The sequence below is a fragment of the Paraburkholderia sp. 22098 genome, from assembly GCF_052045935.1.
GTDB classification, from domain to species: Bacteria; Pseudomonadota; Gammaproteobacteria; order Burkholderiales; family Burkholderiaceae; genus Paraburkholderia; species Paraburkholderia caledonica.
In genome coordinates this window covers 115343-227813 of sequence record NZ_JBQEPV010000006.1, presented here as the reverse complement: position 1 = coordinate 227813, position 112471 = coordinate 115343, and the positions used below count along the sequence as shown (strand labels likewise).

At 61.6% G+C, this 112471-nt stretch carries 108 protein-coding genes (2 of these 108 cut by a window edge); 49 read left to right on the top strand and 59 right to left on the bottom strand.

The window, feature by feature from the left end:
* The 7 genes from ACTJLB_RS14985 to ACTJLB_RS14955 form a co-directional block, all read left to right on the top strand.
* Nucleotides 1-389, top strand: partial view of an enoyl-CoA hydratase family protein gene (locus tag ACTJLB_RS14985; protein ID WP_440783714.1) — the final stretch only. It extends 463 nt beyond the left edge of the window; the window shows 389 of its 852 coding nt (coding positions 464-852); its start codon lies off the left edge, out of view; its stop codon occupies nt 387-389.
* Nucleotide 390: 1 nt separating this feature from the next.
* Nucleotides 391-1599: an acyl-CoA dehydrogenase family protein gene (locus ACTJLB_RS14980; protein ID WP_440783713.1), complete on the top strand. Its 1209-nt coding sequence runs from the start codon at nt 391-393 to the stop codon at nt 1597-1599.
* Nucleotides 1596-2039 (top strand): acyl-CoA thioesterase, encoded by a 444-nt coding sequence (locus tag ACTJLB_RS14975; RefSeq protein WP_440783712.1) that lies wholly within the window; start codon nt 1596-1598, stop codon nt 2037-2039. Before ACTJLB_RS14980 ends, ACTJLB_RS14975 begins: the two co-directional genes overlap by 4 nt.
* On the top strand, nt 2036-2431 hold the full coding sequence (locus tag ACTJLB_RS14970) for a RidA family protein (RefSeq protein WP_440783711.1): 396 nt from the start codon (nt 2036-2038) through the stop codon (nt 2429-2431). The genes ACTJLB_RS14975 and ACTJLB_RS14970 overlap by 4 nt, the downstream gene beginning before the upstream one ends.
* Before the next feature lie 60 nt (nt 2432-2491).
* Nucleotides 2492-4132 (top strand): AMP-binding protein, encoded by a 1641-nt coding sequence (locus ACTJLB_RS14965; protein ID WP_440783710.1) that lies wholly within the window; start codon nt 2492-2494, stop codon nt 4130-4132.
* A gap of 50 nt (nt 4133-4182) precedes the next feature.
* On the top strand, nt 4183-5406 hold the full coding sequence (locus tag ACTJLB_RS14960) for a dienelactone hydrolase family protein (protein ID WP_310070231.1): 1224 nt from the start codon (nt 4183-4185) through the stop codon (nt 5404-5406).
* Nucleotides 5407-5488: 82 nt separating this feature from the next.
* Complete coding sequence (locus ACTJLB_RS14955) at nt 5489-6160, top strand: glutathione S-transferase family protein (RefSeq protein WP_440783821.1); 672 nt, start codon at nt 5489-5491, stop codon at nt 6158-6160.
* Between the two features lie 103 nt (nt 6161-6263).
* Here ACTJLB_RS14955 and ACTJLB_RS14950 read toward each other — a convergent pair whose 3' ends face one another.
* The gene (locus tag ACTJLB_RS14950) at nt 6264-6524 is read right to left on the bottom strand and encodes a hypothetical protein (RefSeq protein ID WP_027778228.1); all 261 of its coding nucleotides are present in this window, start codon (nt 6522-6524) and stop codon (nt 6264-6266) included.
* A 704-nt stretch (nt 6525-7228) separates the two neighbouring features.
* Between ACTJLB_RS14950 and ACTJLB_RS14945 the strand changes: the two genes are divergently transcribed.
* From ACTJLB_RS14945 to ACTJLB_RS14925, 5 genes are all read left to right on the top strand, one after another.
* A complete protein-coding gene (locus ACTJLB_RS14945) occupies nt 7229-8740 on the top strand; it encodes a DHA2 family efflux MFS transporter permease subunit (protein ID WP_440783709.1) in 1512 nt (503 codons plus the stop codon).
* 179 nt (nt 8741-8919) lie between these two features.
* Nucleotides 8920-9753, top strand: a complete 834-nt coding sequence (locus ACTJLB_RS14940) for an AraC family transcriptional regulator (protein ID WP_440783708.1) — start codon at nt 8920-8922, stop codon at nt 9751-9753.
* 569 nt (nt 9754-10322) lie between these two features.
* The gene (locus ACTJLB_RS14935; protein WP_440783820.1) at nt 10323-12521 is read left to right on the top strand and encodes a DUF6531 domain-containing protein; all 2199 of its coding nucleotides are present in this window, start codon (nt 10323-10325) and stop codon (nt 12519-12521) included.
* A gap of 199 nt (nt 12522-12720) precedes the next feature.
* Nucleotides 12721-13092, top strand: a complete 372-nt coding sequence (locus ACTJLB_RS14930; RefSeq protein WP_408492043.1) for a DUF6984 family protein — start codon at nt 12721-12723, stop codon at nt 13090-13092.
* Nucleotides 13093-13288: 196 nt separating this feature from the next.
* Complete coding sequence (locus ACTJLB_RS14925; RefSeq protein ID WP_440783707.1) at nt 13289-13816, top strand: N-acetyltransferase family protein; 528 nt, start codon at nt 13289-13291, stop codon at nt 13814-13816.
* Here the strand turns inward: ACTJLB_RS14925 and ACTJLB_RS14920 are convergent.
* The 3 genes from ACTJLB_RS14920 to pdxR all read right to left on the bottom strand — a co-directional run bounded on the left by ACTJLB_RS14920 (nt 13723) and on the right by pdxR (nt 16499).
* Nucleotides 13723-14322: a flavin reductase family protein gene (locus ACTJLB_RS14920; RefSeq protein ID WP_088175512.1), complete on the bottom strand. Its 600-nt coding sequence runs from the start codon at nt 14320-14322 to the stop codon at nt 13723-13725. The genes ACTJLB_RS14925 and ACTJLB_RS14920 overlap by 94 nt on opposite strands.
* A gap of 66 nt (nt 14323-14388) precedes the next feature.
* On the bottom strand, nt 14389-14787 hold the full coding sequence (locus ACTJLB_RS14915) for a hypothetical protein (protein ID WP_165572601.1): 399 nt from the start codon (nt 14785-14787) through the stop codon (nt 14389-14391).
* A gap of 200 nt (nt 14788-14987) precedes the next feature.
* Nucleotides 14988-16499 (bottom strand): MocR-like pyridoxine biosynthesis transcription factor PdxR, encoded by a 1512-nt coding sequence (gene pdxR, locus ACTJLB_RS14910; protein ID WP_440783706.1) that lies wholly within the window; start codon nt 16497-16499, stop codon nt 14988-14990.
* Between the two features lie 118 nt (nt 16500-16617).
* On the opposite strand from pdxR, the gene ACTJLB_RS14905 reads away from it, so the two are divergent.
* A complete protein-coding gene (locus tag ACTJLB_RS14905; protein ID WP_440783705.1) occupies nt 16618-17328 on the top strand; it encodes a GNAT family N-acetyltransferase in 711 nt (236 codons plus the stop codon).
* A gap of 66 nt (nt 17329-17394) precedes the next feature.
* Here ACTJLB_RS14905 and ACTJLB_RS14900 read toward each other — a convergent pair whose 3' ends face one another.
* Together ACTJLB_RS14900 and ACTJLB_RS14895 are read right to left on the bottom strand one after the other, a co-directional pair.
* Nucleotides 17395-17934 (bottom strand): GNAT family N-acetyltransferase, encoded by a 540-nt coding sequence (locus ACTJLB_RS14900; protein ID WP_288830787.1) that lies wholly within the window; start codon nt 17932-17934, stop codon nt 17395-17397.
* A 119-nt stretch (nt 17935-18053) separates the two neighbouring features.
* Nucleotides 18054-18920, bottom strand: a complete 867-nt coding sequence (locus ACTJLB_RS14895) for a LysR family transcriptional regulator (protein WP_020068737.1) — start codon at nt 18918-18920, stop codon at nt 18054-18056.
* A 136-nt stretch (nt 18921-19056) separates the two neighbouring features.
* On the opposite strand from ACTJLB_RS14895, the gene ACTJLB_RS14890 reads away from it, so the two are divergent.
* From ACTJLB_RS14890 to ACTJLB_RS14880, 3 genes are all read left to right on the top strand, one after another.
* Nucleotides 19057-20001: an AEC family transporter gene (locus tag ACTJLB_RS14890; RefSeq protein WP_087751845.1), complete on the top strand. Its 945-nt coding sequence runs from the start codon at nt 19057-19059 to the stop codon at nt 19999-20001.
* A 125-nt stretch (nt 20002-20126) separates the two neighbouring features.
* Nucleotides 20127-20705, top strand: a complete 579-nt coding sequence (locus ACTJLB_RS14885) for a DUF4337 domain-containing protein (RefSeq protein ID WP_088175505.1) — start codon at nt 20127-20129, stop codon at nt 20703-20705.
* Nucleotides 20706-20717: 12 nt separating this feature from the next.
* The gene (locus tag ACTJLB_RS14880) at nt 20718-21335 is read left to right on the top strand and encodes a LysE family translocator (RefSeq protein WP_440783704.1); all 618 of its coding nucleotides are present in this window, start codon (nt 20718-20720) and stop codon (nt 21333-21335) included.
* Between the two features lie 122 nt (nt 21336-21457).
* Here ACTJLB_RS14880 and ACTJLB_RS14875 read toward each other — a convergent pair whose 3' ends face one another.
* The 4 genes from ACTJLB_RS14875 to ACTJLB_RS14860 form a co-directional block, all read right to left on the bottom strand.
* On the bottom strand, nt 21458-22732 hold the full coding sequence (locus ACTJLB_RS14875) for an RNA polymerase sigma factor (RefSeq protein WP_440783703.1): 1275 nt from the start codon (nt 22730-22732) through the stop codon (nt 21458-21460).
* A gap of 4 nt (nt 22733-22736) precedes the next feature.
* Nucleotides 22737-23144, bottom strand: coding sequence for a VOC family protein (locus ACTJLB_RS14870; RefSeq protein WP_088175502.1), 408 nt, complete (start codon nt 23142-23144; stop codon nt 22737-22739).
* A gap of 29 nt (nt 23145-23173) precedes the next feature.
* A complete protein-coding gene (locus tag ACTJLB_RS14865) occupies nt 23174-23587 on the bottom strand; it encodes a YciI family protein (protein WP_020068731.1) in 414 nt (137 codons plus the stop codon).
* A gap of 151 nt (nt 23588-23738) precedes the next feature.
* Nucleotides 23739-24092, bottom strand: a complete 354-nt coding sequence (locus ACTJLB_RS14860) for a YciI family protein (RefSeq protein ID WP_020068730.1) — start codon at nt 24090-24092, stop codon at nt 23739-23741.
* 383 nt (nt 24093-24475) lie between these two features.
* Here ACTJLB_RS14860 and ACTJLB_RS14855 point away from each other — a divergent pair, with 383 nt between their 5' ends.
* Entirely contained in the window at nt 24476-26437 is a 1962-nt protein-coding gene (locus ACTJLB_RS14855; RefSeq protein ID WP_440783702.1) for a hypothetical protein, read from the top strand.
* A 65-nt stretch (nt 26438-26502) separates the two neighbouring features.
* Here the strand turns inward: ACTJLB_RS14855 and ACTJLB_RS14850 are convergent, their stop codons facing one another.
* Together ACTJLB_RS14850 and ACTJLB_RS14845 are read right to left on the bottom strand one after the other, a co-directional pair.
* A complete protein-coding gene (locus tag ACTJLB_RS14850; RefSeq protein ID WP_440783701.1) occupies nt 26503-26976 on the bottom strand; it encodes a hypothetical protein in 474 nt (157 codons plus the stop codon).
* Between the two features lie 848 nt (nt 26977-27824).
* Nucleotides 27825-28094 (bottom strand): DUF1488 domain-containing protein, encoded by a 270-nt coding sequence (locus ACTJLB_RS14845; protein WP_027778246.1) that lies wholly within the window; start codon nt 28092-28094, stop codon nt 27825-27827.
* Nucleotides 28095-29007: 913 nt separating this feature from the next.
* Between ACTJLB_RS14845 and ACTJLB_RS14840 the strand changes: the two genes are divergently transcribed.
* Both ACTJLB_RS14840 and ACTJLB_RS14835 read left to right on the top strand, forming a co-directional pair.
* Nucleotides 29008-29481, top strand: coding sequence for an N-acetyltransferase family protein (locus ACTJLB_RS14840; RefSeq protein ID WP_440783700.1), 474 nt, complete (start codon nt 29008-29010; stop codon nt 29479-29481).
* Nucleotides 29482-29516: 35 nt separating this feature from the next.
* A complete protein-coding gene (locus ACTJLB_RS14835; protein ID WP_204523289.1) occupies nt 29517-29867 on the top strand; it encodes a DOPA 4,5-dioxygenase family protein in 351 nt (116 codons plus the stop codon).
* Nucleotides 29868-29889: 22 nt separating this feature from the next.
* On the opposite strand, the gene ACTJLB_RS14830 is transcribed toward ACTJLB_RS14835, so the two are convergent.
* Together ACTJLB_RS14830 and ACTJLB_RS14825 are read right to left on the bottom strand one after the other, a co-directional pair.
* The gene (locus tag ACTJLB_RS14830) at nt 29890-30201 is read right to left on the bottom strand and encodes a high-potential iron-sulfur protein (protein ID WP_131316523.1); all 312 of its coding nucleotides are present in this window, start codon (nt 30199-30201) and stop codon (nt 29890-29892) included.
* Nucleotides 30202-30263: 62 nt separating this feature from the next.
* Nucleotides 30264-31001 (bottom strand): nitroreductase, encoded by a 738-nt coding sequence (locus ACTJLB_RS14825; RefSeq protein ID WP_440783699.1) that lies wholly within the window; start codon nt 30999-31001, stop codon nt 30264-30266.
* Between the two features lie 207 nt (nt 31002-31208).
* Here ACTJLB_RS14825 and ACTJLB_RS14820 point away from each other — a divergent pair, with 207 nt between their 5' ends.
* A complete protein-coding gene (locus ACTJLB_RS14820) occupies nt 31209-32204 on the top strand; it encodes an aldo/keto reductase (protein ID WP_440783698.1) in 996 nt (331 codons plus the stop codon).
* A 37-nt stretch (nt 32205-32241) separates the two neighbouring features.
* Here ACTJLB_RS14820 and ACTJLB_RS14815 read toward each other — a convergent pair whose 3' ends face one another.
* The 5 genes from ACTJLB_RS14815 to ACTJLB_RS14795 form a co-directional block, all read right to left on the bottom strand.
* Nucleotides 32242-32811, bottom strand: a complete 570-nt coding sequence (locus ACTJLB_RS14815; protein WP_131316517.1) for a YbhB/YbcL family Raf kinase inhibitor-like protein — start codon at nt 32809-32811, stop codon at nt 32242-32244.
* Between the two features lie 42 nt (nt 32812-32853).
* Complete coding sequence (locus ACTJLB_RS14810; protein ID WP_440783697.1) at nt 32854-33765, bottom strand: ROK family protein; 912 nt, start codon at nt 33763-33765, stop codon at nt 32854-32856.
* Nucleotides 33766-33769: 4 nt separating this feature from the next.
* On the bottom strand, nt 33770-35389 hold the full coding sequence (gene zwf / locus ACTJLB_RS14805) for a glucose-6-phosphate dehydrogenase (RefSeq protein ID WP_440783696.1): 1620 nt from the start codon (nt 35387-35389) through the stop codon (nt 33770-33772).
* A gap of 87 nt (nt 35390-35476) precedes the next feature.
* On the bottom strand, nt 35477-38272 hold the full coding sequence (locus ACTJLB_RS14800; protein WP_440783695.1) for an MGH1-like glycoside hydrolase domain-containing protein: 2796 nt from the start codon (nt 38270-38272) through the stop codon (nt 35477-35479).
* A gap of 51 nt (nt 38273-38323) precedes the next feature.
* Nucleotides 38324-40291 carry an amylo-alpha-1,6-glucosidase gene (locus tag ACTJLB_RS14795; protein ID WP_440783694.1) on the bottom strand — a complete coding sequence of 656 codons (1968 nt, stop codon included), beginning with the start codon at nt 40289-40291 and terminating at the stop codon, nt 38324-38326.
* A gap of 212 nt (nt 40292-40503) precedes the next feature.
* Between ACTJLB_RS14795 and ACTJLB_RS14790 the strand changes: the two genes are divergently transcribed.
* Complete coding sequence (locus ACTJLB_RS14790) at nt 40504-40815, top strand: hypothetical protein (RefSeq protein ID WP_204523294.1); 312 nt, start codon at nt 40504-40506, stop codon at nt 40813-40815.
* 58 nt (nt 40816-40873) lie between these two features.
* Nucleotides 40874-43036 (top strand): phosphocholine-specific phospholipase C, encoded by a 2163-nt coding sequence (locus tag ACTJLB_RS14785; protein ID WP_440783693.1) that lies wholly within the window; start codon nt 40874-40876, stop codon nt 43034-43036.
* A gap of 78 nt (nt 43037-43114) precedes the next feature.
* On the opposite strand, the gene ACTJLB_RS14780 is transcribed toward ACTJLB_RS14785, so the two are convergent.
* Complete coding sequence (locus tag ACTJLB_RS14780; protein WP_440783692.1) at nt 43115-44230, bottom strand: succinylglutamate desuccinylase/aspartoacylase family protein; 1116 nt, start codon at nt 44228-44230, stop codon at nt 43115-43117.
* 40 nt (nt 44231-44270) lie between these two features.
* A complete protein-coding gene (locus tag ACTJLB_RS14775; protein WP_288830803.1) occupies nt 44271-45038 on the bottom strand; it encodes a transporter substrate-binding domain-containing protein in 768 nt (255 codons plus the stop codon).
* 167 nt (nt 45039-45205) lie between these two features.
* On the opposite strand from ACTJLB_RS14775, the gene ACTJLB_RS14770 reads away from it, so the two are divergent.
* Both ACTJLB_RS14770 and ACTJLB_RS14765 read left to right on the top strand, forming a co-directional pair.
* Nucleotides 45206-46126 carry a LysR family transcriptional regulator gene (locus ACTJLB_RS14770; RefSeq protein WP_440783691.1) on the top strand — a complete coding sequence of 307 codons (921 nt, stop codon included), beginning with the start codon at nt 45206-45208 and terminating at the stop codon, nt 46124-46126.
* Nucleotides 46127-46286: 160 nt separating this feature from the next.
* A complete protein-coding gene (locus ACTJLB_RS14765; protein WP_020068709.1) occupies nt 46287-47135 on the top strand; it encodes an oxidoreductase in 849 nt (282 codons plus the stop codon).
* Here ACTJLB_RS14765 and ACTJLB_RS14760 read toward each other — a convergent pair.
* From ACTJLB_RS14760 to ACTJLB_RS14745, 4 genes are all read right to left on the bottom strand, one after another.
* Nucleotides 47132-47548 (bottom strand): rubredoxin, encoded by a 417-nt coding sequence (locus ACTJLB_RS14760; RefSeq protein ID WP_440783690.1) that lies wholly within the window; start codon nt 47546-47548, stop codon nt 47132-47134. The genes ACTJLB_RS14765 and ACTJLB_RS14760 overlap by 4 nt on opposite strands.
* A gap of 328 nt (nt 47549-47876) precedes the next feature.
* The gene (locus tag ACTJLB_RS14755; protein WP_020068706.1) at nt 47877-49085 is read right to left on the bottom strand and encodes an aromatic ring-hydroxylating oxygenase subunit alpha; all 1209 of its coding nucleotides are present in this window, start codon (nt 49083-49085) and stop codon (nt 47877-47879) included.
* Between the two features lie 120 nt (nt 49086-49205).
* Nucleotides 49206-50657, bottom strand: a complete 1452-nt coding sequence (locus tag ACTJLB_RS14750) for a glycosyltransferase family 2 protein (protein ID WP_204523402.1) — start codon at nt 50655-50657, stop codon at nt 49206-49208.
* Nucleotides 50658-50711: 54 nt separating this feature from the next.
* Entirely contained in the window at nt 50712-51311 is a 600-nt protein-coding gene (locus ACTJLB_RS14745; RefSeq protein WP_440783689.1) for a cytochrome b, read from the bottom strand.
* Between the two features lie 327 nt (nt 51312-51638).
* Between ACTJLB_RS14745 and ACTJLB_RS14740 the strand changes: the two genes are divergently transcribed.
* The 3 genes from ACTJLB_RS14740 (at nt 51639) to ACTJLB_RS14730 (ending at nt 53819) form a co-directional block, all read left to right on the top strand.
* A complete protein-coding gene (locus tag ACTJLB_RS14740) occupies nt 51639-51842 on the top strand; it encodes a DUF3562 domain-containing protein (protein WP_020068703.1) in 204 nt (67 codons plus the stop codon).
* Nucleotides 51843-51954: 112 nt separating this feature from the next.
* Nucleotides 51955-53058, top strand: coding sequence for an NAD(P)/FAD-dependent oxidoreductase (locus ACTJLB_RS14735; RefSeq protein ID WP_392394873.1), 1104 nt, complete (start codon nt 51955-51957; stop codon nt 53056-53058).
* Nucleotides 53059-53357: 299 nt separating this feature from the next.
* Nucleotides 53358-53819: an N-acetyltransferase family protein gene (locus ACTJLB_RS14730; protein ID WP_440783688.1), complete on the top strand. Its 462-nt coding sequence runs from the start codon at nt 53358-53360 to the stop codon at nt 53817-53819.
* Between the two features lie 120 nt (nt 53820-53939).
* Here ACTJLB_RS14730 and ACTJLB_RS14725 read toward each other — a convergent pair whose 3' ends face one another.
* The 14 genes from ACTJLB_RS14725 to ACTJLB_RS14660 are packed head-to-tail and all read right to left on the bottom strand — an operon-like array spanning nt 53940 to nt 67332.
* Nucleotides 53940-55343, bottom strand: a complete 1404-nt coding sequence (locus tag ACTJLB_RS14725) for an MFS transporter (RefSeq protein WP_440783687.1) — start codon at nt 55341-55343, stop codon at nt 53940-53942.
* A 25-nt stretch (nt 55344-55368) separates the two neighbouring features.
* Complete coding sequence (locus ACTJLB_RS14720) at nt 55369-56634, bottom strand: NAD(P)/FAD-dependent oxidoreductase (protein WP_440783686.1); 1266 nt, start codon at nt 56632-56634, stop codon at nt 55369-55371.
* On the bottom strand, nt 56627-57592 hold the full coding sequence (locus ACTJLB_RS14715) for a VOC family protein (protein WP_440783685.1): 966 nt from the start codon (nt 57590-57592) through the stop codon (nt 56627-56629). The genes ACTJLB_RS14720 and ACTJLB_RS14715 overlap by 8 nt, the downstream gene beginning before the upstream one ends.
* Before the next feature lie 14 nt (nt 57593-57606).
* The gene (locus tag ACTJLB_RS14710) at nt 57607-59097 is read right to left on the bottom strand and encodes an aldehyde dehydrogenase (RefSeq protein ID WP_440783819.1); all 1491 of its coding nucleotides are present in this window, start codon (nt 59095-59097) and stop codon (nt 57607-57609) included.
* A gap of 49 nt (nt 59098-59146) precedes the next feature.
* A complete protein-coding gene (locus tag ACTJLB_RS14705) occupies nt 59147-59977 on the bottom strand; it encodes an aspartate dehydrogenase (protein WP_440783684.1) in 831 nt (276 codons plus the stop codon).
* Nucleotides 59970-61628: a thiamine pyrophosphate-binding protein gene (locus tag ACTJLB_RS14700; protein ID WP_440783683.1), complete on the bottom strand. Its 1659-nt coding sequence runs from the start codon at nt 61626-61628 to the stop codon at nt 59970-59972. Before ACTJLB_RS14700 ends, ACTJLB_RS14705 begins: the two co-directional genes overlap by 8 nt.
* A complete protein-coding gene (locus ACTJLB_RS14695) occupies nt 61621-62430 on the bottom strand; it encodes an SDR family oxidoreductase (protein ID WP_440783682.1) in 810 nt (269 codons plus the stop codon). The genes ACTJLB_RS14700 and ACTJLB_RS14695 overlap by 8 nt, the downstream gene beginning before the upstream one ends.
* Nucleotides 62427-63311 (bottom strand): IclR family transcriptional regulator, encoded by an 885-nt coding sequence (locus ACTJLB_RS14690; RefSeq protein WP_020068689.1) that lies wholly within the window; start codon nt 63309-63311, stop codon nt 62427-62429. Before ACTJLB_RS14690 ends, ACTJLB_RS14695 begins: the two co-directional genes overlap by 4 nt.
* A complete protein-coding gene (locus ACTJLB_RS14685; protein WP_440783681.1) occupies nt 63312-64205 on the bottom strand; it encodes an alpha/beta fold hydrolase in 894 nt (297 codons plus the stop codon).
* 32 nt (nt 64206-64237) lie between these two features.
* Nucleotides 64238-64765 carry a cupin domain-containing protein gene (locus ACTJLB_RS14680; protein ID WP_020068687.1) on the bottom strand — a complete coding sequence of 176 codons (528 nt, stop codon included), beginning with the start codon at nt 64763-64765 and terminating at the stop codon, nt 64238-64240.
* A gap of 26 nt (nt 64766-64791) precedes the next feature.
* Nucleotides 64792-65559, bottom strand: coding sequence for an SDR family oxidoreductase (locus tag ACTJLB_RS14675; RefSeq protein ID WP_310070127.1), 768 nt, complete (start codon nt 65557-65559; stop codon nt 64792-64794).
* A complete protein-coding gene (locus ACTJLB_RS14670; protein ID WP_288829418.1) occupies nt 65552-66655 on the bottom strand; it encodes an aromatic ring-hydroxylating dioxygenase subunit alpha in 1104 nt (367 codons plus the stop codon). Before ACTJLB_RS14670 ends, ACTJLB_RS14675 begins: the two co-directional genes overlap by 8 nt.
* Before the next feature lie 49 nt (nt 66656-66704).
* Entirely contained in the window at nt 66705-67016 is a 312-nt protein-coding gene (locus tag ACTJLB_RS14665) for a recombinase-like helix-turn-helix domain-containing protein (protein ID WP_020068684.1), read from the bottom strand.
* 1 nt (nt 67017) lies between these two features.
* Entirely contained in the window at nt 67018-67332 is a 315-nt protein-coding gene (locus ACTJLB_RS14660; protein WP_020068683.1) for a non-heme iron oxygenase ferredoxin subunit, read from the bottom strand.
* Nucleotides 67333-67770: 438 nt separating this feature from the next.
* Between ACTJLB_RS14660 and ACTJLB_RS14655 the strand changes: the two genes are divergently transcribed.
* Nucleotides 67771-68844, top strand: coding sequence for a porin (locus ACTJLB_RS14655; RefSeq protein ID WP_440783680.1), 1074 nt, complete (start codon nt 67771-67773; stop codon nt 68842-68844).
* Nucleotides 68845-68858: 14 nt separating this feature from the next.
* Here ACTJLB_RS14655 and ACTJLB_RS14650 read toward each other — a convergent pair whose 3' ends face one another.
* Nucleotides 68859-69869: an IclR family transcriptional regulator gene (locus tag ACTJLB_RS14650; protein ID WP_440783679.1), complete on the bottom strand. Its 1011-nt coding sequence runs from the start codon at nt 69867-69869 to the stop codon at nt 68859-68861.
* 139 nt (nt 69870-70008) lie between these two features.
* On the opposite strand from ACTJLB_RS14650, the gene ACTJLB_RS14645 reads away from it, so the two are divergent.
* On the top strand, nt 70009-70305 hold the full coding sequence (locus tag ACTJLB_RS14645) for a hypothetical protein (protein WP_020068680.1): 297 nt from the start codon (nt 70009-70011) through the stop codon (nt 70303-70305).
* 144 nt (nt 70306-70449) lie between these two features.
* Complete coding sequence (locus ACTJLB_RS14640; RefSeq protein ID WP_440783678.1) at nt 70450-72159, top strand: acid phosphatase; 1710 nt, start codon at nt 70450-70452, stop codon at nt 72157-72159.
* Nucleotides 72160-72162: 3 nt separating this feature from the next.
* Here ACTJLB_RS14640 and ACTJLB_RS14635 read toward each other — a convergent pair whose 3' ends face one another.
* Nucleotides 72163-72837 carry a DUF4410 domain-containing protein gene (locus tag ACTJLB_RS14635; protein WP_440783677.1) on the bottom strand — a complete coding sequence of 225 codons (675 nt, stop codon included), beginning with the start codon at nt 72835-72837 and terminating at the stop codon, nt 72163-72165.
* Nucleotides 72838-73042: 205 nt separating this feature from the next.
* Here ACTJLB_RS14635 and ACTJLB_RS14630 point away from each other — a divergent pair, with 205 nt between their 5' ends.
* The 4 genes from ACTJLB_RS14630 to ACTJLB_RS14615 all read left to right on the top strand — a co-directional run bounded on the left by ACTJLB_RS14630 (nt 73043) and on the right by ACTJLB_RS14615 (nt 75323).
* Nucleotides 73043-73402: a DUF3564 domain-containing protein gene (locus ACTJLB_RS14630; RefSeq protein ID WP_020068677.1), complete on the top strand. Its 360-nt coding sequence runs from the start codon at nt 73043-73045 to the stop codon at nt 73400-73402.
* A 357-nt stretch (nt 73403-73759) separates the two neighbouring features.
* Nucleotides 73760-74509, top strand: coding sequence for a DNA/RNA non-specific endonuclease (locus ACTJLB_RS14625; RefSeq protein ID WP_440783676.1), 750 nt, complete (start codon nt 73760-73762; stop codon nt 74507-74509).
* A complete protein-coding gene (locus ACTJLB_RS14620; protein ID WP_027779006.1) occupies nt 74502-74762 on the top strand; it encodes a hypothetical protein in 261 nt (86 codons plus the stop codon). Before ACTJLB_RS14625 ends, ACTJLB_RS14620 begins: the two co-directional genes overlap by 8 nt.
* Nucleotides 74763-74960: 198 nt before the next feature.
* Nucleotides 74961-75323: a hypothetical protein gene (locus ACTJLB_RS14615; RefSeq protein WP_020068674.1), complete on the top strand. Its 363-nt coding sequence runs from the start codon at nt 74961-74963 to the stop codon at nt 75321-75323.
* Nucleotides 75324-75495: 172 nt separating this feature from the next.
* On the opposite strand, the gene ACTJLB_RS14610 is transcribed toward ACTJLB_RS14615, so the two are convergent.
* The gene (locus tag ACTJLB_RS14610; RefSeq protein WP_440783675.1) at nt 75496-76209 is read right to left on the bottom strand and encodes a Crp/Fnr family transcriptional regulator; all 714 of its coding nucleotides are present in this window, start codon (nt 76207-76209) and stop codon (nt 75496-75498) included.
* 90 nt (nt 76210-76299) lie between these two features.
* Here ACTJLB_RS14610 and ACTJLB_RS14605 point away from each other — a divergent pair, with 90 nt between their 5' ends.
* Entirely contained in the window at nt 76300-76839 is a 540-nt protein-coding gene (locus ACTJLB_RS14605; protein ID WP_440783674.1) for an Mpo1 family 2-hydroxy fatty acid dioxygenase, read from the top strand.
* Between the two features lie 48 nt (nt 76840-76887).
* Here the strand turns inward: ACTJLB_RS14605 and rarD are convergent, their stop codons facing one another.
* Nucleotides 76888-77778 (bottom strand): EamA family transporter RarD, encoded by an 891-nt coding sequence (gene rarD, locus ACTJLB_RS14600; protein WP_087751879.1) that lies wholly within the window; start codon nt 77776-77778, stop codon nt 76888-76890.
* Between the two features lie 512 nt (nt 77779-78290).
* On the opposite strand from rarD, the gene egtD reads away from it, so the two are divergent.
* Nucleotides 78291-79271: an L-histidine N(alpha)-methyltransferase gene (gene egtD, locus ACTJLB_RS14595; protein WP_440783673.1), complete on the top strand. Its 981-nt coding sequence runs from the start codon at nt 78291-78293 to the stop codon at nt 79269-79271.
* A 57-nt stretch (nt 79272-79328) separates the two neighbouring features.
* On the opposite strand, the gene ACTJLB_RS14590 is transcribed toward egtD, so the two are convergent.
* Complete coding sequence (locus tag ACTJLB_RS14590; RefSeq protein WP_020068669.1) at nt 79329-79622, bottom strand: acylphosphatase; 294 nt, start codon at nt 79620-79622, stop codon at nt 79329-79331.
* A gap of 185 nt (nt 79623-79807) precedes the next feature.
* On the opposite strand from ACTJLB_RS14590, the gene hpnA reads away from it, so the two are divergent.
* Nucleotides 79808-80818, top strand: coding sequence for a hopanoid-associated sugar epimerase (gene hpnA, locus ACTJLB_RS14585; protein WP_027779011.1), 1011 nt, complete (start codon nt 79808-79810; stop codon nt 80816-80818).
* A 92-nt stretch (nt 80819-80910) separates the two neighbouring features.
* The gene (locus ACTJLB_RS14580; protein ID WP_310356276.1) at nt 80911-81471 is read left to right on the top strand and encodes a hypothetical protein; all 561 of its coding nucleotides are present in this window, start codon (nt 80911-80913) and stop codon (nt 81469-81471) included.
* Nucleotides 81472-81521: 50 nt separating this feature from the next.
* On the opposite strand, the gene ACTJLB_RS14575 is transcribed toward ACTJLB_RS14580, so the two are convergent.
* Nucleotides 81522-82688, bottom strand: coding sequence for a glycosyltransferase (locus tag ACTJLB_RS14575; RefSeq protein ID WP_440783818.1), 1167 nt, complete (start codon nt 82686-82688; stop codon nt 81522-81524).
* Between the two features lie 348 nt (nt 82689-83036).
* Between ACTJLB_RS14575 and ispH the strand changes: the two genes are divergently transcribed.
* Both ispH and hpnH read left to right on the top strand, forming a co-directional pair.
* Nucleotides 83037-83981: a 4-hydroxy-3-methylbut-2-enyl diphosphate reductase gene (ispH, locus tag ACTJLB_RS14570; protein WP_027779014.1), complete on the top strand. Its 945-nt coding sequence runs from the start codon at nt 83037-83039 to the stop codon at nt 83979-83981.
* Between the two features lie 10 nt (nt 83982-83991).
* Complete coding sequence (gene hpnH / locus ACTJLB_RS14565; RefSeq protein ID WP_020068663.1) at nt 83992-85146, top strand: adenosyl-hopene transferase HpnH; 1155 nt, start codon at nt 83992-83994, stop codon at nt 85144-85146.
* Between the two features lie 143 nt (nt 85147-85289).
* Here the strand turns inward: hpnH and ACTJLB_RS14560 are convergent, their stop codons facing one another.
* Complete coding sequence (locus tag ACTJLB_RS14560) at nt 85290-85895, bottom strand: MlaC/ttg2D family ABC transporter substrate-binding protein (protein WP_020068662.1); 606 nt, start codon at nt 85893-85895, stop codon at nt 85290-85292.
* Between the two features lie 223 nt (nt 85896-86118).
* On the opposite strand from ACTJLB_RS14560, the gene ACTJLB_RS14555 reads away from it, so the two are divergent.
* Nucleotides 86119-88734 carry an MMPL family transporter gene (locus ACTJLB_RS14555; protein ID WP_088175465.1) on the top strand — a complete coding sequence of 872 codons (2616 nt, stop codon included), beginning with the start codon at nt 86119-86121 and terminating at the stop codon, nt 88732-88734.
* Between the two features lie 2 nt (nt 88735-88736).
* Complete coding sequence (locus ACTJLB_RS14550) at nt 88737-89807, top strand: MlaA family lipoprotein (RefSeq protein ID WP_440783672.1); 1071 nt, start codon at nt 88737-88739, stop codon at nt 89805-89807.
* A gap of 46 nt (nt 89808-89853) precedes the next feature.
* Here ACTJLB_RS14550 and ACTJLB_RS14545 read toward each other — a convergent pair whose 3' ends face one another.
* From ACTJLB_RS14545 to ACTJLB_RS14515, 7 genes are all read right to left on the bottom strand, one after another.
* A complete protein-coding gene (locus tag ACTJLB_RS14545; protein WP_440783671.1) occupies nt 89854-90582 on the bottom strand; it encodes a phosphorylase in 729 nt (242 codons plus the stop codon).
* Nucleotides 90583-90585: 3 nt separating this feature from the next.
* Nucleotides 90586-92646 (bottom strand): squalene--hopene cyclase, encoded by a 2061-nt coding sequence (gene shc, locus ACTJLB_RS14540; RefSeq protein WP_440783670.1) that lies wholly within the window; start codon nt 92644-92646, stop codon nt 90586-90588.
* Complete coding sequence (gene hpnE / locus ACTJLB_RS14535) at nt 92643-93911, bottom strand: hydroxysqualene dehydroxylase HpnE (RefSeq protein WP_440783669.1); 1269 nt, start codon at nt 93909-93911, stop codon at nt 92643-92645. The genes shc and hpnE overlap by 4 nt, the downstream gene beginning before the upstream one ends.
* A 4-nt stretch (nt 93912-93915) precedes the next feature.
* A complete protein-coding gene (hpnD, locus tag ACTJLB_RS14530; protein WP_088175460.1) occupies nt 93916-94764 on the bottom strand; it encodes a presqualene diphosphate synthase HpnD in 849 nt (282 codons plus the stop codon).
* Nucleotides 94765-95052: 288 nt separating this feature from the next.
* Nucleotides 95053-95991, bottom strand: coding sequence for a GGDEF domain-containing protein (locus ACTJLB_RS14525; protein ID WP_027779023.1), 939 nt, complete (start codon nt 95989-95991; stop codon nt 95053-95055).
* Nucleotides 95988-96611 carry a chemotaxis protein CheC gene (locus ACTJLB_RS14520; protein WP_020068654.1) on the bottom strand — a complete coding sequence of 208 codons (624 nt, stop codon included), beginning with the start codon at nt 96609-96611 and terminating at the stop codon, nt 95988-95990. Before ACTJLB_RS14520 ends, ACTJLB_RS14525 begins: the two co-directional genes overlap by 4 nt.
* Nucleotides 96604-96972, bottom strand: coding sequence for a response regulator (locus tag ACTJLB_RS14515; protein WP_027779025.1), 369 nt, complete (start codon nt 96970-96972; stop codon nt 96604-96606). Before ACTJLB_RS14515 ends, ACTJLB_RS14520 begins: the two co-directional genes overlap by 8 nt.
* 661 nt (nt 96973-97633) lie before the next feature.
* On the opposite strand from ACTJLB_RS14515, the gene ACTJLB_RS14510 reads away from it, so the two are divergent.
* Together ACTJLB_RS14510 and ACTJLB_RS14505 are read left to right on the top strand one after the other, a co-directional pair.
* A complete protein-coding gene (locus ACTJLB_RS14510) occupies nt 97634-99916 on the top strand; it encodes an ATP-binding protein (protein ID WP_440783668.1) in 2283 nt (760 codons plus the stop codon).
* Between the two features lie 242 nt (nt 99917-100158).
* Nucleotides 100159-101244: a hypothetical protein gene (locus tag ACTJLB_RS14505; protein ID WP_440783667.1), complete on the top strand. Its 1086-nt coding sequence runs from the start codon at nt 100159-100161 to the stop codon at nt 101242-101244.
* A gap of 86 nt (nt 101245-101330) precedes the next feature.
* Here the strand turns inward: ACTJLB_RS14505 and ACTJLB_RS14500 are convergent, their stop codons facing one another.
* Nucleotides 101331-101885 (bottom strand): NADPH-dependent FMN reductase, encoded by a 555-nt coding sequence (locus ACTJLB_RS14500; RefSeq protein ID WP_440783666.1) that lies wholly within the window; start codon nt 101883-101885, stop codon nt 101331-101333.
* 568 nt (nt 101886-102453) lie between these two features.
* Nucleotides 102454-102585 carry a hypothetical protein gene (locus tag ACTJLB_RS14495; RefSeq protein WP_020068649.1) on the bottom strand — a complete coding sequence of 44 codons (132 nt, stop codon included), beginning with the start codon at nt 102583-102585 and terminating at the stop codon, nt 102454-102456.
* Nucleotides 102586-102889: 304 nt separating this feature from the next.
* Here ACTJLB_RS14495 and ACTJLB_RS14490 point away from each other — a divergent pair, with 304 nt between their 5' ends.
* Together ACTJLB_RS14490 and ACTJLB_RS14485 are read left to right on the top strand one after the other, a co-directional pair.
* Entirely contained in the window at nt 102890-103645 is a 756-nt protein-coding gene (locus tag ACTJLB_RS14490; RefSeq protein WP_440783665.1) for an RNA polymerase factor sigma-70, read from the top strand.
* Complete coding sequence (locus tag ACTJLB_RS14485) at nt 103626-103835, top strand: zf-HC2 domain-containing protein (RefSeq protein ID WP_440783664.1); 210 nt, start codon at nt 103626-103628, stop codon at nt 103833-103835. Before ACTJLB_RS14490 ends, ACTJLB_RS14485 begins: the two co-directional genes overlap by 20 nt.
* A 69-nt stretch (nt 103836-103904) precedes the next feature.
* Here ACTJLB_RS14485 and ACTJLB_RS14480 read toward each other — a convergent pair whose 3' ends face one another.
* Both ACTJLB_RS14480 and arsC read right to left on the bottom strand, forming a co-directional pair.
* A complete protein-coding gene (locus ACTJLB_RS14480; RefSeq protein WP_027804738.1) occupies nt 103905-104195 on the bottom strand; it encodes a DUF1272 domain-containing protein in 291 nt (96 codons plus the stop codon).
* 456 nt (nt 104196-104651) lie between these two features.
* Nucleotides 104652-105035 (bottom strand): arsenate reductase (glutaredoxin), encoded by a 384-nt coding sequence (gene arsC / locus ACTJLB_RS14475; protein ID WP_440783663.1) that lies wholly within the window; start codon nt 105033-105035, stop codon nt 104652-104654.
* A 1063-nt stretch (nt 105036-106098) separates the two neighbouring features.
* Here arsC and parA point away from each other — a divergent pair.
* On the top strand, nt 106099-106761 hold the full coding sequence (gene parA, locus ACTJLB_RS14470; protein WP_027779030.1) for a ParA family partition ATPase: 663 nt from the start codon (nt 106099-106101) through the stop codon (nt 106759-106761).
* A gap of 24 nt (nt 106762-106785) precedes the next feature.
* Nucleotides 106786-107844 (top strand): ParB/RepB/Spo0J family partition protein, encoded by a 1059-nt coding sequence (locus tag ACTJLB_RS14465; RefSeq protein WP_440783662.1) that lies wholly within the window; start codon nt 106786-106788, stop codon nt 107842-107844.
* Between the two features lie 81 nt (nt 107845-107925).
* Here the strand turns inward: ACTJLB_RS14465 and ACTJLB_RS14460 are convergent, their stop codons facing one another.
* Nucleotides 107926-109272 (bottom strand): replication initiation protein, encoded by a 1347-nt coding sequence (locus ACTJLB_RS14460; RefSeq protein ID WP_087751895.1) that lies wholly within the window; start codon nt 109270-109272, stop codon nt 107926-107928.
* 1810 nt (nt 109273-111082) lie between these two features.
* On the opposite strand from ACTJLB_RS14460, the gene ACTJLB_RS14455 reads away from it, so the two are divergent.
* Nucleotides 111083-112288 (top strand): DNA-binding protein, encoded by a 1206-nt coding sequence (locus ACTJLB_RS14455; RefSeq protein ID WP_310356310.1) that lies wholly within the window; start codon nt 111083-111085, stop codon nt 112286-112288.
* Nucleotides 112289-112347: 59 nt separating this feature from the next.
* Here the strand turns inward: ACTJLB_RS14455 and ACTJLB_RS14450 are convergent, their stop codons facing one another.
* Nucleotides 112348-112471 carry the 3' end of a tyrosine-type recombinase/integrase gene (locus tag ACTJLB_RS14450; protein ID WP_440783661.1) on the bottom strand. 959 nt of this gene lie beyond the right edge of the window, so only the last 124 of its 1083 coding nucleotides appear in the window; its start codon lies beyond the right edge, outside the window; its stop codon occupies nt 112348-112350.

Genomic DNA, 112471 nt, shown 5'->3' with positions numbered 1-112471 from the left:
TGTTTTCGCGCGTCGGCCTGGCGGGTTGCGATATGGGCGCGTGCTCGATCCTGCCGCGCATCATCGGTCAAGGGCGAGCGGCCGAACTGCTCTTCACGGGGCGCTCTGCCAGCGGCGACGAAGGCTACGCGTGGGGCTTCTATAACCGACTTTGCGAGCCTTCTGCACTTCTTGAGGACGCGCAACAGCTCGCCGCCGATCTCGTCGCCGGTCCGACATTCGCGCACGGCATCACGAAGAAGATGCTGCACCAGGAATGGAGCATGAGCATCGACGAAGCGATTGAATCCGAAGCACAGGCTCAAGCCATTTGCATGAGCACTCGCGATTTCGGGCGCGCTTATCAGGCGTTCGCCGCGAAGGCGCGCCCCGTCTTCGAGGGAGACTGAGGTGAGCGCAGAAAGAGACGTTGATCTGCACAGTGCGCTCGCGTGGCCTTTTTTCGAGCCACGGCATCGCGAACTGGCTGCCGGTATAGAAGCATGGTGCCGCTCGAATCTGTCGCACATCGAACACGGCGATGTCGATTCGACCTGTCGTCAACTGGTGCGCGAACTCGGCGCCGCCGGCTGGTTGAAATATGGCGTGGGCGGCGTGGCCTATGGCGGCCACGGTGACACGATCGACACGCGCGCCGTCTGTCTGCTGCGCGAAACGCTAGCCAGGCATTCGGGTCTCGCCGACTTCGCTCTCGCGATGCAAGGGCTTGGCTCCGGTGCGATCTCGCTCGGCGGCACGCACGAACAGAAAACGCGCTACTTGCCGCGCGTGGCGAACGGCACCGCCATTGCGGCGTTCGCGTTGTCAGAACCGGAAGCCGGATCGGACGTCGCAGCAATGTCGCTCGCTGCACGCGAAGACGGTGACGCCTACGTGCTTGACGGCGACAAAACGTGGATCTCTAACGGTGGCATCGCCGATTTCTATGTGGTCTTTGCGCGCACCGGAGAAGCGCCCGGCGCGCGCGGCATCAGCGCGTTCATTGTCGATGCGGATACGCCGGGACTGGAAATCGCCGAACGCATCGACGTGATCGCGCCGCATCCGCTGGCGCGCCTGCATTTCGCAGGCGCGCGCGTGCCGCGCAGCCAGATGCTCGGCGCACCCGGCGAAGGTTTCAAGCTCGCAATGCGCACGCTCGACATTTTCCGCACGTCCGTGGCGGCTGCCTCGCTCGGCTTCGCACGACATGCGATGGCAGAAGGACTGACGCGAGCCGCATCGCGCAAGATGTTCGGTCAGACCTTGGGCGATTTTCAACTCACGCAAGCGAAGCTCGCACAAATGGCGTTGACCATAGATAGCAGTGCGCTGCTCGTGTATCGCGCGGCATGGTTGCGCGACCAGGGTGAAAACGTGACTCGCGAAGCAGCCATGGCCAAGTGGCACGCGAGCGAAGGCGCACAGCAGGTGATCGACGCCGCCGTTCAGCTTTACGGCGGCATGGGTGTGCAAAGCGGCGTCGCGGTCGAGCTGCTGTACCGCGAGATTCGCGCACTGCGCATTTACGAAGGTGCGACGGAAGTGCAGCAATTGATTGTGGGCCGCGATCTGTTGAAAGAGCATGCGGCGACAAGCGCTGGAGAACGCGCGAAATGACCACGCACTTCGAAAGGCCGGTACGTATCCGCTTCTCGCACTGCGATCCTGCGGGCATCGTATTCTTTCCGCAATATCTGGTGATGACCAATGCCCTTGTGGAAGACTGGTTCAACGAGGGTTTGCACGTCGACTACGCGCAAATGATCGGCCAGCGCCGCCTCGGCCTGCCGATCGTCAAACTGGACTGCGAGTTTTCGCGCCCGAGTCAGATGGGCGAAACAATCATGCTGACGCTAACCGTTGCCGCAATCGGCCGGCGCTCGATCACCATCGATATTCTCGGTAACTGCAACGGCGAGGCGCGGTTTAGAGCAAAGCAGGTGCTCGTCACAACCTCGCTCGAAAGCGGCCGCTCGATCGACATTCCCACCGACATCGCCGGCTCACTGGCGAAGTTCGCCCCACAGCCTGAACTCAGCGAGGCGCAACGCACATGAAACAAGCTCTTCTCCCCGCCGGCTGGGTCAAGCCGCGCGGTTATGCGAATGGCGTCGCGGCAGTCGGCACGCAAGTTTTCATTGCAGGCCAGATCGGCTGGAATGAAGAAGCGCGCTTTCAAACCTCGGACTTCGCCGGCCAGGCTATCCAGGCACTCAAGAATGTACTGGCCGTGCTGCACGAAGCGGGCGGCAGGCCAGAGCATCTTGTGCGCCTGACGTGGTACGTCACGGATAAGCGCGAGTACCTCGCTTCGTTAAAAGAAATAGGCCGTGCGTTTCGCGAGTTGATCGGCGACTACGACATCGCAATGAGTGCGGTGCAAGTGGTCGCGCTGATCGAAGACGAAGCCAAGGTCGAAATCGAAGCAACGGCAGTCATTCCGCAGTAAGGACACGCAGCCCTCGTCAACCGAAGCGCATAGAGCCGGCTTGAAACCGGGGAGACCACGATGGAACCGTCAGCACACGTCGATACTTTCGCGCGCGACAATCTTCCGCCGCAGGATCAATGGCCTGGATTTCTGCTGGACAATCCGGATGTCGCTTATCCGGCGCGTTTCAACTGCGCGACGGAACTTCTGGATAGGACGATCGAAGCGGGTCATGGCGAGCGTGCGGCTATCTGGTCGCTGGTTGACAACGAGCCGCGTGCTACGAGCTACAAAGAATTGCTTGCGATGGTCAATCGCAGCGCGCACGTACTCGTCGATGAAATGGGTTTGCAACCGGGCAATCGCATTCTGTTGCGAGGGCCAAATACATTGCAAATGGCGGTTGCTGCACTCGCCGCGCTGAAAGTGGGCCTGGTTGCCGTGCCGACCATGCCGCTGCTGCGCGCGAAGGAGTTGAAGCAGATCATTGCAAAGGCGCAAGTGAGTGCGGCGCTCTGCGATGCGCGCCTGACCGAAGAACTCGCGCGTTGCAGCGATCCGCAAGACGAATTTTATTGTGCTGAGCTAAAGCAAACGCTGCTGTTTCATGACGATGCAGTGGATTCACTCGACACGCTTGCGATCAACAAACCCGTTGACTTCGACGCATGCGATACGGCAGCCGACGACGTGTGTCTGATCGCCTTCACGAGCGGCACGACGGGCGCGCCGAAAGGCTGCATGCATTTTCATCGCGACGTGCTCGCCATGTGCGATCTGTTTCCGCGTCATGTGCTGAAGCCTTCGGCGAGCGACATATTTTGCGGCACGCCGCCGCTCGCTTTCACCTTCGGGCTCGGCGGCTTGCTGTGTTTTCCGTTGCGCGTGGGCGCGTCGACGGTATTGATCGAGAAGCTCACGCCCGAGACGTTATTGCAGACCGTCGAGCGCTTTCACGCGACCATCATGTTCACGGCGCCCACTTTCTATCGGCAGATGGCACCGCTCGTCGCGCGTCACGATGTGTCGAGCTTGCAGAAAACCGTGTCGGCCGGCGAGGCGTTGCCCGATTCGACACGGCGGCTGTGGCGCGACGCTACTGGCATCGACATGATCGACGGTATCGGCGGCACTGAGTTGATTCACATTTTTGTTTCGGCGCAGGGCGACGAGATTCGCCCCCATGCAATTGGACGCGCGGTGCCGGGCTACATCGTGCAAGCCGTGGACGACGCAATGCAACCCGTTGCGCCCGGCACGATAGGCAAGCTAGCCGTGCGCGGGCCGACAGGTTGCCGTTATCTCGCAGACGAACGGCAAATGAAATTCGTGCGCGACGGCTGGAATTTGCCGGGCGATTCGGTATATCTCGACGCGGACGGCTATGTTTTCTATCAGGCACGCGCCGACGACATGATCGTCTCAGCCGGCTACAACATTTCGGGTCCTGAGGTAGAAAGCGTTTTGCTGCAACATGAAGCGGTGGCCGAATGCGGCGTAATCGGCGTGCCGGATGAAACGCGCGGGCAAATCGTGAAGGCCTTCGTGGTGCTGAACCCCGGCTACAGCCGCGACGACAATCTCGTCGCGCAACTGCAGGACTTCGTGAAAAATACGGTGGCGCCTTACAAGTATCCACGCGTGGTCGCTTTTGTCGATTCACTGCCTCGCACGGAAACAGGCAAACTCAAGCGCTTCGAATTGCGTACGATGGCGTAGGCTCTTCCCCGCTTCCTCGCTATTACTCGCAAACTTCAGGAGACAAACGCATGGCCGGCTCTTTCATTGAAGTTGTCGCCCAGGACGGCGGCCGTTTCAACGCGTACGTTGCTCGTCCCGCGCAAGGCTCGGGCCCTGGGCTCGTTCTGTTGCAGGAAATCTTCGGCGTCAACGACACCATGAAGGCGACGGCCGACCGCTTCGCCGAGGAAGGCTACGTGGTGCTGGTGCCCGATCTCTTCTGGCGGATAAAGCCAGGCATCGAACTGGGTTATGACGAAGCCGACATGAAGCAGGCGCTCGCCTACCTGAATCAGTTCGACACTAATCTGGCGGTGGACGATATCGCGGCCACCATTGCCGCACTGCGCGCGATGCCCGAGCAGGCCGGCAAGGTCGGCGCAGTCGGGTACTGCCTGGGCGGCAAGCTCGCGTTCCTGAGCGCGGCGCGCACCGACGTTGATTGCGCAGTGAGCTACTACGGCGTGGGTCTCGATGCCTATCTGGACGAAGTGCCGGCCGTGCGCTGCCCTATGGTGTTTCATTTCCCCGAAAACGACGCGCTCTGTCCGCCGGAAACTCGCGAACGAATCAGCGCCGCATTGCGCGCACGTCCGCAAATCGAGCAGTATGTGTACCCCGGTTGCGACCATGCGTTTGCGGCACCGGCGCGTCCACAATACGACAAGCCCGCAGCAATGATGGCGTATTCGCGAACGCTTGCGCTACTGCGCAAAGTGCTGGGACCGGTCTACGATCTGAACGCGCTGTGGGAGGCGCATTGCTATCACGAGTTCGCCACGCGCGACGTGGAAGCGGTCATGCCCACAATGGTCGCGCAGCCTTACGTCAATCACGTGCCGACCATGACAGGCGGTGTCGGCCACGACAACCTCAAGCGGTTCTATACGCATCACTTCGTCAACTCGAATCCGGCTGATACAAAGCTGATTCCGATTTCGCGGACCATCGGCGCAGATCGCATCGTCGACGAATTCATTTTCAGCTGCACGCATGACTGTGAAATCGACTGGCTGTTGCCAGGCGTTGCGCCAACGGGAAAATATTTCGAGGTGCCGATGCTCGCGGTCGTGTGCTTCCGCGGCGACAAGCTTTATAACGAGCACATCTATTGGGATCAGGCTAGCGTGCTCGTGCAGGTGGGCCTGCTCGATCCGAAAGGACTGCCCGTGGCCGGCATTGAAAGCGCGCGCAAATTGCTGGACGAAACGTTACCTTCGAACGAATTAATGGGAAGCAAGTCGCGAGTATGACCAGGTCGGCAAGCTGCTAGAGGCCTGCCTCTGCGCAATATCCTTATGATGTGACGTTCCATTGGCCACCATCTATCGACCCATGCCGACCGTCCATCATTTGAATAACTCCCGCTCGCAACGCGTCTTGTGGCTGCTCGAAGAACTCGGCGTGCCGTACGAGGTGAAGCGTTACGAGCGCGATCCAAAAACCATGCTCGCGCCGCCCGAGTTACGCGCGGTGCATCCGCTCGGCAAATCGCCCGTCATTACCGATGACGGGCAGACCATTGCAGAGTCAGGCGCGATTGTCGAGTATCTGGTGGAGAAGTATGGGCAGGGGCGTTTCGCGCCCGCGCAAGGCACGCCTGAGCGTTTGCGTTACACGTACTGGCTGCATTACGCGGAAGGCTCGGCAATGCCGCCGTTGCTGCTCAAGCTGATTGCAGGGCGCATCGCGAGTGCGCCGATGCCTTTCTTTGCGAAGCCGATTGCGCGCAAGATCGCGGCTACGCTGCAAACAGGTTTTGTCGACCCGCAATTGAAGCTGCATTTTGGGTATATCGAGAAGGAATTGACAAAGAGCCCGTGGTTCGCCGGCAGTGAGTTCACGGCCGCCGACGTACAGATGAGTTTCCCGCTCGAAGCGGCTACTGCGCGCGGCGGAATGGCATGGCCGGCGGTCACCGCGTTCTTGCAGCGGATCCATGCGCGGCCCGCATATCAGCGGGCGCTGGAGCGCGGTGGGGAGTATGGGATTGTGGGTGGGGGATGAGCGGGTGACGCCTCGGCGGGATCGATAGAAGGAGGGGCCAAGTTGTTCTTGGCCCCTCCCAGTCCGCGTGGTTTCAAGTCATCCTATTCGCGGCTACTTGCGGCTATTCGATTGGATCTTTAGTAATGTTCATGTATTGCTCGATAGCGGGTTGACCAAGTGCGATCAGAGCCAGCATTGCCGCACCGAGCCGTCGCGCGAATGCATCGTCAAGGTTAAATTTGTGCTCGTCGAGCAGAACAGGAATTTCGAGCGAGCCTGCCACGACAGACGTTAGTTTGGCTCGATCAATGGCCTGTAAGGAGAACTCTTGACGGTCTTCGAGGTAGGTCAGCACTACAGAATATGGTGGATGGTTAGCCATTAATAACCTCTACATTCTTGATAGATTTGACATGCCTTTTGCTTGCACAGAGCGATGGCTCGCGCTCCTCCCATGTACGGCGCTATCGCATTGCACATTGACATGTGAGCATCATACTGCGCGAAGCACTCGCTTTCATGAGCTTCTCTCCCACTACATTTAACCATCCCCCGCCGTCGCCTCCGGCCGCGAACAGCGCACTATAAGGCGGCGACCGCTTAGCAGAAGCCGACAAGTCCGGCACTAGGCTTGGATTGTTATGGCCGGTGTCGACGTAGCAACTGTTAAGGAGATTTGAATATGTTTACATCCGACAACTCTTAAGACTACGGTCAGCTTGCACTCGATTGGAACCAGCCCGCCATTCACCCCTTCTCTGCGTGAGAAGTTGCGTGCGTACCTGTCGTGATTCCCGGCAACGTTAGGAAAATTGCAGAATCGGCGACTTGTGTCTGAGTCCATCTCAAGGCAGCGTGGACATCAAAAGAAAGTCCACCCGCCCAGGAATTCGTAGTTGTGACGCAAAACTCGCGAGTGCTAAACTAAAAAACCCCTCGCCCTCGACAACTTGCCAATTGCTTGATCAACATCGGGTTGATCAACATCGCGCCGGGCCGTGGGCCCGTCCGGCATCGCATTGAAACGGCCCACCTATGCTCGAAGCCGCCGGCAATTTCAAACGACCGCGGCTCAGGAGTTCTCGCATGACCCATTCCATTCACGGCAACAAACGCTGGCTCGCGCTGATCGTGCTGTGCCTCGGTGTGCTGATGATCGTGCTGGATACGACAATCGTAAACGTCGCGTTGCCGTCCATCGCTGCGGATCTCGGCTTCACGGAAACGTCGCTCGTGTGGGTCGTCAACGCGTACATGCTGACCTTCGGCGGCTGTCTGCTGTTGGGCGGACGGCTCGGCGATCTGTACGGTCATCGCAGACTGTTTCTCGGCGGCATCACGCTGTTCACCGTGGCATCCCTCGCGTGCGGCCTCGCAAACTCGCAGATTTTGCTCGTGTGCGCGCGCGCCGTACAAGGGTTGGGCGGCGCTATCGTGTCCGCGGTGTCGCTGTCGCTCATCATGAATCTGTTCACCGAGCCCGGCGAACGCGCGAAGGCGATGGGCGTCTATGGCTTCGTCTGCGCGGGCGGCGGCAGCATCGGCGTGTTGCTCGGCGGTCTGCTGACCAATCTGCTCAGCTGGCATTGGATCTTTCTCGTCAATCTGCCGATCGGCGTTGCCGTGTACGCGTTGTGCGTCGCGCTGCTGCCTTCCGAGCGGGGTCACGCGCACGGCGAGCGGCTCGACGTGGCCGGCGCGGTCACGGTCACCGTTTCGCTGATGCTAGCCGTGTACGCAGTGGTCAACGGCAATGAAGCCGGCTGGACTTCGGGTCAAACGCTTGGCTTGCTGCTCGTTGCGCTCGCGTTGCTTGCGGCGTTTCTCATCATCGAATCACGCGTTCAACATCCGCTGATGCCGCTCGGCCTGTTCCGTCTGCGTAACGTAGCCACCGCGAATGTCGTCGGCGTACTGTGGGCGGCCGCGATGTTCGCGTGGTTCTTCATTTCCGCGCTTTACTTGCAGCGCGTGCTTGGCTATCGACCGCTGCAAGTCGGGCTCGCATTTTTGCCCGCCAATCTCATCATGGCGTTCTTCTCGCTGGGCCTGTCGGCGCGTGTGGTGATGCGCTTCGGTTTGCGTATTCCTCTCGCGGTGGGCCTGCTTGTTGCCGCGTGCGGTCTCGCGCTGTTCGCGCGCGCACCTGTGGGCGGCAGCTTCGTGCTCGATGTGCTGCCGGGCATGATGCTGCTTGGCTTCGGCGCGGGCATCGCCTTCAACCCGATGCTGCTCGCCGCAATGAGCGACGTCGATCCCGCCGACTCGGGACTCGCGTCGGGCATCGTCAATACGTCGTTCATGATGGGCGGCGCACTCGGCCTCGCGGTACTCGCGAGTCTCGCGGCCGCACGCAGCGGTGACTTGCTGGCGACGCAAAACGCGCTCGCCGCGCTCAACAGCGGCTATCACGTGGCGTTTGCCTTCGGCGCCATTTTCGCGGCGGCGGCAGGCGCGATCGGCGGTGCGATGTTGCGCGCGGGACGGCCAGGCGGTGCGGACGCCACTACACATACGGACGCGGAGGAAGCGCACGGCGCGTCCTCCGTCGGGCGGCCTCGTCCTACGGGCAATACGGCGGCGACGGAGAACGTCTGATCGACATGCGCGCGCGGCGCTGGCTGTTAGTGTGGACTGGTCGCTTTGCACGCGCTCGTGGCATCGGTCACGCAGCCTGCGTCGAGTAGTCGTTTGCATCGATTGCGAAACCGCAAGCACGATCAAATGCCCGCGTTTGCGGCTGGCTATGCTGGTTTCATGCTGACATGAGAGCTGCTATGAATCCGGTTGGAAAAGCGCTGTGGTTTATCGAAAGCCACTTTGCCGACGAACTCACGCTCGACGACATCGCGCACTGTGCATGCGTGTCGCGCTTTCACCTTGCGCGTGCTTTCGAAGCAGCGACCGGCGCGCCGGTCATGCGCTACGTGCGCGGGCGTCGCCTGAGCGAGGCCGCCCGGCGACTCGCGAATGGTGCGCCGGACATACTGACGGTTGCTGTCGACGCTGGCTACGGTTCTCACGAAGCATTCACGCGCGCGTTTCGCGAGCAATTCGGGCTCACGCCCGAGGCGCTGCGCGCGCGTGGTCATCTCGACAATCTTGTCATCGTGGAGCCGATCAAAATGGACGAAACCCTTCTTACGCGTCTGGAGCCGCCGCGCTTTGAGGACGGCAGGGCGTTTCTCGTCGCGGGTCTGAGCGCGCGCTATACGTGCGAGAGCGCGGCCGCGATTCCATCGCAATGGCAACGCTTTAACGCGTATTTCGGCAAAGTGCCGGGCCAGGTGGGCAACGTCGCGTATGGCGTCTGCTACAACGCGGACGACGCCGGCAACATCGACTACCTGTGCGGCGTGGAAGTCAGCGACTTCGCTTCATTGCCCGGCGAGTTCAGTCGTTTGCGCATTGCGGCGAACAGGTATGCGGTGTTCAGTCATCGCGAGCATGTGTCGACGGTGCGGCGCACCTGGAACACAATCTGGAACAAGTGGCTGCCGGCGTCGGGACACCTTCCCGCCGATGCGCCCAACTTCGAGCGCTACGACGAGAAGTTTGATCCGGTTAGTGGAATGGGCGGGTTTGAGATATGGTTGCCTTTGAAGGGGTGATCGAAGTCGCTCCGTAAATGGAGCGCGTCATGCGGGCTTTGTGTTCCTGCCCGCCTTTGCCTTTTGCGGCGCGGCCGCTGGCGGACTCGCAAGCTCTACTATCAACGTTGCGGCGTTTTTCACGCATGATGGCTTGCGGCATTCTCCGTCTGCCGCGGCCTCGGACGCGCCGCCTTTCTGCGATGCGTCCGCCAGCAGGTTCGCCGCATGGCGCGCAGTCGTGCGCCTCTGCGGGACGCCCTGCGCATCCAATGCGATAACCTCGAACAGCTCGCGGTCGCACTCAAGTTCACGCTGATATCGCTCTGCTGTGCCCCCCAACAATCCGGGTAGCTCCTGGCGACGCTGACGCTCGTCCCGCGCTATTGCAGGATTTCCACATATTGCGGGACGCAAGTGTGATCGGTGTGTCCGATTGAGTCAGACGTCTGCCTTTTTCCCGCACTTTTCGTAGACCGAACGACTTCCCGCGAGACCCAAAGCCATTTTTGGACTTGTCGGATTTTCATGCCTTCAAATCCCTTATAGCCTGCTTGCGCTTCCCACCACTGACCAAAAAAAGGAAAACGATGAAAAACTGCTGGGATACGCTTGGGCTCGCCGGCATAAGAGCTCGCCTGGTGGCTGCATTCATAATGCTCATGGTCGCAACGGGAGCAAGCGCAGATGGCGGCGATGGAGTCTGTGCTCCTCTCTATGTCAGATCTGGCGCCATACAAGGGTCTTCGACATGTTTTGCCAACGCGTGGGGCAACACCCCCATCAATCTCTCAAATCACTATTGCGTTAACGAGCCGTCCCGGATCACCAGGTGGTGCGGCACGCCGCCCGACGACGCAAGTGGAGACAATAGCTGCCCGGTAGCCGATCCGGTCTATCCGAGTTCGGGTTCGACAACCATCAAAGAAGTCGACTTCCACAGCGGGGACGACAGACCCTTTGTCCTCAGCAGGACCTACCGAGCTCGTCCTGTTATGCGAACGGATTCCGGCTTCGGCTCACTTTGGGTTCATAACTGGCAGCGTCAGTTGAATGTCGCAGATGCTAACGGTACTACCCCCAAGGTCACTGCCTACCGCGGCGATGCGAACCCTCTGGCTTTCAACAAAGTCTCCGGCGGATGGCGTTCCGTAGACGGAATGCCGCTATCACTGATCCAGGGTTCCTCATCGTGGACGCTCCAGGACTTGACCAACGGTTCCCGCGAGGTTTATTCGTCGCAAGGTGTCTTGTTGTCTGTAACGGAACACGACGGCAGGACGACAACACTTACGTATAGCGATGCCAATACCTCGGCATCTATTGCGCCGGCCAATGGCCTATTGGTCGCGATTTCAGATCATGCACCAGGGTCGAATCCGTACTATGACCTTGTCATTCGTTTGACCTACGATCCGAAGTGGCGCATTGCTCAAATCACGGATCCAAACGGCAACGTTACACAATATAGCTACGATGGCTACAACAACCTTGTATCTGTGAGTTGGCCGGATGGAACCGTCCGCCGCTATGCTTATGAAGACCCTCGCTTCACGAGCGCTCTAAATGGTGTGTTAGACGAAACAGGCACGCGTGTAGCAACTTGGACGTACGACCCGACGGGGCGTGCGACCTCTGTAACGCACACGAATGCGCAGCGGAACGTGGCTTTCTCGTATGGCCAGAATGCGTCGACGATCACTACCAGTCAGCGCGCGACGATGTTGAACTTTGCCACATTCGGCGGAATGCTACGCGCGACAGGGAGCGACGCCGGATACAGCATGGGCTGGGATGCCGGGGGAAAGCTGGCCAACGAGGCCGCGCCTTACGGCAAGAATGTTCTGTACAAGTACGATGACAACTATCGTCCTATCCAGTCCGTGTCAACCAGCAGCGCTGGCGGAATATCCATTACTTCAGTGACCTACGCCGACCCGGTCAGTCTGCGCCCCTATATGGTCGCAACCCCGGGATGGCTACGTACGTTTGTATACGACGCGAACGGGAATCTTACCGGGCTCAGCGAAAGGCCGACCACTGATGCGACAGGGGAGGCCGGATTCTCGGCAAGCTTGGCCGAAGGGTCCACACTGACGTACGGCATGGCGTACGACACGTCAAATCGGTTGATCTTCGCTCAACGCTATGACAACGGTGAGCGGACAGGAGAATGGGGAATAACGCAAGATGCCACCGGAAACCTTCGCTCGATAAACGATAGGATTACCGGAAACATACTAGCGATCACTCTTAGAGATTCAGCACACCGGGTCATTCAGTTCAGTAGCCCAAGCTTTGTTGCGAATCCTTATTACGATGCTCGCGGACGATTGGTCGGGTTCAATTACTATGAGGACGCTAGTCCAAGCAACGATAACGTCAAACGTGCGCTGAGGGTAGGCTATAGCTATGCGGCGGACGGCGCGCTAACCGCACGCACGGGCACTGTGTCGACCAACCTCGGCCCCGACCTGGCGATCAGTGATGATGAAATTGATTCGTGGTTGGAACGCCTGGAATCGGGCATTTTGCCTGCTTCGCCGACGCCAACCGTTCTCAGCATTGTCAAACGTTTGGGCTACGAGCAGGAGATTGGACTGCAGCCGGTATGCCCTGAATGCATCATGTTTTCTGGGGCGCGTTTCGCTTGGGATCTCTTTCAACTTGCCCGCGACCCAATGTGGGTCAACAAGCAAGGTATCCCGCGGGCGACTGAGGCGAAACAATGTAAACCAACCGGCGCCACCGAAGCTGGCGCCATAGTATCAAAAGGCAGCACTATATAAAACGCGCAGTCAGGGACGGTATGAACCTTGACCATGCGGAGGCACAGGTCGCCGACGAAATCAGTGCGATGAGATCAGATTTAGTCCCTGATACAAACACAATCAAGCAGATTACCGTCGATGGTCTACCTGTAGAATTTAGAGCTTACATGCGAGCCGACGGTCAGATCAGTGTTGGAACAATCTTTGTGGTGCATTGATGCTTCGAGAACTAACCGAGAACGAAAAAACCTTCATCAGGCTTATTGCCGCTCGGCTCCCGCCCGCGGAAAGAATGGAGCTTCTTTCCGACATGGCGAACGTTCACGCGGAGCCGCAGCTTGAGGACGAGTCTCTGATCCTGTTCCACATCGACGGCTACGAACGGCCTCCTCATATCGGTCAGCACACTTTCCCATTTGAGGGAAGGCTGGCTGATGCGGATGGCGAACCTGTCTGCGTCTTGCTGTTTGCGGACCCGGCGAACCGGCTCTTGGAGCTTGAGTTCATCCGTTGGGCGGACGGCGAATTGCAAGGCCCAGACTGGACCACATTGCAAATAGTCGAAAAGCCTTCACCGGTCAAAGGGTAGCCGCGAGCCTCGGACTTTGGTGCACGTTTCACCTTAGTCCGAGCCCGCCGAGCAAAATTGCTTGGCCGGGCGGTTTGTCGAATGTGGGGTAATTGGTAAGACTGTGAATGGGTTAGGACGCGCTCAATCCGCGGACTACGCATCCCGGCTAAACTTCAACTTTCTGACCCAAACAGCCGCATCCGCGCACCCACCCTTGACCATCCGAATCCGCCCCGCCATCGCCGCCGACGCCCCGCTCATCCTCAACTTCATCACCGAACTCGCGATATACGAAAAGGCTGAGCACGAAGTCGTCGCCACCGTGCAAGACATCGAAGCGAGCCTCTTCTCCCCCGCAGCCACGGCCACCGCGCTGATCTGCGAAATGAACGGCGAGCCGATCGGCTTTTGCGTCTATTTCTTCTCCTACTCGACGTGGCTCGGCAAAAAAGGCCTGTATCTGGAAGACCTGTACGTATCGCCGAAATCGCGCGGCAGCGGCGCCGGCAAACAGATGCTGCGCCACCTCGCGCGCATCGCATGCGAGACCGGCTGTGGCCGCTTCGAATGGAGCGTGCTCGACTGGAATGCGCCCGCAATCGGCTTCTATGAATCGATCGGCGCGAGCGCGCAAAGCGAATGGGTTCGTTACCGGCTCGCCGGCGACGCGCTCAGAGCATTTGCCGAAGGTGAAACTTCGAACGCGTCGCCCGTGGCGAAAAACGTCCCGCCGGCGACGTAATGGCAGGTGCGAAGATCGGGATCGTCGCCGAAATGCCAACGGTTGTTCGAGTACACACGGCTGTCGGCATAGGCGGCCACCACTTCGCCGATAATCAGATCGTGCCGCTGGCTATCGTCGGGAATCACCTTGCATTCCATCCACGTGATGCAACCGGCCAGCATCGGCACGTCGATTTTTTCCGCAGAGAACGTTTCGAGTTCGAAGGCCGAAAACTTGTCGAGTTCCAGCCCAGCGTTGGTGCCGACGGCAAGCGTCTGCGCGGCGAACTTGCGGCTCGGCAGTTGTAGACCGAACACACCGCTTGCTTCGATCAATTGCCGGGTCAGCGTGCGGCTGTCCACCACGACCACTACCTTCGGCGGATCGAAGTCGAGCGGCATCGCCCATGAAGCCGCCATGACGTTCGAGCGGCCCTCGTGCGCGCTCGTGATAATGGTGACCGGTCCATGATTGAGTAACTGCGTGGCGCGTGGCAATGCCACCGGTTCCCGCGTAACTTTCATACTTTGTTTTGCCCGAAGGTCTGATCTGTCAGGGCGGCAACCCATGAGCCGCCGCCCTCGCATGCATCAATGCGGCGCTTTTCCGTTGGGAACGGCGTCCACCGGTTTGTGCTGCTCTTCGCCGAGCCCCGGGAAGAACGCGTTCCATGCGGCTCGTACGCCGTTCGCCGCGGTGGCCTCGGCGTCGATGTGTTCGTCTGCGCCTTTGGCGTCGGCATCACCGGCGGCTTCGTCCCCGTCGGTCACTGCTTTGGCCTCGTCTTCTGCGCCCTCACCCGCCTGCGATGGATCGGCGGAAAGCCCGCGCCAGTGCGTGAACTCATCGTCCGGCTTCTCGGTCCACTCGCCCTTGCCGAATTTGGCAAATGCCGTGTCCCCGCTCGCCAATTGCACCTCGTACCAGCCGTCGCGCGCGGGCAAGTCAGCGGCCAGTTCAAACCACGGGGTCGGTTCGATTTCCTTCATGTCATCTCCAATCGGATAAATCGTCATAGAAAACCACACCAAAGGGATGCTTCATGCCCGGACTGCGCAGCCGTCCGGCGACGCGCACCAGACGGCGCGCGGAACATGATGCGGGCGCTCCGTCGATATCGCCTCGTCGCAACCGCCACGCATAAACGACACGATAGCGCGACATGGGCCGCGCGGACAAACGCTAAAACTCAGGCCCGGCGCCGACGCGGTTTTTCCATGCCGGCAGCAAGCTCGGACAGGGTCCGCACGGCCGGTGCGAGTTCCTCCGCGGAGGTATTGCCATAGCCGATCACAAGGCCGTTCGTGCCGGCGTGCGGCTCGAGCGCGAATCCGGACAGCGCACGCGGACTTAGCCCATTCGCGAGTGCGCGTGGGATAAGCGCCTGATCGTCGATGCCCGGCGGCATACGAAGTGTCAAATGCATGCCGCAATCGCCGCCCAATATCTCCGACGACGCGAAGTGTTCGCTAAGCGCTTCGCGCAGTGCCTGCTGCCGCTCACGATATAGCCGTCGCATGCGGCCAAGATGCCGCCCGAATTCGCCGCTCTCCATGAAATGCGCGAGCGCAAGCTGTTCCAGCCGATGCCCGCCACGCAGCATTTCACACAAGGCTCCCTCGACGTGCGCGGCAATCGCCGGCGGCAACACGACGAAGCCGATGCGCAGCGCCGGGAACATCGTCTTGCTGAACGAGCCGACGTAGAGAACCGGCGCGTCGTCGACGAGTCCCTGCATGCTCGCAATCGGTTCCCCGGCGTAGCGGAACTCGCCGTCGTAATCGTCCTCGATCACCCACGCGCCGCAGCGGCGCGCCTCGGCGATTAATTCCAGCCGCCGCGCTACCGACAACACCGCGCCCGTCGGATACTGGTGTGCGGGCGACGTATAGATCAGTTTCGGCGGATGCGCGCGCCAGGCGCCGGACGGCACGCACATGCCTTCCGCGTCGACGGGCATGGGCACCGTTGCCAGATCGCCCTGGTTGAACGCCGCCTTCGCGCCGCGATAACCGGGGTCCTCGATCCACGCGACATCGCCGGGATTCGTGAAGAGGCGCACGCAAAGGTTCAGCGCTTCCTGCGCGCCTTCGGTGATCACTACCTGCGAGCCTTCGCAGCGCACCCCGCGCGCCATCCGCAAATGCGCGGCGATGGCGTCGCGCAACGCAGGCTCACCCGCTGGCGTACCGTAGCCGAGCGCGAGCGGCAACGCGCGCTCCATCGAACGTTCTAGCGCGCGCCGCCATGCGGCCAACGGGAAGCGGTCCAGCGCCGGTGTACCGGGCGTGAGCGGCAACGCAGCATCCACAGGCGTGCGCGTCGCCGTGAACTGGCCTACGCGGGCCGCGTAGGCGACTTTCGGCGGAGCAGATCGTGCGGGCGGCTCGGCACGCGCGGCGCGGCTCGACAGCGGGCTTACCCGCGTGCCCTTCTTGTCCGCCACCACATAACCCACTGCCGCCAGGTGCTCATAGGCAATGACCACGGTGTTGCGCGACACGCCCATTTCCGCCGAAAGCAGTCGCGACGACGGCAGCAGCGACCCGGCCGGCAAGCGCCCGCCGAGAATCGCCTGCTGCAAACGCTCGATCAACTGCTTCTGCAGCGGCGCGGGCTTCTGCGCGTCGCCGATACCGGCGCCAGCCGCGAGCCCGCGGTTCGGGGCTGTGTGAGCAAGCGGGCCAATAATCTCGATCATGGACGGCTGGACCTATCAGATACGGTTCTTGTGGATCTTTTTAACATACCACGATTGCCGTATCGTTCATCATGTTCTTTGTGACCAACGATTAACCCCAGACGCCAGGAGTGCAGACATGGAACCCCGACGTAACGCGTTCGAACAACCGATCGGAGCGCCGCTGCCCGACTGGAACGGCGCGAAGCCGCCCGCGCGGACGCCGCTAGCCGGCCGCTATTGCCGGATCGAACCGGTCAACGTCGAAGCTCACGCGGCGGATCTCTTCGACGCCTACCGCTCGGCACCTGACGCCCGCGACTGGACGTATCTCGCAATAGGCCCATTCGAAACCGTCGACGCCTATCGTGAGCACCTGACGCGCATCGCGGCGTCGGCTGATCCGCTGCACTACGCAGTGATCGACGCCGCAAGCGGGAAGGCGGTCGGCACGCTGGCGCTGATGCGCATCGATCCGGCTAACGGCGTGATCGAAGTCGGGCATGTCACCTATTCGCCGCGTCTTAAGCGAACGCGCGTGGCGACCGAAGCCATGTTTCTGCTCATGCAATACGTGTTCGACGAGCTTGGCTACCGGCGTTTCGAGTGGAAGTGCGATTCGCTGAACGAGCCGTCGCGCGCTGCGGCGTTGCGCTATGGCTTTACGTTCGAGGGAATCTTCCGCCAGGCGATTGTTTATCGTCAGCGCAGCCGCGACACCGCATGGTTTTCAGTTATCGACAGCGAATGGCCTGCGCTGCGTCCGAGCTACACACGTTGGCTCGACAACTCGAACTTCGACGCCGAAGGCCGGCAAGTCGAGCGGCTAGCGGATCTCATCGCGCGATAAAAAGCAGCGTCTCACGAAGGTCAGTGACGGCCTATCTAAGGGTGAATAAGCCAGCTTCGCGCTGGCTTATTTCGCCGCACGAGGTGCGCGCCGAAGCATGATGGTCGGCTGCCCCTTGTATATGGTGCGAAGGTGCTCGCGATAGCCGACCTTGTGCGCGACTCGCAGCGAAGCTTCATTCTCCGGCGCAATGATGCAAGCGGTCTCTGCGTCTGGCCATTTTTCGTCTGCCCAATCCAACACGGCACGCACGGCTTCCGTCGCATAGCCGTGGCCATGCAGTGCAGGGCTCAAAGCCCAGCCCATTTCCGGCGTGCCCGCCAGCGAGGGCTCGATATCGCGCTGATAATCGGCCAAGCCCACTTCGCCAATGAAACGCCCGCTGTCTTTCTCGCGGACGACCCAATATCCGTAGCCGAGCATCGTCCAATGACCGGCGTAGCGCAGCAAACGCGCCCAGACTTCTTCGCGTGTGGAAGGCTTGCCACCGATATACCGGATCACCTCGGGATCGGACCACATCGCGTGGCTGTCGAGGAAGTCGTCGCGCGTGTGGGCGCGTAGGATCAGGCGGGCGGTGGTGAGAACAGGCGGCTGTGTCGGCATTGAAAGATCAGCGGAAAGGCAAGGTTAGCTAAGGCGCGTGCTTTCGATGATCGCAGATTCCTCGCTGAAAAAAATTGCGCTTGCGTTTGCACTTGCGTTCGCACTTGCGTACTTCGAACTCAAGCCAACTCCAGGAACCGCGCCAGACACGGATTCCGGTTCGCCGGCGACCAGGCCAGCACCTGCTCGATCAACGGCGCGTCCACCAGCGGCTTGAACACCACGCCCGCAAGCTGGGCCTTGCGCATGGACGCGGGCACGAGTGCAACGCCCACGCCTTCATCGACAAGGCTCAACACGGTCTGTTGCAGCTGCACTTCAAAGCGAATGTCCGGTTCAAAGCCGCCTGAGCGGCAATGATCGAGAATCGTCGCGCGTAACGTGGGCGCCACTTCCGCGGATGCCAGCACGAACGGCTCGCCGGCTAGTTGCGCGATCTTGAGCCGCCGGGCGCGAGCCCGCGGGTGACCTCGGGATAACGCGACGCACAGCGGCTCGCGCAAGATGGTGCGCGTGGCGAGTCCCTTATCGGGCACGTGAGGAAACATGATGGCGGCGTCGATGTGCCCAGCCACCACCTGCGCCGCCAGGTCGTTCGACACCACTTCGCGCAGATTCAGCGCGACCTCGGGGTACGCCGCGCCGAACGCCCGCGCATAGCCGGGCACGACGTTATAGGCGGCGCACATCGTGAAGCCAATCGCGAGCTTGCCCGCGTCGCCCGACGCCGCTGCCTGCGCATTGCTCACCGCCTGTTCGACCGACGCGAGAATCGCCTTTGCATCCGCGTAAAAGCGCTCGCCCGCGGCGGTCAGCGTGACGCTGCGCGGGCTGCGCTCGACAAGCATCACGCCGAGGCTCGCTTCCAGCGCCGCCAGTTGACGGCTCAACGGGGGCTGTGACAAGTTCAGGCGCGCCGCCGCCCGCCCGAAATGGCGCGTCTCGGCAAGCGTCACGAAATAGCGCAGCGGCTTGATGTCGATCACGTGTCCACCTGAGTTAACCGACGATGCATAAAAGGTATCGTCCAGCGTAAAAAACGGTATTTGATTGTATCAACGCAAGTCACTACGCTGACGGGTTGCCCTCTTACACGCCGTATAGCTCGCGCGTTTCCCACCGATGTTAGCCACCCTCGAGATCCTGCTTCCCGTTTTCGGCCTCATATTCGCGGGCTTTGCCTGTCGGCGACGCGGCGTGCTCGGGCCGAACTCGGCGTCGGAACTCAATCGCTTCGTGGTCTGGCTCGCGTTGCCCGCGCTGCTGTTCGACACCATGGCGCGCGCCACATGGGAGCAGCTATACCAGCCGGCGTTTGTCGTCACGTTTTCGATTGCATGCGCTGGCATCTTTGCTGTGATTCTCGTCATGCGGCTGCTGAGCGGCCGCCATCTCGCGGATGCAAGCGTCGACGCGATTGCGGCGTCGTATCCGAACACCGGCTACATCGGCTTTCCGCTCGGCATGATCGCGTTCGGCCAGGCGAGCCTGACACCCACCACGATCGCGACGATCCTCGTCGCCTGTGTGCTGTTTGCAGGCGCCATCGTGTTGATCGAAATCGGCTTGCAGACCGAACGCACACCGCACAAGCTTGGCTTGAAAGTGCTACGTTCGCTGGCGCGCAACCCGTTGATCGTGTCGCCGATCGCGGGCGCGCTGTTTGCCGGTCTGCACGTGGCCATGCCGCCGAGCGCGGAGACGTTCCTCAAGTTACTGAGCGGTGCGGCCAGTCCTTGTGCACTGGTCAGCCTCGGCTTGTTTCTCGCCGAAAAGCGTCCGTCCGAATCGGGTACACGGGGCATTGCGTTGCTGCTGACGCTCGTCAAGCTGGTCGTGCAGCCGGCGCTTACATGGTGGCTCGCCGCGCGCGTCTTCCGGCTCCCGCCCGCGCTGGTCGAAATGGCGGTCGTGCTCGCAGCGCTGCCCACTGGCACCGGCCCGTTCATGCTGGCCGAGTTCTATGAGCGCGAAGCGCAGATCACGTCGCGCACAATTCTTTTATCGACCGTGGGTTCTGTCGTGACGCTGTCGCTCCTGCTACTTTGGATGGGTCATCGCGCCTGAATCGGAACAACGAGGCGCTCGCAGAAAGCATGCTTCTCCATCGTCGTGACGTCACGCGCTAAGATTGAGGCCCCGGGTCCGCGCGACGCCTGGATACGACAAAAGAGTTTGCCTCGGAGAATTTGATGCCTGAAGAGTATGAAGTGCATGGTCCACACGACCACGCGGTGCAGCACGCCGGCCACCACGACGCGGACTCTTTCGGGAGCCGCATGGCCGTAATAACGGCAGTCCTCGCGACGATTGGCGCGTTGTGCGCGTACCAAAGCGGAAACAGCGAGAACCTCGCGCTGTACTACAAGAACGAAGCCGCGATCAAAAAGACCGAAGCGTCGAACCAATGGAACTACTACCAGGCTAAGGGCGAAAAGCAGAACCTCGCGGAACTGGGCGCGGCGCTGTCCGTCGCCAGTTCTGACGAGCATGCAAAATTTCTCGCGGACGTCGACAAGTACAAGCAGCAAAAAGAGCCGATCCGCGCAAAGGCTGAAGCGATAGAAAAAGAGGTGCTCGACAATGACGCGAAGAGCGAGGCACTGCTGCATGGCCATCATCGTTGGGCGCAGGCTACTACGCTGATTCAGGTTGCCATCGCTCTGTGCGCGATCACGCTGCTCACGCGCAAGAAATGGTTGCGCAATGTGTCGTTCGTGGTCGCGGCAGCGGGCGTCGCGACCGGTGCAATGGCCTTTTTCTCTGCTTGATCGGAGCTTCGCGTGGTAGATAGTTCGGCCGTTCTAGGTGTGTTATCCGTGTATGTGGCCGGCGTTGTGATTCCCGGTCCGAACTTCGTTGCGGTCGCGCATAAGGCGGCCTCCGCTACACGCACCGAAGCGCTGGCGGTGGTGGCGGGTATTGTGCTCGTCAATCTGTTCTGGGCGAGCTGCGCGATTCTCGGCGTCGGCATTGTGTTCGCAGCGTTTCCGTGGCTGGCCTTCGCCGTTAAAGTGGCGGGCGCCGCTTATCTGATCTGGTTCGGTGGACGTCTGATCTTCAAGGCTTCCGCTGGCAACTCGCAACCGAATGCGCAGGCGCCCGGCGGCAGCGTCCGCCAGGCATTCGCTCAAGGCTTCGCGACGAATATCGCGAATCCCAAATCGGTCGCGTTTTTTGCCGCCGTGTTTTCATCGGCGGCGCCGCCGCATGAGAGCGTCGGCACTTTCGCAGCGATGCTGGGCATGGTGTTCGTCGTGGCAAGCAGCTGGTATGGCTTCGTTGCGCTGACGTTGTCGCACGCGCGGATCGCGTCCGCGTACCGGCGCAGCAAGGCATGGGTCGACCGGGTGTGCGGCGGCCTGATCATCGCGTTGGGCGTGCGTCAGTTGATCCGCTAGCAGGTTCCATGGCGCTTTCGGTGATGCTTCCCGCAGCGCCTGGGAGAATAATGCCGTCGTCGGCGCACGATCGCGCGCAGTGCCGTGGCTATGCCCGGTTTATGCGCACAAACTTCGGCAGCCTACTGCATCACCGCACGCGCGCGTTCGAGCAACAACTCGCGCTCGCGTGCGTTGCGCGTCATCGCGGCAGCACGTTCGAAGTCCGCGCGCGCTTCATTCATGCGACCGAGTTTCGCAAGCAAATCGCCGCGCACGCTCGGAAGCCAGTGATAGTTAGCGAGCGCCGCATCTGCCGCGAGCGCATCGACAATCTCGAGGCCTGCCGCCGGTCCGAAGGCCATACCCACCGCAACCGCGCGGTTCAATTCGACAACCGGCGACGGCGCCACCTGCGCAAGCGCGTCGTATAGCGCAACGATCTGCGCCCAATCGGTGTCTTCCGCCCGATGCGCCCGAGCATGGCACGCGGCCAGCGCGGCTTGCAGCGCGTATGGCCCGCTCGCGCCGCCAAGCGCGTGCGCGGTGTTGAGCGCGGCCAGCCCGCGACGGATCAGAAGCGGGTCCCAACGGCTTCGGTCCTGCTCGAGCAACAGAACGGGGCGCCCTTGTGCATCGGTGCGCGCATGCGTACGCGACGCCTGAATTTCCATCAACGCGACAAGGCCGTGCACTTCACTTTCGTCAGGCACGAGACCGCTGAGCACGCGCCCAAGCCGCAGCGCTTCTTCGCAGAGCGCGGGGCGCATCCAGTCGTCACCGGCCGTCGCCGAATAGCCTTCGTTGAAGATCAGGTAGATCACCTGCAACACCGACGCAAGCCTCGGCGCACGCGCTTCCGCCTGCGGCACCTCGAACGGCACTTTCGCGGCCGACAGCGTCCGCTTCGCGCGGACAATGCGCTGTGCGACGGTCGGTTCCGGCACAAGAAAAGCGCGGGCGATCTCGTCCGTCGTCAGGCCGCCTAGCAAACGCAACGTGAGCGCGACGCGCGCGTCGGTGGACAACACCGGATGGCATGCGGTGAAGACGAGCCGCAGCAAATCGTCGCCAATATCGTCGGCACGCGCGGCGTCGAGCGCATCGACGAAATCCGGCACGACATGCGCCTCTAGCGCGTCCAGGTCGTGACCCAGCTCTTCACGTTTGCGCGCGTGCAACGCTTCCTGCCGCAAGCGATCGAGGGCGCGGTTCTTTGCGGTCGCCATCAGCCACGCTCCGGGATTGTCGGGCACGCCCGCGTCGGGCCAATGTTCAAGCGCCGACACGAGCGCGTCTTGCGCCAGTTCTTCGGCGAGCCCGACGTCGCGCACCATTCGCGCGACGTAGGCGATGACCTTGGCGGACTCGATCCGCCAGACTGCCTCGATGGCACGGTGAGTGGCCGGTTTCGTCACAGGCTCAACCCGGCGCCTTCGCGTTGGGGTCCATGTAGATCAGCTCCCAGATATGCCCGTCGATGTCTTCGAAACCGTGGCCGTACATGAAGCCGTAGTCCTGCGGCGCACGCGGCGCGGTGCCGCCCGCAGCGAGCGCTTTGGCAACGAGCGCATCGACCTCGCCTCGACTTTCGCAAGACAAGCCTACGAGCGCTTCCGTGCTTTCCTTCGGATCGCAAAGCGACTTGCGCGTGAAGGACTTGAACAGGTCTTTGACCAGCAGCATTGCGTAAAGATTTTCACCGAGGATCAAACACGCCGCCTGATCGTTGGTGAATCGCGGATCGAAATTAAAACCGAGTGCGCTGAAGAATGCCTTTGACCGATCGAGTTTATCGACCGCGAGATTGACGAAGATCTGCTTGTGCATGATGAGTCCAGTAATCGATTGGCGTGGGATCAGCGGCGGCCCGCTTCCAGTTCACGAAAGCGCTCGAGTTCCGCGCTCGGCTCGAAGTCATCGAGTTCGTAGAGTTGCCGCACCTCGATTTCACCGTCGGCCTGTTCGCCGAACGGCGCGGGAAAACGCCGCGCCCATTCCATCGCTTCTTCGCGCGAACGCACCTGGATCAGCGTGTAGCCGGCGACCAGTTCCTTTGTCTCAGCAAACGGACCGTCGATCACCGAGCGCTGACCGCCGCTGTAGCGAACGCGCCATCCTTTCGAACTGGGCTGCAAGCCCGTGGCGTCCAGCAGCACACCTGCCTTGGCGAGTTCTTCGTGGTACGCGCCCATCGCGGCCATTAAGGACGCTTCTGGCATTTCGCCGGCTTCGCTCGCGGCAGTCGCCTTCACCAGAATCATGAATCGCATCGCGGATACTCCTTTCGTCGTGAGGTTCGAGGATGTCTCGTTGAGCGTGGCGCGTTGGCCTGCTCTTACTCACACGACGAGCAAAGCACGAGCGATTCGACAGACAGCTCGGGCGCCTGGTGAAAACCCCGAGCAAACAGGCGCAGACCGCCTAGGCGAAGCAGGGGCCGAGCTTGCGTACCTCGACGGTGCACCAGGTCGCCGCCGGACAGGCTTGCGCAATGGCCACCGCTTCCTCGCGCGAGTCGCAATCGAGGAGGAAAAAGCCGCCGACCATTTCCTTCGCTTCTGCGAAGGGTCCGTCGACCAGTTTCGGCTGCCCGTCGCGCACCTGCACGCGCACAGCGTCGCGGGAAGACGTGAGCGATTCGACCGCGAGCAGTTTGCCGCGCTCCTTGAGGTCGGCGGCGAAACGCACCATCTGATCGTAGACTTCACGGCCTTTCGCCTCGCCGCGCTCGATGCGCTGTTCCGGGGGCTCGACAATCAGCAGCATATAAGACATGGCGTCTCCAATGAGTGAGCTGCGGACAGGCGCCCGGCAGTCGTATGGCGGAAGAAAAATGCGCTTGGGATCAGCGCGGAAAACCAGTCTAGCAAGCGCGGATCGTTCCGGTAAGCCCGAACCGCGGACTAATCGGCGGCTAACCCCGCGCTTTTACGGAGACTCGTAAGCTTCAACGCTTTGCGGATTCACTTTTGCGACACGGCACGCTTGCGTCGATTTGAAGTATTCTCCCAACGCGCCATCAGCCGCTATTTAAACGGCCGTTAAAGTGTGAGAAAACATAGGTATTGCTTTCAATCCGACGACACCGCGCGAGGATTGAAAAACGCTTATCGACATAACGGGCCGATATCAAAACGAATCACAGCATCGGGGACTTCATGCATCGAACGTTAGTGCGCAGCGCCGTCGCGGCCGCAGTGGCTTTTGCGTTTCTTCAACTGAGCGGTTGCGGCGGGGGTTCAGGATCGGGGTCAGGCTCGTCCAATACGCAAACTGCCACCGCGACATCCGTTACCGGCACCGTAGCGAGCGGCAGCGCATGGGCCGGCGCAAGTGTGACCTTGATGGACGCCACGGGGGCGCAAGCGACCGCCACCACCAACGCACAGGGCGCGTTTAGCATCTCCGTCAAAGGCATGACCGCGCCTTTCCTGCTGATGGCAAACGACGCGACCGGCTTCTCGAGTCCGCTTGTCTCAGTGCTGGCCAAGCTACCCAACGGCACCGCGCCCGCCGTTGCCAACATCACTACGCTCACCACCGCTATTGCCGCGATGTTGACCGCATCGGGCAATCCGTCCGATCTCGCGTCGAGCACCGCACTCGCTAAAGTTGCGCTGCCCTCGGTTCAGATCGCCATCATCACGCTCGACGCAATTCTGGCAAACGTGCTTGCGCAAAACGGCATTCAGTCGGCCGGCTTCGATCCTGTCGGCACCGCGTTCACGCCGAATCACACGGGTGCGGATGCGGTGATCGATACGGTGTCGGTTGTGACCGGCCCTAACGGCGGCTTGCTGCTGCTGTCCAACGCCGCGCCCAGTACAACCGTCGCGCTGAACAAGCAGACAGGACAATCCACGAAGCTCGCCGCGCCGGCGGCTGCAGCCAATTATCTGGAACCGCTCGCGCCATTGCTGACGGCGTGTGCTGCGACAGGCACGCTGGATACGTCGTGCGCACCCGCCATCGACAGCACTTTTCTGGAGAACGGCTCAAGCAACCTTGCGACGGGTCACGGCTTGCCGAACGCGTCGCTTGCCGGTGCGCGCTTCGGATCGCCGAAAACCCTCGCGTTTTTCACGCGCAACGGCAAGCAGCAAGCGCTCATACAAATCCCGCTGACGCTCGCCGACGGCACAGCAGGCGCGCTATACAGCATTGCTCAGCAGATGGCGGCCCCGGTTGCGCTCGCGGGCGGCACGCAGCTCGGCTGGAACCTGGTCGGCAACCAGTCGCAATTCGCCGTGGCGATCAATTCGCGGATTCAGCGCCGCACGTTTCTCGACGCGCGGGTCAACGACGTGAACCGCTACGAGTCCGGCCTGGAAATTACGATTCCGGTCGCGCTGAACCCTGCTGTGTACTCCGCGTCCGTCTCAGGGCCTGGGCTCGCGGCGCCTGTGTGGCTTCTGCCGCGCAGCGCCGCTGGCAGCAGCACGCTCGGCCTCTCTGACACGGCGTTGAGTGCCGCGCCGGTATCGCCGGCCACGACTGCGAGCAGCACGTCGATGTATCGCTGGTCATGGCAATCGCTACCGTCTACGGCCAGCTTCGCGCCGCCCGCGTCGAGCGGCGTGTACGCGGCGCAGTCAGTCGATGTCGGCACAGTGCCGCTCTACGCCGCCTACACGGTGACGTTTTACGACAGCATCGGCACGAAACTCGGCGTGTCGCAGGTCATGAATCCGGGTAGCCCGCTCGGCGCGGCGGCCGGTGCGACGGTGTCGTGGCCGACTTTGCTGTCCGACTTCGAGACGCAGTTTGTTACTCCGGCCGGATCGCTTGCCGGTATTCAGTATGCGATGAGCGTCAGCTGGTCCAGCCTCGTCAACGGACAGAGCCTCGCGTATCCGGTGAATTCGGTGCAGATTCAGGCATCCGGTCTAACCTTGGCCGGCACGAACGGCGAAGTCGACGGCTTTGCAGTGGGCACACCGAATAACACCACGTTTGGGCAGTATCAAACGACCGTCAGCGCCGGAATCAATTCGCAAGGCGTTCGCACGTGTACGAATTGTCCGTTCCCCGCGCTGACCTCAGGGGGTTCGCGCCTTGTCGAACTCGGCGGCAATCAGAACTGGATCAGCTATTACGATGTGACGCAGTACAACGATTAACCGGCGCGGCAAAAAAAACGCCCCACATGGGGCGTTTTCTATTTGGGGAATTTGCGGCTCTACCGTCAGAGCACCGCTTCAGCGATTGCTCTCGTCCGCGCGGACCGCATCAAGCCTTCGATCATTCGCGCCTGAGCGCTCGCAATCTCGCTCAACGATGCCACGGACAATTGCTCGTCCAGAATCGCGAGCGACGTGCACAGGCGTGCGTGTTCGTCGTCACTGAGCGTCCACTTGCCGGTTATCTGCTCGCGGCTGTCTAACTGGACCATAGCGGCGTGGCCGCTCTCAATATCGTCGATAAGGTCTTCGCCGAGGCCGAGGCGCGCAAGCTCCTGCGACACGAGCAAGTGCCGGCTCAACGACATGTGCAGATCGCGTGAGCCGTGACCGTGCTCGAACGCGTCGAGCGCCGCATAGCACTGCAGAAGCATCGCAGCGGTAACCGGCTCGTGCGTGCTACGGCTTTGAGTCAGCGCACGCAACAGCGGCGACATGGCCGGCGAATTGTGTTTGCGGACTCGCGATTTACTGGACATAGGTTTCACCTCCTTCGCTAACTCTCGGCTTCGTCGCACGATCGGTATGATTTCCCGCGACGAGTGCCGCCGATGCGCCGGCGGCTGAACAGCCTCTAATGTGAGTCTGTGTAAGCATGATGGCAAGCGAATATTAAGTCCGGCTTAAAACGCGAAGGTCGCGTGCCTTCATCGCATCGACGAAAAAAAACCCTGTTCCCGCGAGAGAACAGGGCCGGACAGGATGGAAGAGTCGTGCTCGCGCGTGGATGCTCGCCGACCTGTAACCATCGAAACTGAAACGCTGTTACTGCCAATCTGCTACTTATGTTGCTGCTGCGAAGACATCTTCTGAACTTGTACTGCTACTGCTGAGACTTTCGTTGCGACTTCAACTGTTACTGGAAAACGGTCGTTGCCAGGTCAACTACTACCAGCACTGCAAAAACGGTTGTTGCTACTTCACCTGCTACTGCGCCATTGTTCTGCTTCTACTTCGTGTTGCGTTACTGCCCTGCCGCGTCGAACACCGCGGCAAACTGCCATCAACGGTACGGTTCAAAACAACGCGGGGGAAGACCGCGTCGATGGGGCTCGGTGATTTGTCGCTCCATGTAAAACAGTTTATGCGAGCGAGCGCCCAGGCAATTGGGCAAAAGGAAGGGATTTGCCGCGCCAGTTTGACGAATCGGCGTAACAATCGGGGACGCATGCAGGAGGGATGCCGGAACCGCGTGAACGACTCACACGCGAATGGCGAACAGGCAGGCGAGCGAGGGCGCTATCGGGCGCCCGCTCGCACAAGATTCAGCGCGACGAAAGCGCACGCAACGTCATGACGACGATGCGTGCACGGCGATGAACCGTCATTAGCGCGCGGCAAAATCGCTGATCGTCAACAGGACTCTATCGCCCGGACGGGCCAGCATCTTTCTTTCGGCGACAGCAGTGATGCGTTTGCGGCCATCCGCAAACGTTTTCAGCATGCGGTCCTCGGCAGCGCCGCGCTGCAGCCAGAAATGCTGCTCCAGCGCTTCACGCGTTACCGCGCATTCGAGGTCTCGTCCTCGCGCCGAAAGCTGGAAAATCACCGCGCGCCCGTCAGCCGAGACGCTAGGTTCAAGCTCGATAATCTCCATGGCCCACCTCGCAAAGTTGGTTATGCCGTCCGCCGTACTGAAACGGACAACACCGAACAAAACTGAATAGACACGCAAACCGGCGCCGATCTTTCGGCTGATGAATTCCCTACTGTGCTGCCGCTACGTTCATCGTAAGCGAACGCAACGGCGCGTGCATGTCCGCATCTCCCGGCAACACTGCCGACGTAGACGCGGGCCGGGCTGCGAGACGAAGCGCCGGCGCAAACAGCAGCGCGCTGGCCGCTGCCGGCATGTGCGCCCGGCCGCTCAGCCACCTTGAGCGTTTCCGGCAGAATTCATGCAATAGGGTACTCAAGCCTTCGGACATCGCGTGTGTCCCGCCGCGCACTTCGCGCAACGCGGACGAAATCGCAAACCAGGAATGCGGTGGCCGGAGTTCGTGGCACACCACACCGCGTGAATCGGCGAAACGCAGGCAGCCTGTGTCGGGGTAGAAGACGAGCGTCATCGCGTCGCCATCTATCGCGCGCGTCAGAACATGTGGTTTCGTGTTCAGCATTGTTCGTTGTATGCCAAGTGGCGCCGTTTCCCGGCGTTTCGGCGTGTCGCGCGCGGAGTCTCGAACTCGCGCGCGTAGCAATCCGCGGGTAGGGCAAAAGCAAGGCACATGCCAATCAGCGCTAAACGCGCTGCCCTCATGCTTCGGCGCCCCGCAGAACGCGCTTGCATCGCGTGTCGCGCGAGCGGCAAACATCGGCGGCGCCTGATGCATCGCGGTTAAAGTCGCAGCGCCGCATCCGGCTTTCGTGACTCGCACGAGCGGCGACCAATCCGCATTCTCTGCGCGAGCGCGCGCATCGGAACAAGCTAGCATGGTAAAAAAGCACTGGCAGCGTGACAATTCGCGCCCATTCTTACTAACCGGCTCCGCATCCGGCGCAGTTCCGACATGTCCGACGACCACGCTGCGATAACCCTGCGCCCCGCCGTCGCGCGAGACGAGCCCTTTCTCTTCGAACTGCGCAAGGCGACGATGACCGAACACCTCGCGCGTGTCGGCGAACCTGCGGACGACGCCGAGCATCGCGCGCGTTTGCTGCATCGTTACGACACAGCGCGTGTCATTTGTGTCAACGGCATGCCTGCCGGCTTGCTCAAAGCGCATCGCACCGATACTGAATGGCTAGTCGTTCAATTGCATATCGCGCCCGCGCTGCAAAGACGCGGCATCGGCGAACGAGCGCTCAGCACGGTGCTGCGCGCCGCCGACGCCGACGCATTGCCCGTCGCGCTCAAGGTGCTCAAAGGCAACCCGGCACAGCGTCTCTACGAGCGGCTCGGTTTTGAAATCGTGGGCGAGGATGAAAGACAGTTTCACATGAGGCGCGCGCCGCGCGCGTCGGCGGAAACTGAAGCAGAATAAATGGCGGATAACGACTGACACACCACAGGCTCGGCATGACTCTTCGTGACACTTCCGTGATTCAAAGCTGGCACGCGCACGTCTACTTCGATTCCGCGACGCGCGACAGCGCCTGGGCGTTCCGCGAGCAAATCGAAGCGCGTTGGCATGGCAAGCTGCAGATGGGTCGTTTTCACGAACGCCCGGTCGGGCCGCACCCCATGTGGTCGTATCAAATGGCTTTCGCCCACGAGCAGTTCGGCGAGCTGATTGGCTGGCTGACGCTCAATCACGGCACGCTCGACATTTTCGTGCACCCGAATACCGGCGACGCACTGCGCGACCACCGCGACGCCGCCGTGTGGATTGGCCGCTCACATGAGCTCCGGCTCGCCGCGTTGATCTGACGAATGCGCGGCTGCCCGCGGTTCACATGTTCGTGTACGAGCTGCACCAGCCGCGCGCGGCGACCTGTTTGTCGCCGAATAGCGTGCAGCCGCCGTACGCGTCGGTAGCCTTGCCCTGAAAGAGCGAACATGTCGCGCAATTCTGGCCCGCTGCGTATTGCGGATACTTGGCCTTGTCGACTTTTGACACGTCGTCTTTATAGCCGAGCGCCTGCGCCTGCGGGTCTGCCTCGCTGAGTGCGTTCGCGCCGGCGGCGAATGCCGCGCGCGAAATCATGAGCGATGAGCCTGCGCTCACGCCCAACAATAAAAAATAGCGGCGCGATGTTTTCATTGTTCGACTCCTTTGTGCTAGTGGGACGCGCCTGAACCACAGGCCGTTTTATCGCCAGGCGTTCAATCCAGAAACCGCGTGAATCGTTCGACCGGCTCCCGTTCGGAGCGTAGCGCGTTGACCGGCGCGTTTTCGTCTGCGAAGCCGAGCGACATGCCGCACACCAATTGCTCGTCTGGCGGCAGATCGAGTTGCGCTGCGATCACCTGATGAAACGGCGTGAACGCGGCCTGCGGGCAGGTGTCCAGGCCGCGCCCGCGCGCCGCCGTCATGATGGCTTGCATGAACATGCCGTAATCGAGCCAGCTGCCGCGCTCCACTACGCGGTTGATGGTGAAGAAAAGGCCCACCGGCGCGCCGAAAAAGCGATAGTTCTGCGCGTGCTGTTCATGCATGCGCGCCTTGTCGCCCTTTTCAATGCCGAGCAGTCCGTACAGATCCCAACCGATCTTGCGGCGGCGGTCGATGTAAGGAGACACCCATTCGCGCGGATAGTACGGATATTCCTCGCGATAGAGCGTGTCGCGCTCCGGATGATCGTAAGCCTCCAGCAACGCCTGCGACACACGCGCGAGCGAGTCGCCCGTCACCACATAGACCTTCCACGGCTGTGTATTGGTGCCGGAGGGCGCGCGGCTCGCCACTTCGAGAATCGCCTCGATGTCCGCGCGCGGCACGGGCGTCGGCAGAAATGCGCGGATCGAGCGGCGCGTGACGAGCGCGGCATCCACCACGCTTGTGGCTTCGCTTGCGTTCTGGCTCGTGGCGTGGTTCGTGACTGTGGCGGCTGGGCGTGTCATCGTCGAAAATTCCCGTTGAAGCGGCAAGCAATGCGCTGCAACGATTCTAGCGCGAGCGGCCATTTTCAAGCGGGCAAGTGCGCAGCTTACGTTTGCAATGCATGGCTGTGCGCCTGTCAACGCAACTATCGTTTTGCGTTTATCCTCTTCGCACGCTTCTTGCCGTATTCCCTATCGCAACCCATTCGTTCAATTCCGGAGTTGAGCATGCAATACCGCAAATTCGGCCGCACTGGCCTGACGGTTTCCCGCTTGTGCCTCGGCACGATGACTTTTGGCCTGCAGACCGAAGAAGACGCTTCGCGCCGCATTCTCGATACTGCCGCCGACGCCGGCGTGAATTTCATCGATACGGCCGACGTCTATCCGCTCGGCAGCGACCACAGCGACGCGGGACGCACGGAGGAGATCGTGGGCCGTTGGCTGAAGGGCAAGCGCGACCGCTTCATTCTGGCCACGAAGGCAGTTGGCAAGATGGGCCCTTCGGCATGGGACCAGGGCGCGTCGCGCAAGCATCTGCTCGATGCAATCGATGCCTCGCTGAAGCGTCTCGGCACCGACTATGTAGACCTCTATCAACTCCATACCGACGACGCGACCACTCCGCTCGACGAAACACTCGAAGCGTTGGACGTGATCGTTCGCTCGGGCAAAGCACGCTACATCGGCGTATCGAACTTTCTTGCGTACCGACTCGCGCGTGCGCTGGGTCGCGCCGACGTATTACGCGTGGCGCGATTCGTCTCGGTGCAGCCGCGTTATAACCTGCTGTTCCGCCAGATCGAACGTGAACTGCTGCCCCTGGCCGCGGAGGAGCAACTTGCAGTCATGCCGTACAACCCGCTCGCGGGCGGCTTGCTGACGGGCAAGCACAAGCTCGATGCAGCGCCGCCGTCGGGCCGTTTCACTGAAACCGTCGGCAAGGCGGGCGCCATGTATCAGGAGCGGTACTGGCATCAACGCGAATTCGAGACGATCGAGCGGCTCAAAGCGATTGTCGAGCCGACCGGCCAGTCGCTAACGCGCGTGTCGCTTGCATGGGTGCTGGCAAATCCACTGGTCACGTCGGCGATTATCGGCGCGAGTCGCGCCGAGCAATTGACCGATACGTTGGCGGCGTCCGAATTCGTGCTGGACGCCGACATCAAGCAGCAACTCGACGAGGCCAGCGTCGAATACCGGTGGGGCGACGCGGCGCGCTAAGCGTGGCGGGCGACCGCTAGTTGCAAGCGCGTTGCGATCATCGCCCGTATCGAAGCACTGTGCTGGTTGCCGCAATCACGTGATCCTTCATTGCGGCAAGCAGCGCGTCTCTCGTCAAGCCGGCCGGCAAGGCGTCGGGCGCGAGATCAAGTGCATAGACTTGCACGACGTAGTGATGCGGCACCTCGCCGACCGGCGGGCATGGTCCGTAATATCCCGTGCCACCGGTGCGATTCGTCCCACCCACACTGCCAGGCGGCGGTGCGGCTCCCGAGCCAAGCGAGGTAACGGAAGGCGCAATGCCGTAGAGCACCCAATGCACGATGCCTAAACCCTTCGCGCCGTCGGGATCGAAGATGGTCACCGCATAGCTTTTCGTGCCTGTGGGCGAGTTGTGCCATTGCAATGCCGGCGACACGTTGCCGCCGCCGCAGTTGTTGGCGCTGGCCGCGTGAGCCGATTCCAGTGTGGCGCCGTCGGCCAGCCCCGGCGACGTCAAGGTGAACGCCTCAGCCGCATTTGCAGCAGCCACGGTGAAGGCGAGCATCATGCCCACGCCGGCAGACATCAGGCGCCGCGCAGTGCCAACGTAAGCGCGTCGAATCATTACTGCTTGCTCCCGGTTATTCGCCATTGACGTGAGTTCGAATTATTCGAATTTGCCAACGCGCGCGTTCGCTTCGGGAAGCTGCCGCGTTTCGCGCACCGACCGTGGATGCCATAGCCGCGCGCCGCCTTCAATGCCCGCGTCGTTCGAAACCGTCGCCACGTTCGCCGGCAACTGGAATGTCAGGCGTGCCGCGTTACCGCCGCCGATCCACAACTTGTCGTAGTTCACCAGCGATTCGAGAATTCGAATCACTTTTTCAACGCGCCGATTCCAGCGCTTATTCCCAGCTTTTTCGCGCGCGGCGTCGCCAATGTATTCGTCGTAAGCAACGCCTTTCTTGCTCACTGGATGGTGTGCAAGCTCCAGATGAGGCATCAGTTCGCCGTCGCGAAAGAGCGCCGTTCCCGCGCCGGTTCCGAGCGTCAGGACGAATTCAAGCCCTTCGCCTTCAATTGCGGCGAAGCCTTGCATTTCGGCGTCGTTGATCATGCGGACCGGCAAGCCGCCGAGCCTTTGCGCGAGCAGATCGGCAAGCGCAAAGTCGTGCCAACCTTCCACGCCGAAATGCGGCGCCGTCAGAATGCGGTTGTTGCGCACCACGCCCGGAAAGCCGATCGACATCAGCGCGGGCGGCGCTTTTGCGACCAGCGGCTCCACGAGTTTCGCCAACGCATCGACGAGTTGATCGGGCGTGCACGGATGCGGTGTCGCGACACGCAAGCGCTCGGTCTGCATCTTGCCGTCCGCGTCGATAATGGCCGCTTTCAGGCCGGTGCCGCCGACGTCGATTGCGAGAATCCGCTCGTCACTCGTTGCTGCTTGCGCAGCTTTGGCCTGCGTTGCGGCGTTTGTCGCTTTTGCCGCGTTTGTCGTTTTTGCCGCGTTTTTCGCCTTTGCCGCGTTTGCTTTGGATGTCGCCACGGTTACCCCGTATGTGTGGTTGTGCTTCATGGCATTACTTCTTCTGGACCGCGCCCGCTTTCAACGGACGCCACGCGCGGCCGTCGCGCGCCAGCAGCGCATCCGCTTCGGCGGGCCCTTCGCTGCCGGCCGCATAGCCGTGCACCGGGACCGCGCCGCCCGCTTTCGGATGCAACACATCGTCCACCGCGCACCAGCTCGTTTCGATGCTGTCGGCGCGCTGGAACAACGTCTCGTCGCCGAGCATGCAGTCGTACAGCAGCGTTTCATAGCCTACGTTCGCGCGTTCCGCGAAAAAATCGCCGTAATCGAACGAAGACTGTACCGGGCCGATGTGCATTACGGGACCCGGCGTTTTTACGTTGAAGTCGAAGCTCGTGCCGTGCGCAGGGTCGATGCGCAAAGTCAGCACGTTAGGCGTAAGCGCATCGACAGGCGTGTCGCGGAACAAACGAAACGGCACGGGCTTCAGTTGCACTGAAATTTCCGTGCGGCGCGCGGCGAGCCGCTTGCCCGTGCGCAGATAAAAAGGCACGCCGGCCCAGCGCCAATTTTCTACGAACACGCGCGCGGCGGCATACGTTTCAGTCGTGCTGTTCGGCGCAACATCCGGCTCCTCACGATAACCCACGCCTGCAGCGCCTTTTTCGTATTGACCGAACACGACGTCGTTCGGCGTCAGCGGCAAGATGGCGTCGAAAATTTCGGCCTTTTTATCGCGCACGGCTTCCGCATCGAATGAATTGGGCGGTTCCATGGCGACCATGCCGAGCAACTGGAACAGGTGGTTCGGCACCATGTCGCGAAACGCGCCGGTCTGTTCGTAGAACTTGCCGCGCCCTTCCACGCCGATTGTTTCCGCCGCCGTGATCTGCACACTGTCGATATATTCGCGCCGCCATACCGGTTCGAATAGCGCGTTGGCAAAACGCACGGCAAGAATGCTCTGCACCGTGTCCTTGCCGAGAAAGTGGTCGATGCGATAAATCTGCGATTCCTTCGCATATGAAAGGATATGCGCATTCAGATCGCGTGCTGTTGCAAGGTCGGTGCCGAACGGCTTTTCGATCACGATGCGGCGAAAGCCATCGCCCTCTTTAAGCAACCCCGCCTCGCCCAGATGCTGGACGATCGGTTTGAAGAAACGCGAAGTGACCGCCAGATAGAAGATGACATTGCCGCCCGGCGCGTCAGCGAGTTTCTGCTTGAGCTGCGCGAAGGTGTCGGGTGTCTCGAACTCGCCGGCCATATATTCGAGGCGTTGCGCCACCCAGTTCCACGCGTTGTCATCCAGCTTGCCGGCGTGAAAGGTGCTGGCCTTGTCGGCAGCGAATTTTTGCAGCGACTGGTGCAGGTCTTCCCGCCACTCGGCCGTCTCCCGCGCGCCGTGATTGACGCCGACAATCTGCATGCCGTTGTCGAGCAGGCCGTCCACCGCGAGGTTGTAAAGCGCGGGCATCAGCAGGCGCTTCGTAAGGTCGCCGCCCGCGCCGAAGATCACCAGCGTGCAAGGCGGCGCGGGACGTTTGCCCGCGGGCGACGGCGGCTCACCTTGCGCGTTCGCACTGACTTTGCAACTGCGCGCCACAGCAGCGTTGCCGTCAGCGTCTGCGTTCGAAGGATCAGCGGCTTGAGAATTCGCTGTAGTCGGCATGGGATTCACTTGAAGAAGCCAATGAAACGGACGTGGCAATACTTGAAAGACCACGCCCGCAGCCACACAGTTCAAAACGATAGCGCGCTATTTGACGGAACTCGTCGCCAACGCAGACGCCGTTTCAGGCTCGACCTCGCGCGCCGGTGCCGACGGCGCAGTCGGAATCGGCGCGCGCCCGGCCTCGCCCGCGCGCGGCACGCTGCCGGAAGCGGCCATGACACGCGGTTGTAACAGCAGCGCTACCAGTCCGCTCCAGCCGGTTTGATGCGAAGCGCCGACGCCGCGTCCATTGTCGCCGTGGAAATACTCATGGAACAGAACCAGATCGCTCGAACGGGGGTCGGCTTGCAGCAAAGGATAAGCGCCCATTACCGGACGCTCGCCGTTCTTGTTCTTCAGGAACAGCGTGGTCGCGCGGCGTGCGAGTTCGTCGGCGATTTCGCACAGCGAGAACTTCTGGCCCGAACCAGTCGGATATTCGACGCGGAATTCGTCGCCGTAATAGCGGTGGAATTCGTATAGCGATTCGATCAACAGATAGTTGACCGGCATCCACACCGGACCGCGCCAGTTCGAATTGCCGCCGAACACGCGCGTGTCCGATTCGGCCGGCAAGTATTTGACGGTAAAGCTGTTGCCGTTGTGGTTGAAGACGAACGGATGATCGCGGTGGTATCGGGACAGCGCGCGCACGCCATGATCGGAGAGGAATTCGCTCTCGTCGAGCGCGCGCCGCAAAAGCGCTTTCATACGATGCCCGCGCAACACCGACAGCAGCAGCGCGTTGCCCTTGCCCGGCTCGTCCCAGCGCGAAACCAGCTTTGCGAGGTCCGGACGATGCTTGAGGAACCAGACAAGCCGATCCCGCAATCCAGGCAAGTGACCATGCAGGCGCTCTTCGAGCACGTGCACGGCGAAAAGCGGAATGAGCCCGACAATCGAGCGTACACGCATGGGAACGCTGCTGCCGTCAGGCAGGCGCAGCTTGTCGTAGAAGAATTCGTCCTCGCTGTCCCACAGTCCGGTATCGCAGCCGTCGTCGCAACTCACGGCCTGCGCGATGTACAGGAAGTGCTCGAAAAACTTCACGCCGATATCGACGAACACATGGTTCGCATACGCAAGTTCGAGCGCAATACGCATCAGGTCGAGCGCGTAAGCGGCCATCCACGCGGTGCCGTCCGCCTGATCGATGTGACCGCCGGTTGGCAACGGCGACGAGCGATCGAAGATCCCCACGTTGTCGAGACCGAGAAAACCGCCCTGAAAAATGTTGTGGCCGTCGGCGTCCTTGCGATTCACCCACCAGGAAAAATTGAGCAGCAACTTATGAAAGATCAGCTCGAGGAAATCGCGGTCTGGCTTACCGGTGAGCGCACGGTCGATTTCATACACGCGCCACGCGGCCCATGCATGCACGGGCGGATTCGCGTCGCCCAGCGCCCATTCGTAAGCGGGCAATTGTCCATTTGGATGTTGATAGCGGTCTTTCACCAGCAGCAGTAACTGACGCTTCGCAAACGCTGGATCGATCAGCGCGAACGCTGCTGCATGAAACGCGAGATCCCACGACGCGTACCACGGGTACTCCCATTTGTCCGGCATCGACACGATGTCCGCGTTGCACAAATGCATCCAGTCCGCGTTGCGCCCACGCTTGCGTCCGGCCGCGGGCTTTGGCTGCAAAGGGTCACCTTCCAGCCAGCGATGCACGTCATACCGGTAATACTGCTTCGACCACAGCATGCCCGCCAGCGCCTGACGCTGCACCAGGCGCGCGTCAGCGTCATTCATGTCGTGCTGCAGCGCGCCGTAGAATTCGTCGGCCTCGGCAATCCGCTTTGCAAAGAGCGCATCGGCGTCGAGAGGCACTGCGTCGGGGCTCGCTTCCGGACGCCAACGCATGTAGACCACCGCGCGGCCGTGCGGAGCAAGTTCGATCGGCGCATGCGCGCCGGCCTTCGTGCCATGCTCGCGACGCACCGCTTGCTGGTCGCCATGCACCAGGTAGTCGTTGAAGCCGTCTTTGAACGGACCTTCGGCCTCCATGTTGAACAGCCGCTTCACGTTGGTGTCGTTCTCGCAGAAGAGCCACGTGACTTGCGGCACGTCGTTCGACCAGGCCGTGACGACGATCGGCTCCTGTCCATGCTGATGACCGATCAATTGCGCGTGACCGTTATGGTCGGTGCCCGCAACCAGCGAAGGTTTGTCCGTGTTCTCTTTCCACGACCACGAATTGCGCGCCCAGATTTGCGGAAGCACATCGAGCGACGCTGGCTCATCCGCGCGATTCTCGATTGTCACGCGCATGACGATGTCGTTCGGCGCATGCTTTGCGTATTCGACCTGCACGTCGAAATAGCGCAAGTCGTCGAACACACCCGTGTCGAGAATCTCGTACTCCGGCATGTCGCCGCCACGTCGCGCGTTTTCCTCGATCAGATCCTGATACGGAAAAGCGTTGTGCGGATACTTGTAGAGCATGCGCATGTATGAATGCGTGGGCGTGCCGTCGAGGTAGAAGTACAACTCCTTCACGTCCTCGCCGTGGTTGCCCTGCGCATTCGTGAGACCGAAGAGCCGCTCCTTCAGGATCGGATCCTTGCGATTCCACAGCGCGAGCGACACGCACCAGCTCAGCGTGTCGTCGCCGAATCCGGCAATGCCGTCTTCGCCCCAACGGTACGCGCGGCTACGAGCATGGTCGTGCGGAAAGTAGTCCCAGGCTGTGCCGTCCGCGCTGTAGTCCTCGCGTACGGTGCCCCATTGGCGCTCGCTGAGATACGGTCCCCAGCGCTGCCAGTGGGCGCAGTCCGCCGAATGCAGGCGTGAGCCTTCAGTGGTGTCTAACAGATTCGCAGCGCGCAGCGGTGGCATGACAGCGTCCTTGCGTCGGGCTTGGCGGAGAGACACACATCGTAGCGCGGTTTAAGCGCCGGTGCGATCCAACCCGGCAAGCAGGTACTCCATCCGCAACAGTTCTCCAAGCGACCACGCCTGAAACGGTGTGCCTGCGGGGGCATGCGGCGCGTCGCCGTCAGCAATTTCGGAGATGTGATCGAGACCGGCGTGATCGAGATGCGTGTATAGCGGATCGACAAATCGTGTCCGGGCCTCCCGGCGCGCGTCGGGTGAATTGCCGCGCACGCGCAACCAGGCCTCGACGAACGGCCCGAGCAGCCACGGCCACGCCGTTCCTTGATGATAGGCGCCATCGCGTTCGTAGGGCGCACCACTGTAGCGGCCGCGATAAGCAGGGTCCGACGGTGCGAGCGTGCGCAAGCCGAGCGGCGTGAGCAATTGCGCTTCAACCTGATCGACCACCGCGCGCGCCGCCGCGCCTTCGAGCACTGCAAAAGGCAGACCGCCAACCGCGAAAATCTGATTCGGGCGAATCGAGCGGTCCACAGTGCCGGTTACATGATCCACGTCGACGTTGTCGAAAAGCGTTTGCGCGGACGGGTCGATGAAGCGTTTAAGAAACGCTTGCAATGCCTGCTCGGCCGGCGACTGCCATTGCGAGTTCCACGTTGCTGCAATGCGCAACGCGTTGATCCACAGCGCCTGCACTTCCACCGGTTTGCCGATACGCGGCGTCACGACCCAATCGCCGACCTTCGCGTCCATCCACGTTAGCTGCATGCCGGGCACGCCCGCACATAGCAGACCATCTTCCGGAGACGCCTTGATGTTGAAACGCGTACCTTGCGTATAGCCCGTGAGGATCGCTTCGACCGCTTGCTGCAGACGCTTCATGGTTGCGGCGCCCGCGTGGTTCGTCGCCAGATAGTCGTGCACGGCGACGATAAACCACAGCGATGCATCGACCGAGTTGTATTCCGGTGCATCGCCGTAATCGGGAAAGCGGTTAGGCAGCATGCCCTCGGACAATGTTCCAGACCATTCGAGCAGGATCGCTTCGGCAGCGTCGAGTTGGCCTGTTGCAATCAGCAAGCCGCGCATTGCGATAAACGTATCGCGGCCCCAGTCGGTGAACCATGGGAAACCCGCGAGTATCGTGCGGCCTTCGTTACGCTGCACGACGTAGGCATCGGCGGATCGTTGCAGACGCGAGCCGAAGGCATTGCGACGTTGTTCTTCGACGCCGGCCAGTTGATCGGCATGGCTCGTTGCCGCAGCGTGTGCGGTCGTCATATCCGACGCACTGAGGATCATCACTGCTTGCGCCTCTGCGAGATCGAAACTGAAGACGCCGGGCGTTGCCAGATCTTCGCTGAAATCGAGCCCGCGCTCGCGCTCCCGAACGTAGCAGAAGTTGCGATACCAATCGGGCGCATGCGTGTAGACGCCGTTCGTCGTCGCATGAATACGCGGCCGATCTCCATACGGTTGCCAGCTTACGCAGCCGGCATTGTTGCCGGTTTGAGCGCTGAAGTCGAACGCGGCGTTCTCATGATGCAGCGCGTGATAGTCACGGCCCGATAAAAGCGGCCGCACTTTCAACGTGAGCCCACTTGCTTGCGATGCTGTTTGCGTACTCTGCCACCTCCAGCGCAATACCGTTTCGCACGTCGCCTTGCTGACGAACACTTCAGCTATGACAACGATTTCCGCGTTGAACTGGAAGCGCCATGTCGGCCATGGTTCTGTGGCGAAGTCGAGCATGTTCGCCGCAGCATCCGGATAGACCACATCGGGCACATAGCGTTGCATGCTAAGTGGATAACGCTCGCCCTGCGCTTCGAGCCATGCTTCGATGCCGTTCACGAGCACGATGCGGCCGCCCGGCGCTCGCGTGGCGCTCAACAGCAACGCGTGGTAACGGCGCGTGCGCAGCGTGCCCACGGTTCCGGATGCAAAGCCGCCGAAGCCGTCGGCTTCAAGCCATTCGTCTTCGAGATGCGTCATGTCGAAAGGTCGTTCAATGCGTGTCATGGCGTGAGCACTCTTGCAAGGCGGTTGCTATGTTTCGGTGTGCCTGAACGTCAAGCAGATGGCGCTAACGTGTCCATTCTCCTACTTATCACTTTCCGGTTCCTTTCGAAGAACTCACAAACGCGAGTCATTTTTCCCACTCGCAAACGTTTCACAATTATTTCTTGAAAGGGTTAGAGACTGCATCCGCTCTCACGAAACTGGATGCAGAAATGAGAAGAGACAAACGCCTCGCTGGCGCGCTGTTCGTTGCGCTCGCAACGTTAGCGCTAAACGGTTGCGGCGCGGATGATTCCGCGTCGAGTAATGCGTCCTCATCGCCGGGCGTTGTGGCGAATAACGCGGCGAGTCCAGCGGACTCTTCTCCAACATCTCCTCCCAACGCTTCGGCGACGCTCGCGGCGGACCCCGCCCTCGCGTCCGACGCGATCACGCAGAACATGCAAGCCAGCCTCGCCGCCGACAGCCAGCAAGTGGCGCCCGTCATGCATTACGCACCAGGCGACAGCGCGAACAGCAACTGAGCGATTCCACCGGCGCGCGCGGCGCGCTATTCTTTCCCCCCGCAGAAGGTGATATTCGATGACATCAAATAGCCGTCGCCGTTTCCTGCAGACCGTGGCTTCATCCGCCGGCGCTGCCGCCGCGCTGACCGCGCTGCCCGAGTCGATCCGCAATGCGTTGGCCGTTCCCGCGTTTTCGCGCACGGGCACCATTCGCGACGTCGAACATATCGTCGTGTTCATGCAGGAGAACCGCTCGTTCGACCACTACTTCGGCCACTTGCGCGGAGTACGTGGTTACAACGACCGCTTCCCGATCCCGCTGCCGAGCGGCAAGCCGGTTTGGTATCAACCGTCGAAGGCAGACTCGACGAAACCTGTGCTGCCGTTTCATCTGGATACGTCGACGACGAGCGCGCAATGCGTGGGCGACCTCGATCACAGCTGGTACAAAACGCATGCCGCGATCGACGGCGGCCGCTATGACCAGTGGCCCGCCACCAAGACCGACATGACAATGGGCTACCACCTGCGCGGCGACATCCCGTTTCACTATGCGCTCGCCGATGCGTTCACCGTATGCGACGCGTACTTCTGTTCGCTGCCGGGACCGACGCACCCGAACCGCTCGTATCTGATGACCGGCACCGTGGACCCGACCGGCAAGTTCGGCGGGCCGCTGCTCGATAACAACGACTGGGTGGACGGCGACGGCCCGCCGAACTATCAATTGCTGTCCTGGACCACGTACCCCGAGCGCCTGCAAGCCGCGGGCATTTCGTGGCAGATCTATCAGCAAGGGCTGACCGGCTCCGATCCGTTGAATGGCAATTACGGCACCAACATCCTGCAGAATTTCAGCAACTTCATCAACGCGCAGCCGGGCTCGCCGTTGTATGAACGCGCGCAGACGGTGCGCACGATCGACGATCTGAAAGCCGACGTGCTCGCCAACAAGCTGCCGCAAGTCTCGTGGCTGTGCCCGCCGGCTGCCTACTCGGAGCATCCGCAATACACGCCTGCATACGGCGCCGAATACACGTCGCAGATTCTCGATGCATTGACGTCGAACCCGGAGGTGTGGAGCAAGACCGTGCTCTTCATCATGTACGACGAGAACGACGGCTTCTTCGATCACATGGTGCCGCCGCAACCCGCGACCACGCCCGCGCAGGGCAAGTCGACGGTCAGCACCGAAGGCGAAATTCACAACGTGGTCAACCCCGGTCGTGGCGGCAGCTATACGGCCGACGGCCTGCCTTACGGCCTCGGCCCACGCGTGCCGATGACCATCGTCTCGCCTTGGAGCAAGGGCGGCTTCGTATGCTCGCAGGTGTTCGATCACACGTCGGTGATCCGCTTCATTGAAACGCGCTTTGGAGTGTATGAGCCGAACATAACCGCATGGCGTCGCGCTGTGTGCGGCGATCTGACGACGGCGTTCGATTTCCGCACGCCGGATTCGAAAGTGCCGCCGCTGCCCGACACGAGCAACTACAAGAGCATTGCCGACAACCAATGCGCGACGCAGCCCAAGCCGACCGTTCCGGCGACGCCGGGCGCAATCGACCCGCAGGAAGGCGGCATCCGCTTCGCGCGCGCATTGCCGTACGAACTGCATGTGAACGGCCAGGCCGACGCGAAAAAGAGCACGTTCGAACTCTCTATCGGCAACACCGGCGATCAGGGCGCGCACTTCTATGTGTACTCGACGAACCGCACGGACGGTCCGTGGCGTTACACCGTTGAAGCAGGCAAGTCGCTCAGCGAGTCGTTCGATCTCACGACGACTAACGGCGCATATGCATTCGAAGTGTTCGGCCCGAATGGCTTCGTGCGCAAATTCGCGGGCAACGTAGCGGCAACGGCGCAAGGGGTAACGCAGGCATCGCAGTTTGGCGGCGGGCATCACAACGAGAAGCCCGCTCAGCCCGAAGTGAAGGTGCAATACGACGTCGCGAACGGCAACGTGTTCCTCAAGTTCAGCAACAAGGGCGGCAAGCTCGCGCGTTTGACGGTGACGGACAACGCGTATGGCGCGCGCCCTCGCCCGGTGCTGGTGCCGGCGGGAGCGCATATCGAAGAGGCGTGGGTGCTCGCGGCCAGCCATCACTGGTACGACTTGACAGTGACCAGTAACGACGACGAGAGCTTCTTGCGCCGCGTTGCAGGCCACGTCGAAAATGGCCGACCGAGTATCAGCGATCCGGCGGCAATCGCGCCGGTGCTGGTGGCGAATTAACAGCGTCTGAAGCTTAGGCTTCGGCTGGCCGCGTGTTGTCTGCGCGGCTTGCCGAAGTCTTCTCGCATGCTGGTGTAACTACGCCCCTAACAACACGCCTGTTCTGAACGGCCGCGTTCCTGTCACTCGCCCAAGCGGCGCGCCCGCCGTCACAAAGCGGATCGCGCGACGCATATAAAACACGCCTTCCGTATGACTCGTGAGCGTAGTCGTTTCGTCGGTTAATGGATCGACGATATCGAACAGCGGCTGTCCCACGCGAATCGTGTCGCCAATGTTCGCGCGGTGAATCAGAATGCCGCTCACTGGCGCATAGAACTGCTCACTGCCCGCAAGCGGCGTGGCAGCCGTCAACAGCGGCGGCAGCGGCTTCGCTTCAAGTCGAATAGCTTTGCGCCACACGAGATAGTCGACGATCGCGTCGGCGTCCTTCTGTGCGGCTTCGTAGGTCACGTCGCGCTGGCCGCGGCACTCCACCGTCACGGCGATCGCGCCGTTGGGCACCGGCTTGTCGGCGGGCATTTCCTGCTGCAATTGCCACCACAACAGGCTGTGCGTTTCGTCGAAGGCCTCGCCGCCCGAATTGGTTGCGAGCAACGAGGCCTGTGCGCCCAGATAGCGCGCGAACGGTTCGAATTGCGGCCACGCCGCCTCGCTCGTGTACAGATGCATCGCGGCTTCAAGCGAGCAGTGCAGATCTATTACGACGTCCGCATCGAACGAGAGCTTGAGCATTGCCAACTGCAAAGACTCGAACTCGGTCAACGGTTTTTGTGCGGCCAGTTCCTCTGCAATCAACCGACGAACAATGCGCACGTTCTCCACCGCGTCGACGCCTAGCGCTTCGCGGGCCCGCGCAATCAGCTTGGGGAACCGCAGGAAATGCCGGTTGAAGTTCTTGCCGCTCGCGAGATCGAAGCGCCCTAAAAACTGGCCGAGTATGTATTGTCCGAGTCCAACCGGATTGGCCACCGGGACGAGCACGATCTCCGCATTCAATTTGCCCTGCTGTTCGAGCTCCACGAGACGCCGTTTCAATAGAACCGTGGTCAACATTGCCGGCGTTTCGTCGGCATGCAGCGACGACTGAAGATAGATCTTTTCTCCGCTGCCAATCGGGCCGAAATGAAACGACACCAGTTCGCGGTGCGTGCCGATAGCCGGCGAAAGAAGCGGATGCGATTGCCTGTTCATGAGTGGAAAGCTGTCGGTTGAAGAGCAAGACGCGCGGGCGTCAATTGCCGTACGGGTCGAAGTCGAAGTACTTCTTTGCGATCTGCGCATAGGTGCCATCTTTCAACATGGCGGCAATCGCCGCGTTGATCGACGCCTGTATCGCCGTCTCGTCCTTGCGCAAGCCGATGCCTGTGCCGCGATCGCCCATTGAAAGCGGTTCGCCGACAAACGCGAAACCCTTGCCGGCCGGCGTGCGCAGAAAACCGAAATCCGCTTCGACCGAGCCGAGCAATGCGCCGTCCAGGCGTCCGTTCTGCAGGTCGGCGAATACTTCGTCCTGGCTCTTGTATGCGACGACATGCGCGCCGAGCGGCACCCAGTGGGTAAGCGCATAGCCTTCGAACTGCGTGCCCGATTGCACGCCGATCTGTTTTCCGGAGAGTGCCTGCAGGCCCGCAGCGAGCGGCGAGCCTTGCCGTGCAATTAGCCGCGATTTGAATTGAAAGAGCTTCGACGTGAAGAGTATTTGCTGCTCCCGCTTTTGCGTGATGGCCATCGAGGACAGAATCGCGTCGATCTTGCGTGCCTGAAGCGCCGGGATCATCCCCGAAAATTCGAGTTCGACCCATTGGCAACGTGCCTGGATGCGGCGGCAAATTTCGTTGCCGAGATCGACGTCGAAACCTTTGAGGCTGCCGTCAGGCGCTTTGGAGTCCATCGGCGGATAACTCGGGTCAATGCCCAGGCGCAGCGTGTTGGACTCAGCGGCATACGCGCCGAAGCTAAACATCAGCGCGGCGCCGAAGATCATCAGCGGAAGTTTCATGGGAGCGGAAGGTTCGAGTGGACGGATCGTGGCCAAGTCATCGTATGCCGGCGTCGCGCTCCATAGAAGTCCCGTTCCGACTATCATGATCACCTTTGCCGATCACAGACGCGGCCTGTGCGGCTGAATACCTTCGCCACCCTGCGAACTACCACACGGACGCTCATATGGCGTTGACCATCTCGCAACTGCGAGCCTTCAAGGCAGTAGCCGAACATGGCAGCCTGCGCGCAGCCTCGCGCGCGTTGGGCGTCGCGCAAAGCGGCATCACGCAGCAGTTGCAGAACCTTGAATCGATCGTGGGCGCCACGCTGTTTATCCGCACGAATCGCGGCATTGCGTTGACCGCGCTCGGCCAGCGGCTGTTGCAGCGCGCCGGCGCGATCATCGGCGAATGCGAACGCGCCGAGCAGGAAGTGCAGCAATTGCGCGGCGACTATGCGGGCGAGGTCACGTTCGGCATGACTACCGAGCCGCTCGTCGACGCATTGGCGCCCGTGCTGATGGATTTCCGCACGCGCTTTCCGCAGGTCGCGCTGCATCTGCGCACCGGCACCTCGCGCATGATGATCTCGTGGATTCGTGAAGGCACGTTGGACTTCGCGGTCGCCTTGGTGTCGAAACATACCGATACAGCCGATCTGTCCGTCGTACCGCTTTATCCGTCCGACCCGGTCATTGTCTGCCGCAAGGGTCATCCGAAAGCCGGCGCGCGAACGCTCGCGGAACTCACCGGCTGCGCGTGGATCGCGACGCGCTCACCGAATCTTACCGACGATCCGCAAGTCAACCGCCTGAGCCATCTGTTCGAAAGTCATGGCTTGCCGCCGCCTGAAATCGTCGCGACCGTGGAAGGCCTGTACGAGACCTTGCACCTGGTGGGCGCTACGGATTGCCTGTCGCTGGAGTCGTCGATTGTCGCGAAGCAGGGGCCTTTTGCGAGTGCGCTCACCGTGATCGACGTCCGCGAGCGAGCCATCGAGCAGACCGTCTGCCTGCTGCAACGCGCGGCCATTCCCGTCACGCCCGCCGCGCAGGAACTGGCGACCATGATCGCCTCGTACACACGTACGGTAAGGGCGCGTTGAAACGACGCAATTGCGGCGCGGGCGTCGGAGCGCTCCACAGCGAGACCGTCGACCTACGACTACAATCAGATTCCCCTGCCCGGCGCAAGCAGCATTCAAAGCGTTAGTCAAACGAAAGGCGCAAGGCAAAGTCGCAGACCATCAACAGGAGTTTTCCCACATGATGAATCGAGACAATCCCGTCTGGCTAATTACAGGTTGTTCGACCGGCTTCGGGCGCGAACTCGCAAAATTGGTACTTGAGCGAGGGTGGCGCGCCGTGGTTACCGCACGCGACGAATCCAAAGTAAAAGACATTGCCGAGCCGCACGGCGAGCGTGCGCTCGTTCTGCCGCTCGATGTCACGAACCGCGCGCAAATCGCAGACGTTGTCGCACAGGCCAGGCAACGTTTTGGCCGCATCGACGCGCTCGTGAACAACGCAGGTTATGGCTACCTGGCCGCGATCGAAGAAGGTGAAGACGACGAAGTGCGGGCCATGTTCGAGACGAACGTGTTCGGTCTCGTCGACATCACAAAGGCCGTGCTGCCGATCATGCGCGAGCAGCGCAGCGGTCTGATCGTCAACGTATCGTCGATTGGCGGCCTCACGAGTTTTGCCGCAACCGGTTACTACCATGCGACGAAATACGCGGTGGAGGGCTTATCGGAATCTCTTGCCACCGAAGTCAAGCCGCTCGGCATCGACGTGCTGATCGTCGAACCCGGTCCGTTCCGAACCAACTGGGCCGGTCCGTCAATCAAGCAATCGGCCACCGAAATCGACGACTATGCGGCCACCGCCGGCGAGCGGCGCAAGCAGACCGAAGCGCGTAGCGGTAAGCAGGCCGGCGATCCGGTGCGCGCAGCACAAGCGATCATCGACGCGGCCCTGTCGGACCGCCCGCCGCTGCGGTTGCTGCTCGGCAAGACCGCGCTCGAACTGGCGCGCAAGAAGCTCGATTTCATGCGCGGCGACTTCGACGCGTGGGAAGCAACCACCGTGGGCGCCGATTTTCCCGACGCCTAGAATTCGACGAGCGCGAAGTCTTCCTTACCCACGTCGCACAGCGGGCAGCGCCAGTCGGCGGGAATGTCGGCCCAGCGCGTGCCCGGCGCGATGCCGTCTTCGGGCAAGCCGGCGGCTTCGTCGTAAATCCAGCCACAGATCACGCAGACCCACTGTTTGAAGTCGTCCGCCGAAGCGGTGGTGACGGCCGCCGAGTCCAGCCTGTCTTGTTGTTGCAAGGCAGGCGTGTCGTCCAGGCTGACAACGAGGGGCGCCTGCGTGCCCGAACTGTCCACGGCGAAACGCGTTTGCAGGCTTGTCAGCAAGCGCTGCGCTTCGTCTTGCGTCAAATCGATCCAGTAAGGATCGCCAGCGTTGTTGTTGAGTCGCTCGGGAGAAAACTGGATTTCTAGCGCCACGCCCTTCTTGTACATAAGGGCGTTACACCAGCAGATTGAGCAAAATGGAAGCGATCAGCCCGGCGGCGCCGATGATGCCGAGCAATTGAAGGAGAGTGAGCGGTTTGCGCGATGCAGTGCGGAATTGTTGCGTAGTCACGGAGCGGGTCTTTGGAAATCAAAAAAGCGAAATGGTATACGGGTCGCGGTGCGGCGTATGCCGATCTGCGCAAACCTGCGCGTATCGGTTGCCGCCCGCTTTCCACCCGGTTGCCATTATCGCCGGTCGACCGCACCGGATTACTTACACGACGGAGATGAACTAATTCGCGGCGAGGCGGAAAAGCCGCCTGCCGCTCGCCGCTCAGGTTTTCGCGAGCGGGCTGCCGCTGCGTGAGTCCCAGAAACGGATAATTTCCGTGTCGCCGGTGCCTGCACCAACCACCTGATCCGGCGCGCCGCTTTCGCGCAGCAACGCGCGCAGTTCGTTGATGACCGGAAACACTTCGTGGTTCCAGTCGGCGCCTTGCGAATCGTGCGCGCGCTGCTCGGCCTCGACGATCTCGCGGTCTTCCTTGAAGATGCGCTCAGTGAACCACACGAGCAACGGCCACGCGAGATTCAGCACGCCGGGAACGCCTGGCTTGCGAATGGACAGCAGCCCGAAAGTGCGGTTGGTGCGCTGCTCGCGATCGAGCGGCACGTACACGATCCACAGGTCCATGACGAGCGTCTGCTCGGACGTGCGAATCTGCAGCGTCTGATACGGATACTCGGTGCGGATCGTCATCACGTCTTTGTCGTTGTCGCCGCCCGTTTTGCGGCTCTGACCAAATACGATCGCCTCGCCAATCGGCTGCTGACCGGCCATGCGCGCAAACGTGTAATCCACTTCGACCCAGCCTTCGCCGCGCCGCCGCCCGAGCGAACGCGCGCGCATCTGCCCCATCTGGCGGCGATGCAGAAACTGATGGTTCATGTCCATCAGGTTCTCGTGCATGAACGAATAGTGGCAATTCACAGGACGGCCAAAGCGCCGCGTCTTGTACTTCTTGTCGGACACGGAACCAAACGTGGGCAGCGGGCGAATCTCGGCCATTGCCGGGTCGCCGGGAAATACGAAGATCAGGCCTTCCACTTCGCGGCACGGATACGAGCGCACGCCGTTCGGCAAACGCTCGCGTCCAAGGTACGGTACGTCGACGCACTTGCCCGAGCAGTCATAGGTCCAGCCGTGGTAGCCGCAACGAATCGACTCGCCGTCGACCACGCCCTGGTGCAACGGCACCTGACGATGCGCGCAGCGGTCTTCGAGCGCGAAAACTTTGCCGGATTCGGTGCGGGCGAGCACGATCGGATCGCCCGCGAACGTCACGCCATGGGTCTTGCCGCGCTTTACTTCGTGTGACCACGCGAGCGGATACCAGTAGTCGGGATGAATGCCGACGCGGCGCAGGTCGCGGACCGGCGCGCCGCTGGCCGCCTGGCCAAGCGTGGGAGCGGCTTTAGGCGATGTCGCATGCGTTGAGGACGCCTCGACGGTGTCTTGTTCGAGCGGGGGAACAGCATGCATAGTGTAGAGCCTCCGTGCACGTGCGGATAAAGTAGGCGGCCGCATTCGCGCGGCCGCAATCGCGTCAGTCTACTCGAACCGGGGACGGCATGGGTTGCGCGGGGTCAAAACACCGCGCCGCTAGGTCTCGTCGCGAGCCACGAGCCCCGTGCGGCGCTGCACGCCCCACGATCGCCCGCCGCGCAGGAAATGCAACCAGCCGAGCGCTGCGCCGAGGTGCCGCAGCAGCTGGAAAGTGAAAGGCTCCGCAATGGCAGCCAGCATCGCCATGCCCATACTGGAGCCGCTGCGCTTGCCCGTCCAGCGCCGGTAAAGATGAACGCTCCACAGGTAAAAAGCGAGGTCGATCGCTGTTTTCAGGCCGATTACACTGAAAATCGACACGACGATTGCGCCGTGCCTGCCGAACACGAAGGCAACCAGCAATCCGAAAGCGGTCAGGCCGTAGATGGGTTGCATGGTGTCGAGCGCCTTCACGGGCAACATCAGCATGCCGAGCGTTCCATAGCGGCGATTGCCGGTCATGTCGCGGTTCCAGTACTGCGTTTGCAGGAAGCCCGCGAACCAGCGCCGCCGTTGCCGCAGGAAGCTGCCGAGGTTGTCTGGCGCATCGGTTTGCGCATGCGCGTCGCCGACCACTCGCACGTCCCAGCCGAGGCCGTGATCGACCGAATAGCGGCGCAGCCGGTGTATCAGCTCGTAGTCTTCGACCAGGCACTGCGGATCGAAGCCGCCGACGTCGAGCAGCGCATCGCGCCTGAATGACGCGAAGGCGCCCGACACCAACAGCAGACTGTCCGCGCGCATCCACGCAAAACGCGCGATGAAATTGCGCATGTACTCGTAGGTCTGAAACCATTGCAGCACGCGGCCAGACGCGGACTTGCCGCAAACCGGCACCAGCAGGCCGGCGGCAGCGACGAGCTTGGGGGCGCTGGCGAAAGCGGCACGCATTGCGTAAGTGGCGTCGTCGTCGAGAAGCGTATCGGCGTCGACCGTCATTACGATGTCCGTGCTCATCACGGTGATCGCGGCGTTCAGCGCGCGCGCCTTGCCGCCGTGCGGCATGCGCAGCCAGAAGAGATTGGGATGAAGCGAACTGGGCGCGCTCAACTTCCCCTCGGCCGGCGCGACGAGGCCGAAGCGTTCGGTGAGCAGCGCGTGCGTGTGGTCGGTGGAGCCGTCGTCCGCAATCACGATTTGGGCTGGGCCGTGAACCTGCCGCAACAACGCCGCAATCGTGACCGGCAGCACAGCCGCCTCGTTATGTGACGCGACCACCACGCCGATGTCCGGCAAGCTGCGCCGATCGTAGTCAGGCTCGAGCGGCGCCGCGCGACGCATCAGCGGCAGTGTTTTCCATGTGACGAACGCGAGCAGCACGGTGTCGTAGATTACGTAGGCGATACCTGTGGACCACGCCACCACGCCATGCAGAAAGAACGCACGCGCGAACAGCAGCAGCCACACGGCGACGACGCTCGCATGAATCAACGTGCTCGAAAGCGTCGTGCCACGCGACACGATACGGGGCGATGCAAGCGCGAACGCCTGTTCCAGGTTCTGTTTCAAGGTAACTAACGAGCCGGTCGTTGCTGCGGTTTGGAAAATGAGCGAAGCGGGTGCTCAAGGCATCATGCGCTTCAGAACCGACTTTCGATCGATCCACTGGTGCTTCAGCGCGCCGCCGATATGCATGGCAAGCAACGCATACAGCGCGTAACCCAGCCACGTATGCAACGCGCCAAAGCGGTCGTGCAGCGTCTCCTTGAGCGCGGGATCGAGGTTCATCACATAGCCGATACGCGGCCACGGAAACAGATCGAACAGACGCATTGGATGCGTGGCCGCGTCCTTCCATGCGGAATCGTGCAGCCAGCCGGAGAGCGGCAGCCCGATCATCAGCAGATACAGCAGAAAGTGCGCGAAATGCGCGGCGACTTTCTCCCACGACGGAAACTCGCGCGGCAACGGCGGCGGCTTGTGCGACACGCGCCACAGAATGCGCAAAAGAGCTAGACCGAGCACCGTGATGCCGATGGACTTGTGTGTATTGATTACCGGGCGCACCCAGTCGTCGGGTAGCGAATCCGCGCTCAGTGCGAGCGCGACGTTGCAGATAATCAGCAGCGCGATAAGCCAGTGCAGCGTGATCGCCGTGCGCGTATAGCGTGAGGGCGCGGTTGTTCCGGCCTGGTTGCTCAATGGTTCGGCGTGGATATTCATAAGTGGTGCGGCCTGAGAGGGAATCGTTGCAGAGCTTTCTATTAGCCGCTCGTCAGCGGCGCGCCATTCGTGAGACAAGAACCCCTGAGTGTGCCGTTTTATTCCGAAACCCGCAGAATGATCTGTTTCCGATTATTTCAAGCGGCCTTCAGCGTCGAGCGTTCGCGCTAAGTCAGCGAAACGCTTACCGCAAGAAAAAAATCTCTGTGGTAGATGGCGCGCGATAGACCGATTCAATTGGCGGCGGCGAGAATCACGTCCTCTAATAAAAAGCCGCGTGCATCGCCGCGCTCGCCCGTTCAACCGCTGCCAGTCTGGAGAGAATCAATGTCTCAGCCCGAGCCAAATGTGGACGAAGTGGTCAGAAGCATTGCTGAGGAAACCGACACGCCGCCGGAAACCGTCTCCAGGATGTACGCCGACACGTTGGCCGACTATCGCCACGACGCGCGAGTGTTCGATTATGTGCCGCTCTTCGCGGCCAAGAAAGTCCGCAATAAGCTGCGCGACGCCTCGCATCGAAAGCATTGAAAGCGTTGTTTTATGCAATATCAATCGTCGGCTGAATTGACTTCGATAGGCTCAACGCAGCAATTATTTTCCCGCGCTAGACTTGATCCGGTTTAACTACCGGAGGATTGGTATGCGGGTGACAATTGTTGGCGCTGGAATCGTCGGCTTAAGTACTGCGTGGTCGCTCACCAAGCTGGGGCATGACGTCACGTTGATCGAGCAGGGCTCGATCCCCAATCCGCTTGCCGCGTCGCGCGACGCGCACGGCATGATTTGCCGCGCCCATGACGGTGCCAACGGCCATGCGGAAACGATCGCTGAAATGTTCGATAGTTGGGACATGCTGTGGGACGACCTCGGCGTGTCCCACTACGCAAACTGCGGCGTGCTCGGCATATCGCAATTCCCGGGAGACAGCGGCGAGCAATTGCGTATGAGCTTCGACCGCGTGGGCTTCGAATACGAACGGCTCGACGCCAACGAAGCCGTCGAGCGTTACCCATTCCTCGACGCCGCCACGTTTCGCTACGCATATCTCGATCGTGACGGAGGCGCGCTGTTCTGCGCGCGAATCGCGCACGACATCAAAGCGTGGCTCAGAATGCGCGGCGTCGACATTCGCATGCACACGAAGGCGGTTGCAATCGATGCGGCGGCGGCACTCGTGCATATCGACGACGGCACCGTGGTCCAGGCGGATCGGCTCGTGGTAGCGACCGGCGCGTGGACGTTGGGGCTCCTTCCCGCGCTTGCCGACAACCTTGCGATTCGCCGCAGTCTCGTCGCCTATTTGACGCCGCCCGCAGACCTGGAGACCGCGTGGTCGAATGCACCGGCGATAGTGGACATTGGCGGTCGGAGCAACGGCTATGCATTGCCGCCAATCGACGGCGCCGATCTGAAGTTCGGCGCATGCGCACTGAAGAAACCGGTGCCGGATGCAGAAGCCGACCGCACCGCAGGGCCCGGCGAAGGCGACCGTTTGCGTCAACGGTTCGCGCCGCCGTTTAGCCGCATCGACGAATACACGGTCACCGAGGTGGAAAGCTGCGCTTACACGTTCGCGGCGGACCAGCGGTTCTTTTCAAAGCGCGTCGGCAAGGCACTCGTGGTGTCCGCCTGTTCGGGACACGGCTACCAGTTTGGTGCGGCGGTGGGGCTTCGCGTCGCGCATGCAGTTCAGACCGATGACGACGCCGCGCTCGTGCAATGGCTCAGGGCCGAGACGGTTTGATAACGCGATGACCGACGCGAACGGGCTTTCCGTTCCGCATCACGACGACATCGACGAGCCGGCGCTGACACGCGCTGCATCGAATCCAGTGGCTCGTGACGTGACAGGGCAGCGGTCGTCTTAGCGTCGGCTTCGCGCTTTTACGACGATGCGTGGTCTCAAATCCGAGGCACGCTGTGGAGCTAACAATGGCCGGCTGATTTTCTTATGCTTGCGGTTTGCGAGCCGGCGTCTGCTTCGATACGTGAAAGCAATTCATGGCGTTGTGCGATGGCTCGCTTATCGACAAGGAGCCGCGCATGTCCGACACGATTCAGATCCGCCCCGTCACACACAAGGATTTCGATGCCTGGTTGCCTCTATGGGATGCGTACAACGCATTCTATGGCCGCTCGGGCGACACGGCGCTGCCGCGTGAAATCACGCATCTTACGTGGGGCCGGTTTTTCGATTGCTACGAACCGATGCATGCAATGGTCGCCGAACGTCATGGCGAGCTGGTCGGCATCGTGCATTTTCTTTATCACCGTCATACGACGCTGGCGGGGCCAATCTGCTATTTGCAAGACCTGTACACGTTGGAGTCCGAGCGCGGCAAGGGCGTGGGGCGCGCGCTGATCGAAGCGGTGTATGCGCGGGCGAAGGCCGATGGTTCGCAACGCGTGTACTGGCAAACGCATGAGACGAATCACACCGCGATGCGGTTGTATGACACGGTGGCGGATAAGTCGGGGTTTGTGGTGTATCGGAAGCAGATGTGATACGTGCAGGGTGGTGACGGAAATGCCGAGCGCACCGCATAAAACAAAAGGCGCACCACCCAGTGCGCCCTTCGTCCCCTGCAATTGCGGCACTACATCACCGCCCACCGAAAACCGTCTTCAAGCTTCCAGCTGCTCGAGCACCTTACCCTTGGTCTCAATGCCCAGGAAATGCACCGCCACCGCCGCAAGAAACGGCACTGCGGCGAGAACATAAAACGCTACCTGCAAATTGCCGCCGATCATCGTCTTCGACACAATGGCCGGTGCAAAAATGGCCGCCACCTTGAGCCACGCGCCGCCGACACCGCACCCCATTGCACGGATGCTGGTCGGGTACAACTCCGGCGTGTACACATAAGCAGTGATAAAGCCGCAAGCGAGGAAGCCCAGCGAGAACGCGCAGAACGTCGCCACCACATACACCGACGACTCGTGGAACACGCCTGCCAGCAGCAACGACACGGCGCACGCCACGAACGACAGGTTGATGATCGGCTTGCGGCCCACCTTGTCTACAAGCAACGCGCACGTCAACGACCCGACCACGCCGAGTACCGAAGCGGCCACCGCCAGATTCAGCGCCAATTGCAGCGGCGCGTGATAGATCGTGCGATAGATGGTCGGCAGCCAGGTCGAGAGACCGTACTGAATGAAAACGCACGTGATCCACAACATCGCAACCGCCAACGTGCGCTTCAGGTACGCCGGACCGAACAGATCGCCCATGCGGCGCTTCGGATGACGATTCGCCATCGCTTCGAACTCGGCCGAGTGTGCGACCGGCGGCAACGGACCCTTGGCGGCACGCTCGAATGCATGCACCGCGGCATCGGCATCGGCCATGCGTTCACGTTCGGCAAGCCAACGCGGCGACTCGGGAACGAGTTTGCGCAGCACGAAGAACAGAATCAACGGCATGCCGCCGATGAAATACATAGCCTGCCAGCCGAAACGCGGCACGATCCACGCGCCCAACGCATTCGAAGCCAGCAGCCCCACCGGAAAAACGATCTCATACAACAGCACGAAGCGCCCGCGCCCATGCGCACGGCTGATTTCGTTGATGTACGTCGCCGCGACGGGCAATTCACCGCCGAGCCCAAGCCCTTGAATCACACGCAGCACGACAAACGCGGCGAACGTCGGCGCAAATCCGCACGCGATACTCGTAATGCCGATAATTCCCGAACTCAACGCAATCGCACGCACGCGCCCATGACGCTCGGCGTACCACGGAAACACGAACGCACCGATCAATTGGCCGACCGAACCGGAGCCGATCAGAAAGCCGATTTCCCACGGTGTGAGATGCCACTTCGCGATCAGAACGGGCAACGTGGCCGCAATCGCGATCACGTCAAAGCCGTCGAAGAATGTCGCCAGACCGATCAGAATCCGCGCACGGACCTGCATTGCATTCTTCGGCAGCCGCTCGAGTCGCGCGATGATCGAGCCTCTCGTCACGGGCCCGGAGACGCCCGCACCGCTGCGCTCCACAATTGTGTTGTCGATGGTTCTCATGCCGTTGTGCCGTCCGTAGATGTGGTTAGGCAAGCGCCGTTGAGGCGTCGGTCAATGTCGCAAGGTCGATCGTCCGGCCTTGATTCATCCACTTGCGCGAAAGCTTGAGCTCGCGTGGAGTGTTGATGGCGATTACGCCGCGAATGGCGCCGTCTTCCAGATGGAAAAGCGTCGCGCGCTTCGCCGGCAGATCGCCGCGTACCGCAAGCTGTGCATCGGCGGGAATGTCGCCGAGAATCTGCAGATTGACGTCGTACTGATCGGACCAGAACCACGGAATGTCCGTGTACGGTTCGAACGTGCCGAGTAGCGCTTTCGCTGTGGCAATCGCCTGGTTCTGAGCATTGGCCCACGATTCGAGCCGCACACGGCGCTTGAGCCACGCGCTCGGATGGTTCGCCACGTCGCCGCACGCGAAAATGCGCGGGTCGTCGGTCGCGCCGAAATGATCGACCACGATGCCGTCCTGCACTTTGACGCCCGCCGCTTCGGCCAACGCCGTATGCGGAGTCAGACCGATGCCGGCCACCGCGAAATCGGCGTCTAGCGTCGAGCCGTCGGCGAACGTCGCGCGAATGCGGTTGGCGTCGTTCGGATGATCTTCGAGCTTGGTGAGCGCAGCGCTCAAGCGCACATCAACCCCATTCGCGCGATGCAGTTGCAGGAGAAAATCGGACACCATCGGCGGCAACGAGCGCGCGCAAAGACGCGACGCGCCTTCCACCACGGTTGCATCCACGCCGAGCTTGCGCGCTGTCGCCGCGACCTCCAGGCCGATCCAGCCGCCGCCCACCACCAGCACGCGCCTGCTTGCACGCAGCCGCTCGCCGAGCGCAACGGCTTCGTCGAGTGTGCGCAGATAGGCAATGTGCGATGTACTCACCAGCGATTCCGGCAAGCGCCGCGCCGCGCCGCCCGTCGCGATCACGAGGCGGTCGTATTGCACTTCGCGTCCCGATTGCGTGCGCACAATGCGCTGCTCGCGATCGATCGACGTCGCGCAATCCGGCTGCCATGCCTCGATGTTCAGCGCGTCGAAATCGTCGGGCTTCACGAGACGTACCGTGTCGATATCCGCTTCACCGGAAAGCACGGCCTTTGAAAGCGGCGGGCGTTCGTAGGGCAAATGCACTTCGTCGGCGATCATCACGAGGCGGCCGTCAAAGCCTTCCTTGCGCAACGTCTTCACGACCCAACCAGCCGCCTGGCCGCCGCCGATCACGACAATCGTGCGCGGCGCTTCGAGTTCGGCATGCGCGGCTTGCGCCTTCGCGGTAGCAGCGTCAGTCATTTTTGCGCTCCGTCATGGACTTGCCTTCCGGCGCCTTCGCGTTTTTCTGGCGACGCGTATTGCCGTCGATGCCGCCGTCGATCGCCCATTCGGCGAACACGGTCGGGCCGGGTTCGAAGTCGCGCGGCTGCCATTCGGGCGTGAGTTGATCTTCGTCTGCGTAGTACTCGATCAGGCCGCCCGCCGGATTCTGGAAGTACCAGAAGTACGCCGACGAAACCGGATGGCGTCCCGGCCCAAGCTGCGTGTCCCAACCGCAGCGGCTGATATGCATGCCGCCGCCGAAAACTTCGTGGATGTCGCGCACGGTGAACGCGACGTGATTCAAACCGCGCTTACCGTTGGGCAGCGCGAGCAGGAAAATGTCGTGATGGCCGCCGTGCGGCGCGCAGCGCATGAACGCGCCGCGGCCCGGATAACGGTCCGACATTTCGAAGCCGAGCAGTTCCTGGTAAAACTTTTCCTGTTCGGCAAGCTTGTTCGTGAAGAACACGACGTGGCCTACTTCAACGGGTTCGGCATGTTCATAGATTGGCGACGGTTGATCGACACGCAACGTTTGGCCCCACACGTTCGACGGCGAGCCGTGAATGTCGAGCGCACGCTTGCGGGTCACTTCCACGCGAATCGCCATGCCGTTCGGATCGATGCAGCCGACGGCGTCGTCGGTTTCAAAATGGCCTGGCTGACCGGCGAAGCGTCCGCGCAATTCGTCGAGCTCTTCTTTGCTCGCCACGCCCCAGGTCACTTCGCGCAGCGTGGGACCTTCTTCGAACGCGGGTGGCAGCGACGGGTCGTTTGCATCCACGGCGAGAACCGTGCAGCCGTTGAGCGTTTCGAAACGCGCATGCGTTCCGTCGTGCGCAACTTCCTTCAAGCCCCAGTCCGCGAAAAAGCGGCGGCAGGTAGCGAGATCCGTCACGCCGTAGATAATCTGTTCAATGCCGAGAATCGTCATAACCTGCCTCTTGCCTAGTTTGCCCACGCCAGCGGCGCGTCGTTCAAGCCCCAGTAGAGGCTCTTCTGTTGCATGTATTCGCGGATGCCGAGCCGGCCTTTCTCGCGTCCCATGCCGCTCTCTTTCCAGCCGCTGAACGGCGTCGAAATCGAGAACAACTTGTAGGTGTTGATCCAGATGGTGCCGGCTTCCAGCGCGCGGGCGGTGCGGTAGGCGCGCTTGTAATCGCGCGTCCAGATACCGGCAGCGAGGCCGAAAACGCTGTTGTTCGCTTCCTTCAGCAGCGATGCTTCGTCGTCGAACGGCATTGCGACCAGCACGGGCCCGAAGATTTCTTCCTGGCAGATGCGAGCGTTGTTCGAGAGGCCTTCGAGAATCGTCGGCTGAAAATAGGTGCCTTGTTCGCGGCCATCTCCAACCGGGCGTTCGCCGCCGCACAGCAGACGTCCGCCTTCTTCGAGACCGAGCGCCACGTAACGCTCAACCGTTTCGCGGTGGGCTTGCGTAATCAGCGGACCCATCTGCGTTTCCACTCGCGACGGATCGCCCACGCGCAACTTGCGCGCGCCTTCAACGAGACGCTTCATGAACGCGTCGTAGACCGAGCGCTGCACGAAGAGACGCGAGCCCGCAATGCAAGCCTCACCAGATGAACTGAAGATGCCGTACAGCACACCGTTGACCGCGTGATCGAGATCGGCGTCGTCGAAAACGATGGTCGGCGATTTGCCGCCGAGTTCGAGCGAGACCGGCATCAGCTTGTCCGCAGCGATCCGCGCGATGCCGCGGCCAACCTCGGTGCCGCCCGTGAACGAGACCTTCTTCACGAGCGGATGACGCACGAGCACGTCGCCGATCACCGAGCCTTTGCCCGGCAACACGCTGATCACGCCTTTCGGCACGCCCGCCTCCTCGCAGATGCGGGCCAACGCCAGCGACACCAGAGGCGTCACCTCAGCGGGCTTCAGCACGACGGCGTTGCCGCCCGCTAATGCCGGCGCGAGCTTCTGCGCGTCAGATGCAATCGGCGAATTCCAGGGCGTGATCGCAGCAATCACGCCAATCGGTTCGTACACGCTCATGGTCAGATAATCGCCGCGCGAGGGCGTGACTTCTTCGTCGAGCGTTTCGAGGCATGCCGCGAAATAGCGAAACGTGTTCGCGGCGCTGGCCACCAGCACGCGCGTTTCGCCAATTGGCTTGCCGTTGTCGCGGCGCTGCAACTGCGCGAGCGCTTCATGACGCGCCATGATCAGATCGGCGATGCGATACAGAATCAGCGCGCGTTGGTGCGGCTTCAAACCCGACCAATCTGCTTTACGCCATGCGATATCAGCCGCTTCCACGGCTTCGCGGGCGTCGTCTGCATTGGCTGTCGAGATTTCCACGTTGACCGACTGGTCCGCCGGATACAGGCTTTTATACGGGTTGCCACGCCCCTGCCGCCATTCGCCGCCGATAGAAATATCGCCGGTCGGCACAAGGCTGGTATCGAAGTGAGTCATGTCGGTCATTCCGGTTTTGCTCAAGCTGCTGGCTTGAATCGTCTAAACACTAGATCACGCAGCGGGCCGCGCGATTGCGTAGCGCTCGGATCGCGCTGTACGCAGTCAATGCGGACGTCTTGGGGTTGTCGGGCAGCGGCTTGCCGCACATTTCCAGCGACATCTCGCCGAACGCGCCGCGCGCGAGAATGCGGTGCACATTGCGGGTCACGTTCGGATCGGCAATCAGTCGAACTGTCGTGTGGTCAAGACCGAGCCCCGCCAGAGCGATGGTCGCCGCAACGTTGGCGTTCTTCGGATAAAGCCGCGCCGCTTCTCGTGCGCTGCCTTCGAAGATCATCTTCTCTTCCTTCAACGTGTTCAGATCGCAGACCTGTTCCGCGGGCGTGCCGAGCCAGCCCGTGGGTGGCTTGCGGCCGGTGTACAGCACTTCGTCGAGGCCACCGAGCTTCGCCGCGGCCAAAGCATCCACTCCGCCGATTGCGCCGGACAGCAGCGTCAACGTCGCGTCGCCTTCATCGGCAGCGGCTGACAACGCGTCGAGCAACATCACATCGGACAACGCACCGATCGACGCCACCGCGCAATCCGTGCCGGCTTTCAACAGCGGCACCACGTGATCGACCAGTGCGCTGTGACCGGCGCATTCCAGAGCGAAATGCGGGCGGCTGCTCAATGCGGACACCGAAGCCACCACGTCCACCGTCGAGCCGACCACTTCGCGCACCGAATTCATATGACGCTCCGGCACGATCACGTGCGACACGCGTACCGTCGGATCGGCGGCGACCGAGCGATACACCGCCTGGCCGATCGCGCCGAAGCCGATCATCGCGACATCGACGGGAGCGTGGTGCCCCGCGTAGCCCGCTTCACGCATGTTCCGGCTCCTCTTCCTTGACCGGCGGCCCCGCGAAAGCGGTCGCGAACGAGCCGACCGACAGCATGTCCACTTCAACCAGCACCGGTCCGGTCTTCGCCATGCCTTCGCGAATGATCGCGTCGGCCTGATCGAGCGACTTGATCCGGTAGTGCGTGAGCTTCAGGCTGTCGCAGAACTGCGCGAAGTCCGGCTGATGCAGATCGACGTAGCAGCGGCGGCCACCGTATTGCGCATCCTGAATGTTGCGGATCACGCCGTAGCATTGGTCGTTCATCAGCACGATCATGACGTTGGCGTTTTCCTGCACAGCCGTTGCGAGTTCGCCGACGTTCACCATCAAACCGCCATCGCCGACGAGGCACACGGTTTTCGCCGCGCTGTTCGCGAGCGCCGCGCCGATACCCATCTGCATGCCCTGCCCGATGCCACCGCCCAACGCATGCACGCCCGCGCGCGGCGAAAAGATCTTCAGCATGCGGTTGCCCCACGTGCTGTTCGAGATCGTGACGTCGCGCACCCAGTTGTAGTCGCGGCCCACTGCTTCCTGCAGCGCATCGACGAGGCGCTTGTACGGACCCAGGCCCTTGCCCACATCGGCGACGGCGCTTTCGCGTGCCGAGGTCAGGTCTTGCGCGAACGCGGGATCGACCTTCAGGCGGTCTTCCAGTAACGTGGCGAGTTCTTCAAGCACTGCCGACGCATCGCCGTGAACGAACATCTCGTTGCGATAGCCGCGGTTGTCGGCGAGCGCGTCGGCGTCGATGCGATAGAGCGGCTGCGGAAGCGCAAGCTTGTACTTCAGCGTTTCATTGCCACGCAGACGTGAGCCGACGACGACCAACGCGTCGCAAGTCTTGTAGAAACTTTCGACCGCCGGATGCACGTTGAACGCGCCGAGCGTGGCCGGATGATCTTCCGGCACTACGCCGCGGCCCTGCACGCTCGTCACCACACCAAAGCCCAGCGCGACGAGGCGTTCCACCGCTTTTGCCGCATGCCGCGCACCGCCGCCCAGCCACAACAGCGGACGCTTTGCGTTCGACAGTTGATCCGCGAGTCGCGCGACACGCTGGCTGCAATGCGTGAGCGTGGTGATATGCGGCGCGGCCAGATCGGCGGGCCATTCAATTTCAGCGGCTTGAATATCGATGGGAATCTCGACGCTCACCGGACCGCTCGGCGCCGTTTGCGCGACGCGCACGGCTTCGCGGATCGTCGGCAATGCGGTCTCGACGGAACGCACGCGGTACGCAGCCTTCGAAATCGACTGGAGCATCGACAACTGGTCAGGCGCTTCGTGAATGTAGGCGAGATCCTTGTCGAGATACTCCGTCTCGATCTGACCGGTCACGTGCAGCAGCGCGGTGCCCGCGGTCAGCGCCTCGACCATCGCGCCCGCTGCGTTGCCCGCTGCGGTGCCCGTGCTGGTGAACGCCACACCTAGGCCGCCGGAAACGCGTGCAAGACCGTCGGCCATGTTCACGGCACCGGCTTCGCCGCGCGCGCCGACGTAGCGAATCTTGCCGCGGTTGTGGATCGCGTCGAGGATCGGCATGTTGTGAATCGAGATCACGCCGAATGCGGTTTTCACGCCGCATTGCTCGAGAAAAGCGGCGATCAGTTCGCCAACGGTGGTTTTGTTAGACATGTCGTGCAACGCCTCCAGAAACATCGATGTGACTGCCTGTCGTGTAGGACGACAGCGTCGTAGCCAGATAAAAGAGCGCTTGAGCGGCTTCTTCGGGCTTGCCGAAGCGGCCTAGCGGAATGTTTTTCTTGCGCGCGAGTTCCGCGGTCCAGTCTTCCCAGCTCTGGTCCGCCTGCGCTTCTTTCGCATAACGGCGACGCCATTGCCCCGATTCGACGATGCCGATCAGAATCGAATTGACGCGGATGTGCTGCGGCGCGAGTTCCAGCGCGAGGGACTTGATGAGGTTTTGCACGCCCGCACGCGCCGACGACGTGGCCACCATATGCGGCTCCGGTTGCAGCGCGAGCAGCGAGTTCACGCAGACCACGGCCGCGTTATTGCCGGCGCCGGCTGTATCGCGAAGCATCGGCAGAAACGCGCGGGTCGGGCGGATCACGCTGAAGTACTTGAGGTCAAGTTCTTCGCGCCAGGCTTCGTCGCTCGTGTCGGCGAAGGTCGACACGCGGCCCTGGCCCGCGTTGTTGATCAGCATGTCAGCGCGGCCGAAGCGCGCTTGCACCGCTTGCGCAAAAGCGCTGACGTCTTCGGCGTCGAGCACGTCGCAGCGGCGCGCGAGCAGTTGCGCGCCAGGAAACTGCGCGTTCAATGCTGCCTCGGCTTGCGCAAGACGCTCGGTATCGCGGCCGCAAATCGCCACCGACGCGCCGGCTCGCAGGAACAGTTCGGCGGTCGCGAGGCCGATGCCGGACGAGCCGCCCGTCACCACCGCCACCTGCCCGTTCAGATCGATTCGAATCATTTGAGCCCCAATGCCTTCATGTATTTGCTGCCCGCGTTCGATGCATTGCCCGGCCGGTAGTTGAGCCGTTGCGACAGTTCGTCGGCCGCGCGCCGTACCTTGTCGACGAGACCGCTGTCGAGCAGCGATGCGTCGATCTCCTGGCGCGGAATCGTCGTCGTGATCACGGCGACGATGCGCCCGGTGTCATTGCGCACCGGCGCGCTGACCACCGAAATGCCGCGCTCGAACGACGACTCGCTGATTGCGAAACCGCGCCGCGCGTCGTCGCGGACCCGTTCATAGAGGTCCTCCACGGTCGCGGGCGTCTGCCTTGTGAAGCGTTCGAGTTCCGGCTCGGGATAAAGCTTCTTCAACTCGTCGAGCGTCATATCGCCCATCAACACCTGGCCGTGCGTCGTTGCATACGCGGGCAAGCGAGTGCCGACGTTCACTTTCACGGAACTGAAAATCGGCGCGTGACTTTGCGCCTTGGCGACGAATACGACATCGCGTCCGTCGCGAATCACAATGTGCGTCGTGAGGCCCGTTTCGTCGCGCAATGCTTCGATGATCGGCAAGCCGAGGTCGGTCAATTCGAGCGAGCTCAAGTATTCGAAGCCGAGGCGCAGCACCGCGACGCCGAGCCGGTAGTTGCGGTCCTTATCGGCGCGTTCGAGAAAGCCAAGCGATTCGAGCGTTTGCAGCAGACGGAAGACCGTCGTGCGCGGAATCTTCAAGCGGCGCGACAATTCCGGAGCGCCGAGCACCGGCTCGCGAGGCGAAAACTCCGTGAGGATCTTCAGGCCGCGCTCCAGACCCGGCACGCGGTAACCCGCGTCGGCGCTGCTGTCGTTGCGGTCGTCTTCCGCGTCACGCTCGTTGATGGTGTCGGGCGTCATTCATTGGCTCCGTTGTCCGGCGCTTGCGCGGCAGAACGTGTCGATGATCGCGGTGTACGCGGCAGATGCTTCGATATAGCCGGCGTGCCCCGCGCGTGGCACGACTTGCAATTGGGTTCCCGCGACGAGCGCGAGCCGCTCGCAGGCCGCGGGAGTCGTAATGGTGTCGTCGGCACCGACCGCGACATTGACGCGGCCTTTGAAGCGCGCGAGGTCGGCGGCGAGGTCGGCGTTGGCAAGCAGATGCGTAGCCTGCGCGTAACCCCGAGCAATCACGCGCGACATGTTCCAGCGCACCCATGTGCGGGCTTCGTCGCTTGCGTGTGAGGACAACATGTTGGCGCTGCGCTTGTCGGCGAGGCCTTGCGGGCCGAGTTCGTTCAACATGGCGAGGCGCTGATCGCGCTTCGTCTCGCGGACCTCAGCGCAGGCCGCGCCGTAACCGCCTGCCGGCGATAGCAGCAAGAGCCCGGACACACGCTGCGGATGCACCGCAGCAAACGCACCGGCGCTGATCGCGCCAAGCGAATGGCCGATCAGCACGCAACGTTCAATGTGAAGTGCGTCGAGCCATTCCGTCAGGACGCTTGTGTAATCGGCGGCGACAGGCGACTCCGGCGCTACCGGCGTGGACATCCCATAACCAGGCGCGTCCCATGCAAGCACGCGGCGATTTGCGCCCAGCGCTTCGAGTTGCTGTACCCACGAAGCCGCGCCCGATCCGATGCCGTGCAGCAAGATGAGCGGCAACGCGTCGTTTGCAGCGGCGCCGTCCGCTTCGCGATAGCTCAGCACACGTTGATTCGCCAGTTCGATCTGCCGCGCCGGAAAGCGCGCAAGGCGCGCTTCGAGCGTGGCGTTTGCATCGACGTCGGCGGACGGGACTGCGGACATGATTTCCTTCGTGGTATCTGTACAGGGACGACTTAGCGCTTGAGCTTCGCGAGCGGCGAATCCGGCGGATACGTGGGCGTGATCGGCTTCGGCGAACCGAGCATCACGCACATCAATGCGTCTTCCTCGCCGACGTTGATTTCCGTGCGATACACGCCCGGCGGCACCGAGATCAGATCGCGCTCGCCGAGCACGGCTTCCCACGTTTCGCCATCCTTTTCGCAGACCACTTTCATCTTGCCGCGCAGCACGAAGAAGATTTCTTCGACGTCCATATGAATATGACTGGGTCCGATATTGCCGGCCGGAATCACCATCGTCGAAAACGTGAAGCCGCCTGCGGGGACCGTATTCATGTCCTTCGCCACGCCGGTGCCGCCGGTGCCGACATAGCGCATTTGCGCGCGGCGATACTTCGGGTCGTAGTCGGCCTGAAACTTCAACGCGTCCCAGTCGTAGCGGCGCGTTTCCAGGCGCGCGACGCGGCTGTCCAGCCACTGGGCAAAGCTCGCGTCCGCAGGTTGTTCCCACGACTTGCGTTCGATATCGGCGTCAGCCATCTCTTTCTCCTTTGGATTCGACAAGATCAATTCATCACAAAGCCGCCGTTGACCGGCAGCAACTGGCCGGTCACGAAGCGCGCGGCATCGGACAACAGGAACAGCACGGGCCCGGTGACGTCGTCGGGCACCTGCGCACGCGTTAGAGCGCGGCCTTGCAGGTAATACTCGTGACGTTCGGCCGGCACATACGCGGTCGCTTCGACTTCGGTGAGGCCAGGCGCAATTGCGTTGACTGTCACTTGATGCGCGCCGAATTCGCGGGCGAGCGAGCGCGTCATCGAGATCACTGCGCCTTTGCTCGCCACATAGGCGAGAAGCTTCGGCGCGCCCCACATTGCTGTGTCAGAAGCGATGTTCACAATGCTGCCGCGACCCGAGTCGCGCAGATATGGCAGTACGGCCGTACTCATCAACCAGGTGCCGCGCACGTTCACATTCATTACGGCGTCCCAGGTATCGACGGATAATTCGTCGGCAAACTTGCCGCCCGAATTCGTGATGGCCGCGTTGTTGATCAGCGCGTCGATTCCGCCGAGTCGCGACGCACCTTGTTCCGCGAATTGCTTGATGCTTTCCGGATCGGCGAGGTCGAGCGGAAGATAGATCGCCGCGTGACCTTGCCCCGTGAGCGATGCGGCCAGCGCGCGCCCTTCTTCGTGCAGCACGTCGCCAAATACGACCTGGGCGCCGGCTTGCACCAGCGCGCGCACAAACGCCGCGCCGAGGCCGCGCGCGCCGCCTGTCACGAGGACGCGCCGGCCGTTGAGCGTCGCGGACGCGTCGTTATGCATGGCTGTGGCCTGCTGCTTCGGTTTGCGCGGAGCCGGTTTGAGCCGACTGCGCGGCTTCGGCGCGATGCGCTTCGAGCGCGGCGAAGTCCTGTTGCGCACGCTGGCGCAACATGCGGCGCACTCGCGTCATGCCGACGTCGTGCTGATAAAGGAATTCGTGCTCGCGCGCATTCGGCGCCATGCTTTCGAGCACATAGCGGTCTTGCTCCAGCACGGCCCAGTGCAGGCCTTCCAGACGATTGCGATACATAAAGCGCCATGCGTCGCGCTGCCAGCCCTGCACCTTGCGGGTACGCCAGAAATAAACCTGGCAGTTGTTTTCGTCGACCGGAACGGCGAAGCCGATGATCCCGAAGTTGCCGCCGGGGCCGAACTTCTTCTTGTACGGAATCGCGAGTCGCATCCACAAGCAACCGGTTTCGCCGAGTTCGACCCAGTCGAAGTTCACGTCGCGCTGGCCGACCTTTTCGAACATCAGGCCCGTTTCGGTTTTTCGCACCCGCATGTCGGCCTGCTTGTCGCCTTCGGCCATCGAATGCGACGTTGCATGCAGATAGGCGCCGTGCATCGGGTCCATGACGTTGTCGATCGCGTACTGGTAATTGCACTTCCAGTTCGACATGCAAAGAAAGCTCGCGTACTCCTCGCCGACCAGTTCCTCCGGCAGCCTGAGCGGTGCGGGCTCCTTGTGCGCGTCGTCGCCGAACCACAGGAAGATCGCGCCCGCATGTTCTTCCACCGGATACGACTTCACGCACTTCTGGCCTTCTAGCGGACATGCCGACACGGCCGGCACCTTGGTAACCGTGCCGCCACCGTTGATTTCAATGCCGTGATACCAGCACGCGACGCTGCCGCCGAGGTTCCAGCCGAGCGACAGACGCGCACCGCGATGCGGGCAGCGGTCTTCGAGCGCGTGGACTTTGCCTTCCTTGTCGCGCCACAGAACGATCTGATCGCCGAGGCGGGTAATGCCGACCGGCGCGTCGCCGACTTGCCAGCTTGGCGCGACGGGATACCAGTAATTGCGCAGACCGCGGTCCAGATACGACTGGATCGGATCGGCCGCGTGTTGACTTGTAGCGGGGGACGTCATGAAGAGACTCCGGATGCGGATGCGAGGAAACGTGTTCGGAAAAGCGCGCTTATTCGGCGAGCAGACGGAATTCGGCGGCGAGGCGATCGGCGCTCCACGCATTGCCTTCCGGCGTGCGGAAACCAATGCCGTTCAAACCGTCGACGACTTCCTGCAACTCCACCGCGCCCGCTTCAAAGACTTTTTCGAGCGCATCGCCGAAGTCGTTTTCGTATTGCGTCGGCTCGGCCTTGCGCGTTTGCCAGATGAAGTTTTCTGTCTCGCCCGGCTTTTCGATGACGCCCTTGCCGGCGACGTTGTTCGGCTGCGGCGCAAGCCACGGCTTCAGGAAGGGATTGAAGTTCACGGCTACCTCTCGCATGTCATTCCACCTTGATCTGGATTTCTTCGCCGGCAAGGCGGACCGAATACATCTTCAGGTCGCGGCCGCCGGGCTCTTTCAAGCACTTGCCCGTCGGGATATGGAATACGGCTTCGTGCAGCGGGCATTCGACGGTGTCGCCGTCGACAAAGCCCTGCGTCAGCAGCGCGTACGCGTGGGGGCAGACGTTTTCGAGCGCATACAGCGCATCGCCAACCTTGTAGATGCCGATCTCCGTGCCGTCGAGCTTGAACTCGAGCGGCGCATCTTCGGACAGGTCGCCGGCATGGCCGGCGCAGCGCCATTGTTCAGTCATTTCTCGCCTTCTCCTGAAGCACTGTGTTCCAAATAAGGAACATCAGTTCGTGTATGGATAATTATAGGAGTGTCGTCGGCGGAAAAAATAAAAATCTGGAGAGTTAGGGGAAAACACTATGTGTGGCATCTGCAACACATCATTGTGAGTGTCGCGAGGACGGACGGCCCAGCTCGCTGCGGCTTATGGCACGGCGTTTTGAGCGCTTTTAAGGCTAAGAAAGCTGAGCGCAGATGCGGGTTTCTACGGACACCGAAAATTTATTTTGATCGCTTTTGAAGTCACTATACTTTTCCATAGGCGATACAAACGCCCATAGGTGGAACACAAAGCGTAGCAGTTTTGGCGCATAAACCCAAGCTGCATCAACCCACAGCAAAGGATCAGGGACGTCGGATTCGTGCGAGCGATTCAGTCGTGTGATCAGGAGAACCAACGGTGAAGCACATCATTGCAGCCGGCTTGACGGCAGTCTGCGCAACCACAGGCGCATGGGCGCAGAGCAGTGTGACGCTATACGGCAGCCTGGATGCCGGGATCGCGTATATCAGCAATGTCGGCGGCCACACGAAGTGGATCGAGGAACAGGGCAACATGCAGCCGGACCGCTGGGGTTTGAAGGGTGTAGAGGATCTCGGCGGCGGTCTGAAGACGATCTTTCAGTTGGAGAACGGCTTTTATACGAACACCGGAGCCTTCGCCAAGGCGGGCACGCTGTTCAATCGCCAGGCGTTTGTCGGTCTGAGCTCGGACAAGATCGGGACAGTGACACTCGGCCATCAGACACCGTTCAGCTTCGATGTGCTGGGTCCGCTGAGCACCGCTTATCTCGCCGCCAGCTGGTACGCGTTCCACCCTGGCAATATCGACGAACTCGCGGACACGGGTGTCGTGCCGTTCGACAACTCGGTGAAGTTCCGATCTGCGAGTTTCAACGGCTTTTCAGTCGGCGCGATGATGGGCCTCGGCAACACGACCAACTTCTCGACCGGCAAGACGTTGAGTTTTGCGCTTAGCTATGCGAACGGTCCGTTCAAGGCCGGCGCAATGTATGCGAACGAGCACAATCGAACGCCGTCGATCGTGACGACCGGCATTACGAATTTTCAGGGCGTGGCGGCGGCGAACTACAGCGCCGACAAGGTGCAGAACATGGGCGCGGGCGCGTCATACCAGTTCGGCAAGCTGCTCGTGCATGGCTTGTACACGCGGGTCAAGCTGGAGTCGGCTGGACATTCGGACACGTATCAGAGCTACGACGTCGGTGCGAATTATCAGTTCACGCCGTTTAACAGCGTAGCCGGGGGCGCCGCGACCACAACGCTGGCCGGCCACCGCTGGACGCAGTTTGAAATCGGCGACATTTATGCGCTGTCGAAATCGACGCAGTTGTACGTGAATGCTTTGTACGAGCGCGCGGGGTCCAATACCGACGCCGCATTCTTCACGGCGGGTGTGTCGAGTGGCCGGAACCAGACGATCATCCTGACCGGTATCCACCACTCGTTCTGATCTGAAACTCGGAACTAGCTCGCCGCGACGGGTTTGCGGCGAGCTTGCATCACCGTCGGTTCGTCGGCGCGCGGACGGTGGCCGAGCCGCTCGGACAACTCGAGCGCGGCCTGGCAAACGGCGGTAACGAGCCGCTCGCGTTCTTCGGTCTCGCCGAGATCGGAACGCGGGATCGTGACGGTCAACGCGGCCGCGATCTTGCCGCTCTGATCGCGCACCGGCGCGCTCACCACGGAGATGCCGCGCTCGAACGACGCCTCGCTCAGCGCATAACCGAGCGCCGCGCTTTCGCGCACTCTTCCATACAACTCTTCGACGGTGGCCGGCGTGCGCTCGGTGTAACGCTCCAGTTGCGGTTCGGGATACAACTGGCGCAGCTCGTCGAAAGTAAGGTCGCCCATCAGCACCTGGCCGTGCACGGTGGCATGCGCGGGCAAACGCGTACCGACGTGCACTTTCACCGAACTGAACATCGGCTCATGGGTTTGCGCTTTGCCGACGAACACCACGTCGCGTTGATCGCGGATCAGCAGATGCGAACTCAGGCCCGTCGCGTCGCGCAGACGTTCGAGAATCGGCGTGCCGACGTCGGTCAATTCCAGGGAATTCAGATATTCGAAGCCGAGGCGTAGCACGGCGACGCTCAGGCGGAAGTAACGGTCGCCGTTGACGCGCTCCAGAAAACCGAGCGCTTCGAGCGTCTGCAATAAGCGGAAGGTGGTGGTGCGCGGAATGCCGATGCGCTTCGACAACTCCGGCGCGCCCAGTACCGGCTCACGTGCGCTGAATTCCGAGAGAATGCGCAGCCCGCGCTCAAGGCCCGGCACGAGATACGTCGAGCCGCCGGCGCCGTCTTCGTCGGCATTCGCGGCGCTGGCGGTGTTGGCGGTAGAACGGATCGATTCAGTCGAATCGGCGCCGCCTTTTTGCGCCGACGACATCTCGCCGTGATGCGAAGCCGGCGCTGCCATAGCGCGTGGCTTTGCCTGCTTGCGTCCCGCTCCTGTCTGCTCTTCTTTTGCCATCTTGGCTGCCGTTTTCTGCTGTTCGTCGAGGTCAGATCAGCATCATAGCGTCTTTGCGGTGCTATGCTTTGATGCGGTCCGCTGCGCGAGGCCCCGCTGCCGCGCCTTCGTTCCGCACAAGCGTCCGGAAGCCACGCTCATGTCTGATTCCGTGCAGATTCAGGTTGCCGATTCGCATCTCTATCCTGGGTGTGCGGTGCACATAGCGCACTTGCCGAAGTCGGAGCGAACGGCCGCTGCGGTGGTCGCGGTCGTCGAGTTTGCAGACGGCTCCGGCGCTAATGCCACCTGTCATTTGCGAGCGCACGACGAACTCGAACTGACGGTAGACGGTTATGCGACGCAGAAACGCCACCCCGTCAACGCGAGACATTGGCTGCTGCTCGCCGTCGATGCAACGCACAATAGTTGGCGCGTCAAACGCCGATTGCCTTAGCTGGAAAAACCGCCGCATCTATTGACGCAGTAGTTCAACTGCACGTCCAGCCGTATCCGCAACGAATCGTAGCTTCCGCCGGCGTTTTGCGCGCCGCCCCGAGCCGCACCTGAGCGCTCGCCACGCACACTTCGGAACCGACCGATGACAGACCACGACTCCTCCATGCCGCCGAACCCCGGTAGCTCAGACAACGCCTCCAGCGCCACAGACGATCCGCACAATCCCGAACGCCGCCGTGTTCTTACCGGCCTCGCGGCCGTCGGCATCGGGCTTGCACTGACCGGCTGCAAGACCGGACAGGCTGCGAGCGAAGTCGCACCGCGTACCGCCGCGGATTTACGGCTCGACGCCGCGCTGCACGACCAGGTCAAGCAGATCGTGGTGATCTACGTGGAGAACCGCAGCTTCGCAAACCTGTATGGCAATTTCCCAGGCATCCAGCATCCGCTCGATAAAGTAACTGCCGAGCGATATCTGCAACTCGACCGCGACGGCAAGACGCCGATGCCGCGCTTGCCAGCCATCTGGGGCGGCCTGGTGCCGCAGGCGCAGGAAGTGGACGGCAAGCGCTACATGATCGGCCAGAAGGACATTGGCAATCTGCGCAATGGGCCGTTCCATTTGACCGACGCGCGAGGCGCGCCGTTGCCCACTGGCGTGATCACGCGCGATCTCGTGCATCGCTTTTATCAGAACCAGATGCAGATCAACGCCGGGCGCAACAATCAGTTCGCCGCGTGGGGCGATTCGGGCGGACTCGTCATGGGGCATTACCGAAATTCCGCTGATACGCTCAAGCTCTGGAGCCTCGCTCAGCAATACACGCTGTGCGATAACTTTTTCATGGCAGCGTTTGGCGGCTCGTGGCTGAACCACATCTTTCTGATCTCGGCGCAGGCGCCGTTCTATCCGGATGTGCACAACAGCCCGGCGAGAAAGATGGTCTCCGTGGTCGAGGGCGACGACCTGACCGGTGCGCGGCTGAAGCTCGCTTCCGACTCGCCCGCATCGGCACTCGACGGTCCGCCGAAATTCGTGAACGACGGCGCATTTACCGCCGACGGCTATGCCGTGAATACGATGGCACCGCCATACCAGCCGAGCAACGTGCGTCCGGCGGAAGGCGGCAACCCGGCTTTCGCGGATGCGTCGAATCCGCGGGTGCTGCCGCCGCAGAATTACGCGACGATTGGCGACCGTCTCACGGACAAGGGCGTGGATTGGGCCTGGTACAGCGGGGCCTGGCAATATGCGTTGGAACATCAGGACACAGGTGCCGTGCCCGACTTCCAGTATCACCACCAGCCGTTCAACTATTTCGCCAACTACGCGCCTGGCACGACCGCGCGGCGTAAATATCTGCGCGATGCGGGTCTCGGCAGCGACGCATCGACCAACCGCCTGATCGCCGACATCGACGCGGGACGTCTGCCCGCGGTCACCTTCTACAAGCCGCAGGGCGATCTGAATATGCACGCCGGCTACGCGGACGTTGAATCCGGCGACCGGCACATCTCAACTGTGATCGAGCATATCCAGAAGGGTCCGCAATGGGCTAATACGGTCGTGATCGTCACCGTCGACGAAAACGGCGGCTGGTGGGATCCGGTCGCGCCGCCGAATGGCGACCGCTGGGGTCCGGGCTCGCGGATTCCGGCGCTGGTCATTTCACCGCTCGCCAAAAAAGGCTATGTCGATCACACCGTGTACGACACGAATTCGATTCTTCGCCTGATCAGCCGCGTGCATGGACTGGCGCCGCTTGACGGCGTCGTGGCCCGCGATCGTGCGTTCGCAAAGAACGGTTTGGCGCCGCTCGGCGATTTGACCGCGCCGCTGGATCTCGCCTGACGATCACGGCGCGGCGGCGTGAAGCCTGGCGATGACGGCATCGGAAATCTGCTGAGCCGTTTTCTTGATCGTCTTCTTCTCGTCGCCGCTCGCCATGACGAACTTCGCTGCGATCACATACGGATTGAGCTTGATGGCAGCGCCCGGCCCGTGCTTGCTGTCGGCCTCTTCCACGGCTTCATAGAGAGGCGGCAAACTCGCCGATGCAAGACTGTCGCATGACACGGCGACCTGAATGTCGGTCTGACCGGCGCCGAGACCGACCATGGCACGCCGCAGACGGTTGCCGTCGTCGACGCTCAGGAAGACACCGCGCACTTGCCAGCCCGCGGCCGGCGAAGTTTGACCGGGCGCGATGCGCCGTGCGTCGACGCCGCCTTCGCGCAGATCGGCCGTGAGCGCCTCCGCCATTTCGTCGACGATGTTCTTTGCGTGCTCCTGCGGATTCGCGTTGTGGTCCAACGGTCCCGGCCCGCTTGGCAATAAACCGCGCAGACGGCGCGCGCGTTGGCCGGGGCCACTGTCCGGCGCAACGTTCGCGACGTCCAGTTCGAAATCCGACACGTAGACGATGGGCGCAGGCTCGGCGAACGACGCTTTATCCGCTGCAAGACCAGGCGCCGGCGCCGCGCTTATGCACGCGACCAGCGCCACAAAACGCAGAAATTGATGCTGCATGACACGTCTCCAGGATCGGTGCAGCGGCAACGAAGAAGCAAGACAGCGCAGTAAAAAGCGGAGGCCGGATCGCGACGCGAACATGGTACAGCCGTGCACATGTAGCGTCCGTATTTTCGTGCACAAGTCTTACCATTTGCCTTGAATAACCAGCGTCGCGACATAGACTGTTAAAGCAATTCTGAGTACTTTGCACGGAACTGATATGCGCCTGACCATCCTCATCAACGGTTCCGATCCCACCGTCAGTCACGACTACGCTGTGCTATGGCTCGACACCGACCAACGCCGGTGGTCGAGAGAAGCGCATCAAGGGATCGATCTGCCCCCGTGGGGCGAATTACGCGACGAAGGTGGCGTGACGACACTTTGCGCGCCGAGCACGGACGCACCGTTGTGTACGCTGCGTGGATTGCATGTCGACCGTAAGCAGCGCGTGAGCGCCGCCCAAGGCGACGCAGCGTGGACGGCCGTGCGCAACCGCGCGCCGACAAGCGGCTTCTGGCGCTTGCAAGCCGTCGATCGTCAAAACGTGCGCGCCGAAAACAGCGTGTTCGGCAATTAATTCCAGCACCCTTTCCACTCGGTCGATGTTCCCGCACGCGCGTCGCAAGGCGCGCGTGCGAAATCCGTCGGCTTACCACTCTGCACTGTTCCCTTTCGCCGATTGACGGACCGTTTTCCGCGACGCACGCATTTAAGCTTGTCTTAAGTTTGCGTGCGTAGTGTCGGAAGTCCACGCATTAGGGTCGCCGCAAGGCGGCCCATTTTTTTTGCCTGTGCGACGTCGCGTCACGTGCCGGTTCCGGCGCGCGACCGTCACATTGCCGTTCTTCGCTACGCTCTCCCCCGCTCTTTTACATCGCTCGATCATCACGCTCGACGCTATACTTTGCGCCCCTCTCTTTTCACCGATTAACCCATGAAGAAGTGGTTCGCCTGTCTGCTCGTTGCAGTTGCCACTCACGCAACTGCGGCGCCTTCCTGCACCCAGTTCACACCTAATGCGCAATGGCCCGTTCTGACCAATCAGAAGATGGCGCCCAAAACGCGCATGCTTTGCTATAGCGATTTCGCCGTCATGCATTCGGGCATTACACACGGTCCATTGTGGTCCGCCGAACATTTGACGCGCGATCATATTGAAGCCGCGAAAGACATGGTGCGCACCAACAAGTTCTTCGAAGACGCGCGCTTGCCCGACGGCGAAGGCGCAACGCTCGCCGATTACAAGCGCAGCGGCTTCGACCGCGGACATATGAGCCCTGCGGGAAATCGCTGGAATGAGCAGGCGATGGCACAATCGTTTTCGCTCGCGAACATCGTGCCGCAAAATCGCGAAAACAATCAACGGCTGTGGGCGCGCATTGAAACGTCCGTGCGCAAAATCGCAACGGCTTATGACGACACGTATGTCGTCACGGGTCCGATGTTCAGCGGTCAGCAACTGCAGACGATCGGTCCCACGCGCGTGTTCGTTCCAACGCAGTTGTTCAAGGTCGTCTACGTACCTTCGCGGCAACTCGCGTTCGCGGTAGTGGTCGACAATGTGTCGACGAATCGCTACGAAATCAGAACGATTCACGAACTCGAAGCAGCATCGGGCATTCGCTTTCCGGGCATTCCGGAGAACCTCAAAGATCAGCGACCGGGAGGACTCAAAGGTGTTTAAACCCTATTCGAACGATGACGACGTACTCAACCTTCAGGGCGACGCAATGACCGTGAGCAACGGTACGAAGCGCGTCGTGCTGAACGGCACGCTCGAACTGACGCAAGACCAGCGAGGGCTGAAGGCTGCGCTCGCATTGAAGGAAGCGGTGGATGCAATCGTCGCAGCTTTGCAGGCGCATCCGGGACTGCCCGCTAAAGTGAAAGACGAGCCAGACGCGAAACCGGGTGTCGTGGACAATCCATTTAACTAACGTTTGAAGTCTTAAATCGTCGAGAGCAGGAAGGCCGGAAGAGTAGTCAGCAGCCCGATATGTTTCTGCCGTTACGTTTTGTCACCAGAACATCGTCAACTGCTGTCTTCCCGGCTGCGTTAAACCGGCAGCGCTGAATAAATCCAGCCGCGAAACAGAAGCTCGCAGGAATCCACCGGTTTAACAAGGAGTCACACCATGAAGACGCTTTTCGCTGCTCTCGCTTCCGCTCTGCTCGTGTCAACCGCTTTCGCTCAGACTGCCGCACCGGCACCGTCCGAAGCAACGCAGCCCGCAGGCCAGGCGAATCTGAAGGCAAGCACCGCCGTGCAAACCGGCGCGTCGAATGACACCACCACTCACGCGAAAGCACCTTCAGGCACGACCGCGAAGTCGCATGTGAAGACGTCCTCCAAACACACTGTGAAGAAGCACAACGCCGTGAAGAAGACTCCGGCCGACTCCAGCGCAGCGAACAAGAAAACGGACGGCGCGCAAGAGGCCAGCAATGCGCCGGTGAGCGCTGACGGCGCAAAGACCGGCACGACCAAAACGCAATAACACGTGCACGGTTCCGGCACACCGGCCAACCAGGCATTAGAAGAATAAAGCTATTAATTGAAGCCGGGCAATGCCGTTCAGGGAGGGCGAGTCGTATGACTCGCCTTTTTTTTGCGCAAGCTTTCGCGTTGTCGTAGCAGAGGAAATCTGCGGCAATGGCGCTCTCAAGCCGTCAACGTGTATCCAGGCCCAACTGCGCAAGCTCGTGAAGTCGGCCTTTGTCGACTATCTGGATTTCCGCATAACCAAGCTTGACCGCGCCCTGCGTTTCAAACTGCTTGAGCACTTGGTTGATGGTCTGCCGCGACAGTGCGAGCATCATCGCGAGATCTTCCTGGGGCACGTTGATGACACGTCGCATGGTTTCCCCCTCGCCATATCCACCCGCCATTAGCAACAGTCGTCGCGCAACGCGTTGCGCGGCGGGTAGCAACGCGGCTTCCTCTATTGCATCGAAGGCAAGACGCAGTTTTTGCGTGATCAGCAAGCCGAAGGTGTGCCAATGGGCCGGCGTACGTTCAAGCAGCGCGACGAGTGCCGCGCGCGTCACATGAAACAGTTCGGTATCGCGTTCGGCATACGCGTCGTGCGTTCGCGGACGATTGTCAAACAGCGCGATCTCGCCGAACCAGTTCACCGGTTCGATCACAGCAAGCAATGCTTCCTTGCCGCTCTCACTCGCTGCGCCGATTCGCACCACGCCGCCAAGCACGCAATAGATGCCGTTATCTGCATCGCCACGCGTGAACAGACGCTGACCGGCGGCAAGGCGCTCGATCCGGCCCGCGTCGATCAATTGCGTCTGCAGAGACGCCGGTGCCGAGCGGAACCATGCACTGTTCGACAGCAGCGTGGCAAGCTGAGTACGAGGAATATTTGCGGTCATTGAATCGCGCTTATACCGATTGTCGGCTACCCGATGGTTTGAGATTCCAATCGCCGCGATTATGCTGGCTTTGACGAAGGAGCGGCATCCATGAGAACGCTGACGCAACAGCTTACGCAGTATGCGGCTTACCATCGCGACCGGCGCAATATCGCCACGCATTTCATCGGCATCCCGATGATCGTGCTTGCATTGGCAGTGCTGTTGAGCCGTCCGGCTTTCGCGCTAACCGCGCCGCCGTTGGTCCTATCGCCCGCATGGCTGTTGTTCTCGGCGGCCACGCTCTATTACCTGGTGCTCGACGTGCCTTTGGGTTTGTTGATGACAGCGGTGTCCGCGCTTTGCATCGTGTTTGGCCAATGGATCGCGGCGCAGTCCACGCCGGTCTGGCTGGCGACTGGCGTCGGCCTCTTCGCGGTCGGCTGGGTGTTTCAGTTCATCGGCCACATTGCCTACGAGCACCGTAAGCCGGCTTTTGTCGATGACGTAGTCGGTCTTCTGATCGGACCGCTGTTCGTGCTGGCCGAAGCATTGTTCTACACCGGCTGGCGGCCTGCGCTTCGTGAAGCGATAGAAAGCCAGTTGGAGCCTTCGCCGACGAAAGATCAGCGCGCGGCGGCGCAAAAGTAAACGTACAAGTGAACGCAAAGCAACATGGTCGTGGCAGGCGCTCGAGTCTCACGCAAAGCGCACGATCCGCATGCTGTGCAACGCTGTCAGCACGACCGCGATCCAGATCGGGATGTACGTGGCCAACTGCGCAGCACTCAACGTTTCGCCGAGCAACGTGATCGACACCAGCACGAGCAATACCGGCTCGACATAACCGAGAATGCCGAACAACGCGACGGGCAATAAGCGGCTCGCGGTCAGATACGAAGCCAGCGCGAGCGTGCTCAACGCGCCCAGCCCCGGCAGCAGCAGAAGCCACATGTCGAGGCGTCCGGAGATCAGCGTGAGCGACCCGCCGGTCACGATCATTGCCACCGCGACAGGCAGCAGCAAGATCATCTCGACGGTGAATAGCGCGAGCGAATCCTGTTTGATTTTGCGCCGCAACACGAAGTACGGCGGATAACCGAGCGCAACGAGCAACGTCGGCCACGAGAAAGCGCCCGTCACCCACAGTTCATGACCCACGCCCACAGCCGCGCATATCACGGCTGCCCACTGCAAACCGTCGAGGCGCTCGTGATAGTAAAAGCGCCCGACCAGTACCATCACGAGCGGCAACAAGAAATAGCCGAGCGACACTTCAAGCATCCGGCCGTGCAACGGCGCCCACAGAAACACCCACAATTGCGCGCCGAGCAACGCGGCGGCGGCGAGCATCGCAACGCCTAGCGCGGGCTGAGTCATCATCCGGTAAAGAAGTTGCCGCAGGATTGGCATGCGCTTGCGCGACGCAACCAGCAGCAGTGCGCCCGGCACGGTCCAGACGATACGCCACGCGAAAATATCGAGGCCGGTGAGCGGTGCGAGCAGCGTCGCGTAAGCCGACAGCAGAGCGAACATTGCGCAGGCGCTAACCGATAAGGCAATGCCGCGTTTCGGCGAATACTGATTCATCGTGCGCCCCGCTGTGCGGGAGCTTCGCCTTGCGGCGCGAGCGCATGCGCACGTGGCGCAACATGGCGGCGCACCGCGATTCTCGTTGTCATTGGAAGTGAAGGTCCTGAGCCGCAGCGCGTGTCGCGCCGCTTCTTGTAGTTTTATCCGGCGATGCAAGCCGGGCATTCTAGCCGGATTATCGACGCGGCACGGGCACACTTCGCGTCGCTTTCATTCTTGCGGCAGCAATTAATCCGTGCAGAACGCGCGTCGATGAACTAGAACATAACTTCACGCGCGCGGGAGGCAGCTGTGCGCGTTCGACAAGCAACTCCGTCGATCAAGCGCGAATCTTGCTTCCCGCTTCTGCTACAGCGTTTGCAACCAACGTTTGCAATCAGCGTTTGCGACATCAACGAGCCCGGCCGCATGGCGGCCCGCTTCCTCCGCGGCACGCACCAATCGTTTCGATCCCGCGTGCCGTCTCCGGCCAACCATCCCGCTCATCGCATGTGACTACTGGAGCCAGCATGACCCAGCCAGCCCTCTCGCACGACGCATCACCCGATCAACGTTCCGCGTTCGCCGCCGACGTCCGCAGCGGCCTCACGCATGCGCCGCAGAAAGAGTTGCCCTCGAAGTATCTGTACGACGAAGTCGGTTCCGCATTATTCGAAGTGATCACCGTGCTCCCCGAATACGGGGTGACACGCGCTGAGGAGCGGCTGCTGGCGAAGCACGCGGTGGACATCGTCGAGCATCTTCCGCACGACGTAACCGTCGCCGAACTCGGCAGCGGCAGCGGCCGCAAAACGCGCCGCATTCTCGAAGCGCTGTGTAAAAAGCGCCCCACTTCATACTGCCCGATTGAAATTTCGCGCACCGCGTTGCAGTTGTGCAGGCGCGAATTAGGCGACATCGAAAGGATTTCTATTGTCGGCTATGAGCGCGATTATCTGGCGGGTCTCGCTGAAGTCAGCAAAAAGCGCGCAGCCGACGAACGCTTACTCGTACTCTTTCTCGGCAGCACGATCGGCAATTTCGGCAGACTGGCCGCGACGCGCTTTCTGCGCGACATTCGCAACATGCTGGCGCCCGGCGACGCGCTGCTGCTCGGCACCGACCTCATCAAGCCCACGCCCACGCTGATCGCCGCTTACGACGACGCAATCGGCGTCACGGCGTCGTTCAACCTGAACCTGCTCGCGCGGATCAATCGCGAACTCGGCGGCGATTTTCCGCTCGACGCATTCGAGCACGTCGCGCGTTTCAATCCGGACGCGCGCAGTGTCGAGATGCACTTGCGTGCAACGCGTGACGTTACCGCGCATATCGCCGCCGCGAATCTGACGGTGTCGCTTAGGGCAGGCGAAACGATCTGGACCGAGAGCAGCCACAAGTATCGCGCCGACGAAATGCCCGCGATCGCCGACGATGCGGGATTCGTGTGCAGCCATCAATGGCTGGAAAACGAGTGGGGATTTGCCGAAAGCCTGTTGGTAGCGCAATAGCGCACAACGGCCAAAGGGGCGGCGGGCTCTCAACCCGCCGATGTGCTTACGCGCCGTTCAATGCTGTTCGAAACGCTCGTAGCGTTTTTCGGTCACGCGCTCTTCGCCGGCTACCTCGGTCACGCGCGCGGCCGGCGGCCCGTGCCGCAGCCACGACAGCATCCGGTCGACCTGATTCGCCGTGCCCTGCAACATCGCTTCGACTGAACCGTCGTCGAGATTCGCAACCCATCCCTTGATGCCCAACGCGTGCGCCTGCCGCACGGTCGCGTGACGAAAGCCGACGCCCTGCACGGTGCCGCGCACGCGCACGTAATACGTTTCGATCCGCTCATCCAGATCTGGGGACATGCCGTTCTCTCCTCGCAATCTTTCAAGCGGGCATTCTAGTCGCGTCGCGGCGAGCCTGCTTGCAGAACGCGGGTTGGAATAGCCGCGTCGACGGTTGTGGACCGGTCCGTGCGCAAGCCGTCGGCGACGCGGCCCTCGCTCGCCACGTACAATCCCCCGACTGTCACGCAGGGAACGGAAACAGAATGACCGAACAGAATGGCGATCTCGTGCTCGTGACCGGCGCATCCGGCTTTGTCGGCTCGTCGGTGGCGCGCATCGCGCAACAGAAGGGCTTCAAGGTGCGTGTACTGGTGCGGGCCACCAGCCCGCGTCAGAACCTCGAGTCCCTCGACGCGGAAATCGTCGTCGGCGATATGCGCGACGAAGCGTCCATGCGCAACGCGCTGCGCGGCGTGCGCTATCTGCTGCACGTCGCCGCCGATTACCGGCTGTGGGCGCCGGACCCGAGCGAAATCGAACGCTCGAATCTGGAGGGCACGGAGGCGACCATGCGCGCGGCGCTGAAAGAAGGCGTCGAGCGCATCGTGTACACGAGCAGCGTGGCCACGCTGAAGGTGACGAGCGCCGGCAATTCAGCCGACGAAACATCGCCGCTCAAAGCAGATCAGGCCATTGGCGTCTACAAGCGCAGCAAGGTGCTGGCCGAACGCGCAGTGGAACGCATGATCGCCGAAGACGGCCTGCCGGCGGTGATCGTCAACCCGTCCACACCTATCGGCCCGCGCGACGTCAAGCCGACGCCGACCGGGCGCATCATCGTGGAAGCGGCGCTCGGCAAGATTCCCGCTTTCGTCGACACAGGGCTGAACCTCGTGCACGTGGACGACGTCGCAGCCGGGCACTTTCTGGCGCTGGAGCGCGGCAAGATCGGCGAACGCTACATTCTCGGCGGCGAAAATCTGCCGCTTCAACAGATGCTCGCGGACATCGCGGCACTCACCGGCCGCAAAGCCCCCACCATCAGCTTGCCGCGCTGGCCGCTTTACCCGCTCGCGATGGGTGCGGAAGCTGTCGCGAAGTTCACGAAGCGCGAACCGTTCGTCACCGTTGATGGATTGAAGATGTCGAAGAACAAGATGTACTTCAGTTCGGCCAAGGCGGAACGCGAACTGGGCTACCGGGCGCGTCCGTACCGTGAGGGCCTGAGCGATGCGCTCGACTGGTTCCGGCATGCGGGCTATCTCAAGCCGTAGCGCGAGCATTTTGTTACAACGTCGCTGTATTTGCGGAAGGTAAAGCCTACGCGCAGCAGTTAAAATCGCGGGTCTTACCAGAGAAATCTCGCATGAACCTTCACGAACAGCTCGGCGCGCTCGAAGTGGGCGTCGATCAGCTCATTCAGGCTGTCGTGGCCCCGCAGGCCCAAAGCATCCCCGAGACACGCAACCAGGCTGACGCGCAGCACGCGCCGGCTGAACATGCCGTGCCGGACGTCGAATCGGAAACGGTCGAAGTTCAAGCCCAAGCCGAGGCCGACGCCGCGGTCAGCGAAGCCGGCGCGCAAACCGCTGCGCCCCCGGCTCTGCCCACGCTGGAAATCAACCGTCCGGCGCAGAACGAAATCACCATGACCATCGGCGGCCAGACCGTCGCATTGCGTGCGGAGCAGATCGGCCAGCTCATCGAGGAACTGTCGAACGCGCGCGCCTCGATGACACCCGAACCTCCTCCGGGCATCCCGCCAGGCTGGCGTTTCGTGTCGACGAAAAATCCGGTCATGGCCGTGCAGAAGCAGTCGAACGGCGACCGTTTGCTGGTAATGCGCCATACCGGTCACGGCTGGGTGCCGTTCACGTTCTCACCGGACATGGTGATTCAACTCTACATGCTGCTTACAAAGGGCTAAAAGAAAAGCGGCGCAATGCGCCGCTTTTTCGTTACTGCCTCGATTCAACGTTACTGCATGGGCGCCTGAACGCGCGCCTTCCACTGCCCGCCCTTGCCACGCCAGTAGCGCACCGCCGATGCAAACGTCGCCCCTACGTAAAACAGCGCGATGAGCGGCAGAAACGGCGCCCATAGCGGCGAGCGGCGGTAATAGCTCAGCATTGGCGCATACGCGCAGCACATGGCCGCCCACGCGAGCCAGGCGGGCCAGCCCGTTGGTCCGAGCACGATGGCGGCGACCGGCGGCATCAGATAGATGATCGTCATGCCGGCAAGCGTGCCCGCCAGCAGCAGCGGCGAATAATGCAACTGCGTGAACGCGGTGCGCGCAATCATGTTCCAGATGTCGCGCCAGCTATCGTAAGGACGCAACGACACGCTTCGCGCAGCCACGTCGAGCCGGATTGGGTGGCGCCCGGTGCCGCGATGCTTGATGCGCGCCGCGAGGCTGCAATCGTCGATCAGCTCGGCCCGGATCGATTCAATGCCACCGGCTTCCTCCAGGGCGCTACGACGCACGAGCATGCAGCCGCCCGCCGCAGCCGCCGTGCGATTGCGCGCATTGTTGACCCATGCGAACGGATACAGCTTCGCGAAGAAGAAAACGAAGGCCGGAATAAGCGCTTTCTCCCAGAACGAGTCGCAGCGCAGCCGCACCATCAGCGAGACGAGATCGCGCTTCTCAACGTCGGCACGGACCACGAGTTGCGTGACGGCCTCCGCGGGATGACCGATATCGGCGTCTGTCAGCAACAAAAAGTCGGCCGGCAAGCCGAGCGTGCGTACCGCCTCGATGCCTTGCGACTGCGCCCACACCTTGCCGGACCACCCCGGTGGCAGCGGCTTCGCGCTCAGCACGGTCAAACGGTCCGGGCATTGCAGCTGCAGTGCGGCTGCGCGGGCAGCGTCGGCGGTGCCGTCGGTGCTGTGGTCGTCGACCACGATCACGTGAAATTCGCCGGGATAATCCTGCTGAAGCAGCGTCGTAACGGCCTGTGCAATGACATCGACTTCATTGCGGGCCGGCACCACGGCGGCCACGCCGGGCCATGCGCTACGCGCTTCGGGCGTAAGCGGCGCGGCGGGACGCGCGCGCCAGAAGCCGCCTCGGGCGAACAGCAGCACGATCCAGATCAGCAAGGACAAACAGGAAAGGAAAAACAGAATCACCGCCATCAACCCCATTAAGCGTTACCCTCGAATTTGCAGCAAGCGTCGACCATTTTGTATTGCGAGGCGCGAGCGCTTCACAGGACGACGTAGTTTAAGGGTTCCGCCAGAGCGGTGCAGCGTGCAATTTTTGCCGCATGGGTTTTGGCAAAGCTAAGGCATGTGCCGCGTGCGCCCAACACTGTAGCGGCCCCGGCAAAGCAAAGCTGGCGTGATAGCGTTAGAATGCGCGTTTGGTTTTGCTGTACCGGCACGTCGCCGGGGCTCAAGACGTCAACTAATTAGATGGTCGCGGCGATAAAGTCAGAATTTCCGACTTGCTCGAAACCCGCGTCAGTCGGAGTCCGCCAACTTATGCGAGTCATCCTTGCCCAACCCCGCGGCTTTTGTGCGGGCGTTGTTCGTGCGATCGAGATCGTCGATCGGGCGCTGCAGCAGCACGGCGCGCCTGTCTACGTACGCCACGAAATTGTCCACAATCGTCACGTGGTCGATAATCTGCGCCAGAAAGGCGCGCGTTTCGTCGAAGAACTCGATGAAGTGCCGCAAGGCGCTGTGGCAATTTTCAGCGCGCACGGCGTCGCTCAAACGGTTGAGCGCGACGCGGAAGCCCGCGGTCTCGACGTGCTCGACGCAACGTGCCCGCTCGTCACCAAGGTGCACGTGCAGGGGCGTCAATATGTGAGCGCGGGGCGCACGCTGATCCTGATCGGCCACGCCGGGCATCCGGAAGTGGAAGGCACGATCGGCCAGATCCCGGGCAAGGTGCTGCTGGTGCAGAGCGAAGCCGAAGTCGAGCATCTGCAGCTGCCGGTCGACACGCCGCTCGCGTACGTCACGCAGACCACGCTGTCGGTAGACGACACCCGTGGCATTATCGACGCCTTGCAGCGCCGCTTCACCGACATCGTCGGCCCCGACACGCGCGACATCTGCTATGCGACGCAAAATCGCCAGGCCGCGGTGCGCGAGTTGAGCAAGCAGGTGGACGTGCTGCTGGTGGTGGGCGCAACAAACAGCTCGAACTCGAACCGGTTGCGGGAAATCGGCAGCGAAAGCGGCGTGGCAAGCTATCTCGTCGCCGACGGTTCAGAAGTGAAGCCGGAATGGTTTGCGAATGCGCAGACCATCGGCATCACGGCCGGCGCTTCGGCGCCGGAAGAAATGGTCAGAAACGTAATCGATGCGCTAAGCGCAATGGGGCCCGTCGATGTCACGACGATGGCGGGCCGTGAAGAGAAGGTTGAATTCAAGTTGCCATCGAAGCTGATGCAACCACTCGCCGCACGCGAAGTTTAAGGAGGACGTCTTGTCTATTCCGCTGCTACAGAAAGTCCGGGTCGGCGCATACATCATGCGTCAGCACCTCTCCGGCAACAAACGCTACCCGCTCGCCCTGATGCTGGAGCCGCTGTTCCGCTGCAATCTCGCCTGCAATGGCTGCGGCAAGATCGACTATCCGGACCCCATCCTGAATCAGCGTCTGTCGCTGGAAGAATGCCTTGGCGCCGTCGACGAATGCGGCGCCCCGGTGGTGTCGATTGCAGGCGGCGAACCGCTCCTGCACAAGGAAATGCCGCAGATCGTGAAGGGCATCATCGCGCGTAAGAAGTTCGTGTACCTGTGTACGAACGCGCTGTTGATGGAAAAGAAGATGGACGACTACGAGCCGAACCCGTACTTCGTCTGGTCGGTTCACCTGGATGGCGATCAGCAGATGCACGACCATTCGGTGTCGCAAGACGGCGTGTACGACAAGGCAGTCGCCGCCATCAAGGAAGCGAAGCGCCGCGGTTTCCGCGTGAACATCAACTGCACGCTGTTTAACGACGCGGTGCCGGAACGCGTTGCCGCTTTCTTCGACACGGTCGGGCCAATGGGCGTTGACGGCATCACCGTCTCGCCGGGTTATGCCTATGAGCGTGCGCCGGACCAGCAGCACTTCCTGAATCGCGACAAGACCAAACATCTGTTCCGCGAAATCTTCAAGCGCGGCAACAATGGCAAGAACTGGTCGTTCAGCCAGTCGGCCATGTTCCTCGACTTCCTCGCCGGCAATCAGACCTACGAATGCACGCCTTGGGGCAACCCGGCGCGTACGGTGTTCGGCTGGCAGAAGCCGTGCTATCTGGTCGGCGAAGGTTACGTGAAGACCTTCAAGGAATTGATGGAAACCACGGACTGGGACAAGTACGGCACCGGCAACTACGAAAAGTGCGCCGACTGTATGGTCCACTGCGGCTTTGAGGCTACGGCCGTGATGGATACGGTTGCGCATCCGCTGAAGGCATTGAAGGTCAGCCTGCGCGGCCCGAAGACTTCGGGTGCTTTCACCAAAGACATCCCGCTGGACAAGCAGCGCCCGGCTGAATACGTGTTCTCGCGCCACGTCGAGATCAAGCTTGAAGAGATCAAGGTGGCCGGCAAGGGCAGCAAGGTGCAGACGGCTACGGCCGCGCACTGAGCGTCGAATCGGGGCGGCCCTGCGCCGCTTCTGAATCGCGCTGCATAAACATGCATAAAAAAGCGCGGTGGCTTTAAGGCCACCGCGCTTTTTCTTTTGTTGGTCTGCTTCTACCTCGCAGGCAATCGGCTTGCCGATCCAGCTTACCCGCCGCTACGTGCGTTATGCGCGGTGAGGAACTTGATCAGGCCGTCGACTCCGCCCTTGGAAAGCTGATCGGCGAATTGTGTCTGGTACACCTGAATCAGCCATGCGCCCATCATATTGATGTCGTAGATCTTCCAGCCCGACGGGCCCTTGGTGAGCCGGTAGTCGATTGCGTCGTCGCCGCCATTGCTGATCACGTGCGACTGCACCACGACGTCTTTCGCGGCGCCCGGTGCATTGGCCGGCGCAAACTTGAACTTGACGTCCTGGTCGCGCAACTGCGAAAGCGACGCAGCATAGGTGTGTACGAGAAGCAGCGTGAACTGCTCATAGAGCTGCTTCTGCTGCTCGGGCGTGGCGGTGCTCCATGCCTTGCCGACCGCGATGCGCGTAGTGCGCTGGAAGTCGGTGGCCGGCACGAAGCGCGTCTCGACCAGTTGCGTGATCTTGGCCATATCGCCGCCGCGCGCTTGCGGATCGGCCTTCATCGCGGAGACCGTACCTTCGACGGCACTTTTTACCACCGCGTCGGGCGAGCTTTGCGCATAGGCAGCCGTTGAGACTACGGCTGCGGCCAGAAAAGCAGACAGATAACGTTTCATACGCTGGACAAGACCCGAAAAGAGTGTGCGCCGTCGACCAGCAAGATCGGGGCGAAAGCTGGATAGACCAGTATAACGACATTGCGTTCCCGCCCTTTCATGTTGCGCCGGGAGCCGGTTTTGCTACGCGCATTGCTGCCGAATACGATCCGGATTGCTCCGGCTCTGTATACTTGTGCACTTTCGTCAAAATGCTACCCGTGATAAGGCCAAGTTCGCCTACATGCTGAAGTCATCTATTGTTCGCCTCGTCGCCTATTCGGTGCGCCATCCGTTGCGGATCATCGCACTGTCGATCGTGCTCGCCGTGTTGAGCGGGATCTATGTCGCGCATCACTTCAAGATCAACACCGACATCAGCCGCCTGATCGAAACCGACAAGGAATGGTCCACGCTCGAGCACGCGATGGACCAGGCCTTCCCTGATCGCGGCGAAACGGTGCTGGTCGTCGTGGAGGCGCGCGCGCCCGAGTTTGCCGACGCCGCAGCGAATGCGTTGACGGCGGCGCTCAAAGCCGAGCCGAAGGAATTCGTCGCGGTCTCGCAGCCCGCCGGCGGGCCGTTCTTCGAACATAACGGTCTGCTTTTCCCATCGACCGAAGAGGTCATGTCGACCACGTCGCAACTCGTGCAGTCGCGTCCGCTCGTGAACACGCTTGCGCATGACCCCAGCCTCACGGGACTTGCAGGCACGCTCACCACGAGCCTGCTGCTGCCGCTGCAGATCGGTCAGGTGAAACTCTCCGACATGAGCCGCCTGTTGTCGCAAAGCGCCAACACGCTGGACCTCGTACTGGCCGGCAAGCCCGCCGCTTTCTCGTGGCGCGCGTTCGTCGACAAAAGCGCAGCGACCAATCCGGCGCGTGCGTTCGTGGTCGTGCAGCCGGTCGTGAACTACGACGCGCTAGAGCCGGGGGCAACCGCGTCGCAGGCGATTCGCGATACGGCGGCTTCGCTGCATCTGGACTCGCGTTTTGGCGCCACCGTCCGTCTGACCGGCGAACAACCGCTCGCGGACGAAGAGTTCGCGTCAGTCAAAGACGGCGCGGTGCTCAACGGCATCGGCACGTTCGTCGTGGTGTTGATCATTCTGTGGCTCGCGCTGCGCTCTGGACGCATGATCGCCGCAGTCTTCATCACGCTGTTCGTTGGACTCGCAATCACCGCCGCGCTCGGCCTCATGATGGTCGGCGCGCTGAACATGATCTCGGTTGCGTTCATGGTGCTGTTCGTCGGGCTGGGCGTCGATTTCGGCGTGCAGTTCGGCGTCAAGTATCGCGAGGAGCGTAATCGCGACGACCGTCTCTCCGCCGCGCTTGCCCATACCGCGCACAGTATCGGCGTGCCGCTTACGCTCGCCGCGGTTGCGGTCGCGTTGAGCTTCTTCTCGTTCCTGCCGACCGCGTACCGCGGCGTGTCGGAGTTGGGTGAGATCGCCGGCGTTGGCATGTTCGTCGCGTATCTGACCAACATGACACTGCTGCCCGCGTTGCTGAAGATCTTCAACCCGCCGGGCGAAGCCGCGTCGCCGGGCTTCAAGCAACTGGCACCCGTCGACGACTTTCTCGCCCATCATCGCAAGCCCGTGCTGATCGGCACGCTGATCGTCGTGATCGGCGCAACGCCGTTGCTCACGCGTTTGCACTTCGACTTCAATCCGCTGCACCTGAAAGATCCGCATACCGAGTCGATGGCCACGCTGCTGTCGCTGAAGGATTCGCCCGAGGCCGCGGTGAACAACGTGCATGTGCTCGCGCCCTCGCTTGCCGACGCCGATCGCATGGCCGAGCGGTTGCGCGCGTTGCCCGAAGTGGGCCGCGTCACCACGCTGGACACCTTCGTTCCCGCGCAGCAGCAACAAAAGATGATGCTGATCGCAAGCGCCGCGCAGCAATTGCTGCCCGCGCTGCAACAGCAACCGGCGCCACAGGCCACGGACGCCGTGCGCGTCGCCGCGCTCAAGCGCGCGTCGAATCAACTTTCTCTCGCCGCCGAAGATCATCCGGGGCCAGGCGCCGCCGAAGCGCAACATCTGTCGGTCACGCTGCAAAAGCTCGCCGCAGCCGACTCCGCCACGCGCGACCGCGCGGAACACGCGATGTCGGAGCCTTTGCGCATCGCGCTCAAGCAGTTGGAGAACCTGCTGCAGCCGACCGAAATCACGCGGGACAATCTGCCGAAGGAAATCTCGAAGGGCTGGGTGTCGAAGGACGGCCGCGCCCTCGTCGACATTGCGCCGAAGGTGAAGCCGGGCGCCGATCCGAACGACGACGCCACGCTCGCCCGCTTCGCCCATGCTGTCAAAAAGGCCGAGCCCGGCGCGATTGGCGGCCCGATCTCAATCCTTCATTCCGCCGATACGATCATCAAGGCGTTCTTGCAGGCCGCGTGCTGGGCGCTGCTGTCCATCGCGATCCTGCTGTGGGTCGCGCTGCGGCGCGTTGGCGACATGCTGCGCACGCTGGTTCCGCTGCTTGTGTCGGCGCTCGTCACGCTCGAGTTGTGCGTGGTGTTCGGCATGCCGCTGAACTTCGCGAATATCATTGCGTTGCCGCTGATGCTCGGCGTCGGCGTGGCGTTCAAGATTTACTTCGTGATGGCGTGGCGCAACGGGCAGACCGGCCTGTTGCAGTCGAGCCTGACGCACGCGGTGCTGTTCAGCGCGGCGACGACGGCGACGGCGTTCGGCAGCCTCTGGCTATCGCACCATCCGGGGACGTCCAGCATGGGCCGCTTGCTGGCGCTGTCGCTGTTTTGCACGCTCATTGGTGCAGTGGTTTTCCAACCCGTGCTGATGGGCAAGCCGCGCCCACGTCGCGCGAAGCACAAAGGAATATAAGCATGAAACTGCGTACCACCGTGCTGGCGCTTGCTGCCACCGGCCTCATAACCGGCTGCGCAACCGGTCCCGACCGCAAGCCCGGCGACCCGTTCGAGCCGATGAACCGGGCGGTGTTCAATTTCAACGACGGCCTCGACCGCTATGTCGCGGTGCCCGTCGCGAAGGGCTATCAGAAGGTGACGCCGCAGCCGTTGCGCACGGCCGTCAGCAACTTCTTTTCCAACCTGGGTGACTTGACCAACGCCGCCAATGCGCTGCTGCAGTTGAAGATCACCGACGCGACCGAGGACCTCGTCCGTTTCGCGTTCAACTCCACGTTCGGTCTCGGCGGCCTGCTCGATTGGGCGACGCCGGCCGGCCTGCCCAAGCATCATCAGGATTTCGGCCTGACGCTTGGACACTGGGGCATTCCATCGGGACCGTATCTGGTCTTGCCGCTTTTCGGGCCGAGCACCGTGCGAGACAGCATGGGGCTGGTGGTGGACGTGAAGTTCAATCCCTTGAACTACATGGAGCCGGCGGTGCGCAATCCGCTGTACGTGCTGCAGTTCGTGAGCGTTCGCTCCGACCTGCTGGGTGCGACGGATCTTCTGCAGCAAGCGGCGCTGGATAAATACTCGTTCGTGCGGGACGCCTATACGCAGCAACGGCGGGCGCGTCTGCGCGGCACCGGCGACAATGCCGCGCCGCTGCCGGAATACGAGGATCAGGACGACTCAGGCGCTGCGGCGACTCCAGCGAAGGGCGCCGCGGCCGGCGCACCGGCGACGCTTCCGAACTACGCAGACCCGGGCGATACGGCGGACACGCCGGACGCGGCGTCTGGTACCGCTACGGGCGCACCGGCGGGCGTGCCGAATTACACGGATCCGGGTGAGTCGCCCGCGCCAGCAAGCGGCGCTGCGGGCTCAATGCCTGCGAGTGAAACGAGGGGGGCTAAGTCGGGGACAACCGCGACGCCGGCAACAGCGCCAGGTGCGGCTTCAGCGCCCAGTACGGGCACGGCTGTCCCGACCACGTCTGCACCTGCTGGTAGTCAGCAACCGGCTTCAGCGCCGGCTGCACAATAGGATCGGCGTACGCCCGCCCAAGGCGTGCGTCGACGCTGCTGAACCGCTAGGCCAACTTCAGCAAGGCCTCAGCCGCACCCAGCGCTTGGCGGGCCTGCACCAGCGAAACGCGCGCCGCACGCGCGTCGATCGCCACCTGAATGAGCGCGCCGATCTGTGACGGTTGCCGCATCAGCTCGCGCAGGATCGGCGCAAGCGCGGTGCTGCCGTCATCGCGCAACCCGGCGGTCGCCGCCGACGGCAACGTACGCCACGCAGGATCCACAATCGCACGGCACACGGCGAACGGCAGCCCGCGGGCGGCGGCCATTGCGCCAGCCAGATGGGATTCCATGTCCACAGCCAATGCACCCGTCGAGCGATGCAGCGCACGCTTGTCGTCGGCGGACATGAGGGGCGCCGCTACCGAGGCCATTGAACCGCGCCGCAAGCGTGACGCGAGCGGTCCTGTCGCCAGCGCGGCGGCAAGCCTGTTCGTCCAGGCCGGATCGGTGGGAATGCGGCCAAACGGACCTTCGACGGCGTCGGCAACAATGAGCGCGCCCGGCTGCAAATCCGGCGCCAGGCCGCCCGCCGTACCGAAGCTGACGATCCCCGAGCAACCGCGCGCGACCGCTGCGTTCAGCGCGCGTTCCAGCAGATCGGCGCGTGCCGCATAGACCACTTCGACGCCTTGGCCCCGCGCAATTCGCGCTTCGAAGGCCATGCCCGTTACGACGATGACAGGCGAGCTGTTGCCGTCGGCATCGGCGGACGGCGCTGTTGGGCGAAGCATCCGTTACATCCCGACGGCAACGCGCGTGAGCCCGTTGCGCTTCAGGTGACGGAAACGCGCCAGCGCCCAGAGCGGAAAAAACTTGCGATAGCCGTGATAGCGCAGATAAAACACGCGCGGGAAACCGGTGGCGGTGAAACGCGTTTCGTCCCACAAGCCGTGCGCGCGTTGTTCACGCTGCAAATAGTCGATGCCGCGCGCAACCGCCTCGTGATTCACTTCGCCCGCCGCCATCAGGCCCATCAACGCCCATGCCGTTTGCGAAGCCGTGCTCGGCGCCCGTTCGTAACCGTGGTAGTCGAGCTTGTAGCTCTCGCCGGCTTCGCCCCAACCGCCGTCTTCGTTCTGGATCGACAGCAGCCACTGTGCGGCGCGTTTGATGCGCGGGTCGTCGTGCGAAATGCCGGCCGCGTTCAGCGAACACAGCGCGGTCCACGTACCGTAGATGTAGTTCAAACCCCAGCGGCCGTACCAGCTGCCGTCGGGCTCCTGTTCCTTCAACATATAGTCGAGCGCACGCTGCGCCGGTTCGCTGTTTTGCGGCAACTCGCCGAGTTGCGCGAGCATCGACAGGCAGCGACCCGACACGTCTGCCGTCGGCGGATCGAGCAGCGCGCCGTGATCGGAGAACGGAATGTTGTTCAGGTAATACTGAGTGTTCTCCGGCTCGAACGCGCCCCAGCCGCCGTCGCTACTCTGCATGCCGACGACCCATTCCCGCGCGCGCGCAATCGCCTCGCTATCGACACTCGACTGCGTCAGCGCGGCCGAGCGATGCATTGCCATCGCGACCACCGCTGTATCGTCGACGTCCGGGTAATACGCGTTGTTGTACTGGAAGGCCCAGCCGCCCGGCCGCACGTTCGGCCGGCGCGAGATCCAGTCGCCGCGCACGTCGAGAATCTGCAGCGGACGCAGCCATGCAAGGCCGCGTTCTGCTGCCTGCTCCGCACGCGCTTCGCCCGTTTCGAGCAACGCGTGCGCGGCAAGCGACGTGTCCCACACCGGCGACAAACAGGGCTGACAATATGCTTCGTCATCCTTGATAACGAGCAGCTTTTCGATCGACTGACGCGCAATTGCGCGGTTCGGATGGTCGGCGGGATAACCGAGCACGTCGTACATCATCACCGAATTGGCCATGGCCGGGAAAATCGCGCCCAAGCCGTCTTCCCCGTTCAGCCGCTGATCGACAAAGGCCACTGCCTCGCGGACCGCTCGCTGGCGCGTCGCTTTCGGAAACAGACCGTCGACCGCGCGCAGCACCGTATCCACGACCCGGAAAAAGCGGAACCAGCCGACATGTTGATGCGGCGCCCGCTGCGGCATGCCGGTGTTCACGGGCGCGCCGCGGAACAATTCGTCGATGCGCACGCGGCGCGGATTGCGCGCGAGCGGCCGCTTCGCATTTAGCACGAGCAGCGGCACGATTACGGTCCGGGCCCAGTACGACACCTTCGACAGATGGAACGGAAACCACATGGGCAGCAGCGTGATTTCCACGGGCATCATCGGCACCGCGCGCCACGACACCACGCCGAACAAGGCCAGCAGGATCCGCGTGAAGACGTTCACCGCCTCCGCGCCGCCGTGGGCCAGAATTGCCTCGCGTGCGCGAACCATGTGCTCGGCGTCGACGGGGTCGCCGATCATCTTCAGCGCGAAGTACGCCTTCACGCTCGCGCTGACGTCGAGCGCGCCGTCGGTGAAGAGCGGCCAGCCGCCGTCGGCCAGCTGGATGCGGCGCAAATAGCGCGCGATTTTCTGCTCCAGCTCCACGTTCGGCGTTTCGCCAAGGTAATGGACCAGCAGCACGTATTCGGCGGGAATCGTCGCATCCGCTTCGAGTTCGTAGACCCAGTGGCCGTCGGGCTTTTGCGCGGCGAGGATCGCCTCGGTTGCGCGCGTGATCGAGGTGTCGAGCGAAGCGGCGAAACCCGCAGATTCTGCAGACGCGGTAGACGCGTGGGCCGCATCGCTCGCAACGGAAGGCGCGCTTCGCGCTTCGTCGGCGTATTCGGGCATGACGGCACCCCGCATGTGGGCTTGAGATAAATCGTTCATCGGCGTTCCATCGGTTGATTCAGCAACGTATCCGCGGCCTTCTGGCCTGAGCGGATCGCGCCTTCAATCGTCGCGGGCAGGCCGGTAGCCGTCCAGTCCCCCGCGAGCATCAGATTATTCCAGCGAGTGCGCGTGCCGGGACGCAGCGTTTCCTGCTCCGGCGACGCGGCAAAAGTCGCCCGTTCGTCGACGACGATCTGCCAGGCCGGCATGGGCGCGGCGGGCAGATTGGCCGCCTGAGCCACCTCGGCCCATAAGCGCGCCGCCAGCTCTTCGCGCGGCGTGTCGACAACATTGCCGACGCCATAAACCGTTGCGGACAGACGTCCGTCGGACGCGAACAGCCATTGCGCGGTGCCGTTCAGCAGACCGGTGACGGGCGGCAAGCCGAACGGCGGTTCCACGGCGAAATACGCGCTGAGCGTCGCGGCAAAGCGGGCCGGCGCCCGCAGGCCAGGGACAAGCGTCTGCGCGACGTCCGGCGGCACGGCGAGAATCACAGCCTGGTTGACGTCCAGCGCGACGCTCTGTTCGGCGAAATCGAGCGCCTCTACGCGGCTCGTGTTCGCCGCAAACCGGATTTTTTCGAGCCGCGAGCCGATCGCGATCGTCGCGCCGCCATGCTGCAACAATCGCAACGCCGGATCGACGAAAGCGCTGCTCAAACCGTTCCGCGCGATGAGCGGCCGGCACGCGAGGCCGCCCGCCATCAACGTCTCGCGCACCATTGCCCCAGTCAGCGCCGCCGACGCGTCGCGCGGCTCGGCGTTGAGCATTGCGCGAAACAACGGAGCCAGCAGGCGGTCCCACAGTGGGCCATTGCTGCGCATGGTTTGCGCGACGGTGCGACCGGGCTTGGCGAAAAGCAGCGGCACGAGACTCAGATAGTCGCTCGGGCCGGTGTTCGGTACACGCGCGTTCTGATCGAAGATCCACCAGGGCAGCCGTCCGGACGACAGGCGCACGGTCCAGCGCGCGTGAGTGGCGAGATCCACGAACGGGAATTCCGGCAACGCCGGTCCCGTCAGTTCGTCCACGGCGCCGATAGCACGCGCGTAATTCAGCGTCGCCGCGTTGCCCGACATCATCAGGTGATGGCCGCTGTCGATCGTTGCGCCCAGCTTGGCGTCGTAGTACGAACGGCACCGGCCGCCCGCCTGTTGCGCCGCTTCGTGTAGAACGACTCGCGCGCCGCGCCGCTGCAACTGCACTGCGGCGGCCAGGCCGGCGAGGCCCGCGCCGACCACATGTACGAGTCTCGGCATCGGCTCAGAAGAGCGCGTAACGCGCGACGATCCACAGCATGCGCAGCTTCGGCTTGCTGACCTTCGTGCGCGGAATGTCGAAGCCGCGTTCGAGTGTGCGTTCCAGCAGCAAGCGGTACACGCCCGACATGATGCGCGGTGCGCGCACCTGGTTGCGCGGCTCGCGGTCCATGATCGCGTCGGACGCGGCGAAATGCTCTTTCGCGCGTTCGGCGAGCGTTGCGCAGACGCGCGGCAGCGACGGATCGTCGGCGATCTGCGAGGGATTCTTTACCGCGATGCCTTCTCGGGCCAGCAACTCATGCGGCAGATAGCAACGGTTGATACCTGCGTCTTCGTCGATGTCGCGCAGAATGTTCGTCAGCTGAAGCGCGCGGCCGAGATGGTGCGCCAGCAAACGGCCCGGCTCCTCCTGCATCCCGAATATCCTCACCGATAGACGGCCCGCCGCGCTCGCGACCCGGTCGCAGTACAGGTCGAGCGTAGCCTCGTCGGGGGCGCAGATGTCTGCGGCCGCATCCATCGCCATGCCGTCGATCATTGCGTGAAAATCCTCGCGCTGCAGATGGAACGTGTGGATGTGCCGCGTCAGCGCGCGCAACGAGGCGCGCGGCGAGCCGGTATAGCACGCGTCGATGTCGGCGCGCCAGCGCTCGAGCGCCGCGGCGCGGTCGGCGCGCGGCATGTCGCTGTCGGCGATATCGTCGACAGCGCGGCAGAAAGCGTAGACCTGATACATCGCGTCGCGCTGCGCGGCCGGCAGGATGCGCATTGCGAGATAAAACGAACTGCCGGACGTGGCGGCAGCGGCGTCGATTTCAGTATCGTCCACGACAAGATTGGATACAGCCAAGACGATCTCCGCAGGAGGGCGCCCGCTGAAAGGCGTACAGGAATTTTTATGCCTCGCCGCAGGGCGGGAGGCCCGCGCGCGCGGACACGCGCGAAACACACGGCTGGGATGCCGGAAACGGCGAAAAGTATAACAACGTTTGTCCGACGACGCAGTTTCCACAGAGCAATGACCGACACAACCCGCTGTGACCGGCGAGCCCGGTGCGACGTGCGGCGCGTGATGCCGCGGGCAGAACCGGCCTTTTAGCGCAACCGGGCGCTACGAACGAACCTCAATCGCCGCCATTTACGTCAACGCGACGCAGCGATTGCGGCCTTGCCGCTTCGCGCTGTAGAGCGCCGCATCGGCCTCGTTGATCAGCACGTCATACGCGGGCGAGCCGGCACGCGCGGCCGCGCCGCCCACGCTCGCCGTAACGGGCACGCTCGTGCCCTGCACCTCGACCGGCGTGTCGGCAATCGTGCGGCGGATTTTTTCGGCGACGCGCATGGCGTCCTCCAGCGGCGTGCACGGCAGCAGCAACGCGAATTCTTCGCCGCCGAAACGCCCGAACGTGTCCTGCGCCCGCACGACCCCGGCAACGCGCTGCGCCATCACGCGCAAAACGGTATCGCCGACGCCGTGACCGAACTGGTCGTTGATCTTCTTGAAGTGGTCGAGATCGAACAGCAGCACCGACATGTCGCCGCCATAGCGCTGCCAGCGCGTGTATTCGTCGAGCAGCCGCGCCTCGAAGAAGCGGCGGTTGGCAATGCCGGTCAGTCCGTCACGGTCCGCGTACTCCTGCAGCTTGGCGACAGCCTCCTCGCGCTCTCGCTGCACGATGCTCACATGGGTCACGTCGGAGATGGTCACGCAAACGGCCACCACCTCCCGATCGCGTGTGAGCGGCATGAACGTGACGTCCTGCTGCATGTAATCGACCCCGCCCGTGATCGGCCGGTCGTGGTCGAACTTGAACAGATACGGGCGCTGTTCCCACGAACTGAACGCGAAGCTACCCAGCTGAAAGACACTTTCGATCTTGCGCGACAGCCACACTCGCGGCAGTTCCGGAAACTGCGTGAACAGCGACTTGCCGACCACCTGCTCCGCGGACAGCCCGCTGTGGTCCTGCATGAAGCGGTTCCACATCAACACGTTCATGTCGCGGTCGAGCACGAAGATGCCGAAGCCCACCCGCTCGACGACCAGATCGCTCAACGACTCGGTAGGCGCGCTCATAGGCTGGACAATAACGCGTCGAGCGCGTCGCTCATGTGACGGATGGACTCTTCCGCCATCAACATCACGAGATGCGCGCGGAAGCTCTGGTCTTCCAGCGCGAAATTGACTTCGACGAGCAATGCAACTTCCCATTGCAACACGCCGGGCTGAAACACTTCGTCGAGCGTCAAGGCGTCGCCCAGCAGGCCGGGCGCGGAAAACACCGGCGTGCGGCCGAGCTGGTCGAGAATGCACGACACGCACGCGCCGGTGAGCACGTTGGCCACGTCGAACATCAGTTCTTTCTGGCTCACAGCTTCGTAAGCGGAGCGCGAATACGGGTCGCTGACCAGCGCGCACAAGTCCTCCACGCTGTCGCTGCGGCAAATCACCAGCGCCTCGCCCTTGATGTCGGAACGAAAGCCCTGGCGTACCGCGCTGACCCGGTCTTCAATACCGGTCATCTCCCGCAGCGCCTGCGCGGCCTCGCTGACGGCCACCACCCTCACGCGCGGCACCGATAATTCGATAAACGAATCGAGCAGCCGCGCGAGACGTGTCGCGGCTTGACCCATCGCCAGATTGGCGACCTCTTGCAGCGCGTCGCGCTGATCTTCGGTGAGGACTGGCTCAGACATACAACCCGTACTCCTTGAGGATGGGCAGTACCGCCTCCGGCGTCACGGGCTTGGCGATGAACGCCGCGGCGCCGAGCGTGCGTACGCGCGCCTGGGCCATCGGCTGAATATCGGCCGAGACGACGATGACGAAGGTGTTCAGATCCTCATGCTGCAGCGCCTCGAGTACCTGATAGCCGTTCATTTCCGGCATGGTCAGGTCGAGGAACATCACCGAGGCTTTCCCTTGACGATACAGAGCGAGGGCTTCGCGCCCGTTCGACGCGTACGACACATCGACGTCCCAGTCCGGCGGCAATGCCTTGGTGAGCACCTTGCGGGCAAGCAATGAATCATCGGCGATCACGATTGGCAAAGGCATGGCGGGTCGAAAGACGGAATAAGCTCGTACGGGTTAACGGCGGATAGCGGAATTCCTTTAGGGCGGAGTCTGGCAAGCCGCGAACTGTGCGTTGCCTCGGTGGAAGGCTGCTTGCGGCCGCGCGGGGAGGTGGCGCGGCGACGCGCGTCTGGCGAAACCATGGCGCGCGCAAGGCTGCGTGCGCTGGACGACGGTTATGACCGGCATGTGAGCCTACCCCGTAGATGAGGCGCGGCTGGTTGGATCGGCTGGTCCCGTGCCGCGCGCTTGTTTTCCGCGAACGCCGGCACTCACGCGTAAACGCATGATCCGATGCCCTCGCGGCGTATGCGTCCGAACATAGCGGACGCACTTTTTCTCATTGCGTCGATTCTCAAAGCAAACCAGTCGAAATGCAATACACGGTATTTTCGTCCTGATAACAATATCTTCCTTACACGGGCGTTATTTGAAAAAATACGCCCCGCATAATAATCGTTTCAATCCCGTTTATACTTTTGTGTACGTTTGCGCTTCTCGATTCTTCACTGTTTTAAAAGGGCAATGAATAGGTGTCGAAATGTCTGGGGCCCTCAATTACGGTAACTTCTACCGCCATTCTGCGACTATGCTTCTCGTATCCGCCGTGCCTCCCAGCCCCGAAGACCTGAGCGCTTAACAAATGACCCAAAACCGGTTCGACCCGCATCGAGCGAGCCGCCTTTCCGCTGATGGGCAGGACGAGGCCGTGTTTCCTGCGGTGCCGGAGCAGAACTTCCAGATCCGGCGAATGACGTTGATCGCGCTGCTGGTCGCCGCGATCGTGCTGCCATGCCTCTACGTCGCGATCATGGCGTTCAGCGACCTGCGAACCCGCGAAGCCGATGCCACCAATATGACGCTGCGCACCGTGCGAGTCGCTGAGGAGCATGCGCTGAAGGTCTTCGACATGAACGAGACGCTCGACACGCGCATCGTCGATCTGACGGAAGGCCTGGACGACGACGGCATTCGCGCGCGCGAGGCCGCCATCCACCGGAAAGTGCGGACAATGGGCGGCGGCTATCCGCAAGTGGCCGCCGTGTCGATTTTCGGCCGCGACGGCGCGCTTCTCGTGAGTAGCCGCGTTTATCCGGCACCCCCGGTTTCCATCGGCGAGCGCGAGGATTTCGTCGGCCTTCGCGACGGCCACGACCTCGAACACGTGTCGAAGGTGATGACGGGGCATGTCGCCGGCGAACAGGTGTTCAACACCGGCGTCGAACGGCGCGCGCCCGGCGGCACTTTCGCCGGCGTGGTGTCGGTCGCTCTGCGCCCGAGCTATTTCGACGCGTTCTATCGCGAACTGCTCGGCGGCAACGACGGCGCGCCGATGACCATGAGCCTTGTGCGCTCCGACGGCGCGGTCCTCGCACACTATCCGCGTCGCCCGCGCGAACCGGCGGCCGTCGCGCCAGATTCGCCGTTCGCCGAGGCCATGAACCAGGGACGCCGCGCCGGCGTCGCGCGCATGCGCTCGAATCTCGACGGCGACAACATGATCGTCGCGTTCCGGCACGTCGGCTCGTATCCGGTCTACGTCATGTGCGGATATCGTGCATCGGCGATGTGGGCCGCCTGGTATCGGCACCTGGCCGTGTTGATCCTGTCGATATTCACGCCGTCCGTCGCGCTATGGTGCGTGATCTGGCTGTCACTGCGGAGGCTCAGCGCCGAGGAAGAGGCATGGGAACGCTGGCAGGCGGAAGCGTCGATGCGCCGTTCGATCGAATCCGCGTACCGGCAGTCGCGCAAGATGGAAGCGCTCGGCACGCTGGTGGGCAGCGTCGCACACGACTTCAACAATCTGCTCATGATTCTTGCCGCCAACGTGCAGATCGCACGGCGGCGCGGCGCGCCCGGGCTGGACCGGGAATTGTCAGCCATGGAGCGGGCGCTGAAGAGCGGCCAGTCGCTCACGCGGCAGTTGCTGGGCGTCGCGCGCAAGCAGCCGCTGCGCAATGAAACCGTCGCGCTCGAACGTTGGCTGCCCGCATGCCGCGACTTGCTGCGCGCGTCGCTCGGCGCCAAGGTTTCGCTGGTGATGGACATCGGCGCCGGCGTCTGGCCGATGCGCGTGGACGTTGCCGAGCTCGAGCTCGCGCTCATCAACATCGCCGTCAATGCGCGCGACGCCATGCCCAACGGCGGGCGCTTCACCGTGCGTGCGACCAACATCACGTTCCGTCACGAAGATGGCTTTCCGCTGACAGGCGACTTCGTCCAGGTGTCGCTTGAGGACACCGGTGCGGGGATGGCGCCCGAGGTGCTCGCGCGCGCTTTCGAGCCGCTCTTTACGACCAAGGCAAAGGGCATGGGCACGGGACTCGGCCTGCCGCAGGTGTTTGCCTTCTGCGAGCGATCTGGCGGGCTTGCGGCAATCGACAGCGCGGTGGGTGCCGGCACTTCGGTACGGCTGTATCTGCCGCGCGCGCCGGAAGAGTCGGCCGTCGACGCGCCGGTCGAAACGGACGCAGAGCACCAGGGCGCGCTGCACGGGCTGCGCATCCTGCTCGTCGAGGACAACGAGGAAGTGGCGGCAGGTACCGAAGCGTTGTTGCAGATGATGGGCCAACAGGTCACATGCGTGTTCAATGCGGACATGGCGCTGCGTCTGTTGCGCGACGCTTACGCGCAGCGGGCGCGCACTGGCGAGCCGGTGCCGTTCGAACTCGTGCTGTCCGACATTCATATGCCGGGCGCCCTTAACGGCATCGATCTGGCCGAGGCGATCAGAACGCTCGATGTCACGCTGCCCGTGATTCTCGTCACCGGTTATGCGGAAGAACTCGATCGGGCACGGCATGTGAACGTGCGCGTGCTCTCCAAACCCTTCGATATCGCGCTGCTCGAAAGTCTTCTGCAGGGCATCCAGCGCGAACTCGTCCAGACCGGGCTCGATCCGGCCACGCATCACGCGCAATAGGATCGACCGCAGGCAGCGGCTCTCAGGCGCTCGCGTCCCCGTTTTCTGCTCAATTTGCGCGGGATTGTAAAAAGCGCGGCGGGCACGCTGCCGCGTCGTCGACGAGAAGCGCTTCGCGCAGCCCAGCGGGGCGGGCCGTGTGGCGCATGAATCAAGACTCCGGCATGAAGGTTGCGGCACCTGTTGGATAGCCGGGATGGCGCGCGCTGCGCTATCCGTCCTACCCAAAACGGGAGACAGCCATGCGACATACCGTGATTGGTTTGTTTAATACCTATCCTGAGGCCGAAACCGCTCGGGAGACACTAGTACAGACCGGTTTCGCACGCGAGACAATCGAGTTGCAGGCCAACGCCGAACCGTCAGTCGGCTCCGCAACCGCCGAGGTCGCGGGTTCGGGAGTGCTCGCAAACATAGAGCGCTTCCTGTCGAGCCTCTTTGCCAGCGGTCCACGGGCGCCGGAGACCGCGCGTTACACCGAAGCCGTGCGGCGCGGGGCCGTGCTCGTCGTAATCGACGCTGCCAGCGAATCGCACGCGGAACTCGCTCGCAACACGCTGACGCGGCTCGGCGCGACCGATATCGGCGAGCGTTCGCCGGACTGGAGCACGCAGTCGACGACAGAGAATGCCCGCGAGCATTCGTTACTCGACGAACTGGGAATCGGTGCGGTCACGCCGGGAACACCGCGCGGCCCCGAACCAGGAATGACGACTTCGACGGTCCGTGAAACGCCGGCATCCGTCAGAACAGAGACATCAACGCCGGGCGGCGTCGGAACAGCTGCGTCGCCTGGTTTCACTGGTTCTACGACGGCTGATCCGCTGTACACGACCTCGCCTCGCAGCACCGACGCCGAGCCGTTCGTTCCGCCGCCGCTCACCGGAAGCCGCGCGGCCGATCCCGTGAACGAGCCTCTGCCGGATCCGCTCGCGGCCGACGCGGGACGTAGTGCGATTGCGGCCGGTTCCGCGCCGGGCTCGGGCGCCGTGATGCAGCCGTCCGAAGTGGTTTCCGGATCGGCCCAACCGACGGCCGGGCTGAGCGGCCAGATTCCGAACGAATATCTCGAGTACGAAGAAGATTTCCGTACGCATTACGACGAGCAGTACGCCGCCGACGACGCGCGCTACGAAGACTACGTTCCGGCCTACCGCTACGGTGCGGAAATCGGCAAGGACGTGCGTTATCGGGACAGGGCGTGGGACGACGTCGAGCCGGAAGCACGGCGCCATTGGGAGACGACGTCGCCCGACAGCACCTGGGAGCGCTTCAAGCTTGCCGTGCGTCACGGGTGGGAGCGCGTGACCGGGCATCACCACGTGTAAGCGCAAAAACGCGCATAGCGGTAGCGGCGGCGCACCGGGAGGTGCGGCGGCGCCACCGCCTTCAGGACGGTCGGAGCTACACAGTGTCAGGCAGCGGTATGCCGCTTGACCCACGTAACGTAGCGGTCGACGAAAGTCTGCAGGAACTTGCGCGTCCCTTCGTTCAGAATTTCGCCCTTCTCATTGATGACCGCGGGATCGTGCTTGATGAACACCTCGGGCTGACCGAGCACCGCGACGTCGAGATAAGCCAGCACATTGCGCAGATGTTGCTGCGCGAGGGCTGAGCCGGTCGCGCCGACCGAGGTGCCGATAACCGCACCCGGTTTATTACCCCATGAATTAGTGCCCCACGGACGCGAGCCCCAGTCGAGTGCGTTCTTCAGTACGCCCGGAATCGAGCGGTTGTATTCCGGCGTGACGAACAGCAGGCCATCGGCGGCCTCGATCCGCTGTTTGAGTTGCTTGCCCGCTTCGGGATAATCCGCGTCGTAGTCCTGGCTGTAGAGCGGCAGCGAGCCGATGTCGATGAACTCGAATGTAAAGTCGGACGGCGCCAACGAGACGACCGCTTGCGCCAACTGACGGTTGAACGACTCGCGACGCAAACTGCCGACGACAACTGCAATGTGTAGGGCCATGATTCGCTTCCTTGAATAAGGCGCTCGACGCGCAAAGGGTACGGACTGTCATCATAGGCAAAAAGCCGGGCGCAGGGCGTCGGCCCGCACCGCTTTGGACAAAGTGGCGGAAAAGTACGGCGGTTTTACGCTGGCGCGGTGGATAACGCGGCAGGTGCAAAAGTTATCCACAGTTTTACTGAATAACCTTGTGGATAAGTGCTACTTTTGCCTTGTCAATCAAGCCTGCCTCCGGCCTACGCTATTTGGAGGCAGCGGCAGTTTTTCGGTGATCAGTCGTGAGTGGTGACGGTGTGCGGTTAATCGCACGTTCGAGCAGCCGTGGCGTGGATTCGGCTGTGACCGCGCTGGTGGAAAACGCGTGGTCAGAGCGCAGGGAGGTGCGGGTGGCGTAGGCAGCGGCGTGGATTTGGAACGGGCATCCGGCCCGTGATTGGTTTCGTTCTGACGTTGCTACGAAAAAAGGGCGCCCATCTGGGCGCCCTTTTTCGCTTCGGACAGTTCGTCTCCGCGATTTCCGCGGTCAGCCGCTGGTGCCTGCATGGGTGCAGGCGGCCCGGAGCGGAGCTTAGTTGCCGAAAAACACGTTGCAGTACGACGCCGGGCCATTGCATTGTGCCGGGGCAGCAGCCTCGGCTGCGCCGGAAGCGGCGGCGAACAAAGCGACGGAAGCGATCAGGGCGGACAGAATGCGTTTCATGGTGCTACTCCTCGTGGTGTTTGGCTGGCGATCTGATGCGATCGATGGCCGAAGAATAGCGATTCAGTGCCCCCCTAAAAATGGGCTAGATGGGAAGACTTCTTTTCACTAACTGAAATAATGCAAATGCAACGAATGCTTCGCTGACTCATCCCGTGACTGGCGTGCCTTTGGCGGGAGAGGAACGCCAGGTGCACGGGCCACGAACGATAATTTCGTTTTTCGCAATAGTCGATTTCTGTTTGTCACAAGATGCCCGCCCCGCGCGACTAACGCCCACAAATCCCCGCGTTGGAGACCGCGTATGTCCAATATCAATTCGCTTGCGCCGCAAGCTGCGGCAGAATGGCGCTCGTGCCAGAACCCCGTGCGAGACAAACTCTCCGTTTATGAGCGACAACCATTCAGACGACCGCGCGCACGCTTCGCGGCGCGTGCAGCGGAGCCTACCGTGACGCAGGCGAGCGCCGGGACCCTCGGCGACCCTGTTTATCTGGCTCAACTGCGTCGCGACCTCGTGCGCTTCGCCCGTTTGCAATTGCGCGATGCCGCGGCTGCCGAAGATGCTGTCCAGGAAGCGCTCGCCGCAGCCTGGACGCAAGCCGACCGGTTTGTCGGACAGTCGGAACATAAGACGTGGGTGTTCGGCATCCTGCGGCACAAGCTCGTGGATACGCTGCGTGCCCGGCAACGCACTGTGAACCTCTCCGCCCTCGAGTCAGAACTCGATGGCGAAGCGCTACTCGATCGCGAGTTGTTCAAGGACAACGGTCACTGGTCGCAACAGACCAAGCCGCGCCCGTGGCCGACGCCCGAAACGGCGCTGCGTCAGCAGCAATTCTGGGCGTTCTTCGAGGCGTGCCTGGAGCACCTGCCCGAGCATATTGGGCGCGTTTTCATGATGCGCGAATTTCTCGACCTCGACACCGATGCGATCTGCGCGGAACTGCAACTGACGGCCAACCATTGCAGCGTGCTGATTTATCGCGCGCGTCTTCGCTTGCGCACCTGTCTGAGCGAGAAAGGCTTATCCAGCGAGGATGCAAATGGGGAAATGTAAGCACATCACCCGGCTGCTGTCCGACGCGTTAGACCGTCCGTTGACGACTGGCGAATGGGTTGCCATCCGGCTGCATCTGCCGACTTGCAGCGGCTGCCGCAACTATCGCAAACAGATTCGTCTGCTGCGTGACGCCGCTCATACCATGAGCGGCATCTCGACGTCGGACGGGATGAACGGCGACGATTGATGCTGCATGCCGGTGGGCTTGCGGTGTTTGCCGTATTGCTCCTGGCGGCGACGCGATATGCCCGAAACGTCACCGTTCGCTGGGTGGCGTCGTGCGATAGCGCTCGAGGAATTCGGAGTGCGAGGCTTCGTCAATAGCAACGGCGGTTCTCTCGCTACGAGCCGGGTGCTTTGCTAACTGAGCCCGCGTGCGGATCGGTCGATGTGCGAAATTTCCGCCGCAGTTAGGGCATACGTTGCGCAAAGTCGTCAGCGCGCACACTTCGCAGAAAGTGCATTCGTAGGTGCAGATCATCGCGTCGGACGCATTCGGCGGCAGCGACTTTCCACATCCTTCACAAGATGGGCGCAGTTCAAGCATTCGGACTCCGTTTTTGTGTTCGGGGAACCGCTCGCGCGGGGTGTGACGCGTCTGTTCCTGCTGCGCTAGCGTAGATCGTGTCGTGTATCAGGAAGGGACAGGTCTGCGTTAATTACTGCCAGTGTGATGATTTTGTTGGGCGCGTCGCAGTCTGTGGACGGTTGCGCGACGCACGGCGCGATTCCCTACGTCGGTTGGACGGAGTCGACGCCAGGGCGTTGGCTTATTTCCACCGACGTCGACTCACAGCCTCGATGAAACTGTCATTGCATTTAGTTGATGCCGGTGCAACGGATGCGAATGTTCGTCGGTGCGAGCCTGTTGCCCGAACGCAGGGGACCGCTGACAGCGGTGAGGTGAAGTGCGAATCATGCCAATGCAGTTGCGCAAGAATATAGCGCTGGTCGCCGGCGCCTCACCTTCAGAGCACATTGCGTAGGAGCTATGCCTTGCACTTCATTGCTGCGCTCCGGTGTGATGCTCGACGAACAAGCTCGCCACATTCTCCGGTGGACGGCCGATCACAGCACGCCCGTTTCGCACGACGATCGGTCGTTGCAGGAGTATCGGATGCGCAGCTAATGCTTCGTATAACTGAGCGTCGCTTAACGTGGGCTCAGATAGGCCTAGTGCCTCGTATTCGGACTCGGTGTCGCGGATCATCGCGCGCACCGGACAAGCCAGCTGCATGTTCAGCTGCTGCAATTGAGCGACGGTGAGCGGATGATCCAGATATTCGATGACTTCAACAATCTCTTTGCCGTCGTTATACCTGCTGGTAATCAGATCGCAGGTCGCACGGGATTTGGAGCAGCGAGGGTTGTGGTAGATGGTGATCATGACGCGTTTGGTGGTTAAGAGGAGAGAGGCTGGTACGTCGGGGACGTTGTTGTCGGATTTTATCCGCTATCGGCGGATGGCTTTGTTGCTGGTCTGCCGTGCCACGATGCCGTCCGCCGCTGCCTTGGCGGATGACTGACGGCGGGCGTGGTTGCCATGTTGACGGTGGAGCTTGGTCGCCATGTCGTGTGTTAGGAAGGCGCGTTGTGTCTCAGTTGCCTGCGAAGCGGCAGGTTGTTGACGCGAATGCCTTCGATGCGCACGGCCCGTCGCACGGCTAGAGCGGGGATTGAGCGGCAGCTTTATTGGCAGTTTCCAAAGCGGCGACCGAACCGTTCTGCCAAGGCAGCGCACCGATTTGCTCTCCGTCGGCCCTTCTAATCGGGGCGGAGGAGACAGCAACTTTATGCGCATAAAGCCAGCGAAGTTGGTCCGGCTGAGCTTCCCGCAACCGCGGCGCGGGAACGCCTGGACGGCGGGGTTTGTGCCCGTCCTCCAATCACCCGTCCTCTTAGCAACCCGCGATTGCCCGAGGTCAGTATTGCCACCATGTGGCCGAAGTCGCGATCCACTTGCCAACGTGAAGCAGCGAACAAAAATGAGCTGGCTAGAGGCAACGGTGGTTTATGCGCATAAACCGGTGGACCGCATATCGCCGACGAGCAGGCAGGGGCTCGTGATCCAATCGACATCGCGTTCCAACTAGGTCAGCGCATCGGACTAAGAAGCGGGGCGTGCCCACTCTGCTCGGCCGTCAATCCATGAGGCGCAATAAAGTTGCCGGGGTAGCCGCCGCGACGCGACTGGCATTACGCCAAACTGACCCGCTCACAAGCGCCGATCATCCGCCCGGCTACGCATGTGCACCTATGTCTCCGCCACGCCTGACTTCACGTCACGTCACGTCACGTCACGTCACCGCACGGCACGGCACGGCACGGCAATCATCTTTATGCGCATAAACCTGGCTGAACGGCTAATTCCATCGCGATTCAAAAGAAACGATTGAAATACGAATTCTTCCAGGTAAAATCCATCTGCGCTTAAAAAAGAGAGGTGAACATTGGCAGCTGAAATCATCGCGGTAACTCAGCAAAAAGGTGGAGTCGGGAAGAGCACAATCGCGATGCACCTCGGGGCGGCTTTTCACGAGAAAGGAAAGCGAGTCCTGGTCGTGGATGCCGACGGTCAGAACACATTGATCCACTGGGCCAGCGCATCCTCCGACGGTGACACCGGCATACCGTTCCCCGTCGTCAATCTTTCCGAAGCCGGCAGCCAGATTCACCGTGAGATCAAGAAGTTCGTTGGCGACTACGACATCATCGTCGTCGACTGCCCACCTTCCATTACGGAAAAAGTCTCGGGCGTCGTTCTGCTCGCGGCGAGCGTTGCGGTGATCCCGACGTCGTCGTCGCCCGCCGATTATTGGTCGAGCATTGGCTTAGTCAAACTCGTCCAGCAAGCGCAGGTCATGAACGAAGACCTGCGCGCAGTTTTCCTGCTCAACAAGACGGAAGAAAAGCGCATGCTGACGCGCGAGCTCAAGCGTGCGTTAGAAGAGCTCGGATTTCCTCTCCTCAAGACCCAGATTCCTACCCGCGAAGCCTACAAGCAAGCAATGGCATTGGGTCAAACAGTGCTACAGATGAGCGATCGCGGCGCCAAGCTCGCCGCCATCGAAGTACGGGCGTGCGCGAATGAGATCGCCGCCTTGCTCCCGTAAATTTATGCGCATAAAGGACCCTGAATGAAACCCTCCCAATTTGCCAAAGGCTTTCAAGCACGTCCTGATACGACCAGTAGCGAGAAGCGAACGGCGTTAGATCGACTGAACGCGATTGATGGGCTGGTCAAAAACAATGCCTCGAAAGCCCCCGACGGTTCCGTGCGACCGCTTCCGGGCATAGTCCCGCAAACCGATTCGGGCCTCGACAACGTTGATGCCGAAAACGAGTCCGCCGCCTACCGTGCATGGAGAATTGAACACGGATATCGCCCGGGTCAGGTCATCGAGCTTGCGCTGAAAACGATCAAGCCGAGCCCCTTCAATCCGCGGCACTTCTACGTGAAGTCATCGATTGCCGAACTCGCCGTGAATCTGGCGAAGCAAGGGCAACAGCAGGCGATCCACGTCATTCCTGACTATGACAATCCCGGCACCTACTTCGTCAGCGACGGCGGTAGACGTGTGCGGGCGTTGAAGGAAGCAAACAAGGAATCAGTGAAGGCGATCGTTATCGATCTGCCAATTGGAATTCAGAGCTACAAGCTCGGCTACGATCTCAACGTCCAGCGAGATTCGCAGACAGTCTTCGACAATGCGGTGGTCTGGAAACGCTTTCTGGACGACCGCCATTTCCAAAGTCAGAAGGAACTGGCTGAGCATCTTGGTTTGGACGAGTCGACGGTGGCCGTGGCGTTGTCGATTGCCAAGTTACCCGAAGCAGTCATGCATGAGATGGTTGCGCGGCCTGACCGTTTCGGTTCCAACATGGCGTATCAGGTAGGCCGCTATCACGCGGCTCGCGGTGCCGACGCGACGCTGCGTCTGATCAACAAGATACTCTCTGACGACCTCAGCACGCGGCAGGTCGCCGACATCGTCAAGGGCAGAGCGACTGCACACGAAAGCACCAAGCCGGCGGGTCGCCAGCGCTATTCGCAGCGGCTCGAAGTAAAGCTCGATGGGGTGTCGGTCGGCGACCTGAAGACCTACGGAGAAGACCGCATCGAATTGCGCCTGAAGGGTCTCACGCGTGAAAAACGTGACGACATTCTTCGACAGATCGAAAAGATGTTGAAGTAATAGTCGCTCAATAAGCGGTCTGGCGGCGGCCGCCGTCAGATGCGCCGCCGCGTCCAGAATTGCCGGCAGCGTGCCGACTGATCAAGCAGCGCGCGACTGACTAAGTGTGAAAGCGAGCAGATCGCCGTCGGTCGGCTCGCCCCACGTCTTGCGAGCCAGCCAATCGAAGAACGCCGTCTCGACGATCTTCGAGTCGAGTCCCCGGCGACGCCAGTCGTCGCGCATATGGGCGCCGAGCCCCGGCAACTCTTCTTCCTCGAACGACTGCCGTGCGATGTCCCGTTCGGACTCACCCTGCTCGTCGTAGAGCTCGCGTGCCTCCCTGCGACGATACGCGGAATACTCGCCCAACAGGCGCGCCTTCAGATCGTCCGCGGGAGCCGCGACGGCCTTAGCGCTACCACCAGATGCCACGGTCTCGACAGGCGGTGCGTATCCTTTCTTCAGTGCGTCCTTGAACAACGCCGGCGCACTGCGTACCGGCGGCAGCGACGTGCTACGCATGCGTTGCTCGGTCATCTGCAAAGCCGCACGGATGCGATTTTCCTCGCTGTCCGCGTAAAGCGTTTGCGCCTCTTTCAGCGGAATGCCGATCTTGACCATCCGATCCACGAGCGTGCTGTCGAACACGTTCGGATGCTCGTCGAGAGCCAGCATCGGCTGCTTGCGCTCGGTCACGCGAAACTGGATTTCGGCGACACGCCGGCCCTCGCGGTGTTCGATCAGCTCCACGAAGATATTTGTGACTGCGTTCACCTCGGCGATTGCCGGTCGCAAATAATCGCGCTTGAAGTATTTGTATTCGCGCTTTGCTTCATCGCCCGCTTCCGTGTCCGGCGTGCCGGACAGGATAGGGCGCCACCACTCCCACGACTCGCGCATCGTCAGATGGCTTGGATTGGTCAGATAGCGCACGCAGATTTCGTACAGCGCGAGGCCGGCGCTGCTGCGCAACTGGCTTTGGAACTGCAGGCTCAGACGCGCATACTGAACCGGATCGAGCAGCTTCTTCTTGATCTTCGGGGCGAACGAAAATTCCACCCAGACCCGGCGCGTGGTCGGATCCTCGAGAATTTCCGCGTCTGCGATCAGCGTGGAGATGCCCCACTTCCGGCCCGGCTTCTGACTGGACGTGCCAGTGCTCCATTCGACCTGAACCGAAACCATCCGGCGCAGGTGCTCTTTGACGAGAGCGGTGTCGTTGGAATCAAACGCAGAGTTGGCGACGATGTCCGACAGTAACGCGCGATAGGTATCGCCCGATTCGTCGGCTTGCTGCGCGACAGCGAGCAGCACATTGAACAGCTTGCGCGTCAGCAGCGTGATTTTGCCGCTCTTCGGCTGAATAGCGATTGCCTCGACGGCCTTGCGCAATTCCGCCGAGCTGGGGCTGACTACATCGGTTTTCTTGGCGCGCTTCGTGGCCATGCGTATGGTCAAGGAGGGATTTGGCGAGAGCATACCGACTGTGGTGATACCCGTCTATAGCGTGATTCTCACCATTGCGGGTGAAGCGAGTTTACGCGACGCGACTCACCTCCGCAGACTCCCGAAAACTCTCACCTTTCTCTTTCGGCGCCAGGTTCGGCAATCCTTTTAGTGTCGCGGGCTGCGGAAAATCGGGAGGTTTGGAGCGTCGGCTCGACGGCGAGCGCGATATCCCGAACCTCCTCACCTCAAAATTTTTTTCGCCCTTTTACCTTAACGTGCATGCAGGTCACAAGGGCTGTGATCCCCTCGCCATATAGAGAGACCGGGGTGTGCGTGACCATGTGCGTTGGGCATCTTCGACAGAATTGCCGCGCAGAGGGGCCGAAATAGCGTCGTCAATCGCAACCCGCTTCACGAGTCCCCGAAAAAGCTCACCTTAGGATCGGTTCAATGCTCCAAACGGCGCGGCTTCCCCCGTGTCGAAGCGATAAAAGTGCTTCAAAATCGTCCCGAAAAGCCTCACCTTGGAATGCGGCGCCATGTTCGCAAGTCTTCCAGATGCACCTCCCGAAAAGCCTCACCTTTGCGGGAATATCGATATTTATGCTTTATTTTCAACAGGTTATGTCGAACAAAAATGGGTTCAACGTTGAACTTTGCCGGCGTAGCGGCTCCCGTAAAATCTCACCTTTAGGCCAGATTGCAATTTCCCTCGATGTGCAGTGGTGGCCTGGACGCTCCCGAAAACTCTCACCGTCGGCATCCCAACGCCACCGCTCAACTACCGGCCAAAGTCCGCAGGTAGGACTTTTCCAGCCGATGAGCCGCCTGTTGCCCCCGAATTCCCTCACCTTTACCGTTGAAACCGCCCGAAACGCGCCCCGAAAACTCTCACCTTTCACGTCATCCCGGTCGACTTTGGAGATGATTGGGCGCCATGGCGACCAACTCCCGGATTCGCTCACCTTTGCATCGCCGCTGCCTGGCAATTTCACTGTCATGCGGAAAAACATGCGCCGGAAGCGGGAACAGCTCCCGCAAAAGCTCACCTTGGGCTTCAAATGCCTAAAATAAAGGCAAAACGGCCAGCTAAGCCCCGTAAAGCCTCACCTTTCATCTGCGTTTTCTCCCGTCTTCGCTCACCACGAGCTTTTTTGCGGCTCGAACAGGGTCAAAAAGAGGGCGTCGCAACCCTCCCGAAAGTGCTCACCTCGATCCTGACGGCTTCACGAGTCGCGGGCGAGGCCTGCCGGGCGCTCCCGGCCGAAGCGCTCCCGCAAAAACTCACCTTGGCCTGACGTCTCATTCAGTGGGGTCCCCTGAACCCGCTCACGATACATCCCGGACCTGCTCACCACGCCTCCCGAACCCCATCACTCCCGATTCCCGCATAACCTCACCAACTCTCCCGGAAAGCTTCACCTTGCTGCTCGGAAAGCCCCGCCAGGCAAGGCTTTGCTTTGGCGTTAACGTTTTTAACTTGGGTTCAAGGTGTTTACTTTTATTACTCTCTAGCCAAAAACACGAGAGCTCTCGGATAGAAACAATCGTCGATTGCTTGTAGTGATGCGTATCGTGAAACAGTGCGCTATCAAACTACGGCTAACAAACCGTCTTTGTTTACAATAAGTTATGCGTGGTTCTTAGTTTTGTTTCACGAAGAATTGCTGCACGCGTGACTCTATGTCTGCAAAATAAGCCCTCCTCGACTAAGAACAGCCTCCACACAGTCCAACCTCACAAAAACGTATCGTTTGCTACGTAAATTGTTATTATTCGTCCAGTCAGCACAACAGTGGGCCCAAATATGAACGTGGACGACGAACGTCAAGCCATCCGCGAAGAGCTTGACGCCATGCGATCTCGCGGCAGCCGCCGCCAGGAATTGTCGCTACATGCATGCAAGCGACTATTTTTCGATCTGGGCATACGGCCGTCCATGGCAGCCGTACGTGATCTCACTCAGACGGGCAGCGCGAGCGATATACCAAAGGACATCGACCACTTCTGGGAACGCATTCGTAATGTGTCGCGCGTCAAAGTCGGCGCGGGTGCCATCCCGAAAGCTCTGGAAGAGCGCGCCGGCGAATTGCTAGGCGCGCTTTTCGAAGAAGCCGTCGCCCACGCGCGCACCACATTGGACGCCGAGCGGGAAGAGTCGCGCTCGCAAATTGCCGCGGCGGAACAGCGCGCACGCGAGGCGGAAATCCGTCGCGACGCCTCGGAAGATGCAATCAAGCGCAGTGAACAACGGGCGGAAGCTGCATGGGAACGCGTTCGCGCGCTGGAGGCGGAGTTGTCCACCGTCACTATGCACGGCACTGCCCACCATGAAGGTCTGCAAACAACGGTGCGCCGGCTCGAACACGAAAACGAAACGCTCCGCCAACGCCTGGACACGGAACAGGCCACGAACGCGACGCTGCGCGATCGCATCGACGCGCTTCATGTGGAATTGCGCCAAAGCACCGAACACTACGCGCAGCAGATCAAAGATGCCGTCGCGGAGGCCGAGCGCCGGGTGAAGCCGATGCTTGTCGAACTGGATTCGCTGCGCAGCATGGCCGCGACCTATCAGTCCGGCGTGCGCGACGCGAGTCGGAAGGAATTCGAGTTCATTCAGCAACTTGCGGCAGCGAAGGCACGGGGCGACCGGCTCGACGCGCAACTGCGCGAGCAGTCGGACGAGGTCGACGCGCTGACAAAAGAACTTGCGGCTTTGCGCGGCCAGCAGGGCATCGACCCGGAAATCGGCAGTTTGCTGTGCTCGCTAGTTGAAGGCGGCCGGCTCTCGAGCGATGAATTGCGAACTATTGGAACCGCAGCGGACGGCCACGTGCGCTTGCCGCTGCGCTGCCCGAAGTGCGACGAAGGTGAGCCCGAACTCTCGCAGGTCGATCACCGGTTCGAACTGCAGTGTCCGGAATGCGAGCATTCTTCGGGGCTCGGCGATTCGCGACTGGAAGCGGTAAGCCGATTCTTATCCAGCAACTCGCTTTCTGCACAGGCATGAAGCGAAGGCGCCGCCTACGTCAAAGGTGAGGAAATTCGGGAGGCCAAACGTGAGAGGTTTCAGGACTCCGCCGCACCCGGCGTCCTCGTGAAACGCCCGTTCATGCGAGGTTCTGGCAACAGCGGCGCGGCGGGATCCGGTTCGAGTATGGCGTCTGGATTCTGCTGTTTCGTCCATGTTTGC

What these genes read in the sequence shown, in the direction of transcription:
- ACTJLB_RS14975 (WP_440783712.1), top strand. Translation starts at nt 1,596, where the DNA reads ATGACCACGCACTTCGAAAGGCCGGTACGTATCCGCTTCTCGCACTGC.
- ACTJLB_RS14970 (WP_440783711.1), top strand. Translation starts at nt 2,036, where the DNA reads ATGAAACAAGCTCTTCTCCCCGCCGGCTGGGTCAAGCCGCGCGGTTAT.
- ACTJLB_RS14965 (WP_440783710.1), top strand. Translation starts at nt 2,492, where the DNA reads ATGGAACCGTCAGCACACGTCGATACTTTCGCGCGCGACAATCTTCCG.
- ACTJLB_RS14960 (WP_310070231.1), top strand. Translation starts at nt 4,183, where the DNA reads ATGGCCGGCTCTTTCATTGAAGTTGTCGCCCAGGACGGCGGCCGTTTC.
- ACTJLB_RS14955 (WP_440783821.1), top strand. Translation starts at nt 5,489, where the DNA reads ATGCCGACCGTCCATCATTTGAATAACTCCCGCTCGCAACGCGTCTTG.
- ACTJLB_RS14950 (WP_027778228.1), bottom strand. Translation starts at nt 6,524, where the DNA reads ATGGCTAACCATCCACCATATTCTGTAGTGCTGACCTACCTCGAAGAC.
- ACTJLB_RS14945 (WP_440783709.1), top strand. Translation starts at nt 7,229, where the DNA reads ATGACCCATTCCATTCACGGCAACAAACGCTGGCTCGCGCTGATCGTG.
- ACTJLB_RS14940 (WP_440783708.1), top strand. Translation starts at nt 8,920, where the DNA reads ATGAATCCGGTTGGAAAAGCGCTGTGGTTTATCGAAAGCCACTTTGCC.
- ACTJLB_RS14935 (WP_440783820.1), top strand. Translation starts at nt 10,323, where the DNA reads ATGAAAAACTGCTGGGATACGCTTGGGCTCGCCGGCATAAGAGCTCGC.
- ACTJLB_RS14930 (WP_408492043.1), top strand. Translation starts at nt 12,721, where the DNA reads ATGCTTCGAGAACTAACCGAGAACGAAAAAACCTTCATCAGGCTTATT.
- ACTJLB_RS14920 (WP_088175512.1), bottom strand. Translation starts at nt 14,322, where the DNA reads ATGAAAGTTACGCGGGAACCGGTGGCATTGCCACGCGCCACGCAGTTA.
- ACTJLB_RS14915 (WP_165572601.1), bottom strand. Translation starts at nt 14,787, where the DNA reads ATGAAGGAAATCGAACCGACCCCGTGGTTTGAACTGGCCGCTGACTTG.
- pdxR (WP_440783706.1), bottom strand. Translation starts at nt 16,499, where the DNA reads ATGATCGAGATTATTGGCCCGCTTGCTCACACAGCCCCGAACCGCGGG.
- ACTJLB_RS14905 (WP_440783705.1), top strand. Translation starts at nt 16,618, where the DNA reads ATGGAACCCCGACGTAACGCGTTCGAACAACCGATCGGAGCGCCGCTG.
- ACTJLB_RS14900 (WP_288830787.1), bottom strand. Translation starts at nt 17,934, where the DNA reads ATGCCGACACAGCCGCCTGTTCTCACCACCGCCCGCCTGATCCTACGC.
- ACTJLB_RS14890 (WP_087751845.1), top strand. Translation starts at nt 19,057, where the DNA reads ATGTTAGCCACCCTCGAGATCCTGCTTCCCGTTTTCGGCCTCATATTC.
- ACTJLB_RS14885 (WP_088175505.1), top strand. Translation starts at nt 20,127, where the DNA reads ATGCCTGAAGAGTATGAAGTGCATGGTCCACACGACCACGCGGTGCAG.
- ACTJLB_RS14870 (WP_088175502.1), bottom strand. Translation starts at nt 23,144, where the DNA reads ATGCACAAGCAGATCTTCGTCAATCTCGCGGTCGATAAACTCGATCGG.
- ACTJLB_RS14865 (WP_020068731.1), bottom strand. Translation starts at nt 23,587, where the DNA reads ATGCGATTCATGATTCTGGTGAAGGCGACTGCCGCGAGCGAAGCCGGC.
- ACTJLB_RS14860 (WP_020068730.1), bottom strand. Translation starts at nt 24,092, where the DNA reads ATGTCTTATATGCTGCTGATTGTCGAGCCCCCGGAACAGCGCATCGAG.
- ACTJLB_RS14855 (WP_440783702.1), top strand. Translation starts at nt 24,476, where the DNA reads ATGCATCGAACGTTAGTGCGCAGCGCCGTCGCGGCCGCAGTGGCTTTT.
- ACTJLB_RS14850 (WP_440783701.1), bottom strand. Translation starts at nt 26,976, where the DNA reads ATGTCCAGTAAATCGCGAGTCCGCAAACACAATTCGCCGGCCATGTCG.
- ACTJLB_RS14845 (WP_027778246.1), bottom strand. Translation starts at nt 28,094, where the DNA reads ATGGAGATTATCGAGCTTGAACCTAGCGTCTCGGCTGACGGGCGCGCG.
- ACTJLB_RS14840 (WP_440783700.1), top strand. Translation starts at nt 29,008, where the DNA reads ATGTCCGACGACCACGCTGCGATAACCCTGCGCCCCGCCGTCGCGCGA.
- ACTJLB_RS14835 (WP_204523289.1), top strand. Translation starts at nt 29,517, where the DNA reads ATGACTCTTCGTGACACTTCCGTGATTCAAAGCTGGCACGCGCACGTC.
- ACTJLB_RS14830 (WP_131316523.1), bottom strand. Translation starts at nt 30,201, where the DNA reads ATGAAAACATCGCGCCGCTATTTTTTATTGTTGGGCGTGAGCGCAGGC.
- ACTJLB_RS14825 (WP_440783699.1), bottom strand. Translation starts at nt 31,001, where the DNA reads ATGACACGCCCAGCCGCCACAGTCACGAACCACGCCACGAGCCAGAAC.
- ACTJLB_RS14820 (WP_440783698.1), top strand. Translation starts at nt 31,209, where the DNA reads ATGCAATACCGCAAATTCGGCCGCACTGGCCTGACGGTTTCCCGCTTG.
- ACTJLB_RS14815 (WP_131316517.1), bottom strand. Translation starts at nt 32,811, where the DNA reads ATGATTCGACGCGCTTACGTTGGCACTGCGCGGCGCCTGATGTCTGCC.
- ACTJLB_RS14810 (WP_440783697.1), bottom strand. Translation starts at nt 33,765, where the DNA reads ATGAAGCACAACCACACATACGGGGTAACCGTGGCGACATCCAAAGCA.
- zwf (WP_440783696.1), bottom strand. Translation starts at nt 35,389, where the DNA reads ATGCCGACTACAGCGAATTCTCAAGCCGCTGATCCTTCGAACGCAGAC.
- ACTJLB_RS14800 (WP_440783695.1), bottom strand. Translation starts at nt 38,272, where the DNA reads ATGCCACCGCTGCGCGCTGCGAATCTGTTAGACACCACTGAAGGCTCA.
- ACTJLB_RS14795 (WP_440783694.1), bottom strand. Translation starts at nt 40,291, where the DNA reads ATGACACGCATTGAACGACCTTTCGACATGACGCATCTCGAAGACGAA.
- ACTJLB_RS14790 (WP_204523294.1), top strand. Translation starts at nt 40,504, where the DNA reads ATGAGAAGAGACAAACGCCTCGCTGGCGCGCTGTTCGTTGCGCTCGCA.
- ACTJLB_RS14785 (WP_440783693.1), top strand. Translation starts at nt 40,874, where the DNA reads ATGACATCAAATAGCCGTCGCCGTTTCCTGCAGACCGTGGCTTCATCC.
- ACTJLB_RS14780 (WP_440783692.1), bottom strand. Translation starts at nt 44,230, where the DNA reads ATGAACAGGCAATCGCATCCGCTTCTTTCGCCGGCTATCGGCACGCAC.
- ACTJLB_RS14775 (WP_288830803.1), bottom strand. Translation starts at nt 45,038, where the DNA reads ATGAAACTTCCGCTGATGATCTTCGGCGCCGCGCTGATGTTTAGCTTC.
- ACTJLB_RS14770 (WP_440783691.1), top strand. Translation starts at nt 45,206, where the DNA reads ATGGCGTTGACCATCTCGCAACTGCGAGCCTTCAAGGCAGTAGCCGAA.
- ACTJLB_RS14765 (WP_020068709.1), top strand. Translation starts at nt 46,287, where the DNA reads ATGATGAATCGAGACAATCCCGTCTGGCTAATTACAGGTTGTTCGACC.
- ACTJLB_RS14760 (WP_440783690.1), bottom strand. Translation starts at nt 47,548, where the DNA reads ATGTACAAGAAGGGCGTGGCGCTAGAAATCCAGTTTTCTCCCGAGCGA.
- ACTJLB_RS14755 (WP_020068706.1), bottom strand. Translation starts at nt 49,085, where the DNA reads ATGCATGCTGTTCCCCCGCTCGAACAAGACACCGTCGAGGCGTCCTCA.
- ACTJLB_RS14745 (WP_440783689.1), bottom strand. Translation starts at nt 51,311, where the DNA reads ATGAATATCCACGCCGAACCATTGAGCAACCAGGCCGGAACAACCGCG.
- ACTJLB_RS14740 (WP_020068703.1), top strand. Translation starts at nt 51,639, where the DNA reads ATGTCTCAGCCCGAGCCAAATGTGGACGAAGTGGTCAGAAGCATTGCT.
- ACTJLB_RS14735 (WP_392394873.1), top strand. Translation starts at nt 51,955, where the DNA reads ATGCGGGTGACAATTGTTGGCGCTGGAATCGTCGGCTTAAGTACTGCG.
- ACTJLB_RS14730 (WP_440783688.1), top strand. Translation starts at nt 53,358, where the DNA reads ATGTCCGACACGATTCAGATCCGCCCCGTCACACACAAGGATTTCGAT.
- ACTJLB_RS14725 (WP_440783687.1), bottom strand. Translation starts at nt 55,343, where the DNA reads ATGAGAACCATCGACAACACAATTGTGGAGCGCAGCGGTGCGGGCGTC.
- ACTJLB_RS14720 (WP_440783686.1), bottom strand. Translation starts at nt 56,634, where the DNA reads ATGACTGACGCTGCTACCGCGAAGGCGCAAGCCGCGCATGCCGAACTC.
- ACTJLB_RS14715 (WP_440783685.1), bottom strand. Translation starts at nt 57,592, where the DNA reads ATGACGATTCTCGGCATTGAACAGATTATCTACGGCGTGACGGATCTC.
- ACTJLB_RS14710 (WP_440783819.1), bottom strand. Translation starts at nt 59,097, where the DNA reads ATGACTCACTTCGATACCAGCCTTGTGCCGACCGGCGATATTTCTATC.
- ACTJLB_RS14705 (WP_440783684.1), bottom strand. Translation starts at nt 59,977, where the DNA reads ATGCGTGAAGCGGGCTACGCGGGGCACCACGCTCCCGTCGATGTCGCG.
- ACTJLB_RS14700 (WP_440783683.1), bottom strand. Translation starts at nt 61,628, where the DNA reads ATGTCTAACAAAACCACCGTTGGCGAACTGATCGCCGCTTTTCTCGAG.
- ACTJLB_RS14695 (WP_440783682.1), bottom strand. Translation starts at nt 62,430, where the DNA reads ATGATTCGAATCGATCTGAACGGGCAGGTGGCGGTGGTGACGGGCGGC.
- ACTJLB_RS14690 (WP_020068689.1), bottom strand. Translation starts at nt 63,311, where the DNA reads ATGACGCCCGACACCATCAACGAGCGTGACGCGGAAGACGACCGCAAC.
- ACTJLB_RS14685 (WP_440783681.1), bottom strand. Translation starts at nt 64,205, where the DNA reads ATGTCCGCAGTCCCGTCCGCCGACGTCGATGCAAACGCCACGCTCGAA.
- ACTJLB_RS14680 (WP_020068687.1), bottom strand. Translation starts at nt 64,765, where the DNA reads ATGGCTGACGCCGATATCGAACGCAAGTCGTGGGAACAACCTGCGGAC.
- ACTJLB_RS14675 (WP_310070127.1), bottom strand. Translation starts at nt 65,559, where the DNA reads ATGCATAACGACGCGTCCGCGACGCTCAACGGCCGGCGCGTCCTCGTG.
- ACTJLB_RS14670 (WP_288829418.1), bottom strand. Translation starts at nt 66,655, where the DNA reads ATGACGTCCCCCGCTACAAGTCAACACGCGGCCGATCCGATCCAGTCG.
- ACTJLB_RS14665 (WP_020068684.1), bottom strand. Translation starts at nt 67,016, where the DNA reads ATGCGAGAGGTAGCCGTGAACTTCAATCCCTTCCTGAAGCCGTGGCTT.
- ACTJLB_RS14660 (WP_020068683.1), bottom strand. Translation starts at nt 67,332, where the DNA reads ATGACTGAACAATGGCGCTGCGCCGGCCATGCCGGCGACCTGTCCGAA.
- ACTJLB_RS14650 (WP_440783679.1), bottom strand. Translation starts at nt 69,869, where the DNA reads ATGGCAAAAGAAGAGCAGACAGGAGCGGGACGCAAGCAGGCAAAGCCA.
- ACTJLB_RS14645 (WP_020068680.1), top strand. Translation starts at nt 70,009, where the DNA reads ATGTCTGATTCCGTGCAGATTCAGGTTGCCGATTCGCATCTCTATCCT.
- ACTJLB_RS14640 (WP_440783678.1), top strand. Translation starts at nt 70,450, where the DNA reads ATGACAGACCACGACTCCTCCATGCCGCCGAACCCCGGTAGCTCAGAC.
- ACTJLB_RS14635 (WP_440783677.1), bottom strand. Translation starts at nt 72,837, where the DNA reads ATGCAGCATCAATTTCTGCGTTTTGTGGCGCTGGTCGCGTGCATAAGC.
- ACTJLB_RS14630 (WP_020068677.1), top strand. Translation starts at nt 73,043, where the DNA reads ATGCGCCTGACCATCCTCATCAACGGTTCCGATCCCACCGTCAGTCAC.
- ACTJLB_RS14625 (WP_440783676.1), top strand. Translation starts at nt 73,760, where the DNA reads ATGAAGAAGTGGTTCGCCTGTCTGCTCGTTGCAGTTGCCACTCACGCA.
- ACTJLB_RS14615 (WP_020068674.1), top strand. Translation starts at nt 74,961, where the DNA reads ATGAAGACGCTTTTCGCTGCTCTCGCTTCCGCTCTGCTCGTGTCAACC.
- ACTJLB_RS14610 (WP_440783675.1), bottom strand. Translation starts at nt 76,209, where the DNA reads ATGACCGCAAATATTCCTCGTACTCAGCTTGCCACGCTGCTGTCGAAC.
- ACTJLB_RS14605 (WP_440783674.1), top strand. Translation starts at nt 76,300, where the DNA reads ATGAGAACGCTGACGCAACAGCTTACGCAGTATGCGGCTTACCATCGC.
- rarD (WP_087751879.1), bottom strand. Translation starts at nt 77,778, where the DNA reads ATGAATCAGTATTCGCCGAAACGCGGCATTGCCTTATCGGTTAGCGCC.
- egtD (WP_440783673.1), top strand. Translation starts at nt 78,291, where the DNA reads ATGACCCAGCCAGCCCTCTCGCACGACGCATCACCCGATCAACGTTCC.
- ACTJLB_RS14590 (WP_020068669.1), bottom strand. Translation starts at nt 79,622, where the DNA reads ATGTCCCCAGATCTGGATGAGCGGATCGAAACGTATTACGTGCGCGTG.
- hpnA (WP_027779011.1), top strand. Translation starts at nt 79,808, where the DNA reads ATGACCGAACAGAATGGCGATCTCGTGCTCGTGACCGGCGCATCCGGC.
- ACTJLB_RS14580 (WP_310356276.1), top strand. Translation starts at nt 80,911, where the DNA reads ATGAACCTTCACGAACAGCTCGGCGCGCTCGAAGTGGGCGTCGATCAG.
- ACTJLB_RS14575 (WP_440783818.1), bottom strand. Translation starts at nt 82,688, where the DNA reads ATGGCGGTGATTCTGTTTTTCCTTTCCTGTTTGTCCTTGCTGATCTGG.
- ispH (WP_027779014.1), top strand. Translation starts at nt 83,037, where the DNA reads ATGCGAGTCATCCTTGCCCAACCCCGCGGCTTTTGTGCGGGCGTTGTT.
- ACTJLB_RS14560 (WP_020068662.1), bottom strand. Translation starts at nt 85,895, where the DNA reads ATGAAACGTTATCTGTCTGCTTTTCTGGCCGCAGCCGTAGTCTCAACG.
- ACTJLB_RS14555 (WP_088175465.1), top strand. Translation starts at nt 86,119, where the DNA reads ATGCTGAAGTCATCTATTGTTCGCCTCGTCGCCTATTCGGTGCGCCAT.
- ACTJLB_RS14550 (WP_440783672.1), top strand. Translation starts at nt 88,737, where the DNA reads ATGAAACTGCGTACCACCGTGCTGGCGCTTGCTGCCACCGGCCTCATA.
- ACTJLB_RS14545 (WP_440783671.1), bottom strand. Translation starts at nt 90,582, where the DNA reads ATGCTTCGCCCAACAGCGCCGTCCGCCGATGCCGACGGCAACAGCTCG.
- shc (WP_440783670.1), bottom strand. Translation starts at nt 92,646, where the DNA reads ATGAACGATTTATCTCAAGCCCACATGCGGGGTGCCGTCATGCCCGAA.
- hpnE (WP_440783669.1), bottom strand. Translation starts at nt 93,911, where the DNA reads ATGCCGAGACTCGTACATGTGGTCGGCGCGGGCCTCGCCGGCCTGGCC.
- ACTJLB_RS14525 (WP_027779023.1), bottom strand. Translation starts at nt 95,991, where the DNA reads ATGAGCGCGCCTACCGAGTCGTTGAGCGATCTGGTCGTCGAGCGGGTG.
- ACTJLB_RS14520 (WP_020068654.1), bottom strand. Translation starts at nt 96,611, where the DNA reads ATGTCTGAGCCAGTCCTCACCGAAGATCAGCGCGACGCGCTGCAAGAG.
- ACTJLB_RS14515 (WP_027779025.1), bottom strand. Translation starts at nt 96,972, where the DNA reads ATGCCTTTGCCAATCGTGATCGCCGATGATTCATTGCTTGCCCGCAAG.
- ACTJLB_RS14510 (WP_440783668.1), top strand. Translation starts at nt 97,634, where the DNA reads ATGACCCAAAACCGGTTCGACCCGCATCGAGCGAGCCGCCTTTCCGCT.
- ACTJLB_RS14505 (WP_440783667.1), top strand. Translation starts at nt 100,159, where the DNA reads ATGCGACATACCGTGATTGGTTTGTTTAATACCTATCCTGAGGCCGAA.
- ACTJLB_RS14500 (WP_440783666.1), bottom strand. Translation starts at nt 101,885, where the DNA reads ATGGCCCTACACATTGCAGTTGTCGTCGGCAGTTTGCGTCGCGAGTCG.
- ACTJLB_RS14495 (WP_020068649.1), bottom strand. Translation starts at nt 102,585, where the DNA reads ATGAAACGCATTCTGTCCGCCCTGATCGCTTCCGTCGCTTTGTTCGCC.
- ACTJLB_RS14490 (WP_440783665.1), top strand. Translation starts at nt 102,890, where the DNA reads ATGTCCAATATCAATTCGCTTGCGCCGCAAGCTGCGGCAGAATGGCGC.
- ACTJLB_RS14485 (WP_440783664.1), top strand. Translation starts at nt 103,626, where the DNA reads ATGCAAATGGGGAAATGTAAGCACATCACCCGGCTGCTGTCCGACGCG.
- ACTJLB_RS14480 (WP_027804738.1), bottom strand. Translation starts at nt 104,195, where the DNA reads ATGCTTGAACTGCGCCCATCTTGTGAAGGATGTGGAAAGTCGCTGCCG.
- arsC (WP_440783663.1), bottom strand. Translation starts at nt 105,035, where the DNA reads ATGATCACCATCTACCACAACCCTCGCTGCTCCAAATCCCGTGCGACC.
- ACTJLB_RS14465 (WP_440783662.1), top strand. Translation starts at nt 106,786, where the DNA reads ATGAAACCCTCCCAATTTGCCAAAGGCTTTCAAGCACGTCCTGATACG.
- ACTJLB_RS14460 (WP_087751895.1), bottom strand. Translation starts at nt 109,272, where the DNA reads ATGGCCACGAAGCGCGCCAAGAAAACCGATGTAGTCAGCCCCAGCTCG.
- ACTJLB_RS14455 (WP_310356310.1), top strand. Translation starts at nt 111,083, where the DNA reads ATGAACGTGGACGACGAACGTCAAGCCATCCGCGAAGAGCTTGACGCC.